The 115,343-nt window shown below is 54.3% G+C and carries 102 protein-coding genes and 2 pseudogenes (1 of these 104 cut by a window edge); 43 read left to right on the plus strand and 61 right to left on the minus strand.

Annotated features, from left to right (window positions below):
* Positions 1-296 precede the first annotated feature (296 nt).
* A complete protein-coding gene (gene gmhB / locus JTI98_RS00160; protein ID WP_042997843.1) occupies positions 297-863 on the minus strand; it encodes a D-glycero-beta-D-manno-heptose 1,7-bisphosphate 7-phosphatase in 567 nt (188 codons plus the stop codon).
* A 189-nt stretch (positions 864-1,052) separates the two neighbouring features.
* Here gmhB and metN point away from each other — a divergent pair, with 189 nt between their 5' ends.
* From metN to JTI98_RS00195, 7 genes are all read left to right on the plus strand, one after another.
* Positions 1,053-2,084 carry a methionine ABC transporter ATP-binding protein MetN gene (gene metN / locus JTI98_RS00165; RefSeq protein ID WP_216081786.1) on the plus strand — a complete coding sequence of 344 codons (1,032 nt, stop codon included), beginning with the start codon at positions 1,053-1,055 and terminating at the stop codon, positions 2,082-2,084.
* A complete protein-coding gene (locus JTI98_RS00170; RefSeq protein ID WP_042323638.1) occupies positions 2,077-2,730 on the plus strand; it encodes a methionine ABC transporter permease MetI in 654 nt (217 codons plus the stop codon). Before metN ends, JTI98_RS00170 begins: the two co-directional genes overlap by 8 nt.
* Positions 2,731-2,769: 39 nt before the next feature.
* On the plus strand, positions 2,770-3,585 hold the full coding sequence (metQ, locus tag JTI98_RS00175) for a methionine ABC transporter substrate-binding lipoprotein MetQ (RefSeq protein WP_042997845.1): 816 nt from the start codon (positions 2,770-2,772) through the stop codon (positions 3,583-3,585).
* A 118-nt stretch (positions 3,586-3,703) separates the two neighbouring features.
* Positions 3,704-4,108 carry an Rcs stress response system protein RcsF gene (gene rcsF / locus JTI98_RS00180; protein WP_042323642.1) on the plus strand — a complete coding sequence of 135 codons (405 nt, stop codon included), beginning with the start codon at positions 3,704-3,706 and terminating at the stop codon, positions 4,106-4,108.
* Complete coding sequence (gene tsaA, locus JTI98_RS00185) at positions 4,105-4,812, plus strand: tRNA (N6-threonylcarbamoyladenosine(37)-N6)-methyltransferase TrmO (RefSeq protein WP_044328120.1); 708 nt, start codon at positions 4,105-4,107, stop codon at positions 4,810-4,812. Before rcsF ends, tsaA begins: the two co-directional genes overlap by 4 nt.
* 111 nt (positions 4,813-4,923) lie before the next feature.
* Complete coding sequence (gene proS, locus JTI98_RS00190) at positions 4,924-6,642, plus strand: proline--tRNA ligase (RefSeq protein ID WP_042997847.1); 1,719 nt, start codon at positions 4,924-4,926, stop codon at positions 6,640-6,642.
* A 53-nt stretch (positions 6,643-6,695) separates the two neighbouring features.
* Positions 6,696-7,520 (plus strand): YaeF family permuted papain-like enzyme, encoded by an 825-nt coding sequence (locus JTI98_RS00195; RefSeq protein ID WP_044327026.1) that lies wholly within the window; start codon positions 6,696-6,698, stop codon positions 7,518-7,520.
* 78 nt (positions 7,521-7,598) lie between these two features.
* Here JTI98_RS00195 and nlpE read toward each other — a convergent pair whose 3' ends face one another.
* Genes nlpE through JTI98_RS00210 form a run of 3 tightly spaced genes read right to left on the minus strand, consistent with a single transcriptional unit; the run spans position 7,599 to position 9,291 of the window.
* A complete protein-coding gene (gene nlpE / locus JTI98_RS00200) occupies positions 7,599-8,297 on the minus strand; it encodes an envelope stress response activation lipoprotein NlpE (RefSeq protein ID WP_042997849.1) in 699 nt (232 codons plus the stop codon).
* Positions 8,298-8,329: 32 nt separating this feature from the next.
* Positions 8,330-8,749, minus strand: a complete 420-nt coding sequence (gene arfB, locus JTI98_RS00205; protein WP_044327027.1) for an alternative ribosome rescue aminoacyl-tRNA hydrolase ArfB — start codon at positions 8,747-8,749, stop codon at positions 8,330-8,332.
* On the minus strand, positions 8,746-9,291 hold the full coding sequence (locus tag JTI98_RS00210; RefSeq protein WP_044267465.1) for a YaeQ family protein: 546 nt from the start codon (positions 9,289-9,291) through the stop codon (positions 8,746-8,748). Before JTI98_RS00210 ends, arfB begins: the two co-directional genes overlap by 4 nt.
* A 187-nt stretch (positions 9,292-9,478) precedes the next feature.
* Between JTI98_RS00210 and JTI98_RS00215 the strand changes: the two genes are divergently transcribed.
* Complete coding sequence (locus JTI98_RS00215; RefSeq protein ID WP_044327029.1) at positions 9,479-9,679, plus strand: YaeP family protein; 201 nt, start codon at positions 9,479-9,481, stop codon at positions 9,677-9,679.
* A complete protein-coding gene (gene rof / locus JTI98_RS00220) occupies positions 9,666-9,926 on the plus strand; it encodes a Rho-binding antiterminator (protein ID WP_042323659.1) in 261 nt (86 codons plus the stop codon). The genes JTI98_RS00215 and rof overlap by 14 nt, the downstream gene beginning before the upstream one ends.
* A 28-nt stretch (positions 9,927-9,954) precedes the next feature.
* Here the strand turns inward: rof and tilS are convergent, their stop codons facing one another.
* The 20 genes from tilS to rpsB form a co-directional block, all read right to left on the minus strand.
* Positions 9,955-11,262: a tRNA lysidine(34) synthetase TilS gene (gene tilS, locus JTI98_RS00225; RefSeq protein WP_216081787.1), complete on the minus strand. Its 1,308-nt coding sequence runs from the start codon at positions 11,260-11,262 to the stop codon at positions 9,955-9,957.
* A gap of 61 nt (positions 11,263-11,323) precedes the next feature.
* Entirely contained in the window at positions 11,324-11,713 is a 390-nt protein-coding gene (locus tag JTI98_RS00230) for a VOC family protein (protein WP_042997853.1), read from the minus strand.
* A 65-nt stretch (positions 11,714-11,778) separates the two neighbouring features.
* Entirely contained in the window at positions 11,779-13,917 is a 2,139-nt protein-coding gene (gene ldcC, locus JTI98_RS00235) for a lysine decarboxylase LdcC (protein ID WP_216081788.1), read from the minus strand.
* 98 nt (positions 13,918-14,015) lie between these two features.
* Positions 14,016-14,975, minus strand: a complete 960-nt coding sequence (gene accA / locus JTI98_RS00240; RefSeq protein ID WP_042997855.1) for an acetyl-CoA carboxylase carboxyl transferase subunit alpha — start codon at positions 14,973-14,975, stop codon at positions 14,016-14,018.
* A 12-nt stretch (positions 14,976-14,987) separates the two neighbouring features.
* Positions 14,988-18,470, minus strand: a complete 3,483-nt coding sequence (dnaE, locus tag JTI98_RS00245) for a DNA polymerase III subunit alpha (RefSeq protein ID WP_042997856.1) — start codon at positions 18,468-18,470, stop codon at positions 14,988-14,990.
* 24 nt (positions 18,471-18,494) lie between these two features.
* Positions 18,495-19,091: a ribonuclease HII gene (gene rnhB / locus JTI98_RS00250; RefSeq protein WP_042997857.1), complete on the minus strand. Its 597-nt coding sequence runs from the start codon at positions 19,089-19,091 to the stop codon at positions 18,495-18,497.
* Complete coding sequence (gene lpxB / locus JTI98_RS00255; RefSeq protein ID WP_042997858.1) at positions 19,088-20,236, minus strand: lipid-A-disaccharide synthase; 1,149 nt, start codon at positions 20,234-20,236, stop codon at positions 19,088-19,090. The genes rnhB and lpxB overlap by 4 nt, the downstream gene beginning before the upstream one ends.
* Positions 20,236-21,024, minus strand: a complete 789-nt coding sequence (gene lpxA / locus JTI98_RS00260) for an acyl-ACP--UDP-N-acetylglucosamine O-acyltransferase (RefSeq protein WP_046401633.1) — start codon at positions 21,022-21,024, stop codon at positions 20,236-20,238. The genes lpxB and lpxA overlap by 1 nt, the downstream gene beginning before the upstream one ends.
* 3 nt (positions 21,025-21,027) lie before the next feature.
* A complete protein-coding gene (gene fabZ, locus JTI98_RS00265) occupies positions 21,028-21,483 on the minus strand; it encodes a 3-hydroxyacyl-ACP dehydratase FabZ (protein WP_003018528.1) in 456 nt (151 codons plus the stop codon).
* 103 nt (positions 21,484-21,586) lie between these two features.
* Complete coding sequence (gene lpxD, locus JTI98_RS00270) at positions 21,587-22,612, minus strand: UDP-3-O-(3-hydroxymyristoyl)glucosamine N-acyltransferase (protein ID WP_044329114.1); 1,026 nt, start codon at positions 22,610-22,612, stop codon at positions 21,587-21,589.
* A 3-nt stretch (positions 22,613-22,615) separates the two neighbouring features.
* Positions 22,616-23,101: a molecular chaperone Skp gene (skp, locus tag JTI98_RS00275; RefSeq protein WP_042323679.1), complete on the minus strand. Its 486-nt coding sequence runs from the start codon at positions 23,099-23,101 to the stop codon at positions 22,616-22,618.
* A gap of 125 nt (positions 23,102-23,226) precedes the next feature.
* Positions 23,227-25,656 carry an outer membrane protein assembly factor BamA gene (bamA, locus tag JTI98_RS00280; protein WP_044255371.1) on the minus strand — a complete coding sequence of 810 codons (2,430 nt, stop codon included), beginning with the start codon at positions 25,654-25,656 and terminating at the stop codon, positions 23,227-23,229.
* A 31-nt stretch (positions 25,657-25,687) separates the two neighbouring features.
* Positions 25,688-27,040, minus strand: a complete 1,353-nt coding sequence (rseP, locus tag JTI98_RS00285; RefSeq protein ID WP_216081789.1) for a sigma E protease regulator RseP — start codon at positions 27,038-27,040, stop codon at positions 25,688-25,690.
* 11 nt (positions 27,041-27,051) lie between these two features.
* Positions 27,052-27,909 (minus strand): phosphatidate cytidylyltransferase, encoded by an 858-nt coding sequence (cdsA, locus tag JTI98_RS00290; protein ID WP_042997863.1) that lies wholly within the window; start codon positions 27,907-27,909, stop codon positions 27,052-27,054.
* 12 nt (positions 27,910-27,921) lie between these two features.
* A complete protein-coding gene (gene ispU, locus JTI98_RS00295) occupies positions 27,922-28,680 on the minus strand; it encodes a (2E,6E)-farnesyl-diphosphate-specific ditrans,polycis-undecaprenyl-diphosphate synthase (RefSeq protein WP_042997864.1) in 759 nt (252 codons plus the stop codon).
* Positions 28,681-28,993: 313 nt separating this feature from the next.
* The gene (gene ispC, locus JTI98_RS00300) at positions 28,994-30,190 is read right to left on the minus strand and encodes a 1-deoxy-D-xylulose-5-phosphate reductoisomerase (RefSeq protein WP_216081790.1); all 1,197 of its coding nucleotides are present in this window, start codon (positions 30,188-30,190) and stop codon (positions 28,994-28,996) included.
* Between the two features lie 91 nt (positions 30,191-30,281).
* Positions 30,282-30,839: a ribosome recycling factor gene (frr, locus tag JTI98_RS00305; RefSeq protein ID WP_042323692.1), complete on the minus strand. Its 558-nt coding sequence runs from the start codon at positions 30,837-30,839 to the stop codon at positions 30,282-30,284.
* 272 nt (positions 30,840-31,111) lie between these two features.
* Positions 31,112-31,837 (minus strand): UMP kinase, encoded by a 726-nt coding sequence (gene pyrH, locus JTI98_RS00310; RefSeq protein WP_042323694.1) that lies wholly within the window; start codon positions 31,835-31,837, stop codon positions 31,112-31,114.
* A gap of 152 nt (positions 31,838-31,989) precedes the next feature.
* Positions 31,990-32,841 (minus strand): translation elongation factor Ts, encoded by an 852-nt coding sequence (gene tsf, locus JTI98_RS00315; RefSeq protein WP_042323696.1) that lies wholly within the window; start codon positions 32,839-32,841, stop codon positions 31,990-31,992.
* Between the two features lie 259 nt (positions 32,842-33,100).
* Positions 33,101-33,826 (minus strand): 30S ribosomal protein S2, encoded by a 726-nt coding sequence (gene rpsB / locus JTI98_RS00320; protein ID WP_012133990.1) that lies wholly within the window; start codon positions 33,824-33,826, stop codon positions 33,101-33,103.
* A gap of 322 nt (positions 33,827-34,148) precedes the next feature.
* Here rpsB and map point away from each other — a divergent pair, with 322 nt between their 5' ends.
* The 4 genes from map to JTI98_RS00340 all read left to right on the plus strand — a co-directional run bounded on the left by map (position 34,149) and on the right by JTI98_RS00340 (position 39,077).
* Complete coding sequence (gene map, locus JTI98_RS00325) at positions 34,149-34,943, plus strand: type I methionyl aminopeptidase (protein WP_044326885.1); 795 nt, start codon at positions 34,149-34,151, stop codon at positions 34,941-34,943.
* A gap of 108 nt (positions 34,944-35,051) precedes the next feature.
* The gene (gene glnD, locus JTI98_RS00330) at positions 35,052-37,724 is read left to right on the plus strand and encodes a bifunctional uridylyltransferase/uridylyl-removing protein GlnD (protein WP_042997868.1); all 2,673 of its coding nucleotides are present in this window, start codon (positions 35,052-35,054) and stop codon (positions 37,722-37,724) included.
* 32 nt (positions 37,725-37,756) lie between these two features.
* Positions 37,757-38,581, plus strand: a complete 825-nt coding sequence (dapD, locus tag JTI98_RS00335; protein WP_042997869.1) for a 2,3,4,5-tetrahydropyridine-2,6-dicarboxylate N-succinyltransferase — start codon at positions 37,757-37,759, stop codon at positions 38,579-38,581.
* 109 nt (positions 38,582-38,690) lie between these two features.
* Positions 38,691-39,077: a DUF3461 family protein gene (locus tag JTI98_RS00340; RefSeq protein ID WP_042997870.1), complete on the plus strand. Its 387-nt coding sequence runs from the start codon at positions 38,691-38,693 to the stop codon at positions 39,075-39,077.
* A gap of 94 nt (positions 39,078-39,171) precedes the next feature.
* Here the strand turns inward: JTI98_RS00340 and cdaR are convergent, their stop codons facing one another.
* The 3 genes from cdaR to dgt all read right to left on the minus strand — a co-directional run bounded on the left by cdaR (position 39,172) and on the right by dgt (position 43,542).
* Positions 39,172-40,329, minus strand: coding sequence for a DNA-binding transcriptional regulator CdaR (cdaR, locus tag JTI98_RS00345; protein WP_044255383.1), 1,158 nt, complete (start codon positions 40,327-40,329; stop codon positions 39,172-39,174).
* A gap of 150 nt (positions 40,330-40,479) precedes the next feature.
* The gene (gene degP, locus JTI98_RS00350) at positions 40,480-41,895 is read right to left on the minus strand and encodes a serine endoprotease DegP (protein WP_042997872.1); all 1,416 of its coding nucleotides are present in this window, start codon (positions 41,893-41,895) and stop codon (positions 40,480-40,482) included.
* Positions 41,896-42,024: 129 nt separating this feature from the next.
* Positions 42,025-43,542, minus strand: a complete 1,518-nt coding sequence (gene dgt / locus JTI98_RS00355; protein ID WP_216081791.1) for a dGTPase — start codon at positions 43,540-43,542, stop codon at positions 42,025-42,027.
* Between the two features lie 82 nt (positions 43,543-43,624).
* On the opposite strand from dgt, the gene mtnN reads away from it, so the two are divergent.
* From mtnN to JTI98_RS00370, 3 genes are read left to right on the plus strand one after another with little or no spacing between them, the layout of a single operon-like run.
* Complete coding sequence (gene mtnN / locus JTI98_RS00360) at positions 43,625-44,323, plus strand: 5'-methylthioadenosine/S-adenosylhomocysteine nucleosidase (protein WP_042997874.1); 699 nt, start codon at positions 43,625-43,627, stop codon at positions 44,321-44,323.
* On the plus strand, positions 44,316-45,116 hold the full coding sequence (gene btuF / locus JTI98_RS00365) for a vitamin B12 ABC transporter substrate-binding protein BtuF (RefSeq protein WP_216081792.1): 801 nt from the start codon (positions 44,316-44,318) through the stop codon (positions 45,114-45,116). Before mtnN ends, btuF begins: the two co-directional genes overlap by 8 nt.
* Before the next feature lie 36 nt (positions 45,117-45,152).
* Positions 45,153-45,776, plus strand: coding sequence for a TRIC cation channel family protein (locus JTI98_RS00370; RefSeq protein WP_042997876.1), 624 nt, complete (start codon positions 45,153-45,155; stop codon positions 45,774-45,776).
* Between the two features lie 66 nt (positions 45,777-45,842).
* On the opposite strand, the gene erpA is transcribed toward JTI98_RS00370, so the two are convergent.
* The 3 genes and pseudogenes from erpA to clcA form a co-directional block, all read right to left on the minus strand.
* Positions 45,843-46,187: an iron-sulfur cluster insertion protein ErpA gene (erpA, locus tag JTI98_RS00375; protein WP_042997877.1), complete on the minus strand. Its 345-nt coding sequence runs from the start codon at positions 46,185-46,187 to the stop codon at positions 45,843-45,845.
* Positions 46,184-46,237, minus strand: a pseudogene (gene yadW, locus JTI98_RS21365) (small protein YadW); the annotation flags it as partial. The gene erpA and the pseudogene yadW, both read right to left, overlap by 4 nt.
* Before the next feature lie 31 nt (positions 46,238-46,268).
* Entirely contained in the window at positions 46,269-47,690 is a 1,422-nt protein-coding gene (gene clcA, locus JTI98_RS00380) for a H(+)/Cl(-) exchange transporter ClcA (RefSeq protein WP_044328509.1), read from the minus strand.
* A 168-nt stretch (positions 47,691-47,858) separates the two neighbouring features.
* On the opposite strand from clcA, the gene hemL reads away from it, so the two are divergent.
* Positions 47,859-49,139 carry a glutamate-1-semialdehyde 2,1-aminomutase gene (hemL, locus tag JTI98_RS00385; protein ID WP_044328510.1) on the plus strand — a complete coding sequence of 427 codons (1,281 nt, stop codon included), beginning with the start codon at positions 47,859-47,861 and terminating at the stop codon, positions 49,137-49,139.
* Between the two features lie 111 nt (positions 49,140-49,250).
* On the opposite strand, the gene fhuB is transcribed toward hemL, so the two are convergent.
* The 6 genes from fhuB to hrpB form a co-directional block, all read right to left on the minus strand.
* Positions 49,251-51,233: a Fe(3+)-hydroxamate ABC transporter permease FhuB gene (gene fhuB / locus JTI98_RS00390; RefSeq protein WP_044328511.1), complete on the minus strand. Its 1,983-nt coding sequence runs from the start codon at positions 51,231-51,233 to the stop codon at positions 49,251-49,253.
* Positions 51,230-52,120 (minus strand): Fe(3+)-hydroxamate ABC transporter substrate-binding protein FhuD, encoded by an 891-nt coding sequence (fhuD, locus tag JTI98_RS00395; RefSeq protein WP_042997881.1) that lies wholly within the window; start codon positions 52,118-52,120, stop codon positions 51,230-51,232. The genes fhuB and fhuD overlap by 4 nt, the downstream gene beginning before the upstream one ends.
* Positions 52,120-52,917: a Fe3+-hydroxamate ABC transporter ATP-binding protein FhuC gene (fhuC, locus tag JTI98_RS00400; RefSeq protein WP_044255394.1), complete on the minus strand. Its 798-nt coding sequence runs from the start codon at positions 52,915-52,917 to the stop codon at positions 52,120-52,122. The genes fhuD and fhuC overlap by 1 nt, the downstream gene beginning before the upstream one ends.
* A gap of 47 nt (positions 52,918-52,964) precedes the next feature.
* Positions 52,965-55,217, minus strand: a complete 2,253-nt coding sequence (fhuA, locus tag JTI98_RS00405) for a ferrichrome porin FhuA (RefSeq protein WP_042997883.1) — start codon at positions 55,215-55,217, stop codon at positions 52,965-52,967.
* Positions 55,218-55,500: 283 nt separating this feature from the next.
* The gene (gene mrcB / locus JTI98_RS00410; protein WP_044255398.1) at positions 55,501-58,029 is read right to left on the minus strand and encodes a bifunctional glycosyl transferase/transpeptidase; all 2,529 of its coding nucleotides are present in this window, start codon (positions 58,027-58,029) and stop codon (positions 55,501-55,503) included.
* Between the two features lie 124 nt (positions 58,030-58,153).
* Positions 58,154-60,583, minus strand: coding sequence for an ATP-dependent helicase HrpB (hrpB, locus tag JTI98_RS00415; protein ID WP_216081793.1), 2,430 nt, complete (start codon positions 60,581-60,583; stop codon positions 58,154-58,156).
* 73 nt (positions 60,584-60,656) lie between these two features.
* Between hrpB and thpR the strand changes: the two genes are divergently transcribed.
* The 9 genes from thpR to panD all read left to right on the plus strand — a co-directional run bounded on the left by thpR (position 60,657) and on the right by panD (position 67,706).
* Positions 60,657-61,187, plus strand: coding sequence for an RNA 2',3'-cyclic phosphodiesterase (thpR, locus tag JTI98_RS00420; RefSeq protein ID WP_058587656.1), 531 nt, complete (start codon positions 60,657-60,659; stop codon positions 61,185-61,187).
* 15 nt (positions 61,188-61,202) lie between these two features.
* The gene (gene sfsA / locus JTI98_RS00425) at positions 61,203-61,907 is read left to right on the plus strand and encodes a DNA/RNA nuclease SfsA (protein ID WP_042997887.1); all 705 of its coding nucleotides are present in this window, start codon (positions 61,203-61,205) and stop codon (positions 61,905-61,907) included.
* A 177-nt stretch (positions 61,908-62,084) separates the two neighbouring features.
* Positions 62,085-62,540, plus strand: coding sequence for an RNA polymerase-binding protein DksA (gene dksA, locus JTI98_RS00430; protein ID WP_003829221.1), 456 nt, complete (start codon positions 62,085-62,087; stop codon positions 62,538-62,540).
* A 64-nt stretch (positions 62,541-62,604) separates the two neighbouring features.
* Positions 62,605-63,501: a tRNA glutamyl-Q(34) synthetase GluQRS gene (gene gluQRS, locus JTI98_RS00435; RefSeq protein WP_044255407.1), complete on the plus strand. Its 897-nt coding sequence runs from the start codon at positions 62,605-62,607 to the stop codon at positions 63,499-63,501.
* 80 nt (positions 63,502-63,581) lie between these two features.
* The gene (gene pcnB / locus JTI98_RS00440; protein ID WP_205685287.1) at positions 63,582-64,979 is read left to right on the plus strand and encodes a polynucleotide adenylyltransferase PcnB; all 1,398 of its coding nucleotides are present in this window, start codon (positions 63,582-63,584) and stop codon (positions 64,977-64,979) included.
* A complete protein-coding gene (gene folK / locus JTI98_RS00445) occupies positions 64,976-65,455 on the plus strand; it encodes a 2-amino-4-hydroxy-6-hydroxymethyldihydropteridine diphosphokinase (RefSeq protein WP_042997889.1) in 480 nt (159 codons plus the stop codon). Before pcnB ends, folK begins: the two co-directional genes overlap by 4 nt.
* Positions 65,456-65,574: 119 nt before the next feature.
* Positions 65,575-66,366, plus strand: a complete 792-nt coding sequence (gene panB, locus JTI98_RS00450; RefSeq protein ID WP_042997890.1) for a 3-methyl-2-oxobutanoate hydroxymethyltransferase — start codon at positions 65,575-65,577, stop codon at positions 66,364-66,366.
* An 11-nt stretch (positions 66,367-66,377) separates the two neighbouring features.
* Positions 66,378-67,232 carry a pantoate--beta-alanine ligase gene (gene panC, locus JTI98_RS00455; RefSeq protein ID WP_042997891.1) on the plus strand — a complete coding sequence of 285 codons (855 nt, stop codon included), beginning with the start codon at positions 66,378-66,380 and terminating at the stop codon, positions 67,230-67,232.
* Between the two features lie 93 nt (positions 67,233-67,325).
* The gene (gene panD, locus JTI98_RS00460) at positions 67,326-67,706 is read left to right on the plus strand and encodes an aspartate 1-decarboxylase (protein WP_042323756.1); all 381 of its coding nucleotides are present in this window, start codon (positions 67,326-67,328) and stop codon (positions 67,704-67,706) included.
* A gap of 5 nt (positions 67,707-67,711) precedes the next feature.
* Here the strand turns inward: panD and JTI98_RS00465 are convergent, their stop codons facing one another.
* From JTI98_RS00465 to JTI98_RS00480, 4 genes and pseudogenes are all read right to left on the minus strand, one after another.
* Positions 67,712-68,938: a polysaccharide deacetylase family protein gene (locus tag JTI98_RS00465; RefSeq protein WP_216081794.1), complete on the minus strand. Its 1,227-nt coding sequence runs from the start codon at positions 68,936-68,938 to the stop codon at positions 67,712-67,714.
* Positions 68,939-69,002: 64 nt separating this feature from the next.
* Positions 69,003-69,444: pseudogene (locus tag JTI98_RS00470) on the minus strand (PTS sugar transporter subunit IIA).
* A gap of 106 nt (positions 69,445-69,550) precedes the next feature.
* A complete protein-coding gene (locus JTI98_RS00475; protein ID WP_042997893.1) occupies positions 69,551-70,321 on the minus strand; it encodes an ABC transporter permease in 771 nt (256 codons plus the stop codon).
* Positions 70,318-71,244: an ABC transporter ATP-binding protein gene (locus JTI98_RS00480; RefSeq protein ID WP_042997894.1), complete on the minus strand. Its 927-nt coding sequence runs from the start codon at positions 71,242-71,244 to the stop codon at positions 70,318-70,320. Before JTI98_RS00480 ends, JTI98_RS00475 begins: the two co-directional genes overlap by 4 nt.
* 108 nt (positions 71,245-71,352) lie before the next feature.
* Here JTI98_RS00480 and can point away from each other — a divergent pair, with 108 nt between their 5' ends.
* Positions 71,353-72,015, plus strand: a complete 663-nt coding sequence (gene can / locus JTI98_RS00485; RefSeq protein ID WP_042997895.1) for a carbonate dehydratase — start codon at positions 71,353-71,355, stop codon at positions 72,013-72,015.
* 65 nt (positions 72,016-72,080) lie between these two features.
* Here the strand turns inward: can and hpt are convergent, their stop codons facing one another.
* Positions 72,081-72,617 carry a hypoxanthine phosphoribosyltransferase gene (gene hpt, locus JTI98_RS00490; RefSeq protein WP_042997896.1) on the minus strand — a complete coding sequence of 179 codons (537 nt, stop codon included), beginning with the start codon at positions 72,615-72,617 and terminating at the stop codon, positions 72,081-72,083.
* A 205-nt stretch (positions 72,618-72,822) separates the two neighbouring features.
* Here hpt and JTI98_RS00495 point away from each other — a divergent pair, with 205 nt between their 5' ends.
* Positions 72,823-75,213 carry a glucose/quinate/shikimate family membrane-bound PQQ-dependent dehydrogenase gene (locus tag JTI98_RS00495; protein ID WP_216081795.1) on the plus strand — a complete coding sequence of 797 codons (2,391 nt, stop codon included), beginning with the start codon at positions 72,823-72,825 and terminating at the stop codon, positions 75,211-75,213.
* Between the two features lie 107 nt (positions 75,214-75,320).
* Here JTI98_RS00495 and JTI98_RS00500 read toward each other — a convergent pair whose 3' ends face one another.
* Entirely contained in the window at positions 75,321-75,842 is a 522-nt protein-coding gene (locus JTI98_RS00500) for a hypothetical protein (RefSeq protein ID WP_042997898.1), read from the minus strand.
* Between the two features lie 159 nt (positions 75,843-76,001).
* Positions 76,002-77,561: a multicopper oxidase CueO gene (gene cueO / locus JTI98_RS00505; protein WP_216081796.1), complete on the minus strand. Its 1,560-nt coding sequence runs from the start codon at positions 77,559-77,561 to the stop codon at positions 76,002-76,004.
* Between the two features lie 165 nt (positions 77,562-77,726).
* On the opposite strand from cueO, the gene JTI98_RS00510 reads away from it, so the two are divergent.
* The 3 genes from JTI98_RS00510 (at position 77,727) to speD (ending at position 79,855) form a co-directional block, all read left to right on the plus strand.
* On the plus strand, positions 77,727-78,074 hold the full coding sequence (locus JTI98_RS00510; RefSeq protein ID WP_000846617.1) for a YacC family pilotin-like protein: 348 nt from the start codon (positions 77,727-77,729) through the stop codon (positions 78,072-78,074).
* Between the two features lie 104 nt (positions 78,075-78,178).
* Complete coding sequence (gene speE / locus JTI98_RS00515; RefSeq protein WP_044267433.1) at positions 78,179-79,045, plus strand: polyamine aminopropyltransferase; 867 nt, start codon at positions 78,179-78,181, stop codon at positions 79,043-79,045.
* A gap of 15 nt (positions 79,046-79,060) precedes the next feature.
* Complete coding sequence (speD, locus tag JTI98_RS00520; protein ID WP_216081797.1) at positions 79,061-79,855, plus strand: adenosylmethionine decarboxylase; 795 nt, start codon at positions 79,061-79,063, stop codon at positions 79,853-79,855.
* A 46-nt stretch (positions 79,856-79,901) separates the two neighbouring features.
* Here speD and JTI98_RS00525 read toward each other — a convergent pair whose 3' ends face one another.
* From JTI98_RS00525 to acnB, 7 genes are all read right to left on the minus strand, one after another.
* Positions 79,902-80,147: a YmjA family protein gene (locus tag JTI98_RS00525; RefSeq protein ID WP_042997902.1), complete on the minus strand. Its 246-nt coding sequence runs from the start codon at positions 80,145-80,147 to the stop codon at positions 79,902-79,904.
* Positions 80,148-80,178: 31 nt separating this feature from the next.
* Positions 80,179-80,946, minus strand: a complete 768-nt coding sequence (locus tag JTI98_RS00530) for a DeoR/GlpR family DNA-binding transcription regulator (RefSeq protein WP_216081798.1) — start codon at positions 80,944-80,946, stop codon at positions 80,179-80,181.
* Between the two features lie 9 nt (positions 80,947-80,955).
* Positions 80,956-81,939 (minus strand): D-threonate 4-phosphate dehydrogenase, encoded by a 984-nt coding sequence (locus JTI98_RS00535; protein WP_080343246.1) that lies wholly within the window; start codon positions 81,937-81,939, stop codon positions 80,956-80,958.
* Positions 81,929-83,200 carry a D-threonate kinase gene (locus tag JTI98_RS00540; RefSeq protein WP_044328115.1) on the minus strand — a complete coding sequence of 424 codons (1,272 nt, stop codon included), beginning with the start codon at positions 83,198-83,200 and terminating at the stop codon, positions 81,929-81,931. The genes JTI98_RS00535 and JTI98_RS00540 overlap by 11 nt, the downstream gene beginning before the upstream one ends.
* On the minus strand, positions 83,197-84,150 hold the full coding sequence (locus tag JTI98_RS00545; protein WP_042997906.1) for a 2-keto-3-deoxygluconate permease 1: 954 nt from the start codon (positions 84,148-84,150) through the stop codon (positions 83,197-83,199). The genes JTI98_RS00540 and JTI98_RS00545 overlap by 4 nt, the downstream gene beginning before the upstream one ends.
* A 180-nt stretch (positions 84,151-84,330) precedes the next feature.
* Positions 84,331-84,693, minus strand: coding sequence for a protein YacL (yacL, locus tag JTI98_RS00550; protein WP_042997907.1), 363 nt, complete (start codon positions 84,691-84,693; stop codon positions 84,331-84,333).
* Positions 84,694-84,867: 174 nt separating this feature from the next.
* Complete coding sequence (gene acnB / locus JTI98_RS00555) at positions 84,868-87,465, minus strand: bifunctional aconitate hydratase 2/2-methylisocitrate dehydratase (protein ID WP_042997908.1); 2,598 nt, start codon at positions 87,463-87,465, stop codon at positions 84,868-84,870.
* Between the two features lie 398 nt (positions 87,466-87,863).
* Between acnB and JTI98_RS00560 the strand changes: the two genes are divergently transcribed.
* Both JTI98_RS00560 and JTI98_RS00565 read left to right on the plus strand, forming a co-directional pair.
* Positions 87,864-89,516, plus strand: a complete 1,653-nt coding sequence (locus tag JTI98_RS00560) for a DUF3300 domain-containing protein (protein WP_216081799.1) — start codon at positions 87,864-87,866, stop codon at positions 89,514-89,516.
* A gap of 12 nt (positions 89,517-89,528) precedes the next feature.
* A complete protein-coding gene (locus JTI98_RS00565) occupies positions 89,529-90,320 on the plus strand; it encodes a DUF2950 family protein (protein ID WP_044267424.1) in 792 nt (263 codons plus the stop codon).
* 55 nt (positions 90,321-90,375) lie between these two features.
* Here JTI98_RS00565 and lpdA read toward each other — a convergent pair whose 3' ends face one another.
* From lpdA to pdhR, 4 genes are all read right to left on the minus strand, one after another.
* On the minus strand, positions 90,376-91,803 hold the full coding sequence (gene lpdA / locus JTI98_RS00570; RefSeq protein WP_042997911.1) for a dihydrolipoyl dehydrogenase: 1,428 nt from the start codon (positions 91,801-91,803) through the stop codon (positions 90,376-90,378).
* A gap of 199 nt (positions 91,804-92,002) precedes the next feature.
* Positions 92,003-93,901, minus strand: a complete 1,899-nt coding sequence (gene aceF / locus JTI98_RS00575; RefSeq protein ID WP_216081800.1) for a pyruvate dehydrogenase complex dihydrolipoyllysine-residue acetyltransferase — start codon at positions 93,899-93,901, stop codon at positions 92,003-92,005.
* A gap of 14 nt (positions 93,902-93,915) precedes the next feature.
* Positions 93,916-96,579, minus strand: a complete 2,664-nt coding sequence (gene aceE / locus JTI98_RS00580) for a pyruvate dehydrogenase (acetyl-transferring), homodimeric type (protein ID WP_042997913.1) — start codon at positions 96,577-96,579, stop codon at positions 93,916-93,918.
* 288 nt (positions 96,580-96,867) lie between these two features.
* Positions 96,868-97,632, minus strand: coding sequence for a pyruvate dehydrogenase complex transcriptional repressor PdhR (pdhR, locus tag JTI98_RS00585; RefSeq protein WP_042997914.1), 765 nt, complete (start codon positions 97,630-97,632; stop codon positions 96,868-96,870).
* A 589-nt stretch (positions 97,633-98,221) separates the two neighbouring features.
* On the opposite strand from pdhR, the gene aroP reads away from it, so the two are divergent.
* The 3 genes from aroP to JTI98_RS00600 all read left to right on the plus strand — a co-directional run bounded on the left by aroP (position 98,222) and on the right by JTI98_RS00600 (position 102,110).
* The gene (aroP, locus tag JTI98_RS00590; protein WP_086512694.1) at positions 98,222-99,595 is read left to right on the plus strand and encodes an aromatic amino acid transporter AroP; all 1,374 of its coding nucleotides are present in this window, start codon (positions 98,222-98,224) and stop codon (positions 99,593-99,595) included.
* Positions 99,596-99,753: 158 nt separating this feature from the next.
* Entirely contained in the window at positions 99,754-101,160 is a 1,407-nt protein-coding gene (locus JTI98_RS00595; protein WP_044267419.1) for a glycoside-pentoside-hexuronide (GPH):cation symporter, read from the plus strand.
* A complete protein-coding gene (locus JTI98_RS00600; protein WP_042997917.1) occupies positions 101,160-102,110 on the plus strand; it encodes a family 43 glycosylhydrolase in 951 nt (316 codons plus the stop codon). The genes JTI98_RS00595 and JTI98_RS00600 overlap by 1 nt, the downstream gene beginning before the upstream one ends.
* Before the next feature lie 47 nt (positions 102,111-102,157).
* Here the strand turns inward: JTI98_RS00600 and ampE are convergent, their stop codons facing one another.
* Both ampE and ampD read right to left on the minus strand, forming a co-directional pair.
* Entirely contained in the window at positions 102,158-103,012 is an 855-nt protein-coding gene (gene ampE / locus JTI98_RS00605) for a beta-lactamase regulator AmpE (protein WP_044255451.1), read from the minus strand.
* Complete coding sequence (ampD, locus tag JTI98_RS00610; RefSeq protein ID WP_044326650.1) at positions 103,009-103,572, minus strand: 1,6-anhydro-N-acetylmuramyl-L-alanine amidase AmpD; 564 nt, start codon at positions 103,570-103,572, stop codon at positions 103,009-103,011. The genes ampE and ampD overlap by 4 nt, the downstream gene beginning before the upstream one ends.
* Before the next feature lie 87 nt (positions 103,573-103,659).
* Between ampD and nadC the strand changes: the two genes are divergently transcribed.
* The 4 genes from nadC to hofC all read left to right on the plus strand — a co-directional run bounded on the left by nadC (position 103,660) and on the right by hofC (position 107,790).
* Positions 103,660-104,559, plus strand: a complete 900-nt coding sequence (gene nadC / locus JTI98_RS00615; protein ID WP_044326651.1) for a carboxylating nicotinate-nucleotide diphosphorylase — start codon at positions 103,660-103,662, stop codon at positions 104,557-104,559.
* A 206-nt stretch (positions 104,560-104,765) separates the two neighbouring features.
* Positions 104,766-105,203 carry a prepilin peptidase-dependent pilin gene (gene ppdD / locus JTI98_RS00620; protein WP_216081801.1) on the plus strand — a complete coding sequence of 146 codons (438 nt, stop codon included), beginning with the start codon at positions 104,766-104,768 and terminating at the stop codon, positions 105,201-105,203.
* Between the two features lie 9 nt (positions 105,204-105,212).
* Complete coding sequence (gene gspE / locus JTI98_RS00625) at positions 105,213-106,598, plus strand: type II secretion system protein GspE (protein WP_216081802.1); 1,386 nt, start codon at positions 105,213-105,215, stop codon at positions 106,596-106,598.
* Positions 106,588-107,790 carry a protein transport protein HofC gene (gene hofC / locus JTI98_RS00630; protein WP_058587644.1) on the plus strand — a complete coding sequence of 401 codons (1,203 nt, stop codon included), beginning with the start codon at positions 106,588-106,590 and terminating at the stop codon, positions 107,788-107,790. Before gspE ends, hofC begins: the two co-directional genes overlap by 11 nt.
* A 56-nt stretch (positions 107,791-107,846) precedes the next feature.
* Here hofC and JTI98_RS00635 read toward each other — a convergent pair whose 3' ends face one another.
* The gene (locus JTI98_RS00635; RefSeq protein ID WP_044328828.1) at positions 107,847-108,890 is read right to left on the minus strand and encodes a GMP reductase; all 1,044 of its coding nucleotides are present in this window, start codon (positions 108,888-108,890) and stop codon (positions 107,847-107,849) included.
* 225 nt (positions 108,891-109,115) lie between these two features.
* On the opposite strand from JTI98_RS00635, the gene coaE reads away from it, so the two are divergent.
* Genes coaE through yacG form a run of 3 tightly spaced genes read left to right on the plus strand, consistent with a single transcriptional unit; the run spans position 109,116 to position 110,683 of the window.
* On the plus strand, positions 109,116-109,736 hold the full coding sequence (gene coaE / locus JTI98_RS00640; RefSeq protein ID WP_216081803.1) for a dephospho-CoA kinase: 621 nt from the start codon (positions 109,116-109,118) through the stop codon (positions 109,734-109,736).
* Positions 109,736-110,479 (plus strand): cell division protein ZapD, encoded by a 744-nt coding sequence (gene zapD / locus JTI98_RS00645; RefSeq protein WP_216081804.1) that lies wholly within the window; start codon positions 109,736-109,738, stop codon positions 110,477-110,479. The genes coaE and zapD overlap by 1 nt, the downstream gene beginning before the upstream one ends.
* A gap of 9 nt (positions 110,480-110,488) precedes the next feature.
* Entirely contained in the window at positions 110,489-110,683 is a 195-nt protein-coding gene (gene yacG / locus JTI98_RS00650; RefSeq protein ID WP_042997927.1) for a DNA gyrase inhibitor YacG, read from the plus strand.
* Positions 110,684-110,742: 59 nt separating this feature from the next.
* On the opposite strand, the gene mutT is transcribed toward yacG, so the two are convergent.
* From mutT to lpxC, 4 genes are all read right to left on the minus strand, one after another.
* A complete protein-coding gene (gene mutT / locus JTI98_RS00655) occupies positions 110,743-111,135 on the minus strand; it encodes an 8-oxo-dGTP diphosphatase MutT (protein WP_216081805.1) in 393 nt (130 codons plus the stop codon).
* A 63-nt stretch (positions 111,136-111,198) separates the two neighbouring features.
* Entirely contained in the window at positions 111,199-113,904 is a 2,706-nt protein-coding gene (secA, locus tag JTI98_RS00660; protein ID WP_042997929.1) for a preprotein translocase subunit SecA, read from the minus strand.
* Positions 113,905-113,967: 63 nt separating this feature from the next.
* On the minus strand, positions 113,968-114,474 hold the full coding sequence (gene secM / locus JTI98_RS00665; RefSeq protein ID WP_216081806.1) for a secA translation cis-regulator SecM: 507 nt from the start codon (positions 114,472-114,474) through the stop codon (positions 113,968-113,970).
* 276 nt (positions 114,475-114,750) lie between these two features.
* Positions 114,751-115,343, minus strand: partial view of a UDP-3-O-acyl-N-acetylglucosamine deacetylase gene (lpxC, locus tag JTI98_RS00670; protein WP_000595473.1) — the 3' portion only. The gene runs 325 nt beyond the window's last position; the window shows 593 of its 918 coding nt (coding positions 326-918); its start codon lies off the right edge, out of view; it ends in the stop codon at positions 114,751-114,753.

The following is a 115,343-nucleotide window of genomic DNA, read 5'->3' on the forward strand; positions in this document are numbered from 1 at the left end:
GTCTTGCGACGTTAAGAATCCATGTCACTCTGAGTGCCCACACAGATTGTCTGATAAATTGTTAAAGAGCAGTTGCGACGCGCTTTAGCGCTCTGTCGCGAGGTGGCGTATATTACGCTTTCCTCTTTCAGAGTCAACCCTGATTTTCAGGATTTTTCTCTTCAACCGAACCGGCTGTTTGTGTGAAGTGATTCACATCCGCCGTGTCGATGGAGGCGCATTATAGGGGGTCGACTCAGGAAGACAAGCGGAAAAATGCAGTTTTATTTCAACCGCTCACCTTTTAACCACAATGCTTATTTTTGCTGCTTTTTTATCGCCGATGGCAGATCAGCAAGACTATTTAATACCCAATCTGCCGCATTTTCTGCTTCCGCTGTAATAGGCTTGCCGGTTCGCACTAACACTTTTGTCCCGACCCCTGCCGCAGCCGCAGCCTGCATATCTTCTAATTTGTCGCCCACCATATAAGACGCGGCCATATCAATGTGCAGGAAATCGCGGGCCGAGATCAGCATACCGGGATGCGGCTTACGACAATCACAAACCTGACGATACTCTTCCACGCTGCCTTGCGGGTGGTGTGGACAATAATAGATACCGTCGAGGTCGACATCGCGATCGGCCAGTGACCAGTCCATCCATTCTGTTAATGTTTCAAACTGCGCTTCGGTAAATTTGCCGCGCGCAATCCCTGACTGGTTGGTGACAACTACCAGCGCATAGCCCAGTGTTTTAAGCTCGCGCATAGCATCAATAACACCGTCGATAAATTCGAACTCGTCGATTTCGTGTACGTAGCCGTGATCAACATTAATTGTGCCGTCACGGTCGAGAAAAATAGCGGGTACGGACTTTGCCACCTTTTATAGCTCCTGAATAAGGCATGTGGCGCTAGTATCGCATGTTTCGGCAGGCAAGAAAGTGCTCATCGTAGAAACCCTGATTGATTTAGACGTCTGGATGCCTTAACATCCATTTTGTTGACGGCTTTTGACCGCATCAGACAGACGAAAATGCCACGGTAACTTCATTACGATAATAAATAATCAATGATTAAACTTTCGAATATCACCAAAGTGTTCCATCAGGGGACCCGCACCATTCAGGCGTTGAATAACGTTAGCCTGCATGTTCCTGCCGGACAAATTTATGGCGTTATCGGTGCCTCAGGCGCAGGTAAAAGTACGCTGATCCGCTGTGTAAACCTGCTGGAGCGCCCGACAGAAGGAAGCGTTCAGGTTGGCGGACAGGAACTGACGACGCTATCAGAATCTGAACTGACTAAGGCGCGTCGTCAGATTGGCATGATTTTCCAGCACTTCAACCTGCTGGCCTCCCGAACCGTTTTTGGTAACGTCGCGCTGCCGCTGGAACTCGATAACACCCCAAAGGAAGAAATTAAGCGCCGCGTGACGGAACTGCTCGATCTCGTTGGCCTGGGTGATAAGCACGACAGCTACCCTGCGAATCTGTCTGGTGGTCAGAAACAGCGTGTCGCTATCGCCCGTGCACTGGCAAGTCAGCCAAAAGTGTTGCTGTGTGATGAAGCGACCAGTGCGCTGGACCCAGCCACTACTCGCTCCATTCTTGAACTGCTGAAAGACATTAACCGTCGCCTTGGCCTGACCATTCTACTGATCACGCACGAAATGGATGTGGTGAAACGCATCTGCGACTGCGTAGCCGTCATCAGCAACGGTGAGCTGATTGAGCAAGATACCGTCAGCGAAGTGTTTTCCCACCCGAAAACGCCCCTGGCGCAGAAATTTATTCAGTCCACACTGCATCTGGATATTCCGGAGGATTATCTGGCACGCCTGAAGACAGAATCAACGACCGACAGCGTTCCAATGCTGCGCATGGAGTTTACCGGTCAGTCGGTGGATGCGCCGCTGCTTTCCGAAACAGCGCGTCGTTTTAATGTTAATAACAACATTATTAGCGCGCAGATGGATTACGCCGGCGGCGTAAAGTTCGGCATCATGCTGACTGAAATGCACGGCACACAAAAAGAAACGCAAGCCGCGATCGCCTGGCTGCAGGAACACCATGTAAAAGTAGAGGTACTGGGTTATGTCTGAGCCGATGATGTGGCTGCTGGTTCGTGGCGTCTGGGAAACGCTGGCGATGACCTTCGTATCCGGGTTCTTTGGTTTTGTGATTGGTCTTCCCGTTGGCGTGCTGCTGTACGTCACGCGTCCCGGGCAAATCATTGAGAACGCGAAGCTCTACCGCACACTGTCTGCGGTCGTGAACATCTTCCGTTCGATTCCGTTCATTATTCTGCTGGTATGGATGATTCCGTTCACTCGTGTGATTGTCGGGACATCAATCGGTTTGCAGGCTGCCATTGTCCCGCTCACCGTCGGCGCGGCGCCGTTTATCGCCCGTATGGTGGAAAACGCCCTGCTGGAAATCCCGACCGGCCTGATTGAAGCGTCCCGCGCAATGGGCGCAACACCGCTGCAAATTGTACGTAAGGTGCTGCTGCCAGAAGCCCTGCCAGGGCTGGTAAACGCTGCGACAATTACGCTGATTACCCTGGTTGGTTATTCCGCCATGGGCGGTGCCGTGGGTGCCGGCGGTCTTGGACAGATCGGCTATCAGTACGGCTATATTGGATACAATGCTACTGTTATGAATACGGTACTGGTATTACTCGTTGTTCTGGTTTATTTAATTCAGTTCGCGGGCGATCGCATCGTCCGGACTGTGACGCACAAGTAACATTCTACAAAACACAATTATCACATTAAGGAAATAAGCATGGCGTTCAAATTCAAAACCATTGCGGCAGTCGGCGCCCTGATTGGTTCTCTGGCACTCGTGGGTTGCGGTCAGGATGAAAAAGATCCAAACCACATCAAAGTCGGCGTGATTGTCGGTGCGGAACAGCAGGTAGCTGAAGTCGCACAAAAAGTTGCGAAAGAAAAATACGGTCTGGACGTCGAACTGGTGACCTTCAATGACTACGTTCTGCCGAACGAAGCGCTGAGCAAAGGCGATATCGATGCCAACGCCTTCCAGCACAAACCGTATCTGGATCAGCAGATCAAAGATCGCGGATACAAGCTGGTTGCCGCAGGCAATACCTTCGTTTATCCGATTGCGGGTTACTCTAAAAAAATCAAATCTCTGGATGAGCTTCAGGATGGCGCGCAGGTAGCGGTTCCGAACGATCCAACCAACCTGGGCCGTTCTCTGCTGCTGCTGCAAAAAGTCGGTCTGATCAAACTTAAAGATGGCGTAGGTCTGCTGCCGACCTCACTGGATATCGTCGGGAACCCGAAAAATCTGAAAATTGTTGAACTGGAAGCCCCTCAGTTGCCGCGTTCTCTTGACGATGCGCAGATTGCTCTGGCGGTAATCAACACCACTTATGCCAGCCAGATCAACCTGACGCCGGCGAAAGACGGTATCTTCGTTGAAGATAAAGATTCCCCGTACGTCAACCTGATCGTGACCCGTGAAGATAACAAAGACGCGGAGAACGTGAAGAAATTCGTTCAGGCCTATCAGTCTGACGAAGTTTACGAAGCCGCCAATAAAGTCTTCAACGGTGGTGCTGTTAAGGGCTGGTAATTTTTAGGCGCTTTTCACAATCTGTAATATCATTCAGGACGGGCGTTTGCCCGTCTTGTCATTTATGCAAGCTCCTGATTCAATATGTGACAGTTAGATCATTCATTGAGGAAATATTATGCGTGCTTTACCGATCTGTTTATTGGCACTCATGCTGAGCGGCTGTTCCATGCTAAGCAGATCCCCTGTTGAACCCGTTCAAAGCACCGCAACCCCGCCAAAAGCGGAGCCGGAAAAACCGAAAGCGCCGCGCGCTGTTCCCGTCAGAATTTACACCAATGCTGAAGATCTGGTCGGCAAGCCGTTCCGCGATCTCGGTGAAGTGACCGGTGAATCCTGTCAGGCCTCTAACCAGGACTCTCCGCCGAACATCCCGACAGCACGTAAACGCATGCAGATTAATGCGTCAAAAATGAAAGCCAATGCCGTGTTACTGCATAGCTGTGAAGTCACCAGCGGGACGCCGGGTTGTTATCGTCAGGCTGTCTGCATTGGTTCTGCGCTCAACATCTCGGCTAAATGAGTCATTTTCAGTTTGAGCAAATCGGTGTCATTCGCTCGCCTTACAAAGAGAAGTTCGCCGTTCCCCGCCAGCCAGGGCTGGTAAAAAGCGTCAACGGCGAACTGCACCTGCTGTCTCCTTACAATCAGGCCGATGCGGTACGTGGTCTTGAAGCATTCAGCCACTTATGGGTGATCTTTGTTTTCCATCAGACGATGGAAGGGGGATGGCGCCCTACCGTGCGCCCGCCTCGTCTTGGCGGCAATGCGCGGATGGGCGTATTTGCTACGCGCTCAACATTTCGCCCCAATCCCGTCGGCATGTCGCTGGTTGAACTGAAAGGCGTTGTCTGTCAGAAAGATCAGGTCATTCTGCAACTGGGCAGTCTGGATCTGGTTGACGGTACGCCGGTCATCGATATCAAGCCTTACCTGCCGTTCGCGGAATCGCTACCGGATGCGACCGCCAGCTACGCGCAACAGGCACCGCAAGCCGAAATGTCGGTGAGTTTTACCGACGAGATTGAGCAACAGTTTCCCGCGCTGGAAAAACGTTATCCCCTGCTGAAGACGTTTATTTGTGATGTGCTGGCGCAGGATCCGCGTCCTGCCTATCGAAAAGGGGAAGAGACCGGTAAAAATTATGCTGTCTGGCTGCATGATTTCAACGTGCGCTGGCGCGTAACCGAGACGGGTTTTGAAGTCTTTGCGCTTGAACCCCGCTAATTTCACGCCCTTCTCTTTTGACATCCCTTTCTCGCTGGTAAACTGAGTTACTTTTTTTTGTGTCAGGCTCACATTGAGCCTGTTCGATCGTTCAACTGGAACCGTAACAACATGCGTACTAGCCAATATCTGCTCTCCACTCTGAAGGAGACACCTGCCGACGCCGAGGTGATCAGCCACCAGCTGATGCTGCGCGCCGGGATGATCCGCAAGCTGGCCTCCGGGTTATACACCTGGCTGCCGACCGGCGTGCGCGTCCTGAAAAAAGTTGAGAACATCGTGCGTGAAGAGATGAACAACGCCGGTGCGATCGAGGTGTTAATGCCGGTGGTTCAACCTTCTGAACTGTGGCAAGAGAGTGGTCGTTGGGAACAGTACGGTCCGGAACTGCTGCGTATTGCTGACCGTGGCGATCGTCCGTTCGTACTTGGCCCAACGCATGAAGAAGTGATCACCGATCTGATTCGTAACGAGCTCAGCTCTTACAAACAGCTGCCGCTGAACTTCTACCAGATTCAGACTAAATTCCGTGACGAAGTGCGTCCGCGTTTCGGCGTGATGCGCTCCCGTGAATTCCTGATGAAAGATGCGTACTCTTTCCATACTTCTCAGGAATCTCTGCAGGAAACTTACGACGCGATGTACGCGGCTTATAGCAAGATCTTCAGCCGCATGGGGCTGGATTTCCGCGCGGTACAGGCTGACACCGGTTCTATCGGCGGCAGCGCCTCGCACGAATTCCAGGTACTGGCACAGAGCGGCGAAGACGATGTGATCTTCTCTGATTCCTCTGACTACGCGGCCAACATTGAATTTGCGGAAGCCGTTGCGCCGAAAGCGCCGCGCGCCGCTGCAACGCAAGAAATGACGCTGGTTGATACGCCGAACGCAAAAACCATCGCCGAGCTGGTTGAGCAGTTTAGTCTGCCAATCGAGAAAACCGTGAAAACCCTGCTGGTGAAAGCCGTGGAAGACAGCAAGTCTCCGCTGGTCGCACTGCTGGTTCGCGGCGATCACGAATTGAACGAAGTCAAAGCGGAAAAACTGCCGCAGGTTGCCAGCCCGCTGACGTTCGCAACCGAAGAAGAGATCCGCGCGCTGGTGAATGCCGGTCCGGGTTCTTTGGGCCCGGTAAACATGCCAGTGCCGGTGATTATTGACCGTACTGTTGCCGCAATGAGTGATTTCGCGGCAGGGGCTAACGTGGATGGTAAGCATTACTTCGGCATTAACTGGGATCGCGATGTCGCAACCCCGGAAGTCGCTGATATCCGTAACGTCGTCGCCGGCGATCCAAGCCCGGATGGAAAAGGCACGTTGCTGATCAAACGCGGTATCGAAGTCGGTCATATCTTCCAGTTGGGCACCAAGTACTCGGAAGCAATGAAAGCCGCCGTCCAGGGTGAAGATGGCCGCAACCAGATCCTGACTATGGGTTGTTACGGTATCGGGGTCACACGCGTGGTAGCAGCGGCTATTGAGCAGAACTACGACGAGCGCGGGATCGTATGGCCTGACGCTATCGCGCCGTTCCAGGTGGCGATTCTGCCGATGAACATGCACAAGTCCTATCGTGTGCAGGAACTGGCGGAAAAACTGTATGCCGAACTGCGTGCGCAGGGCATCGAAGTGCTGATGGACGACCGTAAAGAGCGCCCAGGCGTGATGTTCGCCGATATGGAACTGATCGGTATTCCGCACACTATCGTGCTGGGCGACCGTAACCTCGACAACGACGATATTGAATACAAATACCGTCGCAATGGCGAGAAACAGTTGATAAAAACCGGCGACATCGTCAACTATCTGGTTAAACAGATTAAAGGCTGATGTCATAAGAGGCTCTGATTTTCAGGGCCTCTTTTTTACATGGATTGTATAAAATGGCTAAACTCACGGCGTATTACCGCCTGTTCCTCCCTTGCCTTCTTTTGCTTTCGGCCTGCACCGTTGACGTCAGCCCACCGAATAAATCCGCCGCCGCCATTGATGCACAATCCAAAAAATGGGCGGTTACATTCCAGCGCCAGAGCTCATTTACGAATAAAGCACTCGTCGAAATTACCGATACCGACCTTAAGCCAGGCGATCTGTTGTTCTCCTCCAGCCTCGGGGTGACCTCATTAGGCATCCGCGCGTTCAGCAATGCTTCCGTAAGCCACGTTGCCGTCTATCTGGGCGATAATGAAGTCGCAGAAGCCACCGGCGCTGGCGTACAAATCGTGTCACTCAAACAGGCGATGAAACACAGTGATAAACTTTTTGCCCTGAGAGTCCCGGAGCTGACTCCGCAACAGGCCGCTGAGATCAAAACCTTCGCCTATAAAATCAAAGACAGCGGCTATAACTATCGCGGTATCGTGGAATTCATTCCGTTTATGGTGACTCGCCAGATGTGTTCACTAAACCCCTTCTCTGCGGATTTCCGGCAACAGTGTGTCAGCGGGCTGGCGAAAGCGCAGTTGAGCGATGCACGCGAGGGAGAAAAAACGGCGTGGTTTTGCTCTGAATTCGTCACTGATGCATTTACCAAAGCGGGACATCCGCTAACCCTGGCGCAATCGGGCTGGATCAGCCCTGCTGACCTGATGCACATGCGGGAAGGCGACGTTGCCGCATTTAAGCCAGAAACGCAGCTACGCTATGTCGGTCATTTGAAGTTAGGGATTTATATCAAGACGGGACGTTTTGTAGGACTGACGCGTTAAGCGCGATACACAATAGCAAAACTGCGGGTAAGATGATAACTGTCCAGTCACCCGGACAGTTATCATTGAGTCCATCACTCAGTCGGTGCAGCTCTTACCCGGAATAAATTTAATCTCTTTATCGGCCATCAGCGTTTTCACCGGCTCATGGGTATCTGGATTCGCCTCCAGCGTGAAGTGCCCTTCGACGGACAACAGCACCGGTTTCTCACTGGTGCCACGCGCCGCAAGATAACCGCGTTCCAGCTCTGCGTTACTGGCAACAGAAACCTGCTTTCCGGTTGCGCAGTCGGTAAAGGTCGCGGCATCCGCCATATAGAAATACATGCCACGCATCGCCATTGGCGTTACCGGCAAACTGGATTTCACCGGTTCAAGCGTATAGTTAAATTGTGATTCAACCGGATTGCCTTCCCGATCCAGCATCTCCAGCGCTTCGCCTTTCGCGCGATAATAAGACTTCTCACCCTGACTGTCGGTCAGCACCAGTTTATCGGCCGTGCGCGCCCAGGTGCCGTAGGAAGCAAAAGAAGACGGCTCTTCACGCACGCCCTGATAGCGTTCGTTCATTACCCATGTGCCATCTTTCTCCAGAAACAGTGAGGTCTCAATACCCTCGCAGTCGGCACAAGGCAGAATGCCCCGCCAGCTTTGCTGCATCGGTTTTAATTCTGCAACCTGAGTCGGCTGGATAACATCAACCTCTGAACGGTTGTTACAGCCAATCAATGCGAAGAGCGTAAATGCCGCCATCGCTGAAAGTAGTGTTTTTTTCACCCTGACTCCCTATCACATTTTATTCCTGCCCGTCAGTCATCACGACGGACTTTACCGCGAAGGGCTTTTACTGAGGATTTCTGCGCCTTCGAGTTTAATCTTCGCTCTTTCGATGCCCGCGTCGGTCGGGTTGCGCGTCGGCTTTTTTGTACTGCGGTGAGCTCTTTTATAACCGCTACCAGTCTGGCAAGCGCCGCTTCCCGGTTGAGTTCCTGGTTGCGGTACTCCTGCGCCTTAATAATCATCACGCCATCAGCGGTAATCAGATGATGGCTGGCAGCCAGCAAACGTTCCTTATAATACTCTGGCAGGCTGGAGGCCCGAATGTCAAAACGCAAATGTATCGCCGTTGAGGTCTTATTGACGTGCTGTCCTCCTGCGCCCTGGGCGCGAATGGCGGTGATCTCCAGCTCATCGTCGGGGATCGAGACAGTCCGCGAAATGACGATCATACCGGTTGTTGCCAAGGCGTCAGATGAATTTCCAGATTATTCTGAGAATCAGACAGCCAGATCGCCCCGTCCTGAATTGTCGCCTGTAGTGTCATGGTACGGCTCGCAAAGGCGCTAAGCTGGGTCAGTTGTTCATCATCCAGATACCAGACAGTGAGATTCGAAAACTGTGCGCATTTGCTTTGATTCTGCTGCCACCAGATCTGCGCCGCCCGGCTATTGTAGGCAAACAGCGCCACATCAGCAGCCTGCGAACACGCTTTCTTAATACGGCGCTCATCCGGTAGCCCCAGTTCAACCCACAAGTCGATACCCAGATGATCGTTACGCAACCACGCTTCCGGTTCATCCTCTGCGCTTAAGCCACGCGTAAACTGGAGACGCTCATCCGCATACTTAATCCACGCCAGCAGACGCAACATCATTCGTTCCTGGGTTTCAGAGGGGTGACGCGCCAGCGTCAACGCCGCATCAAGAAACTGGTTGCGGTCAAGGTCAGCCACGTTGACGACGGCTTTATAAATTGTCGCTTTAAGCGCCATGGAAAAACTCCTTTCGAATCAGGCAGCCATTGTAGCGAAAAAGGAGCTAAAAGGCTGTCCGGGGATCATCAATCAGGCGCTGATATTGCGTGAATGGCTGTGGTATAGTCACCTTGCTAAACAGAGTTTATCTTCGTAGGCTTAGACTTGCATCCACGGTTAAGTCAGAATGCTGACAGGAGGGCATGTGGAAAAATATTGTGAGTTAATACGCAAGCGGTATGCGGAAATCGCCAGCGGAGACTTAGGGTATATCCCGGATGCGCTGGGTTGCGTATTAAAGGTGCTTAATGAAATGGCGGCAGACAGTGCCCTTTCAGAGTCGGTCAGGGAAAAGGCGGCGTATGCTGCGGCGAACTTACTGGTGAGCGATTATGTCAATGAATGATACATACCAACCCATCAACTGTGATGACTACGACAACCTTGAGCTCGCCTGCCAGCATCATTTATTACTGACGCTGGAACTGAAAGATGGTGAAGTTTTGCAAGCGAAAGCCAACGATTTGGTTTCACGGAAAAACGTGGAATACCTAATCACCGAGGTTGCGGGTGAAACGCGCGAGCTTCGTCTCGATAAAATTGTCAGCTTCAGCCATCCGGAAATCGGTACCGTGGTGGTTAGCGAATCCTGAACCCATATTGCCTGGTGGCGCTGCGCCATCAGGCATTTCCACCGGTTTGATCCCACACCAGTTTCACCCCCGACTCCTCATCCGCCGCGCCGTCACGCGTGACAAATACGCCTGCAGCCGCAATCAGCGTTTCGCCGTAAAACAGCAATGGCGTGGTATCTCGTCGCCAGGAAGGTACATTCAACTCCTGCCAGATTTTCTTGAGCTTGCGGCCACCGCTACGGCCAACGATATGCAGCATTCCCGGCGCTTTAAAACGGATACTGACACGCTCATCCTCACGAGGCGCGCGCAATTCGTCCCCCAACAGTAACCGCAGTTGGCCCAGCCCGGCAGGCAACGTGAGCGGTAACTGCCAGCGAGGCCAGGGCAGTATTGTCTCACTTTGTCCGACAACAGATTTAATCCACCACAACTGTCCCTGAAAGCGCCGCACCTCGTACTCGCCGAAACGCAGGCACGGTGACGCATCTTCACGCGCCAGCGCCACCTCCTGCCAGAGACGTTCCAGTCCATCGCGTGAAGGCATCGGCGCATTTTTCGTCGCCAGCCAGCGGCGAAGTAGCGCTGCGCGCCGGACACGGCTCATCGCCATGAGCGGCGTTAACTCCAGCGTGCCGTTTGCCGTGGTACAAGAAGACAGTTCATCGGCAAGCAGTTCATCCAGCAGACTCTCTTGTTCAGCACACAGCGCTGCGCTGCGTGCCGTGGCGTCAGCGAAATGCGGCCAGCGCTGTTGCAGAAGCGGCAGAACCTGCAAACGCAGGAAGTTGCGATCGTAGGCGTCATCCTGATTGCTTTCATCTTCAATCCAGCGAAGCTGATGCTGCCTTGCCCATTGCTCCAGTGCCGCACGGGGTTGTGTCAATAACGGACGAATGAGTAACGTGCCCGCAAACTCAGCACTCTCCGCCATTGCAGACAGCCCAGCCGGTCCGCTGCCGCGTTTGAGCGCCAGCAAAAAGGTTTCACACTGATCGTCAAGATGCTGGGCAGTCACCAACACCTCACCGGGCAATAGCGCATCGGCAAATGCCTGATACCGCGCCTGCCGGGCCTGCGCTTCGATTCCCAGCCCGGCGTCCACCAGCGTGACCCGCTCCACCACCAGCGGAATCTGCCATTGCGCGCAGATGGCTTCACAGTGTGCCACCCACTCATCGGCGTAAGCGCTAAGTCCATGATGGATGTGCATGGCACGAAGCGAGAGAGTCGGTTGTTGCGTCCGCCATTGCACCAGTTGGTGTAAGAGCACGGTAGAGTCCAGACCGCCGCTAAAGGCGACCAGTATCTGTCGGGAAGTGATAAGCGAGGTGTTCAGCGTGAGTGTTGTCATAGCGGTTATTTACAGTGACGTTGCCCGGCACGTTACCGGGCAATCGTCACAATAACAAGCCTTACTGCTCATACAATTCGAGCGGCAGGCCATCCGGGTCTTTAAAAAAGGTGAAGCGCTTGTTGGTGAAGGGATCAATGCGGATGGCTTCACAATTAACGTGATTCGCCTCCAGATGCGCTACCGCATTATCCAGGTTATCCACGCTGAACGCCAGATGGCGCAAGCCACAGGCTTCCGGATGCCCTGGACGTGCCGGCGGGAAAGGAAATGAAAAAAGCTCAATCACATATTGTCCGTTCAGCGCCAGATCGCCCTTCCACGAGTCTCGTTCTGCGCGATAGGCCTCGCTCAGCAGCGTAAACCCCAAAATATCGCAATAGAAGGACTTACTCGCGGCATAGTCTGTCGCAATAATCGCAATATGGTGAACCTGTTTTAATCCCAGCATAGTGTCTTCATCTCCGTTATTTATCATCAGCACGTTACCCGCCCGGGAGCGCTGAAGGCAAGTCGTCATGCCGTTTTTAAGACTCGTACGAGGTATACGCCGTCGTCATCCTGTTTCGCCCCGTGAATATCCGTTTCAAAGCCCGGATAACGCTGACCAACAGAACAGAGCATCAGCAGAAAATCGAGTACGGCGCGACTCTGCTCGGTGAGCATTTCTCCCGGCATCAGCAGCGGCACGCCGGGAGGGTATGGCAGGATCATATTCGCCGACACGCGTCCCACCAGTTGATCGAGGGGGACCGTTTCGACTTCGCCTTTGATCTGTCGCTGCCAGGCCTGATGCGGCGTCATGATCATTTCCGGCAATGTATCAAACGCACGCAGCATCAGGCCGGAAAGATCGTGTTGGCGGATGAGCTGGTGGATCCCTTGCGCCAGATCCTGAATACGCATGTTGCGATAAAAATCAGGATCTTCTGCATACAGATCCGGCAGCATATTCTTCACGCGCAAATTGAGATCGTAAGAGCGTTTAAATTCGGTCAGTCCACGCAACAGCCCCATTGCCCGGGTTTTATCGATACCAATACTGAAGAGAAACAGCAGATTGTACGGCCCGGTTTTCTCCACCACCACGCCGCGCTCATCAAGGAATTTCGCCACCAGCGCGGCGGGGATCCCCTCGTCACTCATCTCCCCTTGCTCATTCATACCGGGCGTCAGGATCGTGACTTTTACCGGATCGAGGAACATATGGTCATCGTCGGCATCGGTAAATCCGTGCCAGTCTTCACCGGGCGCCACCGGCCAGCACGCAGCTTCATCAACCTCTTCCGGTTGCCAGATATCAAAGAACCAACCGTCAGACTCTTCACGTAGCCGCTGCACTTCTTTGCGAAAATGTAACGCGCGCTCCACAGAGCGATTGATTAATCGCTTACCGGAATTTCCCCGTAGCATCGCTGCCGCCGTCTCGATGGAAGCGACAATCGGATAACTCGGTGAGGTCGAGGTGTGCATCATAAACGCTTCGTTGAAGGTCTCTTCGTCATAATCCCCTTTAATATGAATCAGCGACGCCTGCGATAGCGCCGCCAACATTTTGTGGGTGGATTGCGTTTCGAAAATCACCTTGCCAGGCACCCGTTCACCGCTCATCCCGCTTTTCCCCTGATAAATGGGATGAAAGTGGGTATAGGGCACCCAGGCAGAATCGAAGTGGATAGAGGGGACATCCAGCGTCTGTTTGATCCAGTTAGTGTTATACAGCAGGCCGTCATAGGTTGAGTTAGTGATCACGGCATGAACTGGCCACTGCGCCTGCGCCGTGGCGGCAACTTTGTTCGCAATACTCTCACGCGTGAACTCACGCTTCGGAATGCCGCCCAGAATACCGAGCGCATTACGCGTTGGTTTCAGCCAAATCGGGACGACGTCGCTCATCATTAACAAATGCGCGAGCGACTTATGGCAGTTACGGTCAATCAATAGCGTACTGCCGGTCGGCGCGGCATACATCCCCACAATTTTGTTTGAGGTGGAGGTACCGTTAGTCACCATGTAACTCTGCTCTGCACCGAACGTTCGGGCGATATACTCTTCGGCCTCCAGATGCGGCCCGGTGTGATCGAGTAACGAACCCAGTTCAGTGACCGATATCGATACATCTGCTTTCAGGGTATTGCCACCGAAAAAGTCATAGAACAGGCAGCCAACCGGACTTTTTTGATAGGCCGTTCCTGCCATGTGCCCCGGCGTGCAGAAGGTGTATTTCCCCTCTTTCACATAGGTGAACAACGCTCTGGTAAAAGGCGGCGTGATATTGTCGAGGTACTCGTTGGTGTACTGGCGAATGCGCGTCGCGATATCTTCCGCCTGCCCGAGCGCATACTCGAAAAACCATAGCGCCATGCGCATGTCGTGAACGCTGACATCCATCGTCGAATGCGTGTTGATAAACGCATACAGCGGTAAATACTCATTGAGCTGGTTAATCTCACTGCACAAATCGAGACTGTACTCATCCCAGTCAAAAATCACCCCACAAATGCGCGGGTTGTGTTCGATAAATTTCAGCAGGTCGACGCTGTTTTGCGGCCAGATAATCTGAAATCCCTGTGATTGCAGCGCACGCTCAAGCTCGTTAATGGGCTCGTCTTTATAAAAAACCCCGTGCGGCCCCATAATGGCGATGATATTCATGCGTTCCTCCTGGAAAAACCTTAGCTAATCATAGCCTGTTCAAACCGCAGGTAAAAAAAAGGGCCACAAATTGTGGCCCTTTTCGGAATGGTCAACGCTTAGGCGTAGCCGTAGCTCATCAGACGCTGATAGCGACGGTTCTTCAAATCTTCTGTGCTCAATACATCGAGATCCGCGAGGTCAGCCAGCAGCTGCGCTTTCAGCGAAGCCGCCATCGCTTCCGGATTGCGATGCGCGCCGCCCAGCGGTTCCGGGATGATGGAATCAATCAGCTTCAGCTCTTTCAGACGTGGCGCAATGATCCCCATCGCTTCTGCGGCCAGCGGCGCTTTGTCCGCACTTTTCCACAGAATGGAAGCACAGCCTTCCGGAGAGATAACGGAATAGGTGCTGTATTGCAGCATATTCACTTTATCGCCCACGCCGATCGCCAGCGCGCCACCGGAACCGCCCTCGCCGATCACGGTGCAGATAACCGGCACGCTCAGACGTGACATTTCACGCAGGTTACGGGCGATAGCTTCGGACTGACCGCGCTCTTCGGCACCGACGCCTGGGTAGGCACCCGGGGTGTCGATAAAGGTAATGATCGGCATGTTGAAACGCTCGGCCATTTCCATCAGACGCAGCGCTTTACGATAGCCTTCCGGCGCCGGCATCCCGAAGTTACGACGGATTTTCTCTTTGGTCTCGCGGCCTTTCTGATGACCAATGATCATCACCGGACGACCGTCCAGACGCGCAATGCCGCCGACGATAGCTTTATCGTCCGCATAAGCGCGATCGCCCGCCAGTTCGTCAAATTCATCAAACGCCAGGCGAACATAATCCAGGGTGTAAGGACGCTGCGGATGGCGTGCCAGTTGGGCAACCTGCCATGCGCCAAGATCGGCGAAGATTTTACGCGTCAGTTCTACGCTTTTTTCACGCAGACGATGCACTTCTTCATCGATGTTAATATCCAGTTTCTCGTCCTGACGGCTCACCGCAGTCAGAGAATCGATTTTTGCTTCCAGCTCTGCAATCGGCTGTTCAAAATCAAGGAAATTCAGACTCATAGTATTCCTGTATTAGTCAAACTCCAGTTCCACCTGCTCCGAACCAATGAGGCCACGGAGATCGTTAAGCAAACGATCGCTCGGAGAGACACGCCACGTCGCGCCAAAACGCAACCGCGCACGTGCATCCGCCCTCTGATAGTAGAGATGTACTGGAATTGTCCCCGAGCGGTGGGGTTCCAGAGACTGACGGAGTCGGTTTAAAAGCTGGTCATCAATTTGCCTGTCCGTCAGCGAGATAGCAAGCCCGCGAGCATATTTTTCCCGGGCTTCGTCAATATCCATCACTTCGCGGGCGGTCATTTTAAGCCCCCCGCTGAAGTCATCAAAGCTGACCTGTCCGCTGACGATAAGTATGCGGTCTTTTTCCAGCAATTGCTGGTATTTATCCAGGGCGTCGGTAAATAACATCACCTCCAGACGTCCGGAACGGTCATCCAGCGTACAGATGCCGATACGATTGCCGCGCTTGGTGACCATAACCCTTGCGGCAATGACGAGCCCCGCAGCCGTGGTCACTTTACCACGTTCTGTCGGATGCATGTCTTTCAGCCGGTAGCCTCCGACATAGCGCTCAATTTCTTTCAAATACTGGTTGATCGGGTGACCCGTCAGGTACAACCCCAACGTTTCGCGTTCCCCATCTAACACCACCTGCTCTGGCCACGGCTGGCAGCTGGCGTAGGATTGTTCAATTTGCTCCGGCTCTTCCGCCAGCACGCCGAACATATCTGCCTGACCAATTGCTTCTGCTTTCGCGTGCTGATCGGCGGCTTTCAGCGCATCGCCCAGCGAATTCATCAGCGCAGCACGATGCGGCCCCAGCCTGTCGAACGCCCCGGACATGATCAATTTTTCCAGCACCCGCCGGTTGAGCTTTTTGGTATCGGTGCGCGCACAAAGATCAAACAGCTCACGGAAATAGCCGCCGTTGTTACGCGCCTCAATGATCGCCTCGATCGGGCCTTCACCCACGCCTTTGATCGCGCCGATACCGTAGACAATCTCGCCGTCGTCGTTGACGTGGAAGTGGTACAGCCCGGAGTTGATATCCGGCGGCAGGATTTTCAGCCCCATGCGCCAGCACTCATCCACCAGCCCCACCACCTTCTCGGTGTTGTCCATATCGGCAGTCATTACCGCCGCCATAAACTCAGCAGGATAGTGCGCTTTCAACCACAGCGTCTGGTAAGAGACCAGCGCGTAGGCAGCGGAGTGCGATTTGTTAAACCCGTACCCGGCGAATTTCTCCACCAGGTCGAAGATTTTCATCGCCAGTTCGCCGTCAATACCGTTTTTCTTCGCGCCGTCTTCAAAGATGGAGCGCTGTTTGGCCATCTCTTCCGGCTTTTTCTTACCCATCGCACGACGCAGCATATCCGCCCCGCCAAGAGTATAGCCAGAAAGCACCTGGGCAATCTGCATGACCTGTTCCTGATACAGGATGATGCCGTAGGTTGGTTCCAGTACTGGTTTCAGGCTTTCGTGTTGCCACTGCACATCCGGATAGGAGATCTCTTCACGACCATGCTTACGATCGATGAAGTTATCTACCATCCCGGACTGCAACGGCCCCGGACGGAACAGGGCCACCAGGGCTATCATATCTTCGAAGCAGTCAGGCTGCAGACGCTTAATCAGGTCTTTCATGCCGCGGGATTCAAGCTGGAAGACCGCCGTGGTTTCCGAGCGTTGCAGCATATCGAAGCTTTTCTTATCGTCCAGCGGGATAGCGGCAATATCCAGCGGCGGCTCACCGTTCTTTTCACGGCGGGCGTTAATCATCTCCAGCGCCCAGTTAATGATAGTGAGTGTACGCAAGCCAAGGAAGTCGAACTTCACGAGGCCGGCATATTCCACGTCGTTTTTATCAAACTGGGTAACCGGGTGCAGCCCCTGTTCATCACAGTACAGCGGCGCAAAATCGGTGATTTTCGTCGGGGCGATAACCACACCACCGGCGTGTTTACCGGCGTTTCGGGTCACGCCTTCCAGCTTACGCGCCATGTCGATCAGCGCTTTAACCTCTTCATCTGCCTCGTAGATTTCTGGCAGTTGCGGTTCAGCCTCGAAGGCTTTCGCCAGCGTCATCCCCGGATCGGGGGGCACCAGTTTTGAAATACGATCGACAAAGCCGTACGGGTGGCCCAGAACGCGACCCACGTCGCGGATCACCGCTTTCGCCGCCATCGTACCGAAGGTAATAATCTGCGATACCGCATCACGGCCGTACATGTCGGCCACGTGTTCAATCACCTGGTCGCGTTTCTCCATACAGAAGTCAACGTCGAAGTCAGGCATCGAGACACGTTCCGGGTTAAGGAAACGTTCGAACAGCAGGTCAAATTCCAGCGGGTCGAGGTCGGTAATTTTCAGCGCGTAAGCCACCAGCGAGCCCGCACCGGAACCACGGCCTGGCCCTACCGGCACGCCGTTATCTTTCGACCACTGGATAAATTCCATCACGATGAGGAAGTAACCCGGGAACCCCATCTGGTTGATCACCTGCAGTTCAATATCCAGACGTTCATCGTAAGGCGGCCGCTTTTCTTTTCGCACGGCTTCATCCGGGAATAAGAAGGCCAGACGCTCTTCCAGCCCTTCTTTCGATTTCTGGACCAGGAAATCTTCCGTGGTCATATCGCCTGTCGGGAACTGCGGCAGGAAATACTCGCCCAGACGTACCGTTACGTTACAGCGTTTGGCAATTTCAACGGTGTTTTCCAACGCTTCCGGAATATCAGAGAAGAGTTCGCACATCTCCTCTTCCGAGCGCATATATTGCTGCGGCGAGTAATTACGCGGACGTTTGGGATCGTCGAGGGTGAAACCATCGTGAATAGCAACGCGAATTTCATGCGCGTCAAAGTCATCACTGTTGATAAAGCGCACGTCGTTGGTGGCAACCACCGGCAAACTGCGCGCTTCCGCCAGCGCAACGGCAGCATGAAGATAGTTCTCTTCATCGGGACGACCAGTGCGGATAAGCTCAAGGAAGTAACGATCCGGGAAGTGTTCTTCATAGAACGCGACACACTCATCAACCAGCGCGCCGTTACCGCGAAGCAGACTGCGCCCGACGTCACCCATGCGCCCGCCGGAAAGCAGGATCAACCCTTCTTTCAGTTCGATCAGCCAGTCACGGTCTATGATCGGTCCCGCCGCGCCATAGCCGCGCTGATAAGCTTTGGATATCAGCAGGGTAAGATTTTGGTACCCGGTGTTATTGGCAGCAAGCACGGTCAGATGCGTGAGTTCATCACCCATCAGCTCGCTCTGAACATGGAAATCGGCACCAACAATGGGTTTAATCCCTGCGCCATGACCCGCTCCGTAGAACTTCACCAGACCACAGAGGTTAGTAAAATCGGTGATCGCCAGCGCAGGCATGCCCAACGCGGCCGCCTTTTTCACCAGCGGCCCGGTTTTTGCCAGCCCATCGATCATGGAGTAGTCGCTGTGCACCCGCAGGTGGACGAAACGAGGTTCAGACATCTTCAGATTCCTTCGACACAAGAATCAGGACGCGAGTCCCAGTGCGCGTTTAACGGGAGCAAAACTACGTCGGTGATGCTCCGTTGCGCCATGTTCAGCCAGTTTTTCCAGATGGAAAGCGGTTGGATACCCTTTGTGCTGGGCAAAACCATATTGCGGGAAAACGCTATCCAACGCGGCCATTTCGGCGTCACGCGTGACTTTTGCAAGAATAGACGCGGCGCTGATCTCCGCCACCCGACTGTCGCCCTTCACTACCGCCAGAGACGGCACAGGTAATGCCGGACAGCGATTACCATCGATCAGCACATATTCCGGCGCAATATGTAACCCCGCCACCGCTCGCTGCATGGCCAACATCGTGGCGTGGAGTATATTCAGCTCATCGATCTCGTGCGGTTCCGCACGACCGAGGCTCCAGCTCAACGCTTTTTCTTTGATTTCGTCATACAGCGCCAGACGGCGCTTTTCAGATAATTTTTTGGAATCGTTAAGACCCACAATCGGGCGAGCCGGGTCGAGGATCACGGCTGCGGTAACGACCGCGCCAACCAACGGACCACGTCCGACTTCATCCACACCCGCCACTAAGTGCGTGTGTGGATAAACAAATTCGATCATCGTGCTAACTCCAGGACCGCATCCGCCGCCTGCTCATCAGCATTACAGCGGATCTGCTGATGCAGTTCGCGGAAAGTATCGTGCATCGCATGACTGGTTTTACCGTTCGCCAGTAAAGGGAGAAGCGCCTCAGCCAGCTTTTGCGGCTCGCACTCTTCCTGCAACAGCTCTTTCACCAGTTCCCTTCCCGCCAGCAGGTTTGGCAGCGAGACATAATCTGTCTTCACCAGTCGCTTCGCCAGCCAGAACGTAAAGGGCTTCATGCGATATCCCACCACCATCGGGCATTTGGCCAGCATGCACTCGAGCGCAGCGGTACCGGATGCCAGCAACGCGGCATCGCTGGCAATCATCGCTTCTCGCGCCATCCCATCCAACATATGGACGGAAAGCGTCGGGGCGACTTCTGCTTTGATCTGCTCAAACTGCTCGCGCCGTTTGGCGTTCACCAATGGCACCACCACCTCAAGATCAGGATAGGTCTGGCGCAACAATTGGGCCGTTTTCAGGAAGTCGGCGCTGAGCATTTCGACTTCCGCACCGCGACTGCCGGGTAATAACGCCAGACAGTGCGCGTCACGGGGGATCCCCAGCACATCTCGCGCCGCGTTTTTATCCGGGTCCAGCGGCATCGCGTCCGCCATGGTGTGACCGATAAAACGGCACGGCACGTTGTACTTGTCGTAAAACGCTTTTTCGAAAGGCAGAAAAGCCAGAACCATATTGGTGGATCTGCCTATTTTGAAAACGCGTTTCTGTCGCCACGCCCAGACGGACGGACTAACGTAATGAATCGTTTTGATACCCTGTTTTTTCAGATTCCCTTCGAGGGTGATATTGAAATCGGGTGCATCTATACCAACGAAGACATCGGGCTGCAGCTCAGTGAATCGACGAGTCAGATCGGCGCGGATATGCAGCAGACGACGCAGGCGTCCAAGCACTTCCACAATGCCCATCACCGCCAGTTCTTCCATTTCATACCAGGCTTCACAGCCTTCGGCCTGCATACGTGGACCTGCGACGCCGACAAAACGCGCGTCGGGGACGCGCGCCTTCAGCGCCCGGATTAAGCCAGCACCAAGAATATCGCCGGAGGTTTCTCCGGCGACCAGGGCAATCGTTAAGGGGCGCTGCTCAGCCATTAACGAATCAGACCGCGCGTTGAGCGGGCAAAGAAATCGCTGAACGCCTGTACTTCCGGATACTGCTTCGCCAGTTCGGCGATTTCCGGTTTTACGTCTTCCAGCGTTTTGCCGCTACGGTACAACGCTTTGTAAGCATTGCGGATGGCGGTGATCGCTTCGCGAGTAAATCCGCGACGCTTCAGCCCTTCGATGTTGACGCCAAACGGCGTCGCGTGGTTGCCCTGCGCAATAACGTACGGCGGAACGTCCTGAGCAACGCCAGAACAGCCGCCAACCATCACGTGTGCACCAATAATGCAGAACTGGTGCACAGCGGTCATGCCACCGATGATGACATAATCATCCAGCGAGACGTGACCCGCTAGCGTGGCGTTATTCGCCAGAATACAGCGATCCCCGATTGTGCAATCGTGTGCCACATGGGCATTGATCATCAGTAAGTTATCGCTGCCCACCTTCGTCAATCCACCGCCCTGCACTGTGCCACGATGAATGGTAACGCTTTCGCGAATGCGGTTACGATCGCCAATTTCCACACGGGTCGGTTCACCAGCATATTTCAGATCCTGGTTCACTTCGCCAATGGAGGCGAACTGATATATCTCGTTATCGCGGCCAATTTTGGTATGACCATTCACGACAACGTGAGACTTCAGTACGGTACCCTCACCAATTTCAACATGGGGTCCAACAAGACAAAAAGGACCAATGTGAACGTTAGCGCCAAGTGAAGCGCCCTCTTCCACAATGGCGGTCGGATGAACAAAGGCGGATTTATCAATCACGTATCAGGCCTCCCGGCTACGAGCGCACATCATCGTTGCTTCGCAAACTACTTTACCGTCGACCAGAGCAACCCCTTTGAAGCGGGTCAGGCCACGGCGCGTTTTCTCGAAAGTGACTTCCATGATCATCTGATCGCCTGGCACGACAGGACGCTTAAAGCGCGCTTCATCGATACCGGCGAAATAATAGAGTTCTCCCGGCTCCAGTTTACCAACGCTTTTAAACGCCAGAATACCGGTAGCCTGTGCCATGGCTTCCAGAATCAGCACGCCAGGGAAAATCGGTTTACCCGGGAAATGCCCCTGGAAAAACGGCTCGTTAACGGAGACATTTTTCACTGCGCGCAGAAAACGACCTTCTTCAAAGTCCAGCACGCGATCAACCAGTAAAAACGGAAAACGGTGCGGCAGAAGTTCTAAAATCTCTTCAATATGCAGAGTATGAGTGTTAGTAGTCAAAATACTCTTCCTGTCCAAATATGCTAAAAGCCAATAATAACACGGCCTGCCGCAATCGTATGAATGCCGACAGGCCGTAAAGTATGTGTGACCGGGTGAGAGTTTAGTCTTGTTGATTAACCTTGCGCTCAATGGCTTTGAGGCGCTTGCTCATATCATCAATGTTCATCACCAGTGCGGCTGTCTTACGCCATACTTTGTTAGGTTGCAGCGGAATGCCTGAGGAATAGACGCCTGGTTCAGTGATGGGACGCATCACCATCCCCATGCCCGTCACGGTCACCTTATCGCATATTTCCATATGCCCGTTGATCACGCTGGCACCGCCGATCATACAGTAACGGCCAATCTTCAGGCTGCCCGCCATAATGACGCCACCGGCAACCGCCGTATTGTCGCCAATCACAACGTTATGTGCAATCTGGCACTGGTTATCAATGATAACCCCATTGCCGATCACAGTGTCATCCAGTGCGCCACGATCAATAGTGGTACAAGCGCCGATCTCCACACGATCGCCAATAATAACGCGACCTAACTGCGGGATCTTCACCCAGTTGCCGCGATCGTTGGCATAGCCAAAACCGTCAGCACCAATGACCGTACTGGACTGGATCAGGCAATTCTCACCGATCTGAATGTCGTGGTAAACCGATACATTCGCCCACAGACGCGAACCGGCCCCAATTTTCGTATTTTTCCCAACGAAGCAGCCCGGGCCGATAACCACGTTATCGCCAAGCTCCACGCCAGACTCAATCACCGCATTTGCGCCAATTGAAACAGTGCTACCCAGCGTTGCCGTCGCATCAACCACTGCACTCGGTGCAATGTTCTGTGCCGGCTGCGGCGTGGTATCTAAAATTTGCGCCATTCGCGCGTACGTCAGGTAAGGATTCTTCACTACCAGCGCAGCACTCTTAGCAAAAGGAAGATCGTCCTGCGTCATGACAACGGCAGACGCCTGGCATAAGGCCAGGTGCTCACGGTATTTTGGATTCACCATGAAGGTGATGTGACCCGTTTGCGCAGATTGCATGGACGCAACGCCGGTGATGACGATATCGCCATCACCGTGTAATTCTGCATCCAACTGTTCTGCTAAATCAGCCAGTCGAATTGAAGGCATTACTTATTTAACCTGTTTCAGTACGTCAGCGGTGATGTCTTTTACATCGCTGCTGTTATAAGCAACGGTGTTTGCGTCAACGACCAGATCGATGCTCTGGCTGCTGGCAACAGATTTCACTGCAGTCTGGATACGGGTAACCAGTTTGCCACGTTCTTCGTTGGAACGACGTGCACGATCCTGCTCAAAAGCCTGCGCTTTCTGAGAGAAGGTCTGGCGCTGAGCCATCACGTCTTTTTCCAGCTTAGTACGATCGCTGCCCGCTTTCATGGACTGCAGACGCTGCATTTTAGATTGCAGATCGGATTCCATACGCTGCAGTTCGCTCGCGCGGCCTTTAAACTCATTTTCCAACGTGTTGGAAACACCGGTCTTCTGTGCAACCTGCTGGAACAGGCTACCCATGTTGACGATAGCAATTTTGTCAGCAGCCTGTGCAGACGTAACCATTGCTAAACCGAGACCTGCCGCTAATAACCACTTTTTCACAATAAACTCCTTACCATCCCATTTGCACCCGAAGGTGCAGTTCTTTGCGTGGCCAGGCGATCCCATGCAAGATGATCGCCTAAAGTCATCGCTACACTACCATTACATTCCTTTGCGAAGAACAATTACCAGGTTTTACCAATGTTAAACTGGAACTGCTCTTTTTTGTCTCCATCGTAATCCTTAAACGGCTGGGCGTAGGAGAAGACCAACGGCCCCAATGGGGACATCCATTGTAATGCGATACCAGCAGACATACGGATATTGCTTGGATCACTGTAGTCTGGATAACCGGAATATGCACTTGAATCCCAGTTAGTATCCCAGACGGTACCCATATCCCAGAAGAACGAAGTACGTACCGAGTTGGCGTATTTATCACTGATGAACGGCGTTGGGGTAATGAACTCCAGGCTGGCGACAGCCATGGCGTTACCGCCCACTGCATCATCCGATTTACACGGCGCCGATTGCGTGCTTTCACATTCGTTATCGTAGTCGCTATCGCCATCATGACGACTGCTGGATGGATAATAAACGGCTTTCGGACCAATGGTGTTGGACTGGAAGCCACGCACGGTACTGGAGCCACCGGCATAGAAGTTCTCATAGAACGGCATCTCTTTACCGCCGATTCCATCCCCATAACCCCAACGGGTACGACCGAGGACCACCCACTTATGATCGTCGTCGATCGGTACGTAGGTTGCGGTATCCAGTGTCGCTTTGTAGAACTCGTTATCAGAGCCAGGGATCGTCACCTTACCGTTCAGGTTGATACGCGTCCCTTCCGTCGGGAAGAAGCCACGGTCAAGCTTGTTATAAGTCCAACCATAGTTGAAGGTGAAGTCGTTGGCGCTAAAGGAGTTGCGGTCATTCGATTCACTCGGGTATTCACCCACGGAGTTCAAATAACGCCACATCGCGACCTGCGGCTGCATATTAGACAGGGAGTTATGCACATACCCTAAACCCGCACGCAGGGTGTTGTATTCGTTGACCGGGAAGCCCAGCGTGACGTCTGTACCATAACTTTTGTTGGTATAGTCAGACAGATCCGCATCGTTCGCATCAAAGTCGTTATAGAAGATGCGCCCACCCAGACTCACGCCATCAACGGTGAAGTACGGGTTGGTGACGGACAGTTCGCTGTAGGTCTGGTAATCGTTCTTGGTACCGTTAATCCCTACCGCGTAACCCGTGCCCAGCCAGTTATCCTGCTGAACACCGGCCTGGAAGCTTACGCCGCTTTCCGTACCGTAACCGACACCGAAGTTAAAGCTACCGGTGTTACGCTCTTTCACCTTATAGACCACGTCAACCTGGTCCGGGCTGCCCGGAACACGCTGCGTGTCTGTGTCGACCGTTTCAAAGTAACCCAGACGGTTCAGACGCTCTTTACCCTGATCAACCATATCACTGCCCAGCCATGCCCCTTCCATCTGGCGCATTTCGCGACGCAGGACGGCATCTTTGGACGTGTCGTTACCTTCAAAACGGATCTTACGCACGTAGAAACGGTTACCCGCATCAACGTTTACGCGCAGCATAACGGTTTTGTCAGTATCGTTGATTTCCGGCTGTGACTGAACACGCGGATAGGCGTAACCATAGCGACCCAGAAGCTTCTTAATATCATCTTCCATTTTGGTCACTTTGGTGCCGTTATAGAGTTCACCCGGCTCAATTTTGGTCAGGCTTTCGATCTCCGCAGAGTGCCCCGCCAGGTTCCCCGTTACCTGAACGCCAGAAAGCTTATACTGCTCGCCTTCCGTGATGTTCACGGTAATGTAGATCCCTTTCTTATCCGGGGTCAGGCTGACCTGCGTTGAGTCGATGTTGAAACGCGCGTAACCGCGATCCAGGTAGTAACTGCGCAGGGTTTCAAGGTCACCCGCCAGTTTCTGCTTCTGGTATTTGCGATCGCCAACAACGTTCCACCACGGAACTTCATCACGCAACTGGAAGTGAGAGATCAGTTCATCCGTGCTGAAGGCATGATTACCGACGATATTGATCTGCTGGATCTTCGCCGATACCCCTTCCTGGAACACCAGTTTAAGGTCAACACGGTTGCGCGGCAGTGGCGTGACAACGGCTTTCACGCTGGCACTGTATTTACCGACGCTATAGTAGAAGTCTTCCAGACCTTTCTCGATATCGGCAATGGTGGTGCGATCCAAAGATTCGCCAACACGCACGCCAGAAGCCTCGAGGTTTTGCTTCAGCATGTCATCTTTCACCGATTTGTTACCGGAGAAGGTGATGCTGGCAATAGTCGGACGTTCTTTTACCTGAACCAGAAGCGTATCGCCATCGCGAAGGACACGAACATCCTCAAAGTTGCCAGTGGCAAACAGTGCGCGAATGGTATTACTGATATCTTCATCATTAACCGTGTCGCCTGTGCGCACCGGCATACTGAGGAGGGCCGCACCAACGGCGACACGCTGCAGGCCTTCGAAATGAATGTCCTTCACTACGAACCCTTCAGCACCGTATACGGTCGCGCTGCTAAACAGCAGCGACGCTATGAGCAACTTTTTCATCGCCATCGTTATTATGCGTTCTTCCTAACTAACTCTCTTACAACCGAGAGAAATCATTGAAAAGTGCAAGCCCCATTAACAGCACCAGCAATATCGAGCCAATGCGATAACTAAAGTCTTGAACCCGCTCGGATACCGGTCCGCCCTTAAGCTTTTCAATCGCCAGGAACAGCAGATGCCCCCCGTCAAGAACGGGCAACGGAAACAGGTTGATTATCCCTAAGTTCACGCTAATCAGCGCAAGGAACATCAGATAATAAATCACCCCGAACTCCGCTGACATCCCAGCCCCCTGAGCGATAGAAATCGGCCCACTGAGGTTGTTCAGTTTCACATCACCGGTTATCAATTTTCCCAGCATACTGACCGTCAGCTTCATCAACTGCCACGTTTTATCCGTGGCCTGTGCAATGGCGCTGAATGGCCCATACTGGCGTACTGTCTTGTACTCATCCGGCAGAGGAATGATTTTCGGCACAACACCGGCAAACCCTTCTGCCTTCCCATTACCCGGTTTCGAATCCGGAATTAATGTCAAAGACAAGGCACTGCCCTGCCTTTCAATTTCCAGCGCTAACGGCTGACCCGGATTATCGCGCACCAGGTTCACGAACGTCATCCACTGCGTTAGCAGTTGACCATCGACTTTAACGATCCTGTCGCCAGCTTGCAAACCCGCCTTACTTGCGGCGGACTGAGCCTGGACTTCTGACAGCACCGGTTCAATCTGTGGTCCGCGCGGTCGAATCCCTAAAGAAGATACAGGATCTTCCTTATCAGGCTCAAATGCCCACTGCCGCAAATCCAGCGTTTTTTCCTGTCGCTGGTTGCTGCCGAAAGGCGCCACGCTGATTGTCGTCTGTTCGTCGCCAATTTTTGCGACCAACTGTAAACGCACTGCGTCCCAATCAGGGGTTTCGATACCATCAACGGCTTTAAGTTCCGTGCCAGGAATAATTTGCGCCTGAGCGGCAATCGAGTTGGGCGTAATTTCACCAACAACCGGACGAACACCGGGGACGCCGATGATAAACACCAGCCAGTAAGCGAAGATGGCAAAAAGGAAATTGGCAACCGGACCGGCGGCAATGATCGCGGCGCGCTGGCCGACGGTTTTGTTGTTGAAAGCGTGGTGGCGCAGCTCCGGGATCACCGGTTCCGCGCGCTCATCCAGCATTTTGACATAGCCGCCCAGCGGGATCAGGGCGATGACATATTCGGTCCCAGACCGATCGGTACGGCGCCAGAGCGCTTTACCAAATCCAATGGAAAAGCGCTCGACACGGACACCGCAGCGCCGGGCAACCCAGAAATGACCAAATTCATGCACGGTGATCAGCACACCCAGTGCGACAATGAATGCAGCCAGATTCCAGAGAATACTCAGCATAAAACCTTCCGTTAAAGCGTCTTGAATACCAGTAACAACAGGCAAGCAAAGACCGGTACTGCCGCCGTCAGGCTGTCAATACGGTCCAGAATACCACCGTGTCCTGGAATCAAATGACCGCTGTCTTTAATTCCTGCTTCACGCTTAAACATGCTCTCGGTCAGATCGCCCAGCACGGAGGCCAGCGCAGCGACAATAGAACAGATTAATAAGGTGACAGGCGCAACATCCAGATTCGCCCACATGCCGTAACCCCAGGAGATCACAGCCGCTGTGGCAAGGCCACCAAAAAAGCCCTGCCAGGTTTTCCCCGGCGACACTTTCGGCGCCAGTTTATGTTTGCCAAACAGTTTGCCAAACATATACGCCCCGGAGTCCGCCCCCCAGACCAGGATCATGACATAGAGCAGCCATATTGCGCCACTGTAATGATTCTCGTCATAGTGCCATGCACGCAACGCCAGCATTCCCCAGAAGAAGGGAACAATCGTGAGCACGCCAAAAATTATGCGTAATGTCTTCGAATTACGCCAGATCGTCGCCGAGTCGGGGTAAAAAAACACCAGCACTAACGCAACAACCCACCAGCCCAGCGATGCCCACAACGAGGCTTCGACCATCGGCTGATGAATATTATGATGATATTCCGGCAACAGAAACAGCATCAGTGCGAGCAATAGCCCACACAGCACCGCCAGCCAGACGCGTTGCGTGCGCGTGGCAAAACCGCTTAACTGTCCCCATTCCCACGCGGCCAGCATACAAACAACCAACGTCACAATGGCGAACCCCACCGGCGGCAGCAGAAACAGCGCCGCGATGACCACGGGTATTAAAACGAAAGCAGAAATTAGGCGATACTTCAGCAAAAGCGACCCCCATCAGGCTTTGTCATCACCGGGCTCGGTGCCGCCGAAACGACGCTCTCGATTAGCAAAGGCATGCAGTGCACCTTCAAAGTCTTGTTCATCGAAATCGGGCCAAAGAACATCTGTAAAGTAAAGTTCGGCATAGGCAATTTGCCAAAGCAAAAAGTTACTTATTCGATGCTCTCCCCCAGTCCTAATTACTAAATCCACCGGAGCCAGCTCATGCATACAGATTTGTTGGTTGAGCATGTCTTCATCAATCTGATCAGGACGCAGTAAACCTTCCTGCACCTGTTCTGCCAGTTGTCTGACTCCCTGGACAATGTCCCAACGTCCGCCGTAATTCGCCGCAATATTCAGCGTCAGCCCGGTATTCTGGGCGGTAAGCGCTTCAGACTTACGAATACGTTCTTGCAAACGCGAGTTAAATCGACTGGTGTCGCCAATAATGCGCAGGCGGACGTTATGGCGATGCAGGCTTTTCACTTCACTATCAAGCGCCCACACAAATAGCTCCATTAACGCACTCACTTCCTGCGCCGGTCGGTTCCAGTTTTCACTACTAAAGGCATACAGCGTTAACGCATCAATACCATTGTTGGCAGCAAAAGAGACGGCACGGCGGACGGATTTCGCTCCGGCCTTATGCCCAAATGCGCGAATCTTCCCTTGCTTTTTCGCCCAGCGACCATTGCCATCCATAATGATCGCGACATGGCGACAGCCATGTGCAGGCAAATTTTCGCTTACTGGTTGAGTTGCAGACAACATAACGCGTTTATAGTCCCTGAAAGGATTTAGCGGTACTCAGGAATACTGAAGCCTTTTGCTCTTCATCCTTCAGGCTGCCTCTTCGTTGGCTGTGATCATTCGCCTCAGTCACATACTCTTTGTATGCGCCTGGAAACTCATTCACTTGCCACCTTGATGCAACCTGAATGATTTTGTGCATCCACAAAAAAGCCGTGTCAAACCACGGCTTACCTGACCGAAAAAAGCCAAATACCTGCGATCAGGTGGCGCAGACTATATCACTGAAGCACAACGCTAACAAATAGCACGATCTCCTCCGGGAGGATAATCCTCAGCTTGCGAGTCGCATCACTTGTTTTCTGGCGACTTCTCGCGCAATCGCATCGACCTTAAGTACGTCATCGACGCTCTGTGGTTCCTGTAGATCCATCTGCTCCAGCACGGCTAAATTGAGATCGGCGATATCGGTAAAGCGTATTTCTTCAGCAAGAAATGCAGCCACGACAATTTCATTGGCTGCATTCAGCGCGGTTGTGGCGGCCTGCCCCTGCTCAAACGCCTCCATCGCCAGTTTCAGGCACGGATAACGTTGGTAATCCGGCGCGCTAAACGTCAGCGCACTGAGTTTGCAGAAATCGAGCGGTGCAACGCCAGAGGTTACGCGATTCGGCCAGGCCATCGTATGTGCGATAGGCGTGCGCATGTCTGGCTCACCCAGTTGCGCCAGAACGCTGCCGTCCTGATAACGCACCATCGAGTGAATCACCGACTGCGGGTGAATCAGCACTTCCATCTGACGGGCACTGGCGTTAAACAACCAACGCGCTTCAATGTATTCCAGACCTTTATTCATCATAGTGGCTGAGTCGACGGAGATCTTACGTCCCATCGACCAGTTCGGATGACGGCATGCCTGATCGGGCGTCATCGACACCAGTTCATGCAGCGGCGTTTCCCGGAACGGGCCACCAGACCCGGTAAGCAAAACGGACATCACGCCATTCTGCTCCAGGTCAGCGTATCCCAGATTGTGTTGAATGGGTTGGGGCATACTCTGAAAAATAGCGTTATGTTCGCTGTCTACCGGTAAAAGTCGGGCTTTACTGTGCTTCACGGCGTCCATGAACAGGCGTCCACAGGTCACCAAAGATTCTTTGTTTGCCAGCAGAATGGTTTTTCCCGCGCGAATGGCGGCAAGCGTTGGCAGCAGGCCCGCCGCGCCAACGATGGCCGCCATGACCTGATCGACCTCATCAAGCGCCGCCATATCACAAGCCGCCTGTTGCCCCCTGAGAACTTCCGTATGGCTACCATGCTGCTTTAGCGCGTCATTGAGAAGGCGCGCGCTGGCGTCATCGTCCATCACGGCATAACGCGGGGAGAATTCCAGGCACTGCTCCACCATACGGCTGACATTTTTACCTGCCACCAGCGCGATAACGCGAAAGTGCTCAGGGTTTTGACGCACCACGTCCAGCGTGCTGCAACCGATAGAGCCGGTCGAACCCAGAATGGTTAATTGCTTCATCAAACATCCGAAAAAAGAGACAGGATAAAAAGCAAAACGCCGCCAGCCGATCGTATGATCTTCTGAGCGGCGTTTTGAGCGTACAGCGGAATCAGAACTGCATCAGTTCTGCTTCTTTATCTGCCAGCGCCGCATCCACTTTCTTGATGGCGGCATCCGTCATTTTCTGTACGTCGTCCTGAGAACGGCGATCGTCATCTTCGCTGATCTCTTTGTCTTTCAGCAGTGCTTTCACTTTATCGTTCGCGTCACGGCGGACGTTACGTACGGCAACACGCGCCTGTTCAGCTTCACCACGAACGATTTTCGTCAGATCTTTGCGACGCTCTTCCGTCAGCGGAGGCAGCGGAACGCGAATATCGCTGCCTGCGGAGCTCGGGTTCAGACCGAGGTCAGAAGCCATAATCGCTTTCTCAACGGCCGGGCTCATGGAGCGATCAAACACGTTGATTTTCAGGGTACGGGAATCTTCTACCGTTACGCTTGCCAGCTGACGCAACGGCGTTGGCGTGCCGTAATATTCCACGACAATGCCATCCAGCAGGCTGGGAGAAGCACGACCCGTGCGTATTTTGCTGATTTGGTTTTTGAACGCTTCTACGCATTTTTCCATGCGTACTTCAGCATCTTTTCTGATATCGCTAATCACGTTACGAATCCTTGGATACTAGTCTCAGTCAGACCAGACAGCACACAATACACTTCATCCTTCAAGCTGCCTCTGCGTTGACTGCAAGCGTTCACTCCAGTCACGTACTCAGGTACGCTCCTGGAGATTCACGCTCTTGTCGCCTTGACGCAGCATGAATGACTTTGTGTATTCAGAATGTGCTCAGTATAGTCTCGTTTAATTTATGACACAGGATATAAAAGTCCCGCCGGGTAAAGGCAAATCTTACCCGGAATTGGCCAATACGGGAATTATTCCGTAATTAACGTGCCTTCTTTTTCACCCATGACCACGCGACGCAGTGCGCCGGGCTTGTTCATGTTGAAGACACGAATCGGCAACTTATGGTCACGCGCAAGCGTAAACGCCGCCAGATCCATCACTTTCAGTTCTTTATCCAGAACTTCATTGTAGGTCAACTGCTCGTACATGGTGGCCGAAGGATCTTTCGCCGGATCGGCAGTAAAGACGCCATCGACTTTCGTCGCTTTCAGCACCACGTCGGCTTCGATTTCAATGCCACGCAGGCACGCCGCAGAGTCAGTGGTGAAGAAAGGATTACCGGTACCCGCAGAGAGGATAACCACGCGGTTATTACGCAGCAGGCTGATAGCCTCTGCCCAGCTGTAGTTGTCGCATACGCCATTCAGTGGGATAGCGGACATCAGGCGGGCGTTCACATAGGCGCGGTGAAGCGCATCGCGCATTGCCAGGCCGTTCATCACGGTGGCCAGCATGCCCATGTGGTCGCCCACAACGCGGTTCATACCCGCTTTCGCCAGACCAGCACCACGGAACAAGTTACCGCCACCAATCACCACACCAACCTGAATACCCAGTTCAACCAGTTCTTTGATTTCCTGAGCCATACGATCCAGTATGCTTGCGTCAATACCGAAGCCTTCCGAACCCTGCAGAGCTTCGCCACTTAACTTAAGCAGAATGCGTTTATAGACGGGTTTTGCATTGGTAGCCATGTTTCTTTCCTGAGACTGTCAACGATTAAAAATGGGGGTAAATTCTGGCGACAATGATATGTCGCTACTCAGTACAACGAAATAAGAGCCATACTGATTTTGCGAGACGGGTGACAAAAAGAAGCCGCCCTCAGGCGGCTCCTTTTCGACAATTAAGACTGCTTGGACATCGCAGCAACTTCTGCTGCAAAGTCAGTCTCAACTTTCTCGATGCCTTCGCCCACTTCGAAGCGGATGAAGCCAGTTACGTCAGCGTTGTGCTCTTTCAGCAGCTGACCAACAGACTTGCTTGGCTCCATAACGAAAGGCTGACCCGTCAGAGAAACTTCGCCGGTGAATTTCTTCATGCGGCCTTCAACCATTTTCTCAGCGATTTCTTTCGGCTTACCAGACTGCATCGCGATGTCCAGCTGAACCTGGTATTCTTTTTCTACCACTTCAGCAGACACATCTTCCGGCTTAACAAATTCAGGCTTGCTTGCAGCAACGTGCATTGCCAGCTGCTTAACCAGCTCTTCGTCTGCGCCTTTAGCGGCAACCAGAACACCGATGCGCGCACCGTGCTGGTAGCTACCCAGAACGTCACCTTCCAGGGAAGCGATACGGCGGATGTTGATGTTCTCACCGATTTTCGCTACCAGCGCAACGCGCTCTTCTTCGAACTGCGCTTTCAGCACTTCAACGTCAGTGATTTTGCCAGCAACAGCGGCATCCAGCACTTTGTCAGCAAATGCCTGGAAACCACCATCTTTAGCAACGAAGTCAGTCTGGCAGTTAACTTCCAGAATGAAAGCGATGTTGCCGTCGATTTTGGTTTTGATCACGCCGTCAGCAGCAACGTTGCCTGCTTTTTTCGCCGCTTTGATAGCGCCGGACTTACGCATGTTTTCGATTGCCAGCTCGATGTCGCCATTAGCTTCAGTCAGTGCTTTTTTGCAATCCATCATGCCTGCGCCAGTACGCTCACGCAGCTCTTTTACCAGGGATGCGGTAATTTCAGCCATTCTAAAATCCTCGGAAGATTTGATCTGCCCGGCGTCAAACCGCACAGATTTAAAAGTGAAAAAGGGGGCCATATACAGGCCCCCTAACCAAACATGATACTACCTGGTTTATAAGGGCTCTTCCCCTTCATATTCCGAACCGCAGGAGCGTTTTCTTCGCTCGCTCATCCCAGTCACTTACTGATGTAAGCTCCCGGGAATTCTCGAGCTTGCCGCCTTCCTGCAACTCGCACTATTTCAGGGAAGTTATCAAGCCTTATTATTCAGCTTCTACGAAGCTTTCTTCCGCCTGGGAAGCCAGATCCTGAGAACGGCCTTCACGAACGGTTGCAGCAACAGCGCCCAGGTACAGGCTAACAGCACGGATTGCGTCGTCGTTACCCGGGATAACGAAGTCAACACCATCCGGATCAGAGTTGGTATCAACGATAGCAAATACCGGAATACCCAGGTTGTTTGCTTCTTTGATAGCAATGTGCTCGTGGTCAGCATCGATGACGAACAGAGCGTCCGGCAGACCGCCCATGTCTTTGATACCGCCCAGGCTGTTTTCCAGTTTCTCAAGCTCACGAGTACGCATCAGCGCTTCTTTCTTGGTCAGCTTTTCGAAAGTACCGTCCTGAGACTGAGTTTCCAGGTCTTTCAGACGTTTGATGGACTGACGAACGGTTTTCCAGTTAGTCAGCATACCGCCCAGCCAGCGATGGTTCACGAAGAACTGGTCGCAGCTGTTAGCAGCGTCTTTCACCGCTTCGCTTGCAGCGCGTTTAGTACCAACGAAAAGGATTTTACCTTTACGAGAAGCAATCTTGTTCAGTTCAGCCAGCGCTTCGTTGAACATCGGTACAGTTTTCTCAAGGTTGATGATGTGAACTTTGTTACGCGCACCGAAGATGAACGGCTTCATTTTCGGGTTCCAGTAACGGGTCTGGTGACCGAAGTGAACACCAGCCTTGAGCATGTCGCGCATGGAAACAGTTGCCATGATTAAAACCTCTATAGATAAAGTTGGGGTTATGCCTCCACGTATCCCATATTACCGACCCCAAAGGGCACCCCGGAATATGTGCCGATACGTGTGTGTTGTTACACAAAGTGAGATTTGTCGCTTCCGTCCATTCTGTGTATACGAAATGAGATCGGAAGTCCGGCGCGCTTTATACCACAAATACGCCGTGGACACCAATAATTGTTGGCGGTCTGTGCTGTTAATGATTCTCAATTTGGCAGCATGTATACTGGACTGATACCATTGACAGCACTTACACAATTATTGTCGAAATAATCGACACTGATGGACAGAATTCATGGCTATCTCAATCAAGACCCCTGAAGAAATCGAAAAAATGCGCGTCGCGGGCCGTCTGGCCGCGGAAGTGCTGGAGATGATCGAACCGTATATCAAACCGGGCGTTAGCACGGGTGAACTGGATCGTATCTGTAATGACTACATCGTTAACGAGCAGCATGCGATCTCGGCCTGCCTCGGCTATCACGGTTATCCGAAATCCGTCTGCATCTCTATTAATGAAGTGGTGTGTCACGGGATTCCGGATGATGCCAAGCATCTGAAAGATGGCGATATCGTCAACATCGACGTAACCGTCATTAAAGACGAGTACCACGGCGATACCTCCAAAATGTTTATCGTCGGCAAACCGACCATTCTGGGCGAGCGTCTGTGCCGCGTCACTCAGGAAAGCCTGTATCTGGCGCTGCGAATGGTGAAACCAGGTATCCGTCTGCGTACGCTCGGTGCGGCGATCCAGAAATATGCGGAAGGAGAAGGTTTCTCCGTGGTGCGTGAATACTGCGGACACGGCATTGGTCGTGGCTTCCACGAAGAGCCACAGGTGCTGCACTATGATGCGGATGACGGCGGCGTGGTGCTGCAACCGGGCATGACCTTTACCATCGAACCGATGCTCAACGCCGGTGATTACCGTATCCGCACAATGAAAGACGGCTGGACGGTCAAAACCAAAGACCGGAGCCTATCTGCGCAATACGAGCATACTATTGTGGTGACCGATAACGGCTGTGAAATTCTGACGTTACGTAAGGATGACACCATCCCGGCGGTCATTACGCACGACGCATAACTTTTTTGCCTGATGGCGCTCTCGCTTATCAGGCCTACAAATGGCACTATTCCGTAGGCCGGATAAGGCACTTTCGCCATATCCGGCTTTTTTAATGGGTGGCGCATAATGAATACACTTCCTGAACAACACGCGAATACCGCACTCCCCACCCTCCCCGGTCAGCCGCAGAACCCGGGGACCTGGTCTCGCGACGAACTCACCGTCGCCGGAATCAAAACGCATATCGACGCGTTCCAGCAATGGCTGGGCGATGCCTTCGACAGCGGGATTTCCGCCGAACAGCTGATTGAAGCCCGGACCGAGTTTATCGACCAGTTGCTGCAACGTCTGTGGATCGACGCAGGTTTTGGACAGATTGCCGATCTGGCGCTGGTCGCCGTCGGTGGCTACGGACGCGGTGAGCTTCACCCGCTTTCCGATATCGACCTGCTCATCCTGAGTCGTAAAAAATTACCGGACGATCAGGCGCAAAAGGTCGGCGAGCTGCTGACATTGCTGTGGGACGTCAAACTGGAGGTCGGGCACAGCGTACGTACGCTGGAAGAATGCCTGCTGGAAGGGTTGTCGGACCTGACCGTCGCCACCAACCTGATTGAGACCCGTCTGTTGATTGGTGACGTGGCCCTTTTTCTGGCGCTGCAAAAACATATCTTCAGCGAAGGTTTCTGGCCCTCCGACAAGTTCTACGCCGCCAAAGTGGAAGAGCAGCATCAGCGCCACCAGCGCTATCACGGCACCAGCTATAACCTCGAGCCGGATATCAAAAGTAGCCCCGGCGGTCTGCGCGATATCCACACGCTGCAGTGGGTCGCCCGTCGCCATTTTGGCGCTACCTCGCTCGACGAAATGGTCGGCTTCGGCTTTTTGACTCAGGCAGAGCGCGCTGAGCTCAACGAGTGCCTGCACATTCTGTGGCGCATTCGTTTTGCCCTGCATTTAGTGGTCAGCCGTTACGATAACCGCCTGCTGTTCGATCGCCAGTTGAGCGTCGCTCAGCGCCTGAACTACAGCGGCGAAGGCAACGAGCCGGTCGAGCAGATGATGAAGGATTATTTCCGCGTCACCCGCCGCGTCACAGAACTCAACCAGATGCTGCTGCAGCTGTTTGACGAAGCGATCCTCGCGCTGTCCGCCGACGAAAAGCCTCGTCCTATTGATGATGATTTTCAACTGCGCGGTACGCTGATCGATCTGCGTCAGGACGATCTGTTCATCCGCGAACCGGAAGCGATCCTACGGATGTTCTATACCATGGTACGCAACAGTGCGATCACCGGGATCTACTCCACCACCCTGCGCCATCTGCGCCATGCGCGCCGCCACCTGAATCAGCCACTGTGCTACATCCCGGAGGCGCGATCGCTGTTTCTCAGTATGCTGCGTCACCCTGGTGCGGTCAGCCGCGGTCTGCTGCCGATGCACCGCCATAGCGTGCTGTGGGCCTACATGCCGCAGTGGTCACGTATTGTCGGGCAGATGCAGTTTGACCTGTTCCATGCTTACACGGTGGACGAACACACGATTCGCGTGATGCTGAAGCTGGAAAGTTTTGCCAAAGAAGAGACCCGTCAGCGCCACCCATTGTGTGTGGATCTCTGGCCGCGTCTGCGCCAGCCTGAGCTCATTTTTATCGCCGCGCTGTTCCATGATATTGCCAAAGGACGCGGCGGCGACCACTCGGTGCTGGGCGCACAGGACGTGCTCAAGTTTGCGGAACTGCACGGCCTGAACTCGCGCGAAACGCAGCTGATTGCCTGGCTGGTTCGCCAGCACCTGCTGATGTCGGTGACCGCTCAGCGCCGGGATATTCAGGATCCCGAAGTGATTAAGCAGTTCGCCGAAGAGGTACAGACGGAACATCGCCTGCGCTTCCTGGTTTGCCTGACGGTGGCGGATATATGCGCCACTAACGAAACGCTATGGAACAGCTGGAAGCAAAGTTTGCTGCGCGAGCTGTACTTCGCCACGGAAAAACAGCTGCGTCGGGGAATGCAAAACACGCCGGATATGCGCGAACGCGTGCGCCATCACCAGTTGCAGGCGCTGGCGCTGCTGCGGATGGATAACATTGATGAAGAAGCATTGCACCATATCTGGTCGCGCTGTCGCGCCAACTACTTCGTGCGCCACAGCCCGAACCAGCTGGCCTGGCATGCGCGTCATCTGTTGCAGCACGATCTCAGCGAACCGCTAATTCTGCTCAGCCCGCAGGCAACGCGCGGCGGGACGGAAATCTTTATCTGGAGTCCGGATCGCCCGTATCTGTTTGCCGCCGTTTGCGCCGAGCTGGACCGACGTAACCTCAGCGTCCACGATGCGCAGATTTTCACCACCCGCGATGGCATGGCGATGGATACCTTTATCGTACTGGAACCGGACGGCAGCCCGCTGTCGTCAGACAGGCATGAAGCCATCCGCTTTGGGCTGGAACAGGCAATCACCCAGCGCAGCTGGCAGCCGCCGCAGCCGCGCCGACAGCCGGCAAAATTACGCCACTTTACCGTCGATACCGAGGTCACATTCCTGCCCACGCACACCGACCGCAAATCGTTCCTCGAGCTTATCGCGCTCGATCAGCCAGGGCTGCTGGCGAGGGTCGGGCAAATTTTTGCCGATCTGGGAATTTCGCTTCATGGCGCCCGAATTACAACTATTGGTGAGCGAGTAGAAGATTTATTCATAATCGCTACAGCAGACCGGCGTGCACTTAATAATGCGCTGCAGCAGGAAGTACATCAACGGTTGACAGAGGCCCTCAATCCAAACGATAAAGGGTAGTGTGTTTAATTTTATAGGGAAAGAGTTTAACAATGCAGCAGTTACAGAACGTTATTGAGACCGCTTTTGAGCGCCGTGCCGACATTACTCCGGCCAATGTGGATACCGTGACCCGTGAAGCGGTGAATCAGGTGATTTCCCTGCTGGACTCCGGCGCGCTGCGCGTGGCAGAAAAGGTAGACGGTCAGTGGGTGACTCACCAGTGGTTGAAGAAAGCGGTGCTGCTCTCTTTCCGTATCAACGATAACCAGGTGATCGATGGCGCGGAAAGCCGCTACTTCGATAAAGTGCCGATGAAATTCGCCGACTACGACGAAGCACGCTTCCAGAAAGAAGGCTTCCGTGTGGTTCCGCCTGCGGCAGTTCGTCAGGGTGCGTTTATCGCCCGTAACACCGTGCTGATGCCGTCCTATGTCAACATCGGCGCTTACGTTGATGAAGGCACGATGGTCGATACCTGGGCAACCGTCGGTTCCTGCGCGCAGATCGGTAAGAACGTTCACCTGTCCGGCGGCGTCGGCATCGGTGGCGTACTGGAGCCGCTGCAGGCGAACCCGACCATCATCGAAGATAACTGCTTTATCGGCGCGCGTTCTGAAGTCGTAGAAGGCGTGATTGTCGAAGAAGGCTCGGTGATTTCGATGGGCGTTTATATTGGTCAGAGCACCCGCATTTACGACCGTGAAACCGGTGAAGTCCATTATGGCCGCGTTCCGGCAGGCTCCGTTGTCGTTTCCGGCAACCTGCCGTCGAAAGATGGCAAGTACAGCCTGTACTGTGCGGTGATTGTGAAAAAAGTCGACGCCAAAACCCGTGGCAAGGTCGGCATCAACGAGTTATTGCGTACCATCGACTAACGGCGATTTGAAAAAGCGGGCTTAGCCCGCTTTTTTTACATCTGCGAGTGGCAGAAACAGGGCTTTTCGTTAATTATTCAATAGTTATAGTGAGCTTAAGGGTACCGCTATGTATGACAATCTGAAAAGTCTGGGCATTACTAATCCTGAAGAAATCGATCGTTACAGCCTGCGGCAAGAAGCCAATAACGATATCCTGAAAATCTATTTCCAGAAGGATAAAGGTGAGTTCTTTGCCAAAAGCGTGAAGTTTAAATACCCCCGCCAGCGCAAAACCGTGGTTGCCGATGGAGTGGGTCAGGGATACAAAGAGGTACAGGAGATCAGTCCCAACCTGCGCTATGTGATCGACGAACTCGATCAGATCTGCCAGCGCGATCGCACGGAAGTGGATCTAAAACGTAAGATCCTTGATGATTTACGCCATCTGGAAAGCGTGGTGGCGAATAAGATCACCGAAATCGAAGCCGATCTGGAAAAACTGACGCGTAAATAAGCTGTTTGTTGCCGGATGGCGGCGTCATACGCCTTATCAGGCCTACAGGCACATCCGCGTAGGCCTGATAAGCGTAGCGCCATCAGGCAATGAATCAATGCTGCTCATCCAGCTGTAACGCCACGTACAGCAGCAGCCGATCATCGAAATTCCCCAAATCCAGCCCGGTCAATTCTGAAATACGATTCAGTCGATATTCCAGCGTATTCCGGTGAATAAACAGCGCCTTAGAGGTCGCCAGCGGCTGCACGTTGTGGCGAAACCACGCCGCCAGAGTGCGGCGCAACAGGCCGTTATTGTCCATCGCCTTCAGCCGCACCAACGGACGCGCCAGCTCATTGGCCTGCCAGCCGCCGCGCAGACTGTCGAGCAGTACCGGCAGCATTAAGTCCTGATAAAAGTAGCTGCGGCTTTCCGGCATTCGTTGTTTGCCGACCATCATCGTCGTGCGCGCAGTACGGTACGAACGCGCGATACTGCCAGGCCCGGTAAAATAGTTGCCCAGCGAAACGCGAAAGCGCAACTGTCCGTTCTCTTTCATGCGCGCAATCAGCTGCTCAACGCGCTTGCGGTGATCTTCGGCATCCCAACGGCCAAACGAATTCAACGCCGGTTTTAACACCACCATCTCGGTCAGCGAAACGATCGCAATCAGGTTATTACGCTCCGGGGTGGTCAGTGCGTTCTGTAACTGCTGCAACTCCGCCATAGCGCTGTCCACGCCGAGTTGTCCGCTGTCCACTTCCACCACCGCCACCACGCGCGGCTGGTTGAGGTCGATCCCTAAACGTTGCGCCCACTCGGTCAACGCTGGCGTGTTCTCTTCCGCCTGAATCAGGTTCATCACCAACTCTTCACGCAGGCGACTGTCCTGGGCCAGCAGATGCATCAGGCGCGACTGCTCCAGCATCATCTCCGCCGTCATGCACACCAGTTCGCCATATTTGCGCAGATGTTCCGGTTCGCCGGTCAGGCCGATCACGCCCACAATTTCGCCTTCCAGGCGCAGCGGCAGGTTGATCCCCTGACGAACGCCATGCAGATGACGCGCAACGGCATCATCGATGTCCACCACGCGGCCCTGAGAGAGGACTAACAGCGCGCCTTCGTGCAATTCCCCAATTCGCTCGCGATCGCCGCTACCGATGATCCGTCCACGGGCATCCATCACGTTGATATTGGTATCAATAATGCGCATCGTGCGTGCCACGATATCCTGCGCCATTTTGGTATCAAGATGCCAGCCAGCCATAAAGCCCTCCTGTGAGCAGAGCTCCAGCATAAAGAAGATAACAAACGCTGACATTGTGCAGATGCACAAAGCAAAGGGAAGAAGTATGGAGTTGTGGGAAATATCACAAAAAGAAACCCCTTCCTGTGACAGGAAGGGGTTTTGGGGAGATTACTGCATCAACAGGTAGATATTGCTGTCGCCACGCTGAATGTTCAACGCCAGGACAGACGGTTTGCTGTCGAGGATTTTACGCAGTTCGGCGATGTTTTTCACCGGCTGCTGGTTAGCGCCGACAATCACATCCCCTTTCTTCAGGCCAATCTGCGCCGCCGGGGTGTTCGCTTTCACGTTGTTCACCACGACGCCTTTATCCTGACCTTTATTACTCATTTCAGCCCCTTCAATACCGCTGAAGATGGAGCTGGAATCAACCTGAGTCTGGCTGCTCTGCTGCAGTTCCAGATTCACGGTAACCGGCTTACCGTCGCGCAGCAGGCCGAGGGTAATTTTGCTGCCCACCGGCATGGTGCCAACCTGCGCACGCAGTGCGGCAAAGCTGCTGATCGGCTTACCGTTCAGGGAGGTGATCACATCACCGGCTTTAATACCGGCCTTCGAAGCGGACGAGTTCGGCATGACCTGGCTGACAAAGGCACCGCGCTGTGCATCAACTTTCATCGCTTTCGCCAGTTCGGAGCTCAGTTCGGTACCCATGATTCCCAGTTCGCCGCGTTTCACCTGGCCGAACTCCACCATCTGAGAGGTCAGGTTTTTCACCATATTGCTCGGGATCGCAAAACCGATACCGATGTTGCCGCCGTCCGGCGCGAGGATCGCCGTGTTAATACCGATCAACTCGCCGTTCAGGTTAACCAACGCACCGCCGGAGTTACCGCGGTTGATCGCCGCATCAGTCTGAATGAAGTTTTCATAGTTCTGCGCATTCAGGCCGCTACGACCCAGCGCAGAGACGATACCGGAAGTGACCGTCTCGCCGAGACCAAACGGGTTACCGATGGCGACAGTGTAATCCCCCACTCGCAGGGTGTCGGAGTCAGCCAGCTTAATCGCCGTCAGGTTTTTCGGATCCTGAATCTGGATCAGCGCAATATCAGAGCGCGGGTCTTTGCCGACGATCTTAGCGTCGAATTTACGGCCATCGCTCAGTTGAACCTTAATCACCGTGGCGTTATCCACCACGTGGTTGTTGGTGACGACATAGCCTTTCGCGGCATCAATGATGACACCGGAACCCAGCGCCATAAACTTCTGCTGCTGGCCGCCGCCATTACCGCCCTGGCAGAAAGGCGAACTCTGGAACGGGGAACCGTCCTGGCAGAACGGGGAATCATCACCAAAGAACTGCTGGAAATTACGCGGCATCCGCGGCGTATTGACGGTTGTGCTACCTTCCACGTTAATGCTGACCACCGATGGCATCACTTTTTCGAGCATCGGTGCCAGACTTGGCATCTGCTGTGCGGTCGTCGCTGATGCAGTTTCAGCCGCCGTTGCAGAAAGCGGGGATAACGCCAAACCTAAACTCAGAGCCAGTGCACTCATTGCTAATGTGGTTTTTTTCATGTGTCTCAATCTCAATTAACAGATAACGCAAAATTGCTGTGTACGTCAGATTCATTTTATAGCGCTAAGTTCCGGACAGAAGTTTATGGAAAAGGTAAAAATTTATTGTCCGTCTTTACAAAACTCAGTCTATTGTTCGACCGCCATCAGGCGGCGGTATTCATCCCATGCATAGAGGTCTGTCATGCCACTGATATAATCCTGGATCAGCCGGCAACGATAATAATATTCCAGCACGGGATACTCAGGCGAATCTGGTGTTAATTTACCCACGGCCTCCACATAGGCCAGTCGGTGACGCGTTGACAATTTCTGAAATAAGCGGGATTCGATAGGAAAGCGCTGCAGGCGTTCTTTTTCCACCAGCTCACTGAAATCCGCAAGCGGCAGGCTTAATAAAGGACGGTAGATATCGAGTAAGCCACTGATCACCCGATAGCCCTGTAATTCGAGTTGCTCCACATCAGGATGGCTAAACACATGTTTCATCGCAACATTTTTATAGATTTTCAGCAGACGACTAAAGCTGCTGCCGTCTTCCAGCAATGCCTGATTAAACCTTCCGTCAAAGATTTGTTCCAGGTTATCAATAAAACGCTGCGCGGCGTAGGGCACCAGTTTATTAAGTGTATTCACCCGCAAATACATGAAAAATTGATCTTCAGTACTGCGGCTCAGATAATTCGCCCGTGATTTGTCCCAGGCATTTTCGACAACCTGCGCAAAGAGCGAACCTTTCTCATGCTCCCCCCAGGCCTCATATAAATGATGATAGAGTTGCTCAACGCTGAAGATTCTTTTCTCTACCGCATCTTCCAGATCGGCGACACAATAAGAGATATCGTCGGCGGCTTCCATTATCCACGTTAACGGAAAGCGACTGTAAACCGCGAGATCGAGTTCTTTACGTAACCTCTCAATATACGGTTCTTCAGAAAGGTAATAGCCGGGTTTTTTCATTAAATAGTTGTGCGTCGCGGGCGTTTCTCCCCGCCACCATGCCGGACGGGTATATTTTAAGATCCCGCCGACCTGGCCCCATGTCAGGTTCATTCGCATCAAGGTATGTACCAGCCGAATCCCCTGGGCATTCCCTTCGAAATGACACAGATCCTGGCGTACTTTACGGCGGATATCGTTCAACGACTCCTCGCCTTCGCGCAGACGCAACGTCGCCACAATGCAACGATCTTCGGTTAAGGGTTGGCTTTCCGCATCCGCCGGATGTAAGCGCTGGCGAAACCAGTCATTGATCGCCGCCTCGCCAAAATGCCCAAACGGCGGGTTGCCAATGTCATGCATCAGGCAGGACATTTCGACGATGCTCTCAAACGGTCCCGTTAACTCATCCAGGCCGTATGGTTCCAGCAGTTTTTGTTCTTTGAGGCGGCTTAAAATCTCTTTGGCGATATAACGCCCTACCTGCTGAACTTCCATCGAATGGGTAAGGCGCGTACGCACGGCGGCATTACGCTCAAGGGGAAACACCTGGGTTTTCTGCTGCAGGCGACGGATCGCCGGAGAGTTAATAATGCGTCCACGGTCGCTTTCAAAAATGCGCAGGATCTCATGCTCAGTTTTGACCCCTTGCGGTGAACGAAAACGACGGTGCCAGTTTATTTTTTTCCGGAAATCAATCTGTGACATGTCCTCTCCCGCGTGAGAATGCACTTCGCCTTAAGCGCATGATAGACTATGCCTTTAAATCTCACCTGGCGCGAGTAAATCTATGAAAATCGGCATCATTGGTGCAATGGAAGAAGAGGTTACGCTGCTGCGTGACAAAATCGAAAACCGTCAAACTCTCACCCTGGGCGGTTGTGAAATTTACACCGGTCAGCTTAACGGAACCGACGTTGCGCTGCTGAAATCCGGTATTGGTAAAGTGGCGGCGGCGCTGGGCGCTACGCTGCTGCTTGAACGCTGCAAGCCGGACGTCATTATTAACACCGGTTCCGCAGGCGGCCTCGCTCCAACCCTGAAAGTGGGCGACATTGTGGTCTCTGATGAAGCGCGCTATCACGACGCTGACGTCACCGCATTTGGTTATGAGTTCGGCCAACTGCCGGGCTGCCCGGCCGGTTTTAAAGCCGATGAAAAACTGATTGCCGCAGCGGAATCCTGCATCGCTGAGCTGAACCTGAACGCGGTACGCGGCTTGATTGTCAGCGGCGATGCCTTCATTAACGGCTCCGTGGGGCTGGCGAAAATCCGTCACAACTTCCCGCAGGCCATTGCCGTTGAGATGGAAGCCACCGCGATTGCGCACGTTTGCCATAACTTCAAGGTACCGTTTGTGGTGGTCCGCGCGATCTCAGACGTTGCCGATCAGCAGTCCCATCTCAGCTTTGATGAGTTCCTGGCCGTTGCCGCGAAGCAATCCACGCTGATGGTTGAATCGCTGGTACAGAAACTGGCGCATGGCTAAATCCTTCTCCAGGGCGCTTGTCGCCCTGCTGTTAGCCCTCCCGGTGTGGCTGCATGCCGCACCGCGCGTGATTTCACTCTCTCCCGCCAACACGGAACTCGCCTTTGCCGCCGGGATCACCCCCGTTGGCGTCAGCAGCTATTCAGACTATCCGCCACAGGCGCAACGTATCGAGCAGATCTCGACCTGGCAAGGCATGAATCTGGAAAGGATTGTGGCGCTGAAGCCGGATCTGGTCCTCGCCTGGCGCGGCGGTAATGCCGAACGACAGGTCAATCAACTCTCCTCGCTGGGCATCAAGGTCATGTGGATCGATGCCGTCACCATCGAACAGATTGCCGACACGTTGCAGACGCTGGCCGACTTTAGCCCGCATCCCGAAATGGCAAAGCACGCCGCGCAAACCTTGCTGGACGACTATTCGCAGCTAAAATCTCAGTATGCAGGCAAAGCGAAAAAACGCGTGTTTTTGCAGTTTGGTATCAATCCGCCCTTTACCAGCGGAAAAGGATCGATTCAAAACGAGGTTATTGAGCTCTGCGGGGGAGAAAACATCTTTGCCGGCAGTCGGGTTCCCTGGCCGCAGGTCAGTCGTGAACAGGTGCTGGTGCGCGCGCCGCAAGCGATCGTTGTCGCCGGCGATGCAGGTGAAATTCTCAAAATTAAGCAATACTGGGGTGATCAACTACAAATTCCGGTAATTCCTCTCAACAGTGACTGGTTTGAACGCGCAAGCCCGCGTATTATCCTCGCCGCAAAACAACTCTGTAATGCGCTTTCCCTGGTGAATTAGCGCCTGCCCCAACAGGTGTGTTGTGAGGATTTGATCATGCTCGTCTATTGGCTGGATATTGTAGGCACAGCAGTATTTGCTATCTCTGGCGTGTTACTGGCCGGGAAACTGCGTATGGACCCGTTTGGCGTGCTGGTATTGGGCGTCGTTACCGCCGTGGGCGGCGGGACGATCCGTGATATGGCATTAGATAACGGTCCCGTTTTCTGGGTTAAAGACCCAACCGATCTGGTGGTGGCGATGGTCACCAGCATGTTGACGATCCTGCTGGTGCGTCAGCCCAGACGCTTGCCTAAATGGATGCTGCCGGTGCTGGACGCCGTCGGCCTGGCGGTGTTTGTCGGGATCGGCGTCAACAAAGCATTTATAGCAGGGACGGGGCCGCTGGTGGCTATCTGTATGGGTGTCATCACCGGCGTGGGCGGCGGTATTATTCGCGATGTGCTGGCACGAGAAATCCCGATGATCCTGCGTACGGAAATCTACGCAACGGCCTGTATTATCGGCGGGATTGTCCACGCAACCGCGTATTACACCTTCGCGATGCCGCTGGAAGCCGCCAGTATGATGGGGATGGTTGTGACGCTGGTCATTCGCCTCGCGGCGATCCGCTGGCATCTGAAGCTGCCGACATTTGCGTTAGATGAGAATAGCCGTTAAATCCAGGCCGGATTAGGCGCTTTGCCCGGTAGCGCCTGCGCTTACCGGGCGCATTACAGACAGCACTCAGATGCTGAAGGAAGAGCCACACCCGCAGGTGCTTTTCGCATTCGGGTTGGTAACTACAAAACGAGAACCTTCCAGACCTTCGGTGTAGTCAACGGAACCGCCGACCAGATACTGCAGGCTCATAGGGTCAACCACCAGGCCAACGCCCTGTTTCTCGATGGTCATATCGCCTTCGTTGACCTGGTCATCAAAGGTAAAACCATACTGGAAACCGCTGCAACCGCCACCGGTGATATAGACACGCAGTTTCAGGTTCGGGTTTTCTTCGTCAGCGATCAGGCTTTTTACTTTATTGGCTGCTGCTTCAGTAAATTGCAGTGGCAGCGCTACGTCATCACTCATATTTTTGCTCCAAACGACATCGGCAATTGGGCAAATTCTGACCCAATATTAACGCCATTATCTAATACCCTGGTATTTCATTCAAGTATTCTCGCCAGCGGTGGTCGTCTGACTTTTTGCCGCCTGCTCCGCTTCCTGCTTCGCCAGCGTGCGGGCAAGGATAGTGGAGTATAGCGGTTTTCCGCCCAGGAATTGTGCTAATAGTGTTGCGCCAAGACAGGTAATAATCATTGGCAAAATGAGCTGATAGTTATCGGTCATCTCCAGCACCAGTACAATCCCGGTCAACGGCGCACGCACCGATGCCGCCAGCAACGCGCCCATTCCGGCAATGGCGAACGTTCCGGCCTCAAGCTGATAATGTGGAAAGCCTGCCGCTGCTGCCATACCAAATGCGGTGCCCAACAACGTACCCAGCGCCAGCATCGGCGCAAAGATCCCGCCGGGCGCACCGGAAGAGAAACAGAGCAACGTGGTGATCACTCGCGCGATAAAGATAAACAGCAACAGTCCGACGCTAAAATTGCCCGCCGCCGCAATAGGGATAAGGTTAAAACCGCCGCCAGCCGCCGCTGGTTCAATCAGCCCCAGAATGCCACACAGACCGCCAATCGCCCCGCCCATCAGCACCCATTTAGTGGTGTTTCCATGGTGAAAACGCTGGAACATATCCTGAGTACGCAGCACCAGCTTATTGAAAACCGGTCCTACACAGCCAAAAATCATCCCGAGGATCAGATACAGCCACAGCGTATTGACCGGTGCGTTGGACAGTTTCCCCACTTCGATGATCGGCGATTCACCGTTGAAAATGCGGAAAACAATGCTCGACATGATCACGCCGGTAAAGACGGCTTTGATCGAGATAAGGTTATAGCGAAACTGCGGGCGCATCTCCTCGATGATAAACAGAATGCCCGCCAGCGGTGCGTTGAAGGCGGCAGAAAGCCCTGCCGCTGCCCCAGTTGCCAACAGCGTATGGCGCGCCTCGGCGCTACGCATGCGGAAGATATCCAGCACCATGCGGCCAATATTTCCGCCGATTTGTACCGTCGGCCCTTCGCGTCCCAGCACCATCCCTGCACCCAGCGTGCCCATCCCACCGATAAACTTCACCGGCAGCACACGCCACCAGCGGACGGGGCGAAGCTCTTCCAGCGCCCCTTCGATCTCCGGGATCCCCGACCCGCCAGCTTCCGGCGCAAATTTACGCACCAGAAAATAGCCGACCATCGCCAGTAATGCAGAGAGAATAAACGCCAGCGGCCAGAGCAGCATCGGATGGTCAGTCACATTCACTAGCGCACCGATACGCAGGTTTTGCACCCAGCTCACCGCTTTTTCGAACGCCACGCCTGCCAGACCGGTAAGCGTCCCCACCACTGCCGCCATCATTAAGATCGCCAGCGGCGTTTTATCTCGCTCCAGCAGTCGACGGATTTGGTCCCTGCGCCGTAAGCGCACAATTTGCTGTGCTTCAAAAGAGGGAGTTTCTGTCTTCATCAGATGATCATTAATTGGTAATACAAATGCAGAGGCGGCATTGTACTCGCCTCTTACCCGAAAATCCCCTGCAAATCGTAATGTTTCAAATGCGCAAAACTTTCATAACCTTCTCTGAATAACTAGAATAGCGGGCATTCACTTTTTCTACGAACCAGGAACCCATCCATGAGTAAGTCTGAAAACCTCTACAGCGCAGCACGCGAGCTAATCCCCGGCGGCGTTAACTCCCCTGTTCGCGCCTTTACTGGCGTGGGTGGTACTCCGCTGTTTATCGAAAAAGCGGACGGCGCGTATCTGTACGATGTCGATGGCAAAGCCTATATCGATTACGTCGGCTCCTGGGGACCGATGGTGCTGGGACACAACCATCCGGCGATCCGCAACGCAGTGATCGAAGCGGCTGAGCGCGGCCTGAGCTTCGGCGCGCCGACCGAGATGGAAGTCAAAATGGCGGAGCTTGTGACCGAACTGGTACCGACGATGGACATGGTACGAATGGTCAACTCCGGTACCGAAGCGACCATGAGCGCCATTCGTCTGGCGCGTGGTTTCACTGGCCGCGATAAGATCATCAAATTTGAAGGCTGCTACCACGGCCACGCGGACTGTCTGCTGGTAAAAGCAGGCTCTGGCGCACTGACGCTGGGCCAGCCGAACTCTCCGGGCGTGCCGGCAGATTTTGCAAAGCATACCCTGACCTGTACTTATAACGATCTCAATTCCGTGCGTGCCGCGTTCGAGCAGTTCCCGCAGGAGATCGCCTGTATCATCGTTGAGCCAGTGGCAGGCAATATGAACTGCATCCCGCCGCTACCGGAATTCCTGCCGGGTCTGCGCGCACTGTGCGATGAGTTCGGCGCGCTGCTGATTATCGACGAAGTGATGACCGGCTTCCGCGTGGCGCTGGCTGGTGCACAGGATTACTACAGTGTGGTGCCGGATCTGACCTGTCTGGGCAAAATCATTGGCGGCGGTATGCCTGTAGGAGCGTTCGGCGGTCGTCGCGACGTGATGGACGCGCTGGCCCCGACCGGCCCGGTTTATCAGGCGGGCACCCTCTCCGGCAATCCCATTGCCATGGCGGCCGGTTTTGCCTGTCTGACCGAAGTGGCGCAGCCGGGCATTCACGAAACGCTGGATGAACTCACGACGCGCCTGGCGGAAGGTCTGCTGGAAGCTGCAGAGGAAACCGCGATCCCGCTGGTCGTTAACCACGTTGGCGGCATGTTCGGGATTTTCTTCACCGACGCGGAAACTGTCACCTGCTATCAGGACGTGATGGCCTGTGACGTGGAACGCTTCAAGCGCTTCTTCCACATGATGCTGGACGAGGGGATTTACCTTGCGCCATCCGCATTTGAAGCGGGCTTTATGTCCGTGGCGCACAGCATGGAAGACATCAACAATACTATCGACGCCGCGCGTCGGGTGTTTGCAAAGCTGTAACAGAGTACGTTTTAAACCGTAGGCCGGGTAAGGCGAAGCCGCCACCCGGCTTTTTTATTGCCGGATGGCGACGCGAAGCGTCTTATCTGGCCTACACGAAAAACATCCGAATCAACGACTCTGCTTACGTAACAGATAAATAAAGTACGGCGCACCGATAAACGTCGAGAGTATCCCCGCCGGGATCTGATACGGAAACAGCACCATCCGCCCGCACCAGTCGGCAAAGATGAGCAATAATCCTCCCGCCAGCGCCGACATCACAATATGCGGCATCGTTCGACGAAAACCTAACATCCGCGCGATATGCGGCGCCATGAGCCCGACAAAACTCAGCGGGCCGATTGTCATTGTGGCCGCAGCCGTCAGACTGGCTGCCAGCAATAGCAGGCCAACCCGCGACGGTGTCAGCGCGATACCGACTGCACGGGCGGTATCACCGCCCAGCGGCAAAATCGTCAACCAGCGACGGCACAGTGGCGTGATCGCCAGCAGGATCGCCATCACCACCCCGGTATGCAGCACCTGCTGACCCGTCGCATTATAGGTCGAACCGGAGATCCAGGTCAGTACCCCGGCCATGCGCGGATCGCCGCTTGCCTGTAGCATCATCAGCAGCATGGTGAAGGCCGTGCTGAGCGCCATCCCGGCCAGCAGCATACGGTGGGGGGAGAACCCTCCCCGTCCGGCGGCAATCATAATGATCAACAGCGTGGCGGCAGCACCGAGACTCCCGGCGGGCAACAGCCAGCCAAACGCATCGCCCGGCACCAGAAACAGCATCAGCACAACGCCGAACGCCGCGCCGGAGCTGATCCCCAGCACCTCAGGACTCGCCATCGGGTTCCCGGTCAGCCGCTGGATGATACACCCCGCCACCGCCAGCATCACCCCGGCGATCATCGCCGCCAGAATGCGCGGCCAGCGCCAGGGCATCAGTTCTTCCAGTTGCACGCCGCTGGCCCAGCTCCAGCCCTGCGCGTCACGCCCCAGCGACAGCGCGACATATGCCCCGATCAACAGCAGCACGCCGCCGATCAGCGCATAACCCAGCACATGCTGACGTTCCGTCGTCACCCGGTCGCTGACGTTCATGTCCGGCGCGCTCATACTACGCAGGCGCGGTAGCAGCCACAGCAGCAGCGGTGCGCCGATCAGTGCCGTCACAGAACCGGTGGACACTTCCATCCATACGCGGGTCAGCCAGAGAATAACCTGATCGGACAGCCACAGAATCAGCGCCCCAATCAGCGGAGCCAGCATCAGGCGCGCCAGCAGACGACGCGCGCCCAGCATTTTCGCCAGCAGCGGCGCAAACAGACCGATAAAACCGATAATCCCTACCGCATTGACCAGCAGCGCGCTAAGTACAATCGCCAGCGTCAGCGCCGCCAGACGCGCCAGCGACAGCGCCAGCCCTAAGTTGCGCGCAACGCCATCATCCAGCCCCATCAGGGTTAGCGGGCGCAACAACAACAGAGTGAGCATGACGCCGCCCAGCAGTTGCGGCCACAGACGCTGCACACCGCCCCAGTCAGTTTGCGTCAACGTTCCGGTACTCCACAGGAACATGCTCTGCAACTGATCGTGGTGAAAGATGACTAACAGTTGGTTGATGGCCCCGCAGTACAGACTGACCACCAGACCGGCGAGGATCAGCGTGACGGGAGAAAGTCGTTTTCCCCAGGCGACGCCAAACACCAGCGCCCCGACAATACAGGCGCCCGCCAGAGCGGCAAACTGCCCGGCCATCACGCCCGGTATCGCCCACAATGTCGTGACCGTCATCCCTAACTGTGCGCCGGTCGCCACGCCCAGCGTGGTCGGTTCGGCCAGCGGGTTACGCAGCACCTGTTGAAAGAGCACGCCAACCAGACCCAGCCCGGCCCCAACCAGCAGGGAGATCACCAGACGAGGGAGAAGGCTGTAATGGAAAATCATCTGCTCGATGACGTCGATATCCGGTGACCACAGCGCCTGCTGCCACTGGGTACGCGGCAGCGCAACGGTGAAATTCGTCCAGGTTAACCCTACGGCGACGATAAACAACAGCGCCAGCAATAGCGCCGGGAAACGTGCAATACGTTGACTCACGCCTTGCCCCCCAGCGCATTATCCAGAATACGGACAAAATTCATGGTCGACAGTGTGGCACCATAAAACCACACGGGCGGTACGCGCTGGAAACGCCCTTCACGCACGAACGGCATCGCTTGCCAGAGCGGCGTTGCCATCAGCGTGGCCATCTCTTTGTTATTCCCATGATCAAAGCAAAGCACATCGGCATCTTTGTAGGCTGCAAGGCGATCGATTCCGACCACCGTACTGCCCCAGAAATTGGTTTCTCCCTGCCAGGCGTTGCGAATCCCGTATTCATCCAGCACGTCCTGGAACAGGCAGTTCGGGCCGAAAACCAGCATATGGCGAGGATCGAGGAGAGTGATCAACAGCAGCGGGCGTTCTCCACGCTGCACAAAGCGCGATTTCCGGCTGGCGATAAACTGGTCGTATTCCGCCAGATGTCGCTCAGCTGCAGATTCCAGATTCAGCATCTGCGCCATATCGATCAGAGATCGACGCGCCACGGCTAAGGGCTGTTTGCCATCGCTGAAGTTGAAGCCACGTCCGGGCGCAATTCGCGCCAGCGTTTCGGGAGAAGGGCCGTACCCTGTCGACCAGAACATATAGGAGGGTTTCATTTCGGTCAGCAGCTCAAGGTTCGGCTCGGTGCGTAATCCGACATCAATCACCGACGCAGGCAGCGGCGGCTCATTCACCCACAGGCGGTAGTTAGGAATATCTGCCACGCCATAGGGCGTCACGCCAAGCGCCAGCAACAGCTCAACCGGCAGCCACTCCAGCGCCACGATACGATGTGGATCGACAGCGGCCGCGCGCGCCGGTTTCATCTGCCAGAGCAGCGGGGAAAGTGCCATCGCCGTTAATAAACGACGACGTGTTATGTGGTGTAAGCCGCTCATCAATACACAAAACTCACAGGTGCAGCGCCTGCCGGATGCGGCAGGATCCCCATCGGGATGCCATAAATACGTTCCAGGGTTTCGCTACGCATTAGGTCGGCGGGCGTTCCCTGGGCAATCATTTCGCCCCCGCGCAAGGCGACTAAGTAGTCACAGTAGCGGGCAGCCATGTTGATATCATGCAGCACAGCGATCACCGTCAGGCCACGCTCCTGGCTGAGTCGATGAACCAGCGCCAGCACATCCACCTGGTGGGCAATATCCAGCGCCGAGGTGGGTTCATCGAGCAGCAGACAGCGACTGTCCTGCGCCACCAGCATCGCAATCCACGCGCGCTGACGTTCACCGCCGGAAAGACTGTCGACCAGACGATGCGCCAGGGGTTTTAACCCTACCAGCGCGATCGCCTCTTCCACTTTTTCTCTGTCCGCGACGCCAAAACGACCCAGCGCCCCGTGCCACGGATAGCGACCAATCGCCACCAGTTCACGTACGGTCATCCCTTCCGCCTGCGGCAACTGCTGCGGTAAATACGCCACCTTACGGGCAAACGCTTTGCTGTTCCAACTGTTCAGCGGTTGCGCATCGAGCAGGATATCCCCTTCTGACGGCGGCTGATGGCGACCCAACATTTTTAACAACGTGGATTTACCTGAACCATTGTGACCAATCAGGCCAGTCACTTTACCGACGGGAAAAGTTAACGACAGAGGGTGCAGAAGCGTGCGACCTGGCACGCGAAAGGAGACATCACGCAGTGCAAACGTGGTATCGGGATGATGAGTCTGTTCCTGCATAGCGGCCAACTTGTAAAGCGGGCACGCAATGCGTGCCCAAAGAAAAATTAGAAACGGAAGGTTGCGGTAGCAACGACCTGACGTTCCGCGCCCCAGAAGCAGCCATAGGTGTTAAAGCAGCTGGCGACGTATTCGCGGTCAAACAGGTTGTTGACATGCAGCGCGACGTTGGAACCTGCCATGCCAAGGCGTGCCAGATCGTACCGAACCAGCGCATCCACCAGGGTGTAGCTGCCGACTTTAAAGGAGTTAGCCGGATCGCCATAGCTGGAGCTGGTATAGCGAACGCCGGTGCCCAGAGTCAGACCGGAAAGCGGGCCGTCAAACATCGTGTAATCCCCCCACAGCGACGCCATATGTTTTGGCACCTGCGCCGGGGTGTTGCCTTTGTAGTTGGTGTCGGTGGTGTATTCCGCATCCGTATAAGTGTAGGAACCGACCACGTTAACGCTGGCAGACAGCGCCGCTTTTGCTTCCACTTCAACGCCGCGTGAACGAATCTCACCGCCTTCAACCGAGAAGAACGAACCGTTAGGATCGGCCATCAGGTTGTTGGTTTTGGTCAACTGATAGACCGCACCGGTGATCACGATCGGACGATCGTTCGGGACATATTTCACGCCCGCTTCGTACTGCTTGCCTTTAGACGGCGCAAAGATGCTGCCGTTCGCGCCCACGGTAGAAGCCGGTTCGAACGACTCGCTGTAGCTGAAATACGGAGTCACGCCGTTGTCGAACAGGTAGTTTACGCCGCCGCGCCAGGTAAACTCGTTATCATTACGCGAGTGCTGAGTATTCGCTTCACGATCCAGAGTATCCTGCTGCGCCCAGTCATAACGTCCGCCCAACGTCACCAGCACTTTATCCCACTGCATCTGATCCTGGGCGTACACGCCGGTCTGCTTCTGCTTATTCAGCACGCGATAGGCGGCGCCAGGCCCTGGATGGGATCCGAAGTCGAAATCACTGCGATCAAGGTTGTAGATGTCAGATGGCGCAACTGAACCAGCCCAGCCAAACCAGGAGTCGATGTCGTTACGCATACGCATAAAATCAACGCCGGTCAGCAGGGTGTGATCCAGAGAACCGGTCGCAAACTTGCTTTGCAGTTGGGTATCCACAGAGAAGTTCTGCAGTTTTTCGTTATCATCCACGTACTGACGGGTCAGCGTATGACCCCACTGTGACTGCGGTACGCTGGCGCAAGGGCTGGTGCTCGGGTTGCTCGAATAGAGCGGATCGGAACACATGCCGTAACCGTAGACACTGTTCTGCGACACTTTGTTTTCCGCGTAACGCAGGTTCTGACGCACGGTAAACGTATCGTTGAATTCGTGGTCGAAGCTATAACCGACCATCTTCTCATTACGAGAGTAGGTATTGTTTTTCGCGCCTTCGTTGAAGTCGGTCGACAGACGCTTACCGTTCGGCAGCGTGCTGACAGTCCCCTCTTTCGGCAACCAGCCGTAGTAACCGGTCTCAGGTTCGTTCTGGAAGTAGGACAGGAACGTGAAGTTGGTTTTGTCATCCGGACGCCAGCTAAAGGACGGCGCAATAGCATAACGCTGTTCTTCCGCCCCCTGCTGCTGCGCATTCGCCGAGCGGGCCAGACCCGTTAAGCGATAAGAGTAAACGCCGTCGTCATCCAGCGCATCGCTGAAGTCAAAACCGGTCTGGAACAGGCTGTTAGTGCCCATTTTAAACTGAACTTCTTTCAGCGGCTCGGTGGTTGGACGCTTGCTGACCATGTTCAACAAACCGCCTGGGTTGCTCTTACCGTACAGAACAGAAACCGGCCCACGCATCACTTCCGCGCGTTCCAGCATATAAGGATCAATCACCGCATCGTTGTAAAAGTTCCCCTGCATCTTCAGGCCATTCAGATAGTTATTCTGGCTTTGGCCGTCGGCAGCGAAACCGCGAATGATCAGGTAGTCATAGGTGTTAGATGCGCCACGCGTGCCCACGGCAACGCCTGGGGTATAGCTGAGCGCCTCTTTCACGGACTTCGGCTGGTGTAGCGCCATCTCTTCGGCAGTCACCACAGAAATAGACTGGGGAACTTTCTGAATCGGGGTATCCGTTTTGGTCGCGGTGGCTGACTGGCGTGCCGCGATGGTTGCCGCCGGTCCCCATGCACTTTCCTGCGGAGCAGGAGCCGCAGTGACGGTGATAGTGTCTTCTTTTTTCGGTTCAACCGCCGCCTGTGCATAGACAGACATGCCGCTAACCGCTGTGGCTACTACGACTGCAATTTTACGCAGCGAGTGTTTTGGCTGAGCAGTTTTTTGACGCGCCATTGGTATATCTCTGATGGAAAGTGAATGATAACGTAAACGAGAATTATTATTATGACGGCAGAATAATATTCGAAACGCGGCCGCGATAGCAAGCGATACGCGTCCCTACCAAAACTGAGGGGTTAAGAAATATCCAGATGAAAAGAAAGGGTTAAAAAGAAGCCGGAAATGTTTCTGTGAAGCCATTGCCGGACGGCGGCGAAAACCCCTTATCCGGCCTACCAACTCAATAACTGCATGAGCCCAGTAGGCCGGATAAGCGAAGCGCCATCCGGCACGACGGTTAGTTACCGCCAAACATATCCTTAATCCATCCCGCCACGCCATCGCTGTCTTTCTTCTCTTCCTTCGGCGGCTGTTGCTGCGGTTGCTGTGGCTGAGAAGATTGATCGAACGGGTTCCCGGTCGGCTGCTGCATCATTTCGCCCTGCTGGCAGAGCGAGTCGGGATCGGAGGTCCAGACTGGCAACGTGCGCATACCGCCACTGCAGACAAAGTTGCCGTCATAGTCGACGCCCATCTCCGCAATATCTTCCGGTGGCGTCAGCGTGAGCGGCGTTGGCGTCTGGTTAGCCAGATAGCGCTGATAAATCGACATCGCCCCGCTCGCCCCGTACAGCTTCGTCGGCTGGTTGTTATCGCGACCCACCCAGGTGATGGTCACCTGACTGCCGTCAATACCGGCAAACCAGGTGTCGACGTTGTTGTTGGTGGTCCCGGTTTTACCCGCCAGATGCAAATTCGGGTACTTCGCGCCCAGCTGACGACCAGTACCACGCTGCACCACCTGCTGCATCGTCCACAGCGTCATATAGGCGGCCTGCGCCGGAACGGCACGCTCCGCCTGCGGGAAGCTCTGATACAGCACAGTGCCGTCTTCAGCGATGACCGAACGCAGCGCGGAAAGCGGCGCACGATTACCGCCGCTGGCGATCGTCTGGAACGCCTGTGCCACTTCGATCGGCGTCAGGTTCAGTGCCCCCAGCAGCATAGCCGGAACCGGATGCAACTGCTCTTTCGGCACGCCCAGCTTCAGCCAGGTGTCGGTGACAGCCGGCAAGCCAAGCGCCATCCCCAGATTGACCGTCGGCACGTTCATAGAACGCGTCAACGCATCCACCAGCATCACTTTTCCGCTTTCGCTGTAGCGACGGTCATCGTTCTGCGGCGACCACACCTGGCCGTTTGGTTGACGCAGCGCAATCGGCGCATCGGCAATCCAGGTGTTCAGGCGATAGATTTTCGGCTGGCTCAGCGCGGTCAGATAGGTTGCCGGTTTGGCCAGTGAACCAATCGAGCGACGTGCCTGCATCGCGCGGTTATAGCCTGCAAACTGCGGCTCAGCGCCGCCGACCATAGCGCGGACTTCGCCACTGAAGCGGTCTACCACTACAATCGCCGTTTCCAGATCGCTCAGTTTGCGCTGTTTCTTCAGTTCCGGAATGCCATCAACGGCGGCTTTCTCAGCGGCATCCTGGGCGACAGAGTCAAAGGTGGTGAAGATCTTCACGCCGGAGAGATCTTTTACTTTATCACCCAGCTTCGCCTGCAACTCCTGACGCACCATCTGCATAAACGCCGGCTGTGGTGAGATCACCCCACCGCGCGGTTGCACGCCTAACGGACGCGCGCTCAGCATGTCGTACAGTTCTTGATCGATCACCTGTTGTTGTTGCAGCAGGCGCAGCACCAGGTTACGACGTTCAAGCGCCAGTTTCGGGTTGCGCCAGGGGTTGTAGATTGAGGCCCCTTTCACCATCCCTACCAGCAGCGCCTGCTGATCAAGGCTCAGTTCCTCTACCGGACGACCAAAGTAGTACAGGCTCGCCAGCGGGAAGCCACGGATCTCATTATCACCGCTCTGACCGAGATACACCTCGTTCATATACAGCTCAAGAATACGATCTTTGCTGTAGCGCGCATCCATCAGCAGCGCCATATAGGCTTCGTTAGCCTTACGCCAGTACGAACGTTCGCTGGAGAGGAACAGGTTTTTCACCAGTTGTTGGGTCAGGGTACTTGCCCCCTGTACCGTGCGTCCGGCGGTCAGGTTTGCCAGCACGGCGCGACCGATGGAGTACAGACTCACCCCGTCATGTTCATAGAAATGACGGTCTTCCGTCGCCAGCAGCGTATCCACCAGCAGATCCGGGAAGCCGCTACGCGGGACAAACAGACGCTGTTCACCGTTTGGCGACGACAGCATGGTAATCAAACGCGGATCGAGACGGAAGAAACCGAACTGGCGGTTGTTGTCCATGTTGACAATGGTATCCAGGCGGCCGCCATCGAACGTCAGACGCGCGCGCACCTGACCCTCCTTGCTGTCCGGGAAATCAAACGGACGGCGGATCATCTCAATACTGTTCGCCTGCACGGTAAACTCGCCAGGACGCGTCATTTTGCTGACCTGACGGTACTGGGTGGCTTCCAGCAGTTTAACCATTTCGTTTTTGCTGACCGACATTTCCGGCTCAAGGTTGACCATCCGGCCATATACCGCCGCCGGCAACTGCCAGACCTTGCCATCGATACGGCTACGGATTTTTTGATCCAGATAGACGCCGTAAATGGCAAGCAGTACCGCAAAAACAATCGCAATTTTCAGCAGCAGCCACAACCAGCCGCGCTTACCACGAGGCTTACGCCCTTTGCCTTTACCTTTACGCGGCATCGGTTCTTCATCCTCATAGTCATCATCATATTCGTCGTCGTACTCATCATCTCTGAGTTGGCGACGGCTCACCTTTTGTTTCACCGGACGCGTGGGTTTCCCTTTGCGTCCAATTGGCTCGCGGTCATTCCCGGCCATGCTTTTTCTCCGCAACATTCAGGCGCAAAGGCCTGATTCTCTGTTCTTCCGTCAGAAGACAGAAGAAGAAATCTCTCAATTTTACTGCTCTTTTGCCGGATGCGGCATAAACGCCTTATCCGGCCTACGAATACTTTTTGGTTCGCCGCGTCGGCGCCGTATTCGCCGGATCGTCCGGCCAGACATGTTTGGGGTAGCGCCCTTTCATCTCTTTTTGCACGTCGCGATACGACCCTTGCCAGAACGCGGCCAAATCCTGAGTAATCTGCAACGGTCGCTGCGCGGGGGATAAGAGCTCCAGCACCAGTGGCACGCGGCCCTCCGCAATAGTCGGCGTTTTGGCCTCGCCAAACATCTCCTGCATTCTGACCGCCAGCGCCGGCGGGTTATCTTCGTGATAACGAATGGCTATCCGACTTCCCGTCGGCACAGTGTAATGTGTGGGTAACGAACTCACCAGACGTTGCTGCAGGGAATAATCCAGTAATCCGCTCAATGCCTGGTGAACATCCAACGATTTCAGGCCGCGCAGCGAATGCACGCCGCTCATATGCGGCAGCAGCCAGTTCTCCAGCGTGGCCAGCAATGTCCTGTCGTCCACCGCAGGCCAGTCATACTCCGGCAGCCATTTCGCCGCACAATGCAAACGTAACCGCAGTTGTTCTGCCGCAGGCGTCCAGTTGAGCACGCTCAGGCCTTTATCGCGGATACCGTTAAGCATCGCCAGATGCAACTCGTCTTCAGACGGTTTTGCCAGCGGCTGGACTTTAACCGTCAGTTCGCCTATCCGCATTCTACGCCAGGCTTTCAGCGTCCCCTGCGCCTCATCCCACTCAATGGTATCAGACTGCTGTAGCAGTTCAGGACAACGCGAGATAAGCGCGTCGATATCGAGCGGCAGCGCCAGCAGGATCCGCGCATCCGGCGACGCGCTCCCCTGCAGCAACAGAGGCGCAATCAACCATTCGTGCCGCCCCAGCGCATCATCGACATCCAGCGCCGCGCCCATACCGTTCGCCAGTTGATAACGCCCGTCCTGGCTGCGTCGACGCGCGATGCGATCGGCAAAGGCCTGGGCCAGCAGTGGGGCGATGCGCGACGCATCCGCTTCGCCGTTACGAACATTCAGACGTTTGAGAAGTTGCTGACTGCGCTGCTGCCAGGCAGGCTGATGGCGGGAAAACGCCACTCCCAGATCGGTATTGCCCATCCGCGGCGGCTCCTCAAGAATGGCTGCCAGCTTTGCTGCCGTAGCTGCATCGTCGGGCGTGGCAGCACTGACTAGCATCGCAGCCAGGCGCGGATCGTTACCCAACGCCGCCATTTTTTGCCCTATCGCACTGAGCTGCTCGCCATCCAGCGCGCCCAGCATGTGCAGTAATCGTTTCGCCGCCTGTACGTTGACGGCGGGCGGCAGATCCAGCCAGGTAAGTTGCGCGGGAGCGCGACATCCCCACTGCAACAACTCCATCAGCAAACCGGAGAGATCGCTGTGCAACATCTCAGGTTCCCCCTGCGCTGCCGCGCGTTCCGCCTGTTCTTTCGCCAGCAGATGCAGACAAATCCCCGGCTCCAGACGCCCGGCACGCCCGGCGCGCTGGGTCATTGAGGCCAGGCTAATGCGCTGAGTAATAAGCCGGGTCAACCCGGTTCGCGCATCAAACCGCGCCACCCGCTCCTGCGCGCAATCCACTACCAGTCGAATCCCCTCAATGGTCAGACTGGTTTCCGCAATATTGGTTGCCAACACAACTTTGCGCATCCCGTCCGGGGCCGGCAAAATCGCTTTGCGCTGATCGTTGAGCGACAGCGCGCCATACAGCGGACACAGCAGCACATCGCTGCCGACTCGCGTACTTAATTGCTCCTGTACGCGCAAAATCTCTCCGACACCAGGTAAAAACAGCAGCAGCGAGCCGGGCTCTTTGCGCAGCAGCTCGGCGCAGGCGACCGCCACGGCTTCGTCGAAACGCAATTGCGACGCCAGCGGTTGATAACGCCGCTCAACGGGAAAGGCGCGCCCTTCGGAAACGATCACCGGCGCATCCGGCAGGCACTGTTGCAGGCGATCGTTATCCAGCGTAGCGGACATGATCAGTAGTTTGAGATCGTCGCGCAGCCCTTGCTGCACATCCAGCAGCAGCGCCAGCGCGAGATCCGCCTGCAAACTGCGTTCGTGAAATTCATCGAGGATCACCAGCCCAACGCCACTGAGTTCCGGATCACGCTGGATCATACGCGTCAGAACCCCTTCGGTAACCACCTCAAGCCGTGTTGCTGGCCCGACGCAGGATTGTGCCCGCATCCGGTAACCGACCGTCTCACCGGGCTTTTCATTGAGCAGTTCCGCAAGCCTTTGCGCCACGTTTCGTGCCGCCAGACGACGCGGTTCCAGCAGGATAATCCGCCCTTCGAACCCTTTATGTGCCAGAAACTGTAGCGGCAACCAGGTTGACTTACCGGCACCCGTCGGCGCGCTCAGCAGAACCTGCGGCGCAGAATCCAGGGCGGTAAGCAATTCAGGCAGTACAGCGGCAACAGGTAACGACGTCACAAATGGCTCCAGAGGGTTAACATTCTTCGCGCCGCATTGTAGCATCGCGTTAATTCATAACCGAGTACCTAAGATGTCTGAGCCGAAACGGCTGTTTTTTGCCCTCGAACTCCCCACCACCGTGCGCGAAGAGATAATACAGTGGCGAGCGGCGCATTTCCCCCCTGAAGCGGGGCGACCGGTCGCGGCCGAAAATCTGCATTTAACGCTGGCGTTTTTAGGCGATGTGAGCGCAGACAAACAACAGGCGCTGATCGCCCTTGCCGGGCGCATTCGCCAGCCCGGTTTTACGCTCAATCTCGATGATGCCGGGCAGTGGTTACGCTCTCGTGTGGTCTGGCTGGGGACGCGTCAGTCCCCACGTGGGCTGCTGCAACTGGCCAATATGCTGCGAGCCCAGGCGGCGCGCAGCGGTTGTTATCAGAGTCCGCAGCCGTTTCACCCTCACGTCACGCTACTGCGCGATGCAAGCCATGCGGTGGCGATCCCGCCGCCGGGCTTTTTCTGGTCCTTTCCGGTGACAGAATTTGCCCTCTATGCCTCGACCTTTGCACGCGGTCGCACGCGTTATACGGAACTTCAGCGCTGGACGCTCACTGACTAATTAAGGAAATGCGCGATGCAATTTACTCCTTCTCTCCAGCGCGCGACGCTGGTTCAGCGGTATAAACGCTTTTTAGCCGATGTGATCACACCTGACGGGACTGAACTCACGCTACACTGCCCTAACACCGGGGCGATGACCGGGTGTGCAACGCCCGGTGATACGGTCTGGTATTCGACGTCGGAGAATAGTAAACGCAAATATCCGCACACCTGGGAATTAACGCAAACCCAGACGGGCGCGTTAATTTGTGTGAATACGTTATGGGCTAACAGGCTGACGAAAGAGGCCATTGAACAGGGGCGAGTTTCAGAACTTTCAGGTTATTCCACGCTGAGAAGCGAAGTAAAATACGGCGCCGAACGGAGCCGCATTGATTTTATGTTACAGGCAGATTCGCGGCCTGACTGCTATATTGAAGTGAAATCGGTAACGTTAGCGGAAAAGGATTTTGGTTATTTTCCCGATGCCATCACTGAACGAGGTCAGAAACATCTTCGGGAACTGATGAGCGTAGCGGCTGAGGGCAAACGCGCAGTGATTTTCTTTGCCGTCCTGCACTCCGCCATTACACGGTTTTCACCCGCGCGCCATATTGACGCGAAATATGCGCAACTATTGTTCGAAGCACAGCGTAAGGGGGTAGAAATTCTGGTTTATAAAGCGGAACTTTCTGCCGATAGTATGACTCTGATAGAGCCATTAACTGTCACTTTATAGTGTTGTAAACAATTGGTTATTTAGTATTCTGGTCGCGTGCGCAAATACGCTTTTCCTCACAGGGTTGTCAAGTGTTACGTTTAGTTAATTGCTATCCGGAAAAGCATCTGCTATTTATAGCGACCTGATTTTTCCCCCGAACATGGGGATCGATAGTGCGTGTTAAGGAGAAGCAACATGCAAGAAGGGCAAAACCGTAAAACATCGTCCCTGAGTATTCTCGCCATCGCTGGGGTGGAGCCGTACCAGGAGAAACCGGGCGAAGAGTATATGAACGAAGCCCAGCTGTCGCACTTCAGGCGTATTCTTGAAGCATGGCGTAATCAACTTAGGGATGAAGTCGATCGCACCGTTACTCATATGCAGGATGAAGCTGCCAACTTCCCGGACCCGGTAGACCGTGCCGCACAGGAAGAAGAGTTCAGCCTCGAACTGCGTAACCGTGACCGTGAGCGCAAACTGATCAAAAAGATCGAGAAAACGCTGAAAAAGGTTGAAGACGAAGATTTCGGCTACTGCGAATCCTGCGGTGTGGAAATTGGTATTCGTCGCCTGGAAGCGCGTCCAACAGCCGATCTGTGCATCGACTGCAAAACGCTGGCTGAAATTCGCGAAAAACAGATGGCGGGCTAAGGCCTGGCGTTTGAAACGTTTACAACAGGCGGGGCTTTCCCCGCCTGTTCATTTTTACACAAAGATGACTGACTCACACTACATTGGCCGATTCGCTCCATCGCCTTCCGGTGAACTGCATTTTGGCTCCCTCATTGCTGCGCTGGGCAGCTACTTACAGGCTCGCGCCCGTCAGGGAGTATGGCGAGTACGTATAGAAGATATTGATCCCCCTCGTGAAGTTCCCGGTGCCGCTGACACTATTCTGCGTCAACTGGAACATTACGGCCTGCACTGGGATGGCGACATTTTATGGCAGTCACAACGCCATGACGCCTACCGCGAAGCGCTCGCCTGGTTATACGACCGGGGGCTGAGCTACTACTGCACCTGTACCCGTGCGCGGATCCAGAGCATTGGCGGAATTTATGATGGTCATTGCCGTGAGTTACACCACGGGCCGGAACAGGCGGCGGTGCGGATTAAACAGCGGCATCCTGTCACCCGTTTTCACGATCGGCTGCGCGGAGACATTCAGGCTGACGAACGACTGGCGAGAGAGGATTTTATTATCCATCGCCGTGATGGACTGTTCGCCTATAACCTGGCGGTGGTGGTGGATGACCATTTTCAGGGAGTCAGCGAAATCGTGCGCGGCGCCGATTTGATCGAACCGACGGTGCGACAAATTTCACTGTACCAGCAGTTCGGCTGGACGCCTCCCGACTATATTCATCTACCGCTGGCGCTCAATGAACAAGGCGCTAAACTTTCCAAACAGAATCATGCCCCTGCCTTGCCGCACGGCGATCCACGCCCTGTTCTAATCGACGCGCTACGCTTTCTCGGGCAACAGAGCGATTTGCCGTGGCAGGAGATGTTCGTCGATGAGATCCTGGCATCCGCCGTGGCAAACTGGACGCTTTCGACGATACCTGAATCGGCGATTGTAAATCCGGCATTCTCAAATACGTCGTGCTGAGCTATGATTAGCCGCTATTTTTACACAGCCAACGATTTGAACTGAATTCTGAATATTGTTTGACACTACCGAGGTGCACTATTTTTACCCGAGTCGCTAATTTTTGCCGCAAGGTGCTAAGCCGCGAGGAGAGCGAGGCCGAAATTGCCGTCGCCCGTCCGCGTATGACGGTCATCCCGCGCGAGCAGCACGCTATTTCACGCAAAGATATCAGTGAAAATGCCCTGAAGGTAATGTACAGGCTGAATAAAGCGGGATATGAAGCCTGGCTGGTTGGCGGTGGCGTCCGCGACCTTCTGCTCGGCAAAAAACCGAAAGATTTTGACGTCACAACCAATGCGACGCCGGACCAGGTGCGCAAGCTGTTCCGCAATTGCCGTCTTGTTGGCCGCCGTTTCCGTCTGGCGCACGTCATGTTTGGCCCTGAGATTATTGAAGTCGCCACCTTTCGAGGTCACCACGAAGGCAGCGAAAGCGACCGCACCACGTCCCAGCGCGGACAAAACGGCATGCTGCTGCGCGACAACATTTTCGGCTCCATCGAAGAAGACGCCCAGCGCCGTGATTTCACCATTAACAGCCTTTATTACAGCGTCGCCGATTTCACCGTTCGCGACTATGTCGGCGGCATGCAGGATCTGGAAGATGGCGTGATTCGCCTGATCGGCAATCCGGAAACCCGCTATCGCGAAGATCCGGTGCGGATGCTGCGCGCCGTGCGTTTCGCAGCCAAGCTCGATATGAAGATCAGCCCGGAAACGGCAGAGCCGATCCCGCGCCTGGCCACACTACTCAACGATATCCCGCCTGCGCGTCTGTTTGAAGAGGCGCTGAAGCTGCTACAGGCGGGCTACGGCTATGAAACTTATAAAAAGCTGCGCGAATACAGCCTGTTCCAGCCATTGTTCCCGACCATTACGCGCTATTTCACCGAGAATGGTGACAGCGCAATGGAACGTATCATCGCGCAGGTACTGAAAAATACCGATAACCGCATTCATAACGATATGCGCGTTAACCCGGCCTTCCTGTTTGCCGCGATGTTCTGGTATCCGCTGCTGGAAATGGCGCAGAAAATCGCCCAGGAAAGCGGTCTGGCCTACTATGACGCGTTTGCGCTGGCAATGAATGAAGTGCTCGATGAAGCCTGCCGTTCGCTGGCAATCCCGAAACGCCTCACGTCGCTGACCCGCGATATCTGGCAGCTACAGCTGCGCATGTCTCGTCGTCAGGGTAAACGCGCGTGGAAGCTGATGGAGCATCCGAAATTCCGCGCCGCATATGATTTACTCGCTCTGCGTGCTGAAGTGGAAAACAATGCCGAACTGCAGCGTCTGGCGCAGTGGTGGGGAGAATTCCAGGTTTCTGCGCCACCCGAGCAGAAAGGCATGCTGAACGAGCTGGATGAAGATCCATCGCCGCGCCGTCGTCACCGTCGTCCGCGCAAGCGTGCGCCGCGTCGTGAAGGAACGGCATGACCCTCGTTTATATCGCACTGGGCAGTAATCTGGCCTCTCCTCTGGAGCAGGTCAATGCTGCCGTCAACGCGATAGGCGAGATCCCCGAAAGCCAGATTGTCGCCATCTCTTCTTTTTATCGAACCCCGCCGCTGGGCCCGCAGGATCAGCCCGATTACCTGAACGCCGCCGTGGCGCTGGAAACAACGCTCGAACCAGAAGCCCTGCTCGACCACACCCAGCGCATCGAACTCCAGCAGGGCCGGGTACGCAAGGCCGAACGCTGGGGACCGCGCACGTTAGACCTGGATATCATGCTGTTTGGCGATCGCGTCATCAACAGCGAACGCCTGACCGTGCCGCATTACGATATGAAAAATCGCGGTTTTATGCTCTGGCCGCTGTTCGAAATCGCCCCTGACCTGCACTTCCCTGACGGTACCTCACTGCAACAGAGACTCACTCATCTTGGTGCAGAAAAACCCGCACACTGGTAATGGCCCTCACCTCATTTCCTGTTTATTGCTTTCGCGCAAACAGTTGCTTAAAACAATTGCCCCCCTGAATGTGACTGTTAGAATGCCGGTAAATATGACGTTCACCATCAGGAAATGTTATGAAACCGACCACCCTCTCGCTGTTGCAGAAGTGCAAACAAGAGAAAAAACGCTTCGCCACCATTACTGCTTATGACTACAGTTTCGCCAGACTGTTTGCCGACGAAGGGATCAATGTGATGCTGGTCGGGGATTCCCTGGGGATGACAGTACAGGGGCATGACTCCACCCTGCCGGTGACGGTTGAGGATATCGCTTACCATACGCAGGCGGTGCGTCGCGGCGCGCCGAATTGCCTGCTGCTCGCCGATCTGCCGTTTATGGCTTACGCGACGCCGGAACAGGCCTTTGAAAATTCGGCCACCGTCATGCGCGCGGGCGCGAACATGGTCAAGATTGAAGGTGGCGCCTGGCTGGTGGAGACCGTGAAAATGCTCACCGAGCGCGCGGTCCCCGTCTGCGGACACCTGGGCCTGACGCCACAGTCGGTCAATATTTTCGGCGGCTATAAAATTCAGGGCCGTGGCGATGCCGGACAGGTTTTGCTGGACGATGCCCTGGCGCTGGAAGCCGCAGGCGCGCAGCTCATCGTGCTGGAATGCGTCCCGGTTGAACTGGCCAAACGCGTGACGGAGGCGCTCTCCATTCCGGTTATCGGTATCGGTGCCGGCAACGTGACCGACGGACAAATTTTAGTCATGCACGACGCCTTTGGCATCACCGGCGGCCATATTCCGAAATTTGCCAAAAATTTCCTTACGCAAGCAGGCGACATGCGCGCCGCGGTACGGCAGTATATTGCCGAGGTTGAGTCCGGCGTCTATCCGGGCGAAGAACACAGTTTCCATTAAGGAGTCTTGTTGTGCTGATTATTGAAACCCTGCCGCTGCTGCGCCAGCATATCCGCAGAGCCCGTCAGGAAGGGAAGCGCATTGCGCTGGTGCCGACGATGGGCAACCTGCATGATGGTCACATGAAGCTGGTGGATGAAGCCAAAGCCCGTGCGGACATCGTGGTGGTGAGTATTTTCGTCAACCCAATGCAGTTTGACCGTCCGGACGATCTGGTGCGCTACCCTCGCACGCTGCAGGAAGACTGCGAAAAACTGAACAAGCGTAAGGTGGATTTCGTCTTTGCTCCCGCACCGGACCAAATCTATCCTCAGGGCACCGACGGGCAGACCTATGTGGATGTCCCCGGCCTTTCGACGATGCTGGAAGGCGCCAGCCGCCCGGGCCATTTCCGTGGGGTTTCAACCATCGTCAGCAAGTTGTTCAATCTGGTACAACCGGACGTCGCCTGCTTTGGCGAGAAAGACTTCCAGCAACTGGCGCTGATCCGCAAAATGGTTGCCGACATGGGCTACGACATCGAGATCGTCGGCGTGCCGATTATTCGCGCCAAAGACGGTTTAGCCCTGAGTTCGCGTAACGGTTATCTGACGGCCGAACAACGCAAAATCGCCCCAGGTTTGTACAAAGTGATGGGCCGCATCGCGGAGAAACTGCAGGCCGGCGAGCGTGAACTGGAAGAGATTATTGCCATCGCTGAACAGGAGCTGACGGAAAAAGGTTTCCGCCCCGATGACATTCAGATCCGCGATGCTGACACGCTGCTTGAGCTAACCGAAAGCAGCCAGCGTGCGGTGATTCTGGTTGCCGCATGGCTTGGCCAGGCACGGTTAATTGACAATCAGACGGTTGCATTAACCCAGTAGACAGGGGTTAAAAATCGGGCAATACTGCCTGAGAAATTTCTCAAAGCAGGTTTCGACCTGCTTCGTTATCGATACGAGTTTAAGGTAGACGTTATGATTCGCACTATGCTGCAGGGCAAACTCCACCGCGTGAAAGTAACTCAGGCGGACCTGCACTATGAAGGTTCCTGCGCCATCGATCAGGATTTTCTGGATGCCGCCGGGATTCTGGAAAATGAAGCCATCGATATCTGGAACGTGAGCAACGGTAAACGCTTTTCCACCTATGCGATTGCCGCCGAGCGCGGTTCCAGAATCATCTCCGTCAACGGCGCAGCGGCACACTGTGCCAGCGTGGGCGACATTGTGATCATCGCCAGCTTCGTGACCATGTCTGACGAAGAAGCGCGCCGCTGGCAGCCAAAGGTCGCTTACTTCGAAGGCGATAATGAAATGAAACGCACCGCAAAAGCCATTCCGGTTCAGGTTGCGTAAACGAACTACCCCTGCGGCTGATTGCTGATCAGCCGCGACATCGTCTCCAGCGAATCCGTTCTTAAGATATACAGGCGTTTCAGTAAAAACGGATTATCCCCCGGCTTCACCTTCCCTTTCATCGTAGTCACCGCCAGGTGAAATCCAGCCTCTTCCGCGGCTTTTACGGCCGTCGCGTTATAACCGCCAAACGGATACGAAAGATAAAGGACATGGGGATTAAACGGGGCCAGCGCACGCCGGGAGCGTGCAAAATCAAACAGAATATTGTGATGGCTGCGGCTGAGCAGGATTGGCCGGTGATAGCCGTCGACCCGATGTAAAAAGTGCGTATGGGACTGAAAGTCAAACACGTCGCGGATACTATTAAGCTCTGAAATACTCATAAACTGCAGCGATTTGGGGTCCCATTTTTGTGGGCGAACTTTAATTCGCGACGAGATAATAAACGCCGTGGCCTTCATCCCATACTGCTTCAGCACCGGATAAGCATAACGACTCACTGACTTCAGGCCGTCATCAAAGGTAATCACCACCGCTCGCGCGGGCAGATTCATGTTGTTACGCACATAGCCTTCCAGTTGCGCCATCGTCAGCGTACGGTATCCGCGATCGCGCAGCCAGGTCATCTGGTTGCTGAAGGCGCGAACTGACGTGGTGGTGGAGGTATGACGAAAACGGGTGTTCTCTTCATCGCGCAGAATATGGTGATAGGTCAGCACAGGCAATCCACGGTCTTCCTGGGCATCGAGGGCGCTTATCCAGGCCAGCCGGTCGCCAATGCGAATCTGATACCAGGTTTGATTCAGCCGGTCTTTCAGTTTACTGATGATGGGATAACGCAGATTATCCGCCAGTATGCCAAACGGCGCACTACCAATATTCGGTGCGTTATAAACGGGAGTGGCTTGCCAGGTGATCAGATTCTGATTGCTGAGCGGTTTATTAAGATCGCCGAGGCTGTCCTCAACGCGTTGTTTACCCTGCACCGGTTCCAGATGGCCTTTGTCAATAAACCCGGTACCGAAGCCGAATTTGAATTCGTAATAATCCGCCGCGACCGGAATGACAGAAATAATCTGTCCGGCGCGAATATTTCCCACGGTCACCATGTCATCGCCTATTTGCGCCCAAATAGCCGCATCTTCAGTGGTTTGCATATAGCGAGCAGGCAACGCCGCACTGACGACTGTAGAGAGGGACAGCAGCAGCAGAAACAGATATTTCATCATTAACCATAACCGGGGCAAGAAACAACGCAGCGATTGTATCAATTCACCTCATTAATAAGAATGATCAATACTCATACAAATCGTGCAGCAGAACAAAGGGAGGATTTTTCTGTTGCTGATGCCAAAGACTGGTCACCTCTGGCCCACCAAGAGCAACTATCTGGTCGCGAAACGCCTGACTACTCATGGATTCTCGTGTTGGGAGCATTTGCTCCAGCAACGTTACAGAAATGCCGGAAATGACTTCACACTGCGGATGTTTATGGCTCAGCAGTGACGCCACGCGATAACGGCGCCTCACCGGGCTGGTCGGTCAGAAAGATGACGCCATCACCGGAATCCGTAGCATGCAATGCGTCGCACATCATCCGACTCAGCATGTTAGCGCTCAATCCACGCCAAAAATTCACCGCCCGGCATTGCGCCAGTGGGCCGTGTTTTTTTTCCAGAAGGCTCAGCAGTTCCTCAGCCTTATCGTCATGACAGGTTATGACCCAGCCTAGCATTTCTCACCTCATTAGCAGGCAAGTAGTTTATCAGAGTGACAAATGGAGAATGATGACAATGGTCAACAATCACCCTCTCCTCACCGGGAGGAGAGGATGAAAACGGTCAGCTACGCAACCCGCGACCGCGCTGGATTAAAGACCAGCACAGCAGATAAAACACCACAATAAAGACTACCAGCACGCCAAACGTAGTCACTAACGGCACATCGTGAATGCCGAGGAAGCCGTAGCGGAAGCCGCTAATCATATAGACGATTGGGTTCAGTTGCGATAAGCCCTGCCAGAACGGCGGCAGCAGCGTCAGGGAGTAAAACACCCCACCGAGATAGGTCAGCGGCGTCAGGACAAACGTCGGGATCAGGCTGATATCATCAAAGGTTTTCGCAAATACGGCGTTCAACAGCCCCGCCAGTGAAAACAGAATCGCCGTCAGAACCAGCGTCAGCGCCACAAACAGCCACGAATGCACCTGGAACGGAACAAAGAACAGTGAAATCGCCGTCACCAGCACCCCGACGCACAGTCCGCGCGCCACACCGCCGCCGACAAAACCGGCGATAATCACGTGTGTCGGCACCGGCGCAACCAGCAGCTCTTCAATGTTGCGCTGGAATTTGGCGCTAAAGAATGACGACGCCACGTTCGCATACGCGTTGGTGATGACCGCCATCATGATTAGACCCGGCACGATAAACTGCATATAGCTGAAACCGTGCATCTCGCCAATGCGGGAACCAATCAAGTTGCCGAAGATAATAAAATAGAGCGTCATGGTGATGACGGGCGGCACCAGCGTCTGGATCCAGATCCGCATAAAACGGTTAATTTCTTTCGCCCAGATGCTTTTCAGCGCGACCCAGTAAAGCTGCATCATGCGCGATCTCCTTGTTTTTCATGAACCAGTGACACAAACAGCTCTTCAAGGCGGTTCGCTTTGTTACGCATACTCAATACCTGAATGCCCTGCGCGCTGAGCTGGCTGAACACGCTGTTAATTCCCTGCTCACGCAACACTTCCACTTCCAGCGTTGAGGTATCCACCAGCCGATAGTGATAGCCCTCCAGCTGCGGTAACGGACTTTTCGCAGCCAGATCGAGAATGAAGGTTTCGGATTTGAGCTTAGAGAGCAGGTTCTTCATCGAGGTGTTTTCGACCAGCTCGCCGTGCTGAATAATCCCGATGTTGCGGCAGAGCATTTCTGCCTCTTCCAGATAGTGAGTGGTCAGAATGATCGTGGTGCCTTTGTCGTTTAAATCCTTCAAAAATCCCCACATTGAGCGGCGAAGTTCAATATCGACGCCCGCTGTCGGTTCATCGAGAATCAGTAGCTTCGGCTCGTGCATCAGCGCGCGGGCGATCATCAGACGGCGCTTCATCCCGCCGGATAACATCCGCGCACGTTCGTTGCGTTTTTCCCACAGATCGAGTTGTTTTAAATACTTTTCGCTGCGCTCAACCGCCTCTTTTCGCTCCACGCCGTAGTAGCCCGCCTGATTGACCACAATCTGCTGTACGGTCTCAAACGGGTTGAAGTTAAATTCCTGTGGCACCAGCCCGAGTTGACGTTTGGCGTTGACGACATCTTTTTCGAGATCGTAACCAAAGACGCTGACGCGCCCGGACGATTTATTCACCAGCGAGCTAATGATACCGATAGTGGTCGACTTGCCTGCCCCGTTCGGCCCCAGAAGCGCGTAAAAATCTCCCGCTTCGACCTGTAAATCTATCCCGCGCAGTGCCTGAACACCGCCAGGATAGGTTTTTTTAAGTTGTTGAAGTTCCAGTGCAATGGTCATAAATTTTTACTTACCTTACGTACTTACACTTTATATGTGGTTTAAATAATCCCGGAGTTGCCCTATATTAGCCCAACGCACTTATTTGGTTACAGGTCGTTAACCTCCATGAAAGACATAGATACACTCATCAGCAACAATGCACTATGGTCAAAAATGCTGGTGGAAGAGGATTCCGGATTTTTTGAGAAACTGGCGCAAGCGCAAAAACCGCGCTTTCTATGGATTGGATGTTCCGACAGTCGCGTTCCCGCAGAACGTTTAACCGGTCTTGAACCGGGCGAATTATTTGTCCACCGTAATGTGGCCAACCTGGTCATCCACACCGACCTCAACTGCCTCTCTGTTGTTCAGTATGCCGTTGATGTCCTCGAAGTTGAACACATTATTATCTGTGGTCACTACGGGTGTGGCGGCGTACAGGCTGCGGTCGATAACCCGGAACTGGGCCTCATCGACAACTGGCTGCTGCATATCCGTGATATCTGGTTCAAACATAGCTCATTGCTGGGTGAAATGCCGCAAGAGCGCCGTATGGACACGCTGTGCGAGCTGAACGTGATGGAACAGGTGTATAACCTGGGCCACTCCACCATCATGCAGTCAGCCTGGAAACGGGGTCAGAAAGTGACCATCCACGGCTGGGCATACGGTATTCACGACGGCCTGCTGCGCGATCTGGAAGTGACCGCGACCAGTCGCGCCACCCTGGAGCAGCGTTATCGTCAGGGCGTGTCTAACCTCAGCCAGAAGCACGTCAATCACAAATAAAAATCCCCGGTCATACACCAGGGATGTATCCAGTCAAAGCCGGGATTTTCCCGGCTTTTTTACGCTTATTCGTCCAGCAGCACCACTTTGCCGACATACGGCAGATGACGATAGCGCTGCGCATAATCAATACCGTAGCCCACCACGAACTCATCCGGAATGGAGAACCCGATGAACTCGACCGGAACGTTCACTTCACGGCGGGAGGGTTTATCCAGCAGGGTGCAAATCGCCAGAGATTTCGGTTCACGCAGGCTCAGGATTTCACGCACTTTCGACAGCGTGTTACCGGAGTCGATAATGTCTTCCACAATCAGCACGTCCTTGCCGCGAATGTCTTCATCGAGATCTTTGAGGATCTTGACGTCACGGGTGGTGGACATGCCGCTACCGTAGCTGGAGGCGGTCATAAAATCGACTTCATGAGATACCTGCACTTCACGGCACAGGTCCGCCATAAACATGAATGAGCCACGTAGCAGACCCACCAGCACCATATCACTGCCGCTGTCTTTATAACGCTCAGTAATCTGACGACCCAGTTCAGCGATACGCGCTTTGATCTCCGCTTCGGGGATCATGACTTCTACAGTATGTTTCATATCTCTAACCATATGATTTAAAAACAAATCACTCAATGCCTGCTCTTGATAAGTCAGCATCTAAGCGCAAGGCACGCAGTATACCAGTAAAAGTATTTATTCGCGGCATCTCTTAATAAAGCTCATTTTGTGATGACGATCACACATGTTAAATCCTATAATTAATTGCTACTAAAAAATTAACAAATTGAGATGGTGTATTTTTATGGCAGATAACAACGCACGTTCGCCACGGTTACTCGTGACGCTAACGGCCCTCTTTGCAGCGCTATGCGGGCTTTATCTTTTGATCGGCGGAGGCTGGCTGGTCGCCATTGGCGGCTCCTGGTACTACCCGATTGCGGGACTGGTGATGCTGGGCGTTGCCGTATTGCTCTGGCGCAGCAAACGTTCCGCACTCTGGCTGTACGCCGCCCTGCTCCTCGCCACCCTGATTTGGGGCGTGTGGGAGGTCGGGTTCGACTTTTGGGCGCTGACGCCGCGCAGCGATATTCTGGTCTTCTTCGGCATCTGGCTGATTTTACCGTTCGTCTGGCATCGCCTGCTCGTCCCTTCCCGCGGTGCCGTAGCCGCTCTGGTGGTGGCCCTGCTGATCAGCGGCGGGATCCTCACCTGGGCGGGCTTTCATGATCCGCAGGAGATCAACGGCACGCTGAGCGCCGACGCCACACCAGCCGAACCTATCTCCGCCATTTCGGACAATGACTGGCCCGCGTATGGTCGTAATCAGGAAGGCCAGCGCTTCTCGCCGCTCAAACAGATCAACGCCGATAACGTTCACAACCTGAAAGAAGCGTGGGTGTTCCGCACCGGTGACCTGAAGCAGCCGAACGATCCGGGTGAAATCACCAATGAAGTGACGCCGATTAAGGTTGGCGATACGCTGTATCTTTGTACCGCCCACCAGCGTCTGTTCGCACTGGATGCCGCTACCGGTAAAGAGAAGTGGCATTTCGATCCGCAACTCAATACCAACACAAGCTTCCAGCATGTGACCTGCCGTGGCGTGTCGTACCATGAAGCGAAAGCCGATAACGCGTCCCCGGAAGTGGTTGCCGACTGTCCGCGCCGTATCATCCTGCCCGTCAACGACGGTCGTCTGTTTGCGGTGAATGCCGAAACCGGCAAGCTGTGTGAAACCTTTGCCAACAAAGGTATTCTGAATCTGCAGACCAACATGCCGGACACCACGCCGGGTCTGTATGAGCCAACATCGCCGCCAATCATCACCGATAAAACGATCGTGATTGCTGGTTCAGTAACGGATAACTTCTCCACCCGCGAAACCTCGGGCGTGATCCGTGGTTTTGACGTCAATAACGGCAAACTGCTGTGGGCGTTCGATCCGGGTGCGAAAGACCCGAATGCAATCCCTTCCGATGAGCACTCTTTTACCTTTAACTCGCCGAACTCCTGGGCTCCGGCGGCCTACGACGCGAAGCTGGATCTGGTCTATCTGCCGATGGGGGTGACTACGCCGGATATCTGGGGGGGTAACCGTACGCCAGAGCAGGAACGCTACGCCAGCTCGATTGTGGCGCTGAACGCGACCACCGGTAAACTTGCCTGGAGCTATCAGACCGTCCACCACGATCTGTGGGATATGGACATGCCGTCCCAGCCAACGCTGGCGGATATCACCGTCAACGGTGAGAATGTCCCGGTTATCTACGCGCCAGCGAAAACCGGTAACATCTTTGTCCTCGACCGCCGTAACGGTGAACTGGTCGTTCCGGCACCGGAAAAACCGGTTCCGCAGGGTGCCGCGAAAGGCGATTACGTCAGCAAAACGCAGCCGTTCTCTGAACTGAGTTTCCGCCCGAAAAAAGATCTGACCGGAGCGGATATGTGGGGCGCCACCATGTTCGATCAACTGGTGTGCCGCGTGATGTTCCACCAGATGCGCTATGAGGGCATCTTTACTCCGCCGTCTGAGCAGGGCACGCTGGTGTTCCCGGGTAACCTCGGGATGTTCGAATGGGGTGGTATCTCGGTCGATCCGAACCGTCAGGTGGCGATTGCCAACCCGATGGCGCTGCCGTTCGTCTCGAAGCTGATCCCACGCGGTCCGGGTAATCCGATGGAACAGCCGAAAGATGCAAAAGGCACAGGCACCGAATCCGGTATCCAGCCGCAATATGGCGTGCCGTTTGGCGTCACGCTGAACCCATTCCTGTCGCCGTTTGGTCTGCCATGTAAGCAACCGGCCTGGGGTTATATCTCCGCGCTGGATCTGAAGACCAATGAGGTAGTCTGGAAAAAACGCATTGGCACGCCGCAGGACAGCATGCCGTTCCCGATGCCGGTTCCAGTACCGTTCAATATGGGGATGCCAATGCTGGGCGGTCCTATCTCAACGGCGGGCAACGTGTTGTTTATTGCCGCCACGGCGGATAACTACCTGCGCGCCTATAACATGAGCAACGGTGAGAAACTGTGGCAGGGGCGTCTGCCAGCCGGTGGACAAGCCACACCGATGACCTATGAGGTGAAAGGTAAACAGTATGTCGTAATTTCAGCCGGAGGCCACGGCTCGTTTGGTACGAAGATGGGCGATTATATTGTCGCTTACGCCTTGCCTGACGACGCGAAATAAAACCATTTTGTTCTGAGCAGAGACAGCGTGGAAATCCCACGCTGTCTTTTTTTAACGCAAAACGCCCACAATACTTGCGGGCGCTTATCGATATTTAGCGATAATGATTAGTCAAACTTAAGCGACATTAATGACGCTTTTGCGACATCCTGATACTGGTCAACTAAATCCTTCGTCATATTAAAGGCAACCTGCACAGCTTTATTATCCTGACTGGTAATCAGCATCAGATTCAGAATTTCGCTATCCGCAGCCTGAGAGCGGAAAGTCACTAACCATGCCTTATGCCCATCAACCGTAACGGCTTCTGCCTCTGGTTTGTAGTTAGCTAACATTTTCAACATCGCATCTTTCATCATATCCAGCTGCGCCGCAGGCAGTGCGTTGCGACCCGCAGTCACGCCCAGTGAGGCTTTACCTCTCTCGTCGCCATAAATGATCTGTGGACGATTCTCAGACGGGTATTTAATTTTCGCCATTTCCGCCGACATAGGCGTCAGCGTTTGCGGAATTTCGATGCTTAACTTCAGCTCAGGAAAGTGTTTACGCTCCATGTCCATTCCGGCATGAGCAGAAATCGCCACTAACATAGCAAAAGAAGCCGCCACAATTTTACGGAAAATATCCATTTTTCACCTCAGGTTTGATGGTCAGATTCCGCGAGTATATCCCGAAAGAGGAATAAAAATACGGCCTTAATCTATTTTCAGAAATTAAGGATAAGAGTGGTATTATTCTTATTACTGATGGATGGCGATTCCGGGAAAACCGACATCGCCATCCGTCGCTTATACCGTAAAGCCTAACATCATGCCGGTATCTTCATGTTCCAGCAGATGACAGTGCGCCATATAGGCATGCTCTTTGGGCGCGACGTGATCAAATTTCACTAACACCTCGCTGACGCTGCCTTCCACCCGAACGGTATCTTTCCAGCCCGCACGATGGGCCGCAGGCGTCTGGCCGTTCTCCGACAGGATGCGGAACTGCGTACCGTGGATATGGAACGGGTGCAGCATCATATCGCCCACCCCGGAGATGACCCAGCGTTCATATTGACCTTTGCTGGCCGCGAACATCGGCTTGTTCATATCGAACGCCACGCCGTTTATCTTATTCGCGATATGGAAATCAAACTGACCGCCGTGGTTCATATGGCCCATGTCGCCATGCTGCATGTTGCCCATATGCCCCTGCATCTGCCCGTGATGCATGCCCGCCATCGCCTGATCGCCATACTTTTTCATCAGCATCTGCATTCCCATCATGTCGAGCATCGGATCCATCAACAGTTGCAGATTACGCACCGTCAGGCCGTCAACCGCAGGTAGCGCAGGCATGGTACTTAGAGTGTCCGGCAGCGTACCGGAGGCATTCACGGCAACCGGCTGAATACGCATGACCGGATGCGGCTTATCAAACGGCGCAATCGCCATCCCCATCTGGCTGACCGGCAGGGTAACCAAATCAAACGGTTTACCGTCACTGACGTCCACCAGTACTTCAAAACGCTCGCCCATCAGCATGGGCAGTTCATTTACTTTTACCGCTTCCGCCAGCAGCCCGCCGTCGCTGGCAATGACGTACAGCGGACGCTTATCGCTGGCGGCAAAATTGAGTGAACGGGCGTTACAACCGTTAAGCAACCGCAGACGTAACCAGCCGCGCGGCGCAGCATGTTGAGGATAAATGGCGCCATTGGTCAGTAGCGTATCGCCAAACCAGCCTACAGCCGCCGTCATCACATCAAGCTGATAATCAATCTGCCCGGCCGCGTTAAACCGTTTGTCCTGCACGATGACCGGAATATCGTCGATTCCCCACTGCTTCGGGAGCAGCAGCTTATGAATTTCTTCATCCTCAATCAGAACCAGCCCCGCTAAGCCCATCGCCACCTGATGCCCGGTTTTCCCATGCTGATGGGGATGAAACCAGCAGGTCGCCGCTCGCTGATCCGGCGTAAACGTAACGGTACGTTTTCCGCCCGCCGGGATAATCCCCTGCGGACCGCCATCCACCTCACCCGGCACCTCCAGCCCATGCCAGTGCACTGTGGTCTCTTCCTGAAGCTGGTTGTGGATATCCACCGTCACCGCTTTGCCTTTTTGCAGCTTCAGCGCAGGCCCGAGCAGATTGCCGTTATAGCCCCAGGTGGTTGCCGTTTTTCCGGCAAAGGTCGACTGACCCGCTTTCACCATCAGCGAAATCTGGTTACGTGCGTCGGCGGTGAGAAGCTCGGGAATGGGCAACGTGGGGCGTTGGGCGGCAAAAACGGTGCGGCTCCAGAACGGTAAAGCTGACGACAGCCCCAGAGCCACAGAATATTTTAAGAAATCACGACGTTGCATAATTATTTCCTTATTTTGCTGCAGGCGAAATAACGCTAATCTCTGAGCATAGACCCTCCCCTTACGGCAAGGTCAAGCCAGGGATATCACTTAATAGATAATAAAAGTCGTCGCTTCGCCTCCAGTATGCTAACGTTGACTTTCCGTAATGCAGTGGTAGAAGCAATGAAGACGTTTTTCAGAACCGTGTTGTTCGGCAGCCTGATGGCCGTATGCGCAAACAGCTATGCGCTCAGTGAATCTGAAGCCGAAGATATGGCCGATTTGACGGCCGTTTTTGTCTTTCTGAAAAATGACTGCGGCTACCAGAATTTACCCAACGGGCAGATTCGTCGCGCACTGGTCTTCTTTGCTCAGCAAAACCAGTGGGACCTCAGCAATTACGACACCTTCGATATGAAATCCCTCGGCGAAGACAGCTATCGCGATCTCAGCGGTATCGGTATCCCTGTCGCCAAAAAATGCAAAGCGCTGGCGCGCGACTCCCTGAGCCTGCTGGCTTACGTCAAATAACCTCCCGTCCCTGTTGCTGAAATAATGACCGTGCATCAACGGTCATTGTTAGCTATGATGTTGCGCCCTTTTTTTACGGGTGTTAACAAAGGAGGCATCACCCTATGGCCGAAAAACCACAGTGGCATGAAACGCTACACGACCAGTTTGGGCAGTACTTTGCCGTCGATAACGTTCTTTATCACGAGAAGACCGCGCATCAGGATCTCATCATCTTCGAAAACGCCGCCTTTGGTCGCGTAATGGCGCTGGACGGCGTGGTGCAGACCACCGAGCGCGATGAGTTTATCTATCATGAGATGATGACGCACGTTCCGTTGATGGCTCACGGTCACGCGAAACACGTGCTGATTATCGGCGGTGGCGATGGTGCGATGCTGCGCGAAGTCACCCGGCACAAAAACGTTGAAACCATCACGATGGTGGAAATCGATGCTGGCGTTGTCTCGTTCTGCCGCCAGTATCTGCCCAACCACAACGCCGGTAGCTATGACGATCCGCGCTTTACGCTGGTGATCGACGACGGCGTGAATTACGTCAACCAGACGCAGAACACGTTTGATGTGATCATCTCCGACTGCACCGATCCGATCGGTCCCGGTGAGAGTCTGTTCACCTCGGCATTCTACGAAGGCTGTAAACGCTGCCTGAATCCGGGCGGGATCTTTGTCGCGCAGAACGGCGTCTGCTTCCTGCAACAGGATGAAGCCCTCGACAGCCACCGTAAGCTCAGCCATTACTTCGCCGACGTTGGCTTCTACCAGGCGGCGATCCCCACCTACTACGGCGGCATAATGACTTTTGCGTGGGCGACCGATAACGAAGCGTTGCGCCACCTGTCGACTGAAATCATCCAGGCGCGTTTTCACACCTCCGGCCTTAAGTGTCGCTATTACAACCCGGCAATCCACACGGCAGCGTTTGCCTTACCCCAGTATCTGCAAGACGCGCTGGCGACAGCATCGTCCTAAGGAGAAGATAAGAAATTGAAAAAACTGAAACTGCATGGCTTTAACAACCTGACTAAAAGTCTGAGTTTTTGTATTTACGATATCTGCTATGCCAAAACCGCCGAAGAGCGCGACGGATACATCGCCTATATCGACGAACTCTACAACGCCAACCGTCTGACCGAAATTCTGTCAGAAACCTGCTCTATCATCGGCGCCAATATCCTGAATATTGCCCGTCAGGATTACGAACCTCAGGGTGCCAGCGTCACCATTCTGGTGAGCGAAGAACCTGTCGATCCGCAGTTGATTGATAAAACCGAGCATCCCGGCCCGCTGCCGGAAACGGTGGTCGCCCATCTTGATAAGAGCCATATTTGCGTGCATACCTATCCGGAAAGCCACCCGGAAGGCGGATTATGCACCTTCCGCGCCGATATTGAGGTTTCAACCTGCGGTGTGATTTCTCCCTTGAAGGCGCTGAATTACTTGATCCACCAGCTTGAATCCGACATCGTGACCATCGATTATCGCGTGCGTGGCTTTACCCGTGATATCAACGGGATGAAGCACTTTATCGATCATGAGATTAACTCCATTCAGAACTTTATGTCCGAGGATATGAAGTCGTTGTATGACATGGTGGATGTGAACGTGTATCAGGAAAATATCTTCCATACCAAAATGCTGCTTAAAGAGTTCGACCTTAAGCACTACATGTTCCATACCCGACCAGAAGACTTGACCGACGCAGAGCGTAAAGAGATTACCGCTGCGCTGTGGAAAGAGATGCGAGAGATTTACTACGGGCGCAATATCCCGGGTGTGTAAGTAAAACGCTCAGGAGCTTTGCGGAGCTCCTGAGCCGAATCCGAGACTATTCATTTCCCCATCGATTCAGGAATTCTGCGATATCATCGATGCGTTGCGCGTCAATGCCAGCGTCAACCGCCATCTCCTGCTGCGCTTCTTCGCTGATCTCTTCGTTATTCGTTAAGCGAGCAATCAGTAGCTGGAAATAGCGAGCAAGAGGATCACGCTCCGACGCGTTAACCGGTTCTGCGGATTCCGTCGAATACTCATCCACAATGTCATAATATTTCAGTGGTATTTCATTACCCATCACTCATCTCCTGGGGTTATCCCAACGTTAATTACTCAGGCTGTACCAGCGTCAGGGCGACGGATTGCGCTTTCAGTTCGGCCTGTACGGCTTGCGGTAAATTAACATCGGTAATGACGTCGGTAAAGCGACTGAGAGAAACCACATTAAATAGCGAATGCGCGCCGTATTTGCTGCTGTCGGCCAGTAGCACTTTTCGTTGTGCATTGGCGATAATTTCCTGCTTCAGTCCCGCTTTGTCCTCAGTCGGCGTGGTCACGCCCTTTTCCATACTCCAGGTATTACAGCTCATAAACGCGATATCAGGATAGACGCTGCGCAGCATTTTGCGGCCAAACTCGCCGATGCATGACTGGCTGCTGTCATCAATTCGCCCACCGACAATAGTCACCTCTATCTGGCGAAACTCGGATAAAAACAGGGCGATGTGCAGATCAACGGTAATGACTCTGAGGGGAAGATGGGTTAAACATTTTGCCAGCTCCAGCATCGTGGTTCCGGCATCAAGCACCACGGCATCGCCCGCATGCACCATCGAGGCCGCATAACGCGCAATCGCCCGTTTTTCGGCGGGCGATCGCAGTTGCTTCTCGTTGGTGGTCGGTTGCACTGCTTCAAAACGCCGTAACGCCACACCGCCGTGGCTGCGACTGATCACCCCCTGTTCATCCAGTTTGATCAGATCGCGGCGGATCGTTGCCGGAGAGGCCTCAACGGCATCCACCAGTTGTTCCACGGTCACCAGCGTATGATTTTTCAAATACGCCACAATCTGATCCAGACGGTGTTGTCCTTTCATAACAGGAAATTATGCCAGTTGCATTGCCAGTTTAATCGATACGGCCATGCTCTCAGATTTTGCTTTTCCCGTCCAGGCGATATCAAATGCCGTCCCGTGATCGGCGGAGGTGCGAATAAACGGCAAACCGGCAGTGATGTTGACGCCGTCATAAAAACCCAGCAGCTTCAGCGGGATATGGCCCTGATCGTGGTACATCGCCACCACCATGTCATAGTGACCTTCATACGCCTGCAAAAATACAGTGTCCGGCGGGCATGGGCCGTAAACATCCATCCCCTTTGCCTTCATGTTCTCAATCGCCGGACCGACGATGCGAATCTCCTCATCGCCGAACAGCCCGTTCTCACCAGCATGTGGATTCACCCCCGCCACGGCTATACGCGGCTGCGCATAACCCACACGCTTCAGGAAGGTATCGGCGATACTAATAACAGTCTCCACGCGCTGACCGTTCAGGGTATCGAGGAACTTACGCAGGGCGATATGGGTAGAAACGTGAATGACTTTCAGCTTATCGGTATACAGCACCATCGCGTAGTCGCGACTTTCCGTCAGCGTCGCCAGCAGCTCGGTGTGTCCGGGGAAATGGTGCCCGCCAAGATGCAGGGCTTCTTTGTTCAACGGCGCAGTGGCGATAGCATGAACGTCGCCTTTCATCGCCAGTTCCGTTGCCCGTTTTACGCAGCGATAAGCCAGATCGCCTGCCTGAGCCTGCACTTTACCCGGCTCCAGTGCGTCCGGGTCCGCCAGCGGTTCATCAATCACATGAATCACACCAGGCACGAAGCGGGCGTCCGCCACCTGCGTAATGGCGCGAAACGTCACGCCCTCCGCCAGACCGTTGGCCTGTAACCGCTTCAGGGTTTGCAGGCATCCCACTACCACCAGCGGCGCGCCGTTAAGTTCATCTTCACTGAGCGCTTTAACAATAATTTCCGGGCCGATCCCCGCAGGATCGCCCATCGTAATCGCGACGGTTTTAGTTACCACTGTACATCTCCTCAATAAAATAAAGCGCATCACAAAGGGTACTGTCGGAGCCGAATCCTCCTGCTTTGGTGATCACCGGCAGATCGTCAATCTCGCTGTTCACGAACGTTCCGCACGGAATGCACGGCGCTACCTCGCTCTGAATGCGATAGCCTTCCGCCCCCAGCGCACTGGCAACGGCGGTCGCAATATCCCCTCCGGTCAGGAACAGGCCGCCAATACGCGCCTGCTCAATAATGCGTAACGTGATGTTTCCAAGACGCTGGCTTAACCGTTCGCCAAGCGCCTGACGGCTCATCCCGACGCTGGCACACAGCGTGTCGATCATCTGTCGGTCGTCCGCACTACGACTTGTACGTAAAATCGTATGGTGGTGACGGCTCAGTAACGCGCAGGCCTGCTCCACCACCGACGCGATTTCCTGTTCGAAACCGGCAGAGGCCAGTCGTGAGGCATCGATATCGACAACCTTTGCCCGGTCCTGACACAGCGCCTTGTCTACCTGACGTCGCGTGGCTTCACTCATCGAACCCGCGACGACCAGCACCGGCAACGCTTGCTTTTCCTGCATAAACAGGCGGACCGGCAGGGCATTGGCGAGACCAGCCGCGCCGACCAGTAACGGCAGCGTCTCCTGCTCACAGATAGCATGCGCAATCAGCGACAAATCACGGTCCTCAACGGCATCCACCACCACCATGCACTCGCCTTCAGCAGCGAAAGCGGCTAACAGCGCGCTCAGTCGTCCGCGACGGACATCGTCGAGCGACACTTCATGCACCGGAATGTCACTTTGCAACGAGACCAGTTCCGCAATGCGCGAAGAGATAATCGGCGTTTTGGGATCGCTGGCAAATTCGGTCTCCAGTAATGGCGTTCCGTTGACCAGGCACAGTCCATCACGTGTTGTGCGCCCTGCGGCGGGGATCGCCGCCGCAATCACGGCCAGCGTCCGGTTAGCGGCGCGCATCGCCGCTGTCACCTCGGCGCCGACGTTGCCACGAAACGTAGAATCAATTTTTTTATACACCAGCGGCGCGGTTACCCCTTCACACCAGGGGGCTAACGCTTGTTGTACCGCCTGCGCGGCTTGCGCCGACGGGATTGCCCGGCTCTCTGTGTTGATCACCAGCACATCAGCACGACGGGAAGGCTTTTGCGTCGGGGTGAGCATTACCTCTGTGCGTGCGCCTTTTTTCGCCAGTTGCACGCCGGTATCGTTAGAGCCTGTAAAATCATCGGCAATGACGATCATTTTCATGCTTTATTCTCCTGAGTAACCTGACGGGCCTGTTTTTTGGCAACCCACGAGGTCAGGATCGGCGTCAGGATCGCGGTGGTGATCACGGAGGCGGCAATCAATGGCGCGGCGGCAGCAGCGACTTCCGCCAGCGAAGGGTCAGCCTGGGCTATCGCCAGCGGCGTTGCAACGGCATTACCGGCGGTACTGGATGCCGCCGCTCCGGCAATCCCGGTACCGCCCACCAGACGGTCTGCGCGGATGTTAAAGAAGCCGCCGACGAACGTGGTTAACACCCCCAGCAGGATGCCCGCCAGACCGCCCTGCAACAGCATTTCGAGGTTGATGCCAGCCCCCAGCGCAAAGGCGAAGAACGGGATCAACAGCGGTCCGCCTTTGGTCAGGAAGTCACGCATGTTGTGATCGAGGTTACCGAGGATCATGCCAACCACCAGCGGGACCAGGACCGCCACCAGTGCCATGATCGGAATGTTGGCCATTCCCGCAGCACCCAGCGCGATCATGGTAAAGAATGGACCGTCATTAAGAGACAGAATAGAGATTGCGCCGACGTCACGCTCGTTACCGAACTCGCCGACTAATGCCGCGTACAGCCCCCCATTCGAGTTACTCATGGCAGCAATAATCGCCAGTCCGCTTAAGCCAAAGATCCCTTCAGTCCCGAACAGGTGCTCAACGCCAAGACCGAGCGCAATGGCGATCAGCAGTTTGGTCAGGGTAATCGTACCGCCCTGCAATAAAGCCTGAGGTGCCGCCTTCACGCTGATCCCTGCGCCCATGCACAACAGGAATGCACCGATTAGCGGCGCGGCGCCGTTTTTAAACAGCGCGGTAGTAAATCCGCCGATCTCCAGCGCCTGCGGGGCAAAGGTATTGATAATGGCACCGATAACCAATGGCACGACCATCATGCCGCCGGGTACGCGTTCTATTGCCTTCTTGATGTTCATGGTCTTCCCGCCTGTTGTTGTGTTGTGATTAAATAAAATCACAACGATTATATTTAATCAATATTAGATCACAAATGGGCCAGATCACAGTTTTAAAATGATTAATAAAAATCAAACAATCATTTTTCGGTAAAAAAAAACCGGACGCAGACGCCCGGCTCCACTGATGATTGAAATTATTCAGGATTGACGCAGAAATTCCCGATAGGCGTTTACCACCTGCAGGAAATCCTCGACGCCGCACAGCGACAGGCTTTCTTCATCGTAGTAATTCATCCCTTCTTCCATTTCGTCGCCGGTAAACTCCAGCTGGTTGGCGCGGATCATCACCTCTTCGCCGTCCATCCAGAGCGTATATTCATGCCCCGCCCGTTGCCAGGAACGTTCGCTGCCTTTCACCGCGTGAGCCGCCTGTTCCACTTCGTCCAGCAGGGCCAGGTTTTCTTTCACTTCTTCATTAAACCAGTGCCCGACCACTTCGTGACCCATGGACATGCGCACCAAAACCCGACCGGTAACATCGCGCAGAAATTCGTAATCCATAATGTAGTCCTCTGCTCCCGGCAATGCGCCATTACCGCATTGCGCCTTGTCTTAATTATCGCAGCCTGGACGCAGAAAAAAAGCGGATCGCGTATAAGGAATGGAAATAAAAATGCCCGGAGAAGCACGCTTCACCGGGCATTGATGCGTTTTTACGCGAAAGGCGTTAGCGCATTACACGGCGGTCTGGAAAATCACACCGTCCGCTTTCTCAGTGTATTGAGAGAGCTGGTCAAAGTTCAGATAGCGGTAGGTGTCTACAGCGGTTTTATCCACCTGCGCCACATAGGTCTGGTACTCTTCCGGCGTCGGCAATTTACCGATCAGTGCCGCAACCGCCGCCAGCTCCGCAGACGCCAGGTAGACGTTCGCACCGGTACCTAAACGGTTCGGGAAGTTACGCGTAGAAGTCGATACCACCGTCGCGCCGTCTGCGACACGCGCCTGGTTACCCATGCACAGTGAACAGCCCGGGATTTCAATACGCGCACCGCTCTTACCAAAGACGCTGTAGTAGCCCTCTTCGGTCAGCTGTGCCGCATCCATACGGGTTGGCGGCGCCACCCACAGACGCGTCGGCAACTGGCCTTTGTGCGCATCCAGCAGCTTGCCGGCCGCACGGAAGTGACCAATGTTGGTCATGCAGGAACCAATGAACACTTCGTCGATTTTATCGCCCTGAACATCAGAGAGCAGACGCGCATCGTCCGGATCGTTCGGTGCACAAAGGATAGGCTCTTTGATATCCGCCAGATCGATGTCGATCACCGCCGCGTACTCTGCGTCAGCATCGGCTTCCAGCAGTTGCGGATCGGCCAGCCATTTTTCCATCCCCTGAATACGACGTTCCAGCGTACGACGGTCGCCGTAGCCTTCTGCGATCATCCACTTCAGCAGAACGATGTTGGAGGTCAGGTATTCCACGATCGGCTCTTTGTTCAGCTTGATGGTGCAACCTGCCGCAGAACGCTCGGCGGATGCATCGGTCAGCTCAAACGCCTGCTCGACTTTCAGATCCGGCAGACCTTCGATTTCGAGAATACGGCCAGAGAAGATGTTCTTCTTGCCTTTTTTCTCAACGGTCAGCAGACCCTGTTTGATCGCATACAGCGGAATGGCGTGTACCAGATCGCGCAGGGTAATACCCGGCTGCATTTTGCCTTTGAAGCGCACCAGCACCGATTCCGGCATATCCAGCGGCATCACGCCGGTCGCCGCAGCAAACGCCACCAGGCCCGAGCCCGCCGGGAAGGAGATACCAATCGGGAAACGGGTATGGGAATCACCACCGGTACCGACGGTATCCGGCAGCAGCATACGGTTCAGCCAGGAGTGGATCACGCCATCACCCGGACGCAGCGAAACACCGCCGCGATTCATAATAAAGTCAGGCAGCGTGTGGTGCGTGGTGACGTCAACCGGCTTCGGATAGGCGGCGGTGTGACAGAAAGACTGCATCACCAGGTCCGCAGAGAAGCCCAGGCACGCCAGGTCCTTCAGTTCGTCACGGGTCATCGGGCCAGTGGTATCCTGAGAACCCACGGAGGTCATCTTCGGCTCGCAGTACGCTCCCGGACGGATACCGGCTACGCCGCACGCACGACCCACCATTTTCTGCGCCAGCGAGTAACCACGGCTGCTTTCCGCCACATCTTTCGCCTGACGGAAAACGTCTGAGTGCGGCAGACCCAGCGCTTCACGCGCTTTGGTGGTCAGACCGCGACCGATGATCAGCGGGATACGGCCACCGGCACGCACTTCATCAATCAGCACGTCAGTTTTCAGTTCAAAGCTTGCCAGCAGTTCGCCGGTTTCATGGTTACGTACTTCACCTTTGAACGGGTAAACGTCAATCACATCACCCATGTTCAGGTTTGACACATCCACTTCGATCGGCAGTGCGCCTGCATCTTCCATGGTGTTGAAGAAGATAGGGGCGATTTTACCGCCGAGGCACAGACCGCCGCCGCGCTTGTTCGGCACGTGCGGAATGTCGTCGCCCATGAACCACAGCACGGAGTTGGTGGCGGATTTACGTGAAGAACCGGTCCCGACGACGTCACCGACGTAAGCCAGCGGGTAACCTTTACTCGCCAGGGCTTCGATCTGTTTGATTGGGCCAACGACACCCGGCTGATCCGGCTCAATGCCTTCACGGGCGTTTTTCAGCATCGCTAACGCGTGCAGCGGGATATCCGGACGAGACCACGCATCAGGTGCCGGAGACAGGTCATCGGTATTGGTTTCACCGGTGACTTTGAAAACGGTGACGGTCATTTTTTCAGCCAGCGGCGGACGGCTCAGGAACCATTCTGCCTCCGCCCAGGACTGCATCACCTGCTTCGCATATTCGTTCCCTGCTTTGGCTTTTTCTTCTACGTCATAGAAGTTATCGAACATCAGCAGCGTATGGGAGAGCGCTTTGGCGGCAATCGGCGCCAGTTTTGCATCGTCCAGAGCGTCAATCAGCGGGTGAATGTTGTAACCACCCTGCATGGTGCCGAGCAGTTCAATCGCTTTTTCAGGCGTAATCAGTGGGGAAGTCGTTTCGCCTTTCGCGACGGCAGCGAGGAAACTGGCTTTGACATAGGCGGCTTCATCGACGCCCGGGGGAACACGGTTGATCAACAGGTCTAACAGGAATTCTTCTTCGCCCGCAGGCGGTGCTTTCAGCAGCTCAACGAGCGCGGCCATTTGGGTTGCATCTAAGGGTTTGGGCACAATCCCCTCGGCGGCACGTTCTGCTACGTGCTTACGGTATTCTTCTAGCACGACGGTTCTCCTCGCTCTCATTGTCATAGTGCGGCGCTTTATCGATGGGCGATTCTCTTCACGCTCCTGTGAGACAGCAGTTTGTAGGGTAAATGCCCGGTACCGCAATGGGCAGAATAACAGGATTTTAGTGAGGTGTTAATCTGTTTACAAAAAAGCAACATAAAAAAGTGGCTGAATCGTTAAGGATGGTCTAATGCCCTTTTCGATTTCAGAAGCGGGAAATTTATCGCTGTTACGAATCGTCACACTATTTCGCATTCTTATAATCACTCTACTGTACCGATCCCAAGATTAGTCAAAAATTAAACTATCGTCTCTTTATACTCACGCAACACTGCACCTGCGGGTGGCAGCACTTCGACCATTGCGATTTCCAGGAAATCGGGAGTAAGAATATGACGTTGCCCTTTAAACCCCACGTGCTTGCGTTGATCTGTAGCGCAGGGCTACTCGCTGCTTCAGGCGTGCTGTATGTCAAAAGCCGCACACCGGAAGCCCCTACGCTGCCCACGCCCCCCATCGCAGCGCAACCGCCCGCGCCTACCGAAGCCTCTCCGGTCGCGAAAACGAACTTTACTACAGCGCAAATCGATCAATGGGTCGCGCCGATCGCCCTCTATCCGGACCCACTGCTTTCGCAGGTTCTGATGGCCTCGACCTATCCGGCTAACGTCGTCCAGGCAGCACAATGGTCGCGCGATAATCCGACACGGCAAGGCGATGCCGCCATTCAGGCTGTTGCAAACCAGCCGTGGGATCCCAGCGTGAAGTCGCTGGTCGCCTTTCCGCAACTCATGACGCTGATGGGGGAAAACACGGAGTGGGTGCAAAACCTCGGCGATGCGTTTCTGGCGCAACCGCAGGATGTGATGGACTCCGTGCAACGCCTGCGTTTGCTGGCCCAGCAAACCGGTTCGCTGAAATCTACGCCGCAGCAGACGGTGACCAGCACGCCGAAAAAGAGCGTCGCGGCAGCCCCCTCAACCACCTCCTCCGCAACAAAATCCAGCGCCGTTTCCGCCGCCCCAGCCTCCACGGTAATTAAAATTGAACCTGCAGATCCGCAGGTGGTGTACGTCCCCAGCTATAATCCCGCTACGGTTTATGGCACCTGGCCCAACACCGCATACCCGCCGGTGTATCTCCCACCTACGCCAGGCGAGCAGTTCGCTGGCAGTTTTGTTAAAGGGTTCGGCTACAGCCTGGGCGTAGCCACAACCTATGCGCTGTTCAGCAATATCGACTGGGATGACGACGATCATCACCACGATGACGATCACCATCATGATGACGATCATCACGACGGTCACGGTTATCAACACAATGGCGATAACATCAATATCAACGTCGATAACTTCAACCGCATCTCCGGACAGAATCTGAAAACACAGAACATGACCTGGCAGCACAACCCGGCCTGGCGCGGCGGCGTACCGTATCAGAATGGCACGACCGCCCCGCGTTTCCACCCGACCGACGTCAGCGGCGGTCTCAGTGCTACACAGCAGCCGACTGCGACGGCATCCCGCGACAGCCAGCGTCAGGCAGCGATGGCACAACTGCAACAGCGTCATCCGGATGCGTCTAAAGCGCTGACTCAGAAACCGACAGCCACAACGCGTGATGCCCAGCGCAAAGCGGCCGCTCAACAGTTGAATCAGGTTGCCCAACGCAATAACTATCGCGGCTATGACGACAACAGCAACAGCGCGCGTCGTCAGAATGCGCAACAGACCTTGAAACAATCGACTACGACAGCGCAACAACTGCATCGTGACGATCTCAGGGCCAAAGCGCAGCAACGCCCGATTTCACAACCGCAGCGGGAGACGGTACGTCAGCGCGTCGAGTCCTCCTCGCCACAGCAGCGTCAGGCGTTTCAGCAAAACCATGCGAATGTATTTAGCGGTAACGACAGCCGTTCGCCGAACTGGCAATCGCAGCAGCAGCGCGGTCAGGAAAGCCGCCGTCTGAGTAACATCAGCAATGAGCAACGAGCCCACATGCGCGAACGCGCATCTGAACACCATGAATTTCGCCGTCGTTAACGGGAGCCGATAATGAAAAAAGTACTGTTAAGCACCCTGCTGCTCTCGCTGCCGTTAATGAGCTACGCCCAGCAGATGTTCGCCACGCCAGACGAGGCCGCCAGCTCTTTTGCCCGTGCAATTGCCGACAATAACGATGCGCAAATGACTACCCTGTTAGGCGATAACTGGCGACAGTTTTTGCCCCCTGAAGGCGCGGACCCCGAAGCCATTGCGCGCTTTAACCGCGACTGGAAAGTCAGCCACCAGATTGTGCAACAAGGTAACGTCGCTCACCTGAACGTCGGCCAGGAGAACTGGCAGTTGCCCATCCCCATCGTGAAGGCGAGTAAAGGCTGGCATTTTGATATGTCTGCCGCGCAGGATGAGATCCTCACGCGCACGATTGGCCGCAATGAACTCTCGGCGATACAGGCCATGCGTGCCTATGTCGACGCCCAGTATGACTACTGGCAGCGCAAACAAGCATTTGCCAGCCGAATTATCAGCCATGCAGGTCAACAGGACGGTCTCTACTGGCCGGTAAAACCAGGTGAAACGCCCAGTCCCTTAGGGCCGGCTTTCAGTCCTGAGTCACCTGGCGAAGGGTATCACGGCTATTATTTCCGCATTATTGCCAGCGATAACGCGAAAGGATTTGCGCTGCTCGCCTGGCCGGTGACCTGGGGCGAAACGGGTGTGATGAGCTTCATGGTAAGTCAGGACGACCGGGTGTATCAGACGAATTTAGGGGAAGATAGCGGGCTAAAAGCCATCGCCATAGAGAAATTTACGCCACACGAGCCGTGGAAGCCGGTGGAGTAGCAGGCATAAAAAAAGCGGCATTTACGCCGCTTTTTCGTTACCGGAAGGCTGAAGATTATTTCTTCTTCTTCGCTTTTGCGTTCGGCAGGTCAGTGATGCTACCTTCGAACACTTCTGCCGCCAGGCCCACGGACTCGTGCAGAGTCGGGTGCGCGTGGATGGTCAGCGCGATGTCTTCAGCGTCACAGCCCATTTCGATTGCCAGACCGATCTCACCCAGCAGCTCGCCGCCGTTGGTACCGACAATCGCACCACCGATGACGCGGTGAGTTTCTTTGTCGAAAATCAGTTTAGTCATACCGTCTGCGCAGTCGGAAGCGATAGCACGGCCAGAAGCAGCCCACGGGAAGGTGGCGGTTTCGTAGCTGATGCCTTTCTCTTTCGCTTCTTTCTCGGTCAGACCTACCCATGCCACTTCTGGTTCAGTGTAGGCAATGGATGGGATCACTTTCGGATCGAAGTAATGCTTCATGCCGGCGATAACTTCAGCGGCAACGTGACCTTCGTGAACCCCTTTGTGCGCCAGCATCGGCTGACCGACGATATCGCCGATAGCAAAGATGTGCGGCACGTTGGTGCGCAGCTGTTTGTCAACGCGGATGAAGCCACGATCGTCCACTTCCACGCCTGCTTTGCCAGCGTCGAGGTTTTTACCGTTCGGCACACGACCGATTGCCACCAGCACGGCGTCATAACGCTGCGCTTCAGCAGGGGCTTTTTTGCCTTCCATGGAAACGTAAATACCGTCTTCTTTCGCTTCAACGGCAGTCACTTTGGTTTCCAGCATCAGGTTGAATTTCTTGCTGATGCGTTTGGTGAAGACTTTAACGATATCTTTGTCCGCCGCCGGGATAACCTGGTCGAACATTTCAACCACGTCAATCTCTGAACCCAGCGCGTGGTACACAGTACCCATTTCCAGACCGATGATACCGCCACCCATGACCAGCAGACGCTTCGGTACGGATTTCAGTTCCAGGGCGTCGGTGGAATCCCACACGCGCGGATCTTCATGAGGAATGAACGGCAACTGGATCGGACGGGAACCCGCCGCGATGATCGCGTTGTCGAAGTTGATCACGGTTTTACCGTTCTCACCTTCCACTTCCAGGGTGTTCGCCCCGGTGAATTTACCCAGACCGGTAACCACTTTCACTTTACGGCCTTTCGCCATGCCAGCCAGACCGCCGGTCAGCTGAGTGATTACTTTTTCTTTCCAGGTACGAATCTTGTCGATATCGGTTTTCGGCTCGCCGAAGACGATACCGTGTTCTGCCAGCGCTTTGGCCTCTTCGATAACTTTGGCTACGTGCAGCAGTGCTTTAGAAGGGATACAGCCGACGTTCAGACAAACACCACCGAGGGTGCTGTAACGTTCAACGATTACGGTTTCCAGACCTAAATCAGCGCAACGGAAGGCTGCAGAGTAACCTGCGGGGCCTGCCCCAAGTACCACGACCTGAGTTTTGATTTCAGTACTCATCATGACCTCTTAATTTATTTCCGGCGATCCCTGGTCTTGTCGCCCATCGTCCACCGGGTCGTTCTATCCGTCCGTATTTTACAAAATTGTTAACAATTTTGAAACAACAAAACGGCAACGATTTATCTTTAGCACTAATAACCCCAAAACCATCATGAGATTACCAGAAAAAAGCCGGCCGTCGGGCCGGCTTTTTTGCTTACATCACCAGGCGGCGAATGTCAGACAGCATATTGTTAATGATGGTAATGAAACGCGCACCATCAGCACCGTCAATCACGCGGTGGTCGAAGGACAGAGAGATCGGCATCATCAGACGCGGTACGAACTCTTTACCATTCCACACTGGCTCCATCGCGGACTTGGAGACACCCAGGATCGCGACTTCAGGCGCGTTCACAATCGGTGCAAAGTGGGTCGTACCCAGGCCGCCGATGCTGGAGATGGTGAAGCAACCGCCCTGCATTTCGCCAGCCGTCAGCTTACCGTCACGCGCTTTCTTAGAGATAGCCGTCAGTTCACGAGACAGCTCGGTCACGCTCTTCTTGTTCACGTCTTTAAAGACCGGAACCACCAGACCATTCGGGGTATCTACCGCCACACCGATGTTGATGTATTTCTTCAGCGTCAGGCGCTGGCCGTCTTCGGACAAGGAGCTGTTGAAGCGTGGCATCTGTTCCAGAGCCGCAGCAACCGCTTTCATGATGAAGACCACTGGGGTGAATTTCACGTCCAGTTTGCGCTTCTCAGCCTCAGCGTTCTGCTGTTTACGGAACGCTTCCAGGTCGGTGATATCGGTTTTGTCGAAGTGGGTAACGTGCGGGATCATCACCCAGTTACGGCTCAGGTTAGCACCAGAGATTTTCTGGATGCGGCCCAGTTCCACTTCTTCGATTTCACCAAACTTGCTGAAGTCGACTTTCGGCCATGGCAGCATGCCCGGGATACCGCCACCTGCGGCGGCTGCCGGAGCGGCTTCCGCACGCTTGATAGCGTCTTTCACGTAAGTCTGAACGTCTTCGCGCAGGATGCGACCTTTACGGCCTGTGCCCTTCACTTTCGCCAGGTTCACGCCGAACTCGCGCGCCAGACGGCGAATCAGTGGGGTCGCATGAACGTAAGCATCGTTCTCAGCAAACTCAGATTTGCCTTCGGCTTTTGCGGCCGGAGCAGCGGCAGCTGGCGCAGGTGCAGATGCAGCGGCTGGAGCCGGTGCGGCAGCCTGCTGTGGCGCGGCAGCAGCAGGTGCTGCGCCTTCCACTTCGAAGACCATAATCAGAGAGCCGGTTTTCACTTTATCGCCGGTGCCGATCTTGATTTCTTTAACGGTACCCGCGAACGGCGCCGGCACTTCCATAGAAGCTTTGTCGCCTTCTACGGTGATCAGTGATTGCTCAGCGGCCACTTTATCGCCCACTTTCACCATCACTTCGGTCACTTCAACTTCGTCACCGCCGATATCCGGTACGTTAACGTCTTTCGCGCCAGTGGCTGCTGGTGCAGCAGCCGGGGCCGGAGCAGCGGCCTGTGCAGGCGCGGCAGCAGGTGCAGCACCCGCCACTTCGAAGACCATGATCAGGGAGCCGGTAGACACTTTGTCGCCGGTGTTGATCTTGATCTCTTTAACGGTACCGGCGAACGGCGCCGGCACTTCCATAGAAGCTTTGTCGCCTTCTACGGTGATCAGGGACTGTTCAGCGGCAACGGTATCGCCCACTTTGACCATGATCTCAGTCACTTCAACTTCGTCACCGCCGATGTCGGGTACATGGACGTCTTTCGCTGCTGCAGCTGCAGGTGCTGCTGCCGGACTCGCGGCTTCTTTCTTCTCTTCTGCCGGAGCAGGTGCAGCGGCTGCTGCACCGTCAGCGGAATCGAAAATCATGATCAATTTGCCAGTCTCGGTTTTGTCGCCAACAGAGACTTTAATCTCTTTAACAACACCAGCCTGCGGAGACGGGACTTCCATAGAGGCTTTATCGCCTTCTACGGTGATCAGCGACTGTTCGGCTTCTACCTTGTCGCCTACTTTGACCAGGATCTCGGTGATTTCAACTTCATCTGCCCCGATGTCCGGTACTTTGATTTCGATAGCCATTATTCTTTTACCTCTTACGCCAGACGCGGGTTAACTTTTTCTGCATCGATGTTGAATTTGGTAATTGCATCCGCAACCACTTTCTTATCGATTTCGCCACGTTTAGCCAGTTCGCCCAGTGCCGCGACTACCACGTAGGAAGCATCCACTTCGAAGTGGTGACGCAGGTTTTCACGGCTGTCAGAGCGACCGAAACCGTCGGTACCCAGTACGCGATAATCATCAGCCGGTACATAAGTACGAACCTGTTCGGCAAACAGTTTCATATAGTCAGTTGATGCTACAGCCGGCGCGTCGTTCATCACCTGAGCGATGTACGGAACGCGCGGGGTTTCCAGTGGGTGCAGCATGTTCCAGCGTTCACAGTCCTGACCATCACGTGCCAGTTCGGTGAAGGAGGTAACGCTGTACACGTCAGAACCCACGCCGTAGTCTTTCGCCAGGATCTCTGCCGCTTCACGAACGTGACGCAGGATAGAACCGGAGCCCAGCAGCTGAACTTTACCTTTGCTACCTTCCAGGGTTTCGAGTTTGTAGATACCTTTACGGATACCTTCCTCAGCACCTTCCGGCATGGCTGGCATGTGGTAGTTTTCGTTCAGCGTGGTGATGTAGTAGTAAACGTTCTCTTGTTTCTCACCGTACATACGCTCCAAACCATCGTGCATGATGACTGCAACTTCGTAGGCATAAGACGGATCGTAAGAGATACAGTTCGGGATAGTCAGAGACTGAATATGGCTGTGACCATCTTCGTGCTGAAGACCTTCACCGTTCAGCGTTGTACGACCAGACGTCCCGCCAATCAGGAAGCCACGCGCCTGTTGGTCACCCGCTGCCCAGCACAGGTCGCCAATACGCTGGAAACCGAACATGGAGTAGTAGATGTAGAACGGAATCATCGGCAGATCGTTGGTGCTATAGGAAGTTGCCGCGGCCAGCCAGGAAGACCCTGCGCCCAGCTCGTTGATCCCTTCCTGCAGAATCTGACCTTTCTCGTCTTCTTTGTAGTACGCAACCTGTTCACGGTCCTGCGGGGTGTACTGCTGGCCGTTCGGGCTGTAAATACCAATCTGACGGAACAGACCTTCCATACCGAAAGTACGCGCTTCGTCGGCGATGATCGGAACCAGACGATCTTTGATCGATTTGTTCTTCAGCATCACGTTCAGGGCACGAACGAAAGCGATGGTCGTGGAGATTTCTTTGTTCTGCTCTTCCAGCAGCGCGCCGAAGTCTTCCAGGGTCGGCAGTTCCAGCTTCTCAGTGAAGTTCGGCTGACGGCTCGGCAGGTAGCCGTGCAGCGCCTGGCGGCGTTCGTGCAGATATTTGTGCTCTTCAGAACCTTCCGGGAAGGTAATGTAAGACAGTTTTTCAACCTGCTCGTCAGTAACCGGAACATTGAAACGGTCGCGAATGTAGCGCACGCCATCCATGTTCATTTTCTTCACCTGGTGAGCGATGTTTTTACCTTCGGCGGTGTCACCCATGCCATAACCTTTGATGGTATGAGCCAGGATGACGGTGGCTTTGCCTTTGGTTTCCTGCGCTTTTTTCAGTGCAGCGTAGACTTTCTTCGGATCGTGACCACCACGGTTCAGCGCCCAGATCTGCTCATCAGTCCAGTCGGCAACCAGTGCTGCGGTTTCCGGATATTTACCGAAGAAGTGCTCACGAACGTATGCGCCATCTTTGGATTTGAAGGTCTGGTAGTCGCCGTCAACGGTTTCGTTCATCAGTTGGATCAGTTTACCGCTGGTGTCTTTACGCAACAGCTCATCCCAACGACCGCCCCACATCACTTTGATTACGTTCCAGCCAGCACCTTCGAAGATACCTTCCAGCTCGTTAACGATTTTGCCGTTACCGGTGACCGGGCCGTCCAGACGCTGCAGGTTACAGTTGATGACGAAGACCAGGTTATCCAGTTTTTCACGGGTCGCAATGGTGATAGCACCCTTGGATTCCGGCTCGTCCATCTCACCGTCGCCAAGGAAAGCGTAAACGGTCTGTTTAGAGGTGTCTTTCAGGCCACGGTGTTCCAGATATTTCAGGAATTTAGCCTGATAGATCGCACCGATTGGGCCCAGACCCATAGAAACGGTCGGGAACTGCCAGAATTCTGGCATCAGTTTCGGGTGCGGGTAGGAAGACAGGCCATTGCCATGAACTTCCTGACGGAAATTGTCCATCTGCTCTTCAGTCAGACGGCCTTCCAGGAATGCACGTGCGTAAATGCCCGGGGAGATGTGGCCCTGGAAGTACACCAGGTCGCCGCCATCCTGCTCATTGCGGGCACGGAAGAAGTGGTTGAAGCACACATCGTACACGGTCGCAGAAGACTGGAAGGATGCCATGTGGCCGCCCAGCTCGAGGTCTTTTTTAGACGCACGCAGCACGGTCATGATGGCGTTCCAACGGATAGCAGAACGAATACGACGCTCCAGCTCCAGATTGCCCGGATATTCCGGCTCATCTTCAACGGCAATAGTGTTGATGTAATTGCTTGCCCCTGTACCTGCCGCTACTTTCACGCCGCCTTTGCGGGCTTCAGAAAGAAGCTGGTCAATCAGATACTGAGCGCGCTCAACACCTTCTTCACGGATGACCGATTCGATCGCCTGTAGCCAGTCGCGAGTTTCGATCGGATCCACGTCATTTGGGAAACGTTCTGACATGGGGGTATTCCTTATCTATCTAATACGTTGAGTTATCTGGAACCTGTCCCATTGCGCTCTTTGTTCTTCATTCTTCAGGTTGTCTCTTTGTTGGCTGCGCTTCCTTGCGCCAGTCACATAGTTCACTATGCTCCTGGCGACTCGCGCGCTTGCCGCCGCGATACAAGCCGAATTATTTTGAACAACTAAAAGTGCAATAAGACAGGTTCTGCGTTTAGTTGCCGCGCTTTTCATTCATTAGCGCTTGATTTACAACATCTTCTGGCTAACGAGCTACCAGAAAAATCACTAATTCTTTCGCTGCTCCAGACGACGTAAGGCGCGTTCACGACGGCTCTCCTCACGGCTGCGGTCGAGCAGAATCTCTTCGATAAACGCCAGATGGCGATGTGATGCTTCACGCGCCTCTTCTGGCTTACCGGCAATAATCGCTTCGAAAATACGGGTGCGGTGACCACTCACCAGCGGAAGCATCTCGCGACGCGAATAGAGCAACTCGAAGTTCTGACGTACGTTCTGGGCCAGCATGGGCTCCATACACCTTAGCAGATGAAGTAACACCACATTGTGCGCAGCTTCGGTGACAGCAATTTGATACTGGAGGACCGCATCGGACTCGGCATCGCGGTCACCCGACTCTTGCGCCAGTTCAATGGCATGATGCAATTCACGAATACGTGTTTTGTCTTCATCCGTACTGCGCAACGCTGCGTAGTATGCAGCAATGCCTTCCAGCGCATGGCGCGTCTCAAGCAGGTCAAACTGGGATTCAGGATGGTCGGAGAGCAGTTCTACCAGTGGATCGCTAAAGCTCTGCCACAGGCTACTCTGAACAAAAGTGCCGCCGCCCTGGCGACGAAGCAGCAATCCCTTCGCTTCGAGACGTTGAATCGCCTCACGCAAAGAGGGACGGGAGACGTCGAACTGTTTCGCCAGTTCGCGTTCCGGTGGGAGTTTTTCGCCCGGGCGTAGTGTGCCCTCAAGAATCAAAAACTCCAGCTGTTGCTCAATCACATCGGATAATTTTGGTTGGCGGATTTTGCTGTAGGCCATGATGTCCTGTCTTAAGCCATTTGCCCGAAGTCAATTGGTCTTACCAATTTCATATCTGTGACGCTAAAGTAACAAAGTATTCACCTTATGTCCATACAGGTTTTGATTGAAATCAGTAAAGCAGGCACATTTTAACAACAACACAGAAATATCGTTTCAAACATGTAACTATGCACAAATGTTAAATTTACCACCCGAGAGGTAGTTTTAACCTTATTGAAACGAAGAAAAATCCTGGTTGAACCGATTCATATGCATTTTTATGCATATTTTAGATATAGATAATCACTTTATATCTAACAAAAGTGTTATCAGGAAGTAAGAGGCGGGAGAGACAACTGCTCTCTTTTTATTCAACTCGTCATCATCCATTCACAAAGCAGGTGCATTCCCTGCCGCATACCATTATTCTGTTCCGGACAAAAGAGTTTCGGCGACATTTTAAAAAACATTGCTGTAAACATAATAATACAACAGACGGAATTGCAAACTTACACGCATCTCTGCGTAGGACAAATAATAATTACTCAAATTGCCCGGTCGCCGTCACGCGGTCGGGTACTGAAGGGTAAACCACTCACGAGGTTTCATGATGGACAGTCAGCAGCACGGCGAGCAGCTAAAGCGCGGCCTTAAGAACCGCCATATCCAGCTTATCGCGCTGGGCGGCGCGATAGGAACAGGCCTGTTCCTGGGAAGCGCCTCCGTAATTCAGTCCGCGGGCCCCGGTATTATTCTGGGTTATGCGATAGCCGGTTTTATTGCCTTCCTTATTATGCGTCAGTTGGGTGAAATGGTGGTTGAGGAGCCGGTCGCCGGTTCATTCAGTCACTTTGCCTACAAGTACTGGGGAAGTTTTGCGGGATTTGCATCGGGCTGGAACTATTGGGTGCTGTATGTGCTGGTTGCAATGGCGGAACTGACCGCCGTCGGCAAGTACATTCAGTTCTGGTGGCCGGAGATCCCCACCTGGGTTTCGGCAGCCGTTTTCTTTATTGCGATCAACGCCATCAACCTGACCAACGTAAAAGTGTTCGGTGAGATGGAGTTCTGGTTTGCGATCATCAAAGTCATCGCCGTGGTCGCGATGATCCTGTTCGGCGGCTGGCTGCTGTTCAGCGGCAATGGCGGCCCGCAGGCAACCGTGCGTAACCTGTGGGAACAGGGCGGCTTCCTGCCTCATGGCATGACCGGGCTGGTAATGATGATGGCGATCATCATGTTCTCTTTCGGCGGGCTCGAGCTGGTCGGTATCACCGCAGCTGAAGCCGATAACCCAGAGCAGAGCATTCCCAAAGCCACCAACCAGGTAATCTATCGTATTCTGATTTTCTATGTGGGTTCACTGGCCGTTCTGCTTTCCCTGCTGCCGTGGACGCGTGTCACCGCTGACACCAGCCCGTTTGTCCTAATCTTCCACGAGCTGGGCGATACCTTCGTGGCGAACGCGCTGAATATCGTGGTTCTGACGGCGGCACTGTCGGTATACAACAGTTGCGTTTACTGTAACAGCCGCATGCTGTTTGGTCTGGCGCAACAGGGTAACGCCCCGAAAATCCTGCTCACTATCGACAAACGCGGCGTGCCGGTGAATACCATCATCGTTTCGGCGCTGGTGACGGCGCTGTGCGTATTGATCAACTACATGGCGCCAGAATCCGCCTTCGGCCTGCTGATGGCGCTGGTGGTCTCCGCACTGGTGATCAACTGGGCGATGATCAGTCTGGCGCACATCAAATTCCGCCGCGCGAAGCAGCAACAGGGAGTGAAAACCCGCTTCCCGGCGCTGTTCTACCCGCTGGGTAACTGGGTCTGTCTGGCCTTCATGGCGGCGGTGCTGGTAATTATGCTGATGACGCCGGGTATGGCGATTTCGGTTTACCTGATCCCGGTATGGCTGGTTGTCCTTGGCATCGGTTATCTGTGCAAACAGAAATCCGCGAAAACGGCGAAAGCCCATTAATTCCTTGAACCCTCACCCGTCGTGGGTGAGGGTTGTTACCTGCCTCACACTTTCTCCCCAACAGCCATTTCGTCCATATCAGCGGCGCTATCCTGCAACGCAATTAAAGGCTTACAGACGAATAATTCTTTCCATCACCTTGATGGGGAGACATCTCAATGGATACAGGTAAGCTGTCGGTAAGAGAAAAGATTGGTTATGGCATGGGCGATGCCGGATGCAACATCATCTTTGGCGCTATCATGCTGTTTGTTAACTATTTTTATACGGATGTTTTTGGTCTCGCCCCGGCTCTGGTAGGGGTGTTATTACTGTCAGTACGCGTTATCGACGCCGTTACTGACCCCATTATGGGCGCTATTGCTGACCGAACCCAAAGCAAATATGGCCGTTTTCGTCCATGGTTACTGTGGATTGCCTTCCCTTACGCGCTGTTCAGCATTCTGATGTTCACCACCCCGGAGTGGACTTATAGCAGCAAGGTTATCTATGCGTTTGTCACATACTTCCTGCTGTCGATTACCTACACGGCGATCAACATTCCTTATTGCTCATTGGGCGGCGTGATCACCAACGATCCGAAAGAACGCGTGGCCTGCCAGTCTTATCGCTTTGTACTGGTCGGTATCGCGACGTTGCTGCTGTCGCTCACTCTACTGCCAATGGTCGACTGGTTTGGCGGCGATAATAAAGCGAAGGGCTATCAACTGGCGATGACCGTGCTGGCCATTATCGGCATGTGTATGTTCCTGTTCTGCTTTGCCACCGTTCGTGAACGTGTGCGCCCTGCCGTTCCCACGCACGATGACATGAAAAACGACTTCAAAGACGTGTGGAAGAACGACCAGTGGGTACGCATACTGCTGCTGACGCTGTGCAACGTCTGCCCGGGCTTTATCCGTATGGCGGCAACCATGTACTACGTCACCTGGGTCATGGGACAAAGCACCCATTTCGCCACGATCTTTATCAGTCTCGGCGTGGTCGGCATGATGATCGGTAGCGTGTTGGCGAAAGTGCTGACCGACCGCTGGTGCAAGCTAAAGGTTTTCTTCTGGACCAACATCGCGCTGGCCCTTTTCTCCTGCGCGTTTTACTTCTTCGATCCCAAAGCCACGATGATGATTGTCGTGCTCTACTTCCTGCTTAACATTTTGCACCAAATCCCGTCGCCGCTGCACTGGTCGCTGATGGCAGACGTTGACGACTACGGCGAATGGAAAACCGGCAAGCGCATTACCGGCATAAGCTTTTCCGGCAACCTGTTCTTCCTGAAACTCGGTCTGGCGATTGCCGGGGCGATGGTTGGCTTTCTGCTCTCGTGGTACGGCTACGATGCCGGGGCGAAAGCGCAAAGCGACTCCGCGATCAACGGCATCATGCTGCTCTTTACCGTGATTCCGGGAGTCGGCTATCTGATTACCGCCGGCGTAGTACGTCTGTTGAAAGTCGACCGCGAACTGATGAAACAGATTCAGGACGATCTGGAAAAACGCCGCGCTAACTACCGCGAACTCAATGATTATCAGGAACTGAAAGCCACTGAAACCGTAAGGAAAGCCTGATGCAAAACTGGCCTAACCCGTTTATTGAACAACGCGCCGATCCGTTTATCCTGCGCGACGGCAGCGACTATTACTTTATTGCCTCAGTGCCAGAGTACGACCGACTGGAAATCCGGCGGGCGGATTCGCTGGAAGGATTACGTACAGCGTCACCCGTTGTCGTCTGGCGCAAACCCGAACACGGCCCGATGAGCGAGCTGATCTGGGCACCGGAAATTCATCACCTCGATGGTAGATGGGTCATCTACTTTGCCGCCGCGCATACTCAGGCGCTCGACAAACTGGGCATGTTTCAGCATCGGATGTACGCGCTGGAGTGTACAGATCCCGATCCGCTCACCGGCAACTGGGTCGAAAAGGGTCAAGTGAAAACACCGTTTGATACCTTTGCACTCGATGCCACAACATTCCACCATCAGGGAAAACAGTGGTATCTGTGGGCGCAAAAATCCCCAGATATCGCCGGTAACTCCAACATTTATCTGGCGGAGTTGGAAAATCCCTGGACGATTAAAGGCCAGCCGGTGATGCTCAGCAAACCGGAGTACGACTGGGAGTGTCGGGGTTTTTGGGTCAATGAAGGTCCGGCAGTATTAACCCACGGTGACAGGCTGTTTATCAGCTACTCCGCCAGCGCCACGGATGAAAATTACTGCATGGGACTGTTATGGATTGATATTCACGCCGATCCGCTGAATCCGGCAAACTGGCATAAATCCCCGCGGCCGGTGTTTACCACCAGCAATGAAAATCGCCAGTATGGACCCGGGCACAACAGCTTTACCCAAACACCGGAAGGTGATGACGTGCTGGTGTACCACGCGCGTAACTACACCGAAATTGAAGGCGATCCGCTCTACGATCCCAATCGGCATACCCGTCTGAAGCTGATTCACTGGGATGACCACGGAATGCCAGACTTCGGCATTCCGCCCGCAGATACGCTTTGACATCATTGCCCGGTAACAGGCTACTTACCGGGCGTCCTGCCAGGACGTTAAATCAACGTGCCATAAATGGTGAGCACGGCGATCACCACCACTAAGGCAAACGACGTTTTCTTTGCCATGGAAACCGCCGCTTTCGGCGTTTCAACCTTATCGGTATGCGACTCACGCGCCAGCGAGAACTGCGCCAGGCGTGTTAACACCTGATATTGCGAAGTACGCAGATCCGCCAGAGAGGCAAACCACGCGGGCAACGCTTTTTCTCCATGACCGATCAGGGCATACACCACGCCCGCCAGACGCACCGGGATCCAGTCCAGAACATGAAGAATGGCATCGATGCCGGACTGTAAGCGCTCATGCGGCGTCTGGTAACGCGCCAGCCAGGACTGCCACGAACGCAGGAAGGCATAGCCCACCAGCAGTACCGGTCCACATGGACCACCGACGATCAGCCAGAACAGCGGCGCGATATAGAAACGGAAGTTAATCCACAGCAGCGCATTTTGCAGTTCACGCAAAAACTCACGCTCATTGCAATCCGGTGGAACGCCATGAATCAACGTTAGTTCGCTGGCCATCGCCGTTCGGGCATGCGCATCATCGCGCGACGCCGCGTTAAGGTAAGCGTGATAGTGCATCCGCACTTTGCCCGCGCCAATGCACAGCAACCCAATCAGGATCCACGCCACAATCGTTGGCACATTAAACAGCAGTCCATCGAGCGCTCGCAGCAACAGGAATGTGACCACCATTGCGATGATCATCATCCCGAGCGTACGCGCCATCGAGAAGCGTTTGACCCGGCGGAAAAAAGTTTCTAAACGGTGATCGAACTGCCAGTGTTCGCCCAGCTTAAACAGGCGCTCGACAAGCAGCACCAGTAATGTCGTAAATAGCGTCATGTCATCTCCTTATCTGACGAGGCGGTGACCAGGGCGCGAAACTTTGCCCAGTCAAAAGCCGGACCGGGATCGGTCTTACGCTCAGGCGCAATATCACAGTGTCCGGTTATGTTTTCGGCAACGGCCGGGTAAATCTTTATTAATGCACGCGTGATGGCAGCCAGTTGTTGATACTGGGCATCGGTGTAAGCCAGCGTATCGGTCCCTTCCAGCTCAATACCAATCGAAAAATCATTGCAGCGCTCACGTCCATGATAATTCGACACGCCGGCATGCCATGCTCGCTTATCAAAAGGAACATACTGAACGATTTCGCCATCACGGCGAATCAGACAATGAGCGGAAACGCGAAGATGCGCGATTTCGGCAAAAAAAGGATGGGCATTGGGATCAATTGTTCCAGTGAATAGTGCGTCAATCCACGGACCGCCAAACTCGCCGGGCGGCAGGCTGATATTGTGCACCACCAGTAAAGAAGGGACTTCATCATCCGGGCGGCAATCGTGGTGCGGAGAAGGAACGCGTCGCGCTTCCGCCAGCCAGCCCTTGTCTAACAACATGCTGAATCTCCTTTTGAGTGGTGCTTATAGCCGCTTCAGAGTAGCATGTTTCTACCTTATGATTCGTTAGCAATTTGGAGTTTTATCATGCCGCCTCGCCGCTATAACCCTGACTACCGACGTGACGCGCTGTTGGAACGCATTAACCTGGATATCCCAAACGTTGTCGCCCAGGCGCTGCGCGAAGATTTAGGCGGTGAAGTGGATGCCAGCAACGATATTACGGCTCAACTTTTACCGGAGAACAGCCGTTCTCATGCCACGGTCATCACCCGTGAAGACGGTGTTTTTTGTGGCAAACGCTGGGTTGAAGAGGTCTTTATTCAACTGGCTGGCGACGATGTCAGCATCACCTGGCACGTCGAAGACGGCGACAGCATCAAGGCGAACCAACCGCTGTTTGAGCTGGACGGTCCCTCGCGCGTGTTACTGACCGGCGAGCGTACCGCGCTGAACTTCGTGCAGACCCTGTCAGGTGTCGCCAGCGAAGTGCGTAAGTACGTTGATATCCTGGAGGGCACAAAGACCCAACTGTTGGATACACGTAAAACCCTGCCTGGGCTGCGTACCGCGCTGAAATATGCCGTACTCTGCGGCGGTGGCGCGAATCATCGCCTGGGGCTTTCGGATGCCTTCCTGATCAAAGAGAACCACATTATTGCGTCTGGTTCCGTGCGGCAGGCGGTGGAGAAAGCCTTCTGGCTGCATCCGGATGTGCCTGTAGAAGTCGAAGTGGAAAACCTCGATGAACTGGACGACGCGCTGAAAGCCGGTGCCGACATCATCATGCTGGACAACTTTGAAACGGAACAGATGCGTGAGGCGGTAAAACGGACCAACGGCCAGGCGCGCCTGGAAGTTTCCGGCAACGTGACCAACGAAACGCTGCGGGAATTTGCCGAAACTGGCGTCGATTTTATCTCCGTGGGTGCGCTAACCAAGCATCTCCGGGCGCTGGACCTGTCCATGCGCTTCGCTAACGCGTAATCATTATACGGCCTGATAACGCGCTGCTTATCGGGCCTGTTTATTCCTTTCAATCGCTAAAATCCTCGTCGAGCCTCGCAATCTCATTGCTTGCGACTGCAAACCGATAATATTCTTCTGAACCCGCCTTCCCGATTCATTTTTTGCTGCTCGCCTGGCGTACCGGCGTTTGCCAAAGTGACGTCCACTCACTCAAGGAGCGAACAATGGATAAACAACGCGGATTTACCCTTATTGAACTGATGGTGGTGATCGGCATTATTGCCATCCTCAGCGCCATCGGCATTCCGGCCTATCAGAACTATCTGCGCAAAGCGGCGCTAACGGATATGCTGCAAACCTTTGTCCCCTACCGCACTGCCGTCGAACTCTGCGCCCTGGAGCAGGGTGGCACAGACACCTGCGACGCAAGCGTCAACGGGATTCCCTCTCCCACAACAACGCGCTATGTCTCAGGAATGAGCGTCGAAAATGGGGTGGTTTCGCTTACTGGTCAGGAAAGCCTGAACGGGCTTAGCGTCATCATGACCCCTGGGTGGGACAAAGCAGAAGGCATTACGGGCTGGACGCGTAACTGCAACATCCAGAATGACAGCGCGTTAAAACAGGCCTGCGAAGACGTCTTTCGCTTCGATAGCCATTAAGGAAGCGCCATGAACACGACGCAACTCAGCGCGCTGTGCCAGCGCTACCAGGGGATATTACTTGATGCCAATAACGATGTGGTACACATTGCCGTCGAAGATGCCCCTTCTCATGAACTGCTGGACGCCCTGCATTTTGCCACGACTCGCCGCATTGAGATTGCCTGCTGGACGCGCCAGCAAATGGAGCAACACCAGCATCACGCCTCACCCGCGCTGCCGTCCGTGGTGCCTGAGAGCAGCGTCAGCGCGGCGGTTTTACTGGATAACACATTACAAAGCGCGCTGGCGAAACGGGCCTCAGATATCCACATAGAACCTGCAGAGCATTACGTCCGTCTCCGCTTACGCGTGGACGGCGTGCTACATGGCTTACCCAATATCGCCAAAGAGACCGGTATCGCCCTGACAGCACGTTTAAAAGTGTTAAGCCATCTGGATATCGCGGAACACCGCTTGCCGCAGGACGGGCAATTTACCATTGAGTTGAACGGCGCTGCCGTCTCGTTTCGTATCGCCACCCTTCCCTGTCGTTATGGCGAAAAGGTAGTGCTACGGTTGCTGCATCAGGTAAATCAGGCACTGGATGCCTGCATGCTGGGTATGCACGACACGCAACTCTCTGCCTTCCTCCACGCCCTGCAACAACCTCAGGGGCTGATCCTCGTCACTGGCCCCACGGGTAGCGGTAAAACGGTAACGCTTTATAGCGCGCTGCAAACGCGAAACGCACCGGAGGTGAATCTGTGCAGTGTTGAGGATCCGGTGGAGATTCCCCTCGACGGTATCAATCAGACGCAGATCCATCCCCGTGCCGGGCTGACCTTTCAAGGCGTATTGCGGGCACTGCTACGCCAGGATCCGGATGTCATCATGGTAGGTGAGATCCGCGACGGCGAAACCGCAGAAATTGCTATTAAGGCCGCACAGACCGGGCATCTGGTGCTTTCCACGCTGCATACCAACTCAACCTGCGAAGCGCTGGTACGCTTACAGCAGATGGGGGTGGCGCGCTGGATGCTCTCTTCCGCGTTAACCTTAGTGGTCGCGCAGCGGCTAGTCAGAAAACTGTGTCCGCACTGTCGACGGCTGAGTGACGATCCCCTTCGCTTACCGCCCGCATGGTACCCAACGCCGCTACCCCGCTGGCAGGCGGTTGGCTGCGAACACTGCTATCACGGCTTCTATGGTCGTGCGGCGTTGTTTGAATTACTTGCGATCACCGCTGAACTGCGTCATCAGATTGCCAACGACGCCTCAGTCGCAACGCTGGAAGCCCATGCAAAACAGGCAGGAATGAGCACACTCTTTGAAAGCGGATGCCGCGCCGTCGATCAAGGGCTGACGACGTTTGAGGAACTGGTGCGCATTCTGGGTATGCCAGATGATCACTAAAAAGCTGTGGTACTGGCAGGGAATGAATCACGATGGCCTGCCCGGAGAGGGAACTCGTTGGGCGGAAAACCGACTCGTGTTGATGCAGGAACTTGAACAGCATCAGATAATACCTTTGCGCGTGAAATCCTTACGCGTAAAGCGTGCGCTCTGGCGCCATGACAAATCCACGGAAGTGATTCACCAGCTCGCGACGCTGCTAAAAGCGGGGCTAACGCTGTCTGAAGGGCTGGAATTGCTTGCCGGACAGCAACCGAGCAAGCAGTGGCAAGCCCTGTTAGGGAGCCTTGCAAACGAACTGGAACACGGTACGCCGCTCTCCAGCGCGCTGGCACAGTGGCCTGACGTGTTTCCACCGCTGTATCAGGCGATGATACGCACCGGAGAGCTAACCGGGAAACTGGATGAATGCTGCTTTGAACTCGCCCGGCAGCAGAAGGCGCAAAAACAGTTAACCGATAAGGTCAAAAAAGCACTGCGCTACCCCATCATTATTTTAACGATGGCGGTCATGGTGGTGGTGGCGATGCTCCACTTTGTCCTGCCTGAATTTGCCGCCATTTACCGGACCTTTAACACGCCGCTACCTGCTCTCACTCAGGGGATCATCGCGTTTGCCGACTGGAGTCAACGCTGGAGTGGGCTGATTGTCCTGATGCTCGTCATGCTAATTGCAACCAACAGCCTGCTGAGCCGAAAGCCCGGCTGGCAAATGCTGCGCCAGAGAGGATTACTCCGCATGCCCGTGATGGGCCAGTTGATAAGGGGTCAGAAGCTCACACAAATTTTTACCATCCTCGCGCTAACGCAGACGGCGGGGATCGCATTTTTACCCGCGCTTGAGAGCGTGAAAGAGACGATTCAGTGCCCTTACTGGGCACTGCGCCTGGCACAGGTACAGCACGATATCAGTACCGGTGTGCCCGTCTGGCAGGCACTCAAAAATGCGGAAGAATTTAGCCCATTATGTCTGCAACTGGTCAGGACCGGAGAAGCCTCTGGCTCGCTGGATATCATGTTGCGCAACCTTGCCCGTCATCATGATGAACATACCCAGGCGATGGCTGACAACCTGGCGGCACTACTGGAACCCGCGCTGCTGGTGATTACAGGGCTTATCATCGGCACACTGGTCGTGGCGATGTATTTACCGATTTTCCATCTGGGCGATGCGATGAGTGGCGTGGGATAACGAAGGAAGTCGACAGCAGAACTGGCGCTCCATGCAGCGCCAGTTCCTGGGGAGGGTTACAGGCTATTGAAAACGCGGTTTTCTTGTTCCTGAACCCGGATAAACGTCGTACGTTTGGTCAGCTCTTTCAAACGAGAGGCACCGACGTAGGTACAGGCTGAACGCAGGCCGCCGAGAATATCACGCGCGGTGTTCTCCACCGGGCCACGCAGCGGCAGCTTGACGGTTTTCCCTTCCGCAGCGCGATACTGCGCAACGCCGCCGACATGACGGGTCATGGCGGATTCAGAGCTCATGCCGTAGAACAGCATGAATTTTTCGCCGTTTTCTTCAACGATTTTACCGCCACTCTCTTCGTGGCCAGCCAGCATACCGCCAAGCATCACGAAATCAGCGCCGCCACCGAATGCTTTCGCCACATCACCAGGCATGGTACAACCGCCATCGCTGACAATCATCCCACCCAGACCGTGCGCCGCATCAGCACACTCGATCACCGCAGACAGTTGCGGATAACCAACACCGGTTTTCACACGCGTAGTGCAGACAGAGCCCGGACCAATACCGACTTTAACGATATCCGCGCCAGACAGAACCAGTTCCTCACACATTTCGCCCGTGACCACATTACCGGCGCAGATGGTTTTGGTCGGCCAGGCTTCACGCGCTTTCGACACGAACTGAACAAAGTGTTCGGAGTAGCCATTGGCAACATCGATGCAGACAAAGTTCAGTGCCGGATCCAGCGCCAGAATCTGTTTGGTCTTCTCGAAATCCGCATCGGACGTACCGGTAGAGACCATGACGTGCTTGAGTACATCGGCTGATGCCGTGCTCACAAAAGCCGTCCAGTCTTCAACGGTGTAATGCTTATGAACGGCGGTCAGCACATCGAAAGAGGCAAGAGCCGTTGCCATCGCAAATGTCCCGACGGTATCCATGTTGGCAGCAATAATAGGTACGCCGGACCAGGTCTGACCTGAATGTTTAAAGGTGAATTGACGTTCCAGCTCAACATCGGAACGACTTTTAAGGGTAGAACGCTTAGGGCGGATAAGAACGTCTTTAAAACCTAACTTCAGATCTTCTTCAATACGCATGTGCGGATTCCTGGGGTTAAGGGCTATTAGTATGAGAGCGCAACTCCAGTGACGCTATCATACGCACTAATCAATGCCGCGCAAGACTGCGAAATTCTCTTTTTTTACGCTACAATCCCATAAATTTACCTGGCGAATAGCGGGCACGCCCAGAGTCATCATCGCCAGTGTACGTTCAACTTTCAACCAATTGATTATCATAATGAATTCCCGGGAACCGAGCTTATGAGGTATACAGTAGCCTTAACTGGCGGCATTGGCAGTGGTAAAAGCACCGTTGCGAATGCCTTTGCTGACCTCGGAATTCAGATAATTGACGCCGATATTATTGCCCGCCAGGTGGTCGAACCGGGCAAGCCTGCGCTGGATGCGATTGCGGCGCATTTTGGCCCTGAACTGATTGCCGCAGACGGCACGCTGCATCGTCGACTGCTTCGCGAACGGATTTTTGCTGATCCGCAAGAGAAGGCCTGGCTCAGTGCCTTGCTTCATCCGCTCATCCAGCAGGAGACCCAACGTCAGTTGCAACAGGCAACGTCTGCATATGTGCTGTGGGTGGTGCCATTACTGGTTGAAAACAGCCTTTATCGCCAGGCCAATCGCGTACTCGTGGTGGATGTCACCCCCGAGACGCAGCTTGCCCGGACCATGCAGCGCGATGACGTTACGCGCGCACACGTTGAACAGATTCTCGCTGCTCAGGCGACGCGTGAAGCACGCCTTGCCGTGGCAGACGATGTTATTGATAATAATGGCGCACCAGATTCCATCATGTCGGATGTCGCCCGCCTGCACGCACGTTATCTCCAGCTTGCGTCGCAGTTTGTCTCACAGGAAAAACCGTAATGCACACCCAGGTCCTTTTTGAACACCCTCTCAATGAGAAGATGCGCACATGGCTGCGCATTGAGTTTTTGGTTCAACAACTCTCTGCACGCTTACCGATTGCAGAGAGTTCAGATGCCCTGCATTTCTTTCGCAATGCCGGAGATTTGTTGGACGTATTCGAACGTGGTGAAGTGCGTACAGAATTACTGAAAGAGCTTGAGCGCCAGCAGCGTAAACTTCAGGCATGGACAGAAGTCCCAGGCGTCGACCAGAGCCGTATTGATGCTCTGCGCCAGCAGTTAAAAACGGCCGGCAGTATTTTGATTTCCGCGCCGCGCATGGGACAATTTTTGCGTGAGGATCGGCTGATTGCCCTGGTCCGCCAGCGTCTGAGTATTCCCGGCGGTTGTTGCAGCTTTGATTTACCGACGCTGCATATCTGGCTGCATATGCCACAGGCACAGCGTGATGCGCAGGTCGATAGCTGGCTTGCCAGCCTGCACCCGCTGAATCAGGCGCTGACTCTGATCCTTGATTTAATTCGCAACTCAGCACCGTTTCGTAAACAAACCAGCCTGAATGGCTTTTATCAGGACAACGGGGAAGACGCAGACTTACTGCGCCTGCAGTTGCCGTTGGGTTTACAGCTTTATCCGCAAATTTCCGGCCACAAGAGCCGTTTTGCGATCCGTTTTATGCCGCTCGATAGCGACAATGGAGTGGTGCCTGAGCGCCTCGATTTCGAACTGGCCTGTTGTTAAGGAGTTAAGATGTCTGAGACGATCACCGTAAATTGCCCCACCTGTGGCAAAACGGTTGTATGGGGTGAAGTCAGTCCATTCCGTCCGTTTTGTTCCAAACGTTGTCAGTTGATCGATTTAGGTGAATGGGCCGCTGAAGAGAAACGCATTGCCAGCAGCAGCGATCTTTCCGACAGCGATGACTGGAGCGAAACGAAAGAGTAAACAGAGACGGTGTGGGGGATCATACTCCCCCACCGTGCGTCGGCGTCGCCTCATCCGGCCTACAGGTTTTGTTTTAACTTAGCAATCACGGACTCATTCGCCGGAGGGAAATCCTCTGCCTGCAACATCCCGGCGGCAATCCATTTTCCAGGCTGCCCCTCTTTTCCCCACGGTTCACCTTTCCAGCTTTCCACCAGCCAGAACCACAGCGTGATATGCCTGTCCGGAAACTGATACTCCAGCTTCTCGAAAAGCGTGGCACCTACCGGCGTAATGCCCACCTCTTCCTGTAGCTCGCGGCTCAGCGCCTGCTCCGGCGTCTCTCCGGCCTCAATCTTTCCGCCTGGAAATTCCAGTTTATTCGCCATATGCGCGTCGGCCGCACGCTGGGTGATAAAGATTTCGTTATACGGATTACGAATAATCCCGACTGCGATGTTCAGTTTTTTCATATTGTCGTACCCATAAAAAAGGCGCAGTATCCTGCGCCTTCAGACATCGTTATTATGCAGACCTTAGCTCAGACGGCCGTGGCACTGTTTGTATTTTTTACCAGAACCACACGGGCACGGATCGTTACGACCTACTTTACGCTCGCCCGTTTGTGCCGCCAGATCGGCCGCCGCGGCGCTGTCGTCGTCCTGATGGCTTAGCTGTTGCATCTGCGCTAAACGCTCCGCCTCCTCACGACGCTGCTGCTCCATGGCTTCAACTTCTTCCGGCATGCGAACCTGAACTTTGCTCAGCGTACTGATCACTTCGTATTTCAGTGATTCCAGCATAGAGGCAAACATCGAGAAGGATTCGCGCTTATATTCCTGCTTCGGATCTTTTTGCGCATAGCCACGCAGATGGATACCCTGACGCAGGTAATCCATCGCCGCCAGGTGCTCTTTCCACAGGGAATCAAGCGTTTGCAGCATGACGCCTTTTTCGAAGTGACGCATCATCTCTGCGCCAACCACTTCTTCTTTGCGCTGATACACGTCGATGGCCTGCGCCAGAATACGCTCACGCAGTGTCTCTTCATGCAGTTCTGGTTCTTTATCCAGCCATTCTGCGATCGGCATCTCCAGATCGAAGTCATTTTTCAGGCGTTCCTGCAGACCCGGGATATCCCACATTTCTTCCAGAGACTGCGGCGGAATGTAGGCATCAATCGTGGCTTTGAACACGTCTTCACGAATGCTGTTGATGGTTTCACTAACGTCGCTTACATCCAACAGTTCGTTACGCTGGGTATAGATCGCACGACGCTGATCGTTGGCAACATCATCGTATTCCAGCAGTTGCTTACGAATATCGAAGTTGCGGCTTTCCACTTTACGCTGCGCATTAGCAATCGCTTTGGTGACCCACGGGTGCTCAATGGCCTCACCCGGTTTCATCCCCAGTTTACGCATCATGCCGGACACGCGGTCAGAGGCAAAAATACGCATCAACGCATCTTCCATTGACAGGTAGAAACGCGAAGAACCCGCATCACCCTGACGACCGGAACGACCACGCAGCTGGTTATCGATACGGCGAGATTCATGACGCTCAGTACCGATGATGTGCAGACCTCCGGACGCCAGCACCGCTTCGTGGCGAACCTGCCAGTCGGCTTTAATCTGTGCAATCTGTTCTGGCGTTGGGTTTTCCAGCGCGGCCACTTCAGCCTGCCAGCTACCGCCCAGCACAATATCGGTACCACGACCAGCCATGTTGGTGGCGATGGTCACCGCCGCCGGATAGCCCGCCTGCGCGACGATGGCCGCTTCGTTGGCGTGGAATTTTGCGTTCAGAACGTTGTGCTTGATGCCCGCTTTGGTCAGTTCGTTAGAAACCACTTCGGATTTCTCAATGGAGATAGTCCCCACCAGTACCGGCTGACCATTGGCGGTACGCTCTTTAATATCTTCAATAATGGCCTGAATTTTTTCCGCTTCGGTCATGTAGACCAGATCCGGCATATCTTTACGGATCATCGGACGGTTGGTCGGCACTACTACGGTATCCAGTTTATAGATTGAGCTAAATTCGAACGCTTCGGTATCTGCCGTACCGGTCATACCGGCCAGTTTTTCATACAGACGGAAGTAGTTCTGGAAGGTGATCGAGGCCAGCGTCTGGTTCTCGTTCTGGATATCCACGCCCTCTTTCGCTTCAACAGCCTGGTGCAGACCATCAGACCAGCGGCGGCCCTGCATGGTACGACCGGTGTGTTCGTCAACGATGATGACTTCGCCGTCTTTTACGATGTAGTCAACGTCCCGGGTGAACAGCGCGTGCGCGCGCAGCGCTGCGGTCACGTGGTGCATTAGCATAATGTTGCCCGGAGAGTACAGAGACTCGCCTTCATCCATGATGCCTTCTTTCACCAGCAGTTCTTCAATCAGTACCAGACCACGTTCAGTCAGGTTAACCTGGCGCGCTTTTTCATCCACAGAGAAGTGACCTTCACCCTGGAAGCTGTCAGAATCTTCTTTTTCCTGACGAATCAGGTGCGGGATGATTTTGTTCACTTTCTTGTACATTTCCGAGCTGTCTTCAGCCGGGCCGGAAATGATCAGCGGCGTACGCGCCTCATCAATGAGGATGGAGTCGACCTCATCCACCAGCGCATAGTGCAGTTTACGCTGTACGCGTTCTTCAGGGCTGAACGCCATGTTGTCACGCAGGTAGTCAAAGCCATATTCGTTGTTGGTGCCGTAAGTAATGTCGGCGGCGTAGGCTTCGCGCTTGGCTGGCGCAGGCATACCCGGCAGGTTGATCCCGACGGTCATACCGAGGAATTCGAACAGCGGACGGTTGTTTTCGGCGTCACGCTGCGCCAGATAGTCGTTCACGGTAACCACGTGAACACCTTTGCCGCTTAGTGCGTTCAGGTAAGCTGGCAGCGTTGCAGTCAGAGTTTTACCTTCACCGGTACGCATTTCCGCGATGCAGCGATCGTTAAGGACCATCCCACCGAGCAACTGAACGTCGAAGTGACGCATGCCGAACACGCGCTTACTGGCTTCACGTACGACAGCAAACGCTTCCGGGATTAGACTCTCCACGCTTTCGCCTTTTTCCAGACGCGCACGGAATTCACCGGTTTTCGCTTTCAGTTCGTCATCGGAGAGTTTTTCCATCTCCGGTTCCATGGCATTGATCACTGCAACCGCTTTACGCATACGACGTAACGTACGATCGTTACGGCTACCGAATACTTTCGTTAATAATTTGATTAGCATATTGAAATCTCAAACGCCCCGCGATGTGGGGTCATAATAATGTATTGAAGTTTATTGGTTTTTTTAGCTGAGGCGTTGAGGGCCGGCACGGATCCCCTGCGCCTGGCTGATCCAGGCGGGAACGGTGAATACGGCCTGAGTCGTAAAATGGGCATACGTTACGCGCGACACACTTGCCGGAGGCGTACCTTCCTGCGTCAGCATCGCGCTGAGCGTGTTCAGTAAGGCTAAATGGTGTGCCTGAAGCGGTAACGGTTCTTCAGCAACGGGCAGCACCTGCGGTGCCATTGCGAAGGAAAGATGACGGATGACCGTACGAATAGCATGCTGATGCCAGTAATCGACGGTGAAATTGGGGCGACGATTGCTCGCTTCCAGCAGCGCCAGTTGGCTGAAATTAACTCTAACGCGCTGTTCATGGCTACTGGCTGTCGCCTTTGCCGGCGTTGTTGGCTCAACGGCATTTCCGAGCGCGGGCAAGCCAAAACTCGCCGCGACCATCCCAAATAAGAGATGCGGCCAGAAGTAGCGTCTACCTAACTGTCGCCAGCGCGTCAGTATTCCACTCACGTTATTACCATCCCAATCGTATTATTCAAAACGTTTTTTGCGCACAAATCTTATCATTAATGCGCAGGCACTACAGCAGTATTGATGAGAAGTTACAGGTAAAAGTGCTTAAGAAAGCAGCGTTCGCACGGCACCGCGATTCAGTACGCGAAAGAACACAACCGAAAGGCGCTTTTGCCAACAGGCAGGGAAAAAAATGCCAAAAAAAACGACTGGCTTACCTGGCCGGAGAGAGTGCCAGATTAACCAGTCGAATTTATGCGACAACCTGTGTCGTTATGCCAGTACGGTCGAAGGCGCTTTGAAAGCCAGCGGCAGTTCTGCGTCGTCCTGGAAGGTCACATATTCCCAGGCTTCCTGTTTTGCCAGGACAGCCTGCAGCAGTTTGTTATTCAGCGCATGACCGGATTTGTACGCGGTAAATGCACCAATAATGTTGTGACCACACATGAACAGGTCGCCAATGGCGTCGAGCATTTTGTGACGAACGAATTCATCTTCAAAACGCAGGCCGTCTTCGTTCAGTACGCGATAATCGTCAACAACGATGGCACAATCGAAGCTGCCGCCCAGGCATAAGCCACGGGACTGCAGATATTCGATATCACGCATGAAACCGAAAGTACGCGCGCGGCTGATCTGGCGCATGAACGCATCAGCAGAGAAATTCATCGCATAGCGCTGAGTGCTGGAGTCGATCGCCGGATGGTTAAAGTCGATGGTGAAATCCAACGTAAAACCATTGTACGGTCTGAACTCAGCCCACTTGTCGCCATCTTCGACCCGAACGGTCTCTTTGATGCGAACAAATTTCTTGGCACTGTTCAGTTCTTCAATACCGGCATCAAGCAGCAGGTAGACGAACGGAG

The organism is Citrobacter sp. MGH 55, assembly GCF_016906145.1.
Classification (GTDB): domain Bacteria; phylum Pseudomonadota; class Gammaproteobacteria; order Enterobacterales; family Enterobacteriaceae; genus Citrobacter_A; species Citrobacter_A amalonaticus.

Excerpts from the sequence above, each read along its gene's own strand:
- metN (WP_216081786.1), top strand. The coding sequence starts at position 1,053 with ATGATTAAACTTTCGAATATCACCAAAGTGTTCCATCAGGGGACCCGC.
- JTI98_RS00170 (WP_042323638.1), top strand. The coding sequence starts at position 2,077 with ATGTCTGAGCCGATGATGTGGCTGCTGGTTCGTGGCGTCTGGGAAACG.
- metQ (WP_042997845.1), top strand. The coding sequence starts at position 2,770 with ATGGCGTTCAAATTCAAAACCATTGCGGCAGTCGGCGCCCTGATTGGT.
- rcsF (WP_042323642.1), top strand. The coding sequence starts at position 3,704 with ATGCGTGCTTTACCGATCTGTTTATTGGCACTCATGCTGAGCGGCTGT.
- tsaA (WP_044328120.1), top strand. The coding sequence starts at position 4,105 with ATGAGTCATTTTCAGTTTGAGCAAATCGGTGTCATTCGCTCGCCTTAC.
- proS (WP_042997847.1), top strand. The coding sequence starts at position 4,924 with ATGCGTACTAGCCAATATCTGCTCTCCACTCTGAAGGAGACACCTGCC.
- JTI98_RS00195 (WP_044327026.1), top strand. The coding sequence starts at position 6,696 with ATGGCTAAACTCACGGCGTATTACCGCCTGTTCCTCCCTTGCCTTCTT.
- arfB (WP_044327027.1), bottom strand. The coding sequence starts at position 8,749 with ATGATCGTCATTTCGCGGACTGTCTCGATCCCCGACGATGAGCTGGAG.
- JTI98_RS00210 (WP_044267465.1), bottom strand. The coding sequence starts at position 9,291 with ATGGCGCTTAAAGCGACAATTTATAAAGCCGTCGTCAACGTGGCTGAC.
- rof (WP_042323659.1), top strand. The coding sequence starts at position 9,666 with ATGTCAATGAATGATACATACCAACCCATCAACTGTGATGACTACGAC.
- tilS (WP_216081787.1), bottom strand. The coding sequence starts at position 11,262 with ATGACAACACTCACGCTGAACACCTCGCTTATCACTTCCCGACAGATA.
- JTI98_RS00230 (WP_042997853.1), bottom strand. The coding sequence starts at position 11,713 with ATGCTGGGATTAAAACAGGTTCACCATATTGCGATTATTGCGACAGAC.
- ldcC (WP_216081788.1), bottom strand. The coding sequence starts at position 13,917 with ATGAATATCATCGCCATTATGGGGCCGCACGGGGTTTTTTATAAAGAC.
- accA (WP_042997855.1), bottom strand. The coding sequence starts at position 14,975 with ATGAGTCTGAATTTCCTTGATTTTGAACAGCCGATTGCAGAGCTGGAA.
- dnaE (WP_042997856.1), bottom strand. The coding sequence starts at position 18,470 with ATGTCTGAACCTCGTTTCGTCCACCTGCGGGTGCACAGCGACTACTCC.
- rnhB (WP_042997857.1), bottom strand. The coding sequence starts at position 19,091 with ATGATCGAATTTGTTTATCCACACACGCACTTAGTGGCGGGTGTGGAT.
- lpxB (WP_042997858.1), bottom strand. The coding sequence starts at position 20,236 with ATGGCTGAGCAGCGCCCCTTAACGATTGCCCTGGTCGCCGGAGAAACC.
- lpxD (WP_044329114.1), bottom strand. The coding sequence starts at position 22,612 with ATGCCTTCAATTCGACTGGCTGATTTAGCAGAACAGTTGGATGCAGAA.
- bamA (WP_044255371.1), bottom strand. The coding sequence starts at position 25,656 with ATGGCGATGAAAAAGTTGCTCATAGCGTCGCTGCTGTTTAGCAGCGCG.
- rseP (WP_216081789.1), bottom strand. The coding sequence starts at position 27,040 with ATGCTGAGTATTCTCTGGAATCTGGCTGCATTCATTGTCGCACTGGGT.
- ispU (WP_042997864.1), bottom strand. The coding sequence starts at position 28,680 with ATGTTGTCTGCAACTCAACCAGTAAGCGAAAATTTGCCTGCACATGGC.
- ispC (WP_216081790.1), bottom strand. The coding sequence starts at position 30,190 with ATGAAGCAATTAACCATTCTGGGTTCGACCGGCTCTATCGGTTGCAGC.
- pyrH (WP_042323694.1), bottom strand. The coding sequence starts at position 31,837 with ATGGCTACCAATGCAAAACCCGTCTATAAACGCATTCTGCTTAAGTTA.
- tsf (WP_042323696.1), bottom strand. The coding sequence starts at position 32,841 with ATGGCTGAAATTACCGCATCCCTGGTAAAAGAGCTGCGTGAGCGTACT.
- rpsB (WP_012133990.1), bottom strand. The coding sequence starts at position 33,826 with ATGGCAACTGTTTCCATGCGCGACATGCTCAAGGCTGGTGTTCACTTC.
- map (WP_044326885.1), top strand. The coding sequence starts at position 34,149 with ATGGCTATCTCAATCAAGACCCCTGAAGAAATCGAAAAAATGCGCGTC.
- glnD (WP_042997868.1), top strand. The coding sequence starts at position 35,052 with ATGAATACACTTCCTGAACAACACGCGAATACCGCACTCCCCACCCTC.
- dapD (WP_042997869.1), top strand. The coding sequence starts at position 37,757 with ATGCAGCAGTTACAGAACGTTATTGAGACCGCTTTTGAGCGCCGTGCC.
- JTI98_RS00340 (WP_042997870.1), top strand. The coding sequence starts at position 38,691 with ATGTATGACAATCTGAAAAGTCTGGGCATTACTAATCCTGAAGAAATC.
- cdaR (WP_044255383.1), bottom strand. The coding sequence starts at position 40,329 with ATGGCTGGCTGGCATCTTGATACCAAAATGGCGCAGGATATCGTGGCA.
- degP (WP_042997872.1), bottom strand. The coding sequence starts at position 41,895 with ATGAAAAAAACCACATTAGCAATGAGTGCACTGGCTCTGAGTTTAGGT.
- dgt (WP_216081791.1), bottom strand. The coding sequence starts at position 43,542 with ATGTCACAGATTGATTTCCGGAAAAAAATAAACTGGCACCGTCGTTTT.
- mtnN (WP_042997874.1), top strand. The coding sequence starts at position 43,625 with ATGAAAATCGGCATCATTGGTGCAATGGAAGAAGAGGTTACGCTGCTG.
- btuF (WP_216081792.1), top strand. The coding sequence starts at position 44,316 with ATGGCTAAATCCTTCTCCAGGGCGCTTGTCGCCCTGCTGTTAGCCCTC.
- JTI98_RS00370 (WP_042997876.1), top strand. The coding sequence starts at position 45,153 with ATGCTCGTCTATTGGCTGGATATTGTAGGCACAGCAGTATTTGCTATC.
- erpA (WP_042997877.1), bottom strand. The coding sequence starts at position 46,187 with ATGAGTGATGACGTAGCGCTGCCACTGCAATTTACTGAAGCAGCAGCC.
- clcA (WP_044328509.1), bottom strand. The coding sequence starts at position 47,690 with ATGAAGACAGAAACTCCCTCTTTTGAAGCACAGCAAATTGTGCGCTTA.
- hemL (WP_044328510.1), top strand. The coding sequence starts at position 47,859 with ATGAGTAAGTCTGAAAACCTCTACAGCGCAGCACGCGAGCTAATCCCC.
- fhuD (WP_042997881.1), bottom strand. The coding sequence starts at position 52,120 with ATGAGCGGCTTACACCACATAACACGTCGTCGTTTATTAACGGCGATG.
- fhuC (WP_044255394.1), bottom strand. The coding sequence starts at position 52,917 with ATGCAGGAACAGACTCATCATCCCGATACCACGTTTGCACTGCGTGAT.
- fhuA (WP_042997883.1), bottom strand. The coding sequence starts at position 55,217 with ATGGCGCGTCAAAAAACTGCTCAGCCAAAACACTCGCTGCGTAAAATT.
- mrcB (WP_044255398.1), bottom strand. The coding sequence starts at position 58,029 with ATGGCCGGGAATGACCGCGAGCCAATTGGACGCAAAGGGAAACCCACG.
- thpR (WP_058587656.1), top strand. The coding sequence starts at position 60,657 with ATGTCTGAGCCGAAACGGCTGTTTTTTGCCCTCGAACTCCCCACCACC.
- sfsA (WP_042997887.1), top strand. The coding sequence starts at position 61,203 with ATGCAATTTACTCCTTCTCTCCAGCGCGCGACGCTGGTTCAGCGGTAT.
- dksA (WP_003829221.1), top strand. The coding sequence starts at position 62,085 with ATGCAAGAAGGGCAAAACCGTAAAACATCGTCCCTGAGTATTCTCGCC.
- gluQRS (WP_044255407.1), top strand. The coding sequence starts at position 62,605 with ATGACTGACTCACACTACATTGGCCGATTCGCTCCATCGCCTTCCGGT.
- folK (WP_042997889.1), top strand. The coding sequence starts at position 64,976 with ATGACCCTCGTTTATATCGCACTGGGCAGTAATCTGGCCTCTCCTCTG.
- panB (WP_042997890.1), top strand. The coding sequence starts at position 65,575 with ATGAAACCGACCACCCTCTCGCTGTTGCAGAAGTGCAAACAAGAGAAA.
- panD (WP_042323756.1), top strand. The coding sequence starts at position 67,326 with ATGATTCGCACTATGCTGCAGGGCAAACTCCACCGCGTGAAAGTAACT.
- JTI98_RS00465 (WP_216081794.1), bottom strand. The coding sequence starts at position 68,938 with ATGATGAAATATCTGTTTCTGCTGCTGCTGTCCCTCTCTACAGTCGTC.
- JTI98_RS00475 (WP_042997893.1), bottom strand. The coding sequence starts at position 70,321 with ATGATGCAGCTTTACTGGGTCGCGCTGAAAAGCATCTGGGCGAAAGAA.
- JTI98_RS00480 (WP_042997894.1), bottom strand. The coding sequence starts at position 71,244 with ATGACCATTGCACTGGAACTTCAACAACTTAAAAAAACCTATCCTGGC.
- can (WP_042997895.1), top strand. The coding sequence starts at position 71,353 with ATGAAAGACATAGATACACTCATCAGCAACAATGCACTATGGTCAAAA.
- hpt (WP_042997896.1), bottom strand. The coding sequence starts at position 72,617 with ATGAAACATACTGTAGAAGTCATGATCCCCGAAGCGGAGATCAAAGCG.
- JTI98_RS00495 (WP_216081795.1), top strand. The coding sequence starts at position 72,823 with ATGGCAGATAACAACGCACGTTCGCCACGGTTACTCGTGACGCTAACG.
- JTI98_RS00500 (WP_042997898.1), bottom strand. The coding sequence starts at position 75,842 with ATGGATATTTTCCGTAAAATTGTGGCGGCTTCTTTTGCTATGTTAGTG.
- cueO (WP_216081796.1), bottom strand. The coding sequence starts at position 77,561 with ATGCAACGTCGTGATTTCTTAAAATATTCTGTGGCTCTGGGGCTGTCG.
- JTI98_RS00510 (WP_000846617.1), top strand. The coding sequence starts at position 77,727 with ATGAAGACGTTTTTCAGAACCGTGTTGTTCGGCAGCCTGATGGCCGTA.
- speE (WP_044267433.1), top strand. The coding sequence starts at position 78,179 with ATGGCCGAAAAACCACAGTGGCATGAAACGCTACACGACCAGTTTGGG.
- JTI98_RS00525 (WP_042997902.1), bottom strand. The coding sequence starts at position 80,147 with ATGGGTAATGAAATACCACTGAAATATTATGACATTGTGGATGAGTAT.
- JTI98_RS00530 (WP_216081798.1), bottom strand. The coding sequence starts at position 80,946 with ATGAAAGGACAACACCGTCTGGATCAGATTGTGGCGTATTTGAAAAAT.
- JTI98_RS00540 (WP_044328115.1), bottom strand. The coding sequence starts at position 83,200 with ATGAAAATGATCGTCATTGCCGATGATTTTACAGGCTCTAACGATACC.
- JTI98_RS00545 (WP_042997906.1), bottom strand. The coding sequence starts at position 84,150 with ATGAACATCAAGAAGGCAATAGAACGCGTACCCGGCGGCATGATGGTC.
- yacL (WP_042997907.1), bottom strand. The coding sequence starts at position 84,693 with ATGGATTACGAATTTCTGCGCGATGTTACCGGTCGGGTTTTGGTGCGC.
- JTI98_RS00560 (WP_216081799.1), top strand. The coding sequence starts at position 87,864 with ATGACGTTGCCCTTTAAACCCCACGTGCTTGCGTTGATCTGTAGCGCA.
- JTI98_RS00565 (WP_044267424.1), top strand. The coding sequence starts at position 89,529 with ATGAAAAAAGTACTGTTAAGCACCCTGCTGCTCTCGCTGCCGTTAATG.
- lpdA (WP_042997911.1), bottom strand. The coding sequence starts at position 91,803 with ATGAGTACTGAAATCAAAACTCAGGTCGTGGTACTTGGGGCAGGCCCC.
- aceF (WP_216081800.1), bottom strand. The coding sequence starts at position 93,901 with ATGGCTATCGAAATCAAAGTACCGGACATCGGGGCAGATGAAGTTGAA.
- aceE (WP_042997913.1), bottom strand. The coding sequence starts at position 96,579 with ATGTCAGAACGTTTCCCAAATGACGTGGATCCGATCGAAACTCGCGAC.
- pdhR (WP_042997914.1), bottom strand. The coding sequence starts at position 97,632 with ATGGCCTACAGCAAAATCCGCCAACCAAAATTATCCGATGTGATTGAG.
- aroP (WP_086512694.1), top strand. The coding sequence starts at position 98,222 with ATGATGGACAGTCAGCAGCACGGCGAGCAGCTAAAGCGCGGCCTTAAG.
- JTI98_RS00595 (WP_044267419.1), top strand. The coding sequence starts at position 99,754 with ATGGATACAGGTAAGCTGTCGGTAAGAGAAAAGATTGGTTATGGCATG.
- JTI98_RS00600 (WP_042997917.1), top strand. The coding sequence starts at position 101,160 with ATGCAAAACTGGCCTAACCCGTTTATTGAACAACGCGCCGATCCGTTT.
- ampE (WP_044255451.1), bottom strand. The coding sequence starts at position 103,012 with ATGACGCTATTTACGACATTACTGGTGCTGCTTGTCGAGCGCCTGTTT.
- ampD (WP_044326650.1), bottom strand. The coding sequence starts at position 103,572 with ATGTTGTTAGACAAGGGCTGGCTGGCGGAAGCGCGACGCGTTCCTTCT.
- nadC (WP_044326651.1), top strand. The coding sequence starts at position 103,660 with ATGCCGCCTCGCCGCTATAACCCTGACTACCGACGTGACGCGCTGTTG.
- ppdD (WP_216081801.1), top strand. The coding sequence starts at position 104,766 with ATGGATAAACAACGCGGATTTACCCTTATTGAACTGATGGTGGTGATC.
- gspE (WP_216081802.1), top strand. The coding sequence starts at position 105,213 with ATGAACACGACGCAACTCAGCGCGCTGTGCCAGCGCTACCAGGGGATA.
- hofC (WP_058587644.1), top strand. The coding sequence starts at position 106,588 with ATGATCACTAAAAAGCTGTGGTACTGGCAGGGAATGAATCACGATGGC.
- JTI98_RS00635 (WP_044328828.1), bottom strand. The coding sequence starts at position 108,890 with ATGCGTATTGAAGAAGATCTGAAGTTAGGTTTTAAAGACGTTCTTATC.
- coaE (WP_216081803.1), top strand. The coding sequence starts at position 109,116 with ATGAGGTATACAGTAGCCTTAACTGGCGGCATTGGCAGTGGTAAAAGC.
- zapD (WP_216081804.1), top strand. The coding sequence starts at position 109,736 with ATGCACACCCAGGTCCTTTTTGAACACCCTCTCAATGAGAAGATGCGC.
- yacG (WP_042997927.1), top strand. The coding sequence starts at position 110,489 with ATGTCTGAGACGATCACCGTAAATTGCCCCACCTGTGGCAAAACGGTT.
- mutT (WP_216081805.1), bottom strand. The coding sequence starts at position 111,135 with ATGAAAAAACTGAACATCGCAGTCGGGATTATTCGTAATCCGTATAAC.
- secA (WP_042997929.1), bottom strand. The coding sequence starts at position 113,904 with ATGCTAATCAAATTATTAACGAAAGTATTCGGTAGCCGTAACGATCGT.